General features: G+C 64.3%; 104 protein-coding genes (1 of these 104 running past the window's edge). 46 read left to right on the top strand and 58 right to left on the bottom strand.

The annotated features are described in order from the left end of the window. On the bottom strand, positions 1-1473 hold the 5' portion of the coding sequence (locus C9427_RS29740) for a YifB family Mg chelatase-like AAA ATPase (protein ID WP_107652597.1). Its footprint begins 60 nt before the window's first position; 1473 of the gene's 1533 nt are visible here — the first part of the coding sequence; its start codon is at positions 1471-1473; its stop codon lies beyond the left edge, outside the window. 144 nt (positions 1474-1617) lie between these two features. Next, positions 1618-2559, bottom strand: coding sequence for a glutathione synthase (gshB, locus tag C9427_RS29735; protein WP_107652596.1), 942 nt, complete (start codon positions 2557-2559; stop codon positions 1618-1620). A gap of 176 nt (positions 2560-2735) precedes the next feature. On the opposite strand from gshB, the gene C9427_RS29730 reads away from it, so the two are divergent. From C9427_RS29730 to C9427_RS29700, 7 genes are all read left to right on the top strand, one after another. Next, a complete protein-coding gene (locus tag C9427_RS29730) occupies positions 2736-4085 on the top strand; it encodes a putative bifunctional diguanylate cyclase/phosphodiesterase (protein ID WP_107652595.1) in 1350 nt (449 codons plus the stop codon). 202 nt (positions 4086-4287) lie between these two features. Next, complete coding sequence (locus tag C9427_RS29725) at positions 4288-5055, top strand: SDR family NAD(P)-dependent oxidoreductase (protein WP_107652594.1); 768 nt, start codon at positions 4288-4290, stop codon at positions 5053-5055. Beyond that, the gene (locus C9427_RS29720) at positions 5052-6011 is read left to right on the top strand and encodes a 2-dehydro-3-deoxygalactonokinase (RefSeq protein WP_107652593.1); all 960 of its coding nucleotides are present in this window, start codon (positions 5052-5054) and stop codon (positions 6009-6011) included. The genes C9427_RS29725 and C9427_RS29720 overlap by 4 nt, the downstream gene beginning before the upstream one ends. Next, a complete protein-coding gene (locus C9427_RS29715; protein ID WP_107652592.1) occupies positions 6008-6649 on the top strand; it encodes a 2-dehydro-3-deoxy-6-phosphogalactonate aldolase in 642 nt (213 codons plus the stop codon). The genes C9427_RS29720 and C9427_RS29715 overlap by 4 nt, the downstream gene beginning before the upstream one ends. Further along, positions 6646-7527 (top strand): SMP-30/gluconolactonase/LRE family protein, encoded by an 882-nt coding sequence (locus C9427_RS29710; RefSeq protein ID WP_107652591.1) that lies wholly within the window; start codon positions 6646-6648, stop codon positions 7525-7527. The genes C9427_RS29715 and C9427_RS29710 overlap by 4 nt, the downstream gene beginning before the upstream one ends. Positions 7528-7634: 107 nt before the next feature. Continuing rightward, positions 7635-8693: a D-alanine--D-alanine ligase family protein gene (locus C9427_RS29705; protein WP_107652590.1), complete on the top strand. Its 1059-nt coding sequence runs from the start codon at positions 7635-7637 to the stop codon at positions 8691-8693. 95 nt (positions 8694-8788) lie between these two features. Further along, positions 8789-10075, top strand: coding sequence for a low temperature requirement protein A (locus C9427_RS29700; protein ID WP_208636440.1), 1287 nt, complete (start codon positions 8789-8791; stop codon positions 10073-10075). A gap of 106 nt (positions 10076-10181) precedes the next feature. Here C9427_RS29700 and C9427_RS29695 read toward each other — a convergent pair whose 3' ends face one another. From C9427_RS29695 to dnaK, 6 genes are all read right to left on the bottom strand, one after another. Beyond that, a complete protein-coding gene (locus C9427_RS29695; protein ID WP_107652588.1) occupies positions 10182-10469 on the bottom strand; it encodes a DUF1330 domain-containing protein in 288 nt (95 codons plus the stop codon). Between the two features lie 18 nt (positions 10470-10487). Further along, on the bottom strand, positions 10488-11186 hold the full coding sequence (gene pyrF, locus C9427_RS29690) for an orotidine-5'-phosphate decarboxylase (RefSeq protein ID WP_107652605.1): 699 nt from the start codon (positions 11184-11186) through the stop codon (positions 10488-10490). Between the two features lie 17 nt (positions 11187-11203). Then, the gene (locus C9427_RS29685; protein ID WP_107652587.1) at positions 11204-11800 is read right to left on the bottom strand and encodes an NADPH-dependent FMN reductase; all 597 of its coding nucleotides are present in this window, start codon (positions 11798-11800) and stop codon (positions 11204-11206) included. 80 nt (positions 11801-11880) lie between these two features. Beyond that, positions 11881-12483 carry a phospholipid N-methyltransferase PmtA gene (pmtA, locus tag C9427_RS29680; protein WP_107652586.1) on the bottom strand — a complete coding sequence of 201 codons (603 nt, stop codon included), beginning with the start codon at positions 12481-12483 and terminating at the stop codon, positions 11881-11883. 204 nt (positions 12484-12687) lie between these two features. Next, entirely contained in the window at positions 12688-13818 is a 1131-nt protein-coding gene (gene dnaJ / locus C9427_RS29675) for a molecular chaperone DnaJ (protein ID WP_097574667.1), read from the bottom strand. A 224-nt stretch (positions 13819-14042) separates the two neighbouring features. Next, positions 14043-15959, bottom strand: a complete 1917-nt coding sequence (dnaK, locus tag C9427_RS29670) for a molecular chaperone DnaK (protein ID WP_107652585.1) — start codon at positions 15957-15959, stop codon at positions 14043-14045. 507 nt (positions 15960-16466) lie between these two features. Between dnaK and C9427_RS29665 the strand changes: the two genes are divergently transcribed. The 3 genes from C9427_RS29665 to rpe all read left to right on the top strand — a co-directional run bounded on the left by C9427_RS29665 (position 16467) and on the right by rpe (position 23011). Next, a complete protein-coding gene (locus C9427_RS29665) occupies positions 16467-18419 on the top strand; it encodes a hypothetical protein (protein WP_107652584.1) in 1953 nt (650 codons plus the stop codon). Between the two features lie 10 nt (positions 18420-18429). Next, the gene (locus tag C9427_RS29660; RefSeq protein WP_107652583.1) at positions 18430-22176 is read left to right on the top strand and encodes a DUF7929 domain-containing protein; all 3747 of its coding nucleotides are present in this window, start codon (positions 18430-18432) and stop codon (positions 22174-22176) included. 157 nt (positions 22177-22333) lie between these two features. Beyond that, entirely contained in the window at positions 22334-23011 is a 678-nt protein-coding gene (rpe, locus tag C9427_RS29655) for a ribulose-phosphate 3-epimerase (RefSeq protein WP_107652582.1), read from the top strand. Between the two features lie 24 nt (positions 23012-23035). Here the strand turns inward: rpe and C9427_RS29650 are convergent, their stop codons facing one another. The 3 genes from C9427_RS29650 to C9427_RS29640 are packed head-to-tail and all read right to left on the bottom strand — an operon-like array spanning position 23036 to position 26194. After that, positions 23036-24409: an amidohydrolase family protein gene (locus C9427_RS29650; protein WP_107652581.1), complete on the bottom strand. Its 1374-nt coding sequence runs from the start codon at positions 24407-24409 to the stop codon at positions 23036-23038. Then, positions 24409-25275: a dioxygenase family protein gene (locus tag C9427_RS29645; RefSeq protein ID WP_107652580.1), complete on the bottom strand. Its 867-nt coding sequence runs from the start codon at positions 25273-25275 to the stop codon at positions 24409-24411. Before C9427_RS29645 ends, C9427_RS29650 begins: the two co-directional genes overlap by 1 nt. Positions 25276-25321: 46 nt before the next feature. Continuing rightward, the gene (locus C9427_RS29640; RefSeq protein ID WP_107652579.1) at positions 25322-26194 is read right to left on the bottom strand and encodes a fumarylacetoacetate hydrolase family protein; all 873 of its coding nucleotides are present in this window, start codon (positions 26192-26194) and stop codon (positions 25322-25324) included. Between the two features lie 135 nt (positions 26195-26329). Between C9427_RS29640 and C9427_RS29635 the strand changes: the two genes are divergently transcribed. The 3 genes from C9427_RS29635 (at position 26330) to C9427_RS29625 (ending at position 28551) form a co-directional block, all read left to right on the top strand. After that, entirely contained in the window at positions 26330-26638 is a 309-nt protein-coding gene (locus C9427_RS29635; protein WP_245437214.1) for a YciI family protein, read from the top strand. A 38-nt stretch (positions 26639-26676) separates the two neighbouring features. Continuing rightward, entirely contained in the window at positions 26677-27675 is a 999-nt protein-coding gene (locus C9427_RS29630) for a Gfo/Idh/MocA family protein (protein ID WP_107652577.1), read from the top strand. A gap of 102 nt (positions 27676-27777) precedes the next feature. Continuing rightward, positions 27778-28551: a GntR family transcriptional regulator gene (locus C9427_RS29625; RefSeq protein WP_107652576.1), complete on the top strand. Its 774-nt coding sequence runs from the start codon at positions 27778-27780 to the stop codon at positions 28549-28551. A 6-nt stretch (positions 28552-28557) separates the two neighbouring features. Here the strand turns inward: C9427_RS29625 and C9427_RS29620 are convergent, their stop codons facing one another. Then, entirely contained in the window at positions 28558-29328 is a 771-nt protein-coding gene (locus C9427_RS29620) for an SDR family NAD(P)-dependent oxidoreductase (RefSeq protein WP_107652575.1), read from the bottom strand. Positions 29329-29471: 143 nt separating this feature from the next. On the opposite strand from C9427_RS29620, the gene C9427_RS29615 reads away from it, so the two are divergent. Continuing rightward, the gene (locus C9427_RS29615; protein WP_107652574.1) at positions 29472-30836 is read left to right on the top strand and encodes a malonyl-CoA decarboxylase; all 1365 of its coding nucleotides are present in this window, start codon (positions 29472-29474) and stop codon (positions 30834-30836) included. Here the strand turns inward: C9427_RS29615 and C9427_RS34255 are convergent. Next, on the bottom strand, positions 30833-31072 hold the full coding sequence (locus tag C9427_RS34255; RefSeq protein WP_167434528.1) for a hypothetical protein: 240 nt from the start codon (positions 31070-31072) through the stop codon (positions 30833-30835). The genes C9427_RS29615 and C9427_RS34255 overlap by 4 nt on opposite strands. Here C9427_RS34255 and C9427_RS29610 point away from each other — a divergent pair. Continuing rightward, a complete protein-coding gene (locus C9427_RS29610; protein WP_107652573.1) occupies positions 31061-32587 on the top strand; it encodes a malonate--CoA ligase in 1527 nt (508 codons plus the stop codon). The genes C9427_RS34255 and C9427_RS29610 overlap by 12 nt on opposite strands. Positions 32588-32598: 11 nt before the next feature. Here the strand turns inward: C9427_RS29610 and C9427_RS29605 are convergent, their stop codons facing one another. The 14 genes from C9427_RS29605 to C9427_RS29540 all read right to left on the bottom strand — a co-directional run bounded on the left by C9427_RS29605 (position 32599) and on the right by C9427_RS29540 (position 46931). Then, positions 32599-33717, bottom strand: coding sequence for an NADH:flavin oxidoreductase/NADH oxidase (locus tag C9427_RS29605; RefSeq protein WP_107652572.1), 1119 nt, complete (start codon positions 33715-33717; stop codon positions 32599-32601). 178 nt (positions 33718-33895) lie between these two features. After that, complete coding sequence (locus C9427_RS29600) at positions 33896-34291, bottom strand: cupin domain-containing protein (protein WP_167434533.1); 396 nt, start codon at positions 34289-34291, stop codon at positions 33896-33898. 108 nt (positions 34292-34399) lie between these two features. Further along, positions 34400-35119: an SDR family NAD(P)-dependent oxidoreductase gene (locus tag C9427_RS29595; RefSeq protein ID WP_107652570.1), complete on the bottom strand. Its 720-nt coding sequence runs from the start codon at positions 35117-35119 to the stop codon at positions 34400-34402. A gap of 18 nt (positions 35120-35137) precedes the next feature. Continuing rightward, the gene (locus C9427_RS29590) at positions 35138-35437 is read right to left on the bottom strand and encodes a putative quinol monooxygenase (RefSeq protein ID WP_107652569.1); all 300 of its coding nucleotides are present in this window, start codon (positions 35435-35437) and stop codon (positions 35138-35140) included. 17 nt (positions 35438-35454) lie between these two features. Further along, on the bottom strand, positions 35455-36432 hold the full coding sequence (locus C9427_RS29585; RefSeq protein ID WP_107652568.1) for a zinc-dependent alcohol dehydrogenase: 978 nt from the start codon (positions 36430-36432) through the stop codon (positions 35455-35457). Between the two features lie 20 nt (positions 36433-36452). Next, entirely contained in the window at positions 36453-37433 is a 981-nt protein-coding gene (locus C9427_RS29580) for a Gfo/Idh/MocA family protein (protein ID WP_245437216.1), read from the bottom strand. Between the two features lie 88 nt (positions 37434-37521). Next, on the bottom strand, positions 37522-38301 hold the full coding sequence (locus C9427_RS29575) for an SDR family NAD(P)-dependent oxidoreductase (RefSeq protein ID WP_167434532.1): 780 nt from the start codon (positions 38299-38301) through the stop codon (positions 37522-37524). A 55-nt stretch (positions 38302-38356) separates the two neighbouring features. Next, positions 38357-39424, bottom strand: a complete 1068-nt coding sequence (locus C9427_RS29570) for a 2,3-butanediol dehydrogenase (protein WP_107652565.1) — start codon at positions 39422-39424, stop codon at positions 38357-38359. 22 nt (positions 39425-39446) lie between these two features. Then, positions 39447-40214: an SDR family NAD(P)-dependent oxidoreductase gene (locus C9427_RS29565; RefSeq protein WP_107652564.1), complete on the bottom strand. Its 768-nt coding sequence runs from the start codon at positions 40212-40214 to the stop codon at positions 39447-39449. Positions 40215-40270: 56 nt separating this feature from the next. After that, complete coding sequence (locus C9427_RS29560; RefSeq protein WP_107652563.1) at positions 40271-41239, bottom strand: ABC transporter permease; 969 nt, start codon at positions 41237-41239, stop codon at positions 40271-40273. After that, entirely contained in the window at positions 41239-42201 is a 963-nt protein-coding gene (locus tag C9427_RS29555) for an ABC transporter permease (RefSeq protein ID WP_107652562.1), read from the bottom strand. Before C9427_RS29555 ends, C9427_RS29560 begins: the two co-directional genes overlap by 1 nt. Beyond that, positions 42198-43718 carry a sugar ABC transporter ATP-binding protein gene (locus C9427_RS29550; protein ID WP_107652561.1) on the bottom strand — a complete coding sequence of 507 codons (1521 nt, stop codon included), beginning with the start codon at positions 43716-43718 and terminating at the stop codon, positions 42198-42200. The genes C9427_RS29555 and C9427_RS29550 overlap by 4 nt, the downstream gene beginning before the upstream one ends. A gap of 68 nt (positions 43719-43786) precedes the next feature. Then, complete coding sequence (locus tag C9427_RS29545) at positions 43787-44941, bottom strand: ABC transporter substrate-binding protein (RefSeq protein ID WP_097574645.1); 1155 nt, start codon at positions 44939-44941, stop codon at positions 43787-43789. Between the two features lie 238 nt (positions 44942-45179). Next, positions 45180-46931 carry an extracellular solute-binding protein gene (locus C9427_RS29540; RefSeq protein WP_167434531.1) on the bottom strand — a complete coding sequence of 584 codons (1752 nt, stop codon included), beginning with the start codon at positions 46929-46931 and terminating at the stop codon, positions 45180-45182. Between the two features lie 493 nt (positions 46932-47424). Here C9427_RS29540 and C9427_RS29535 point away from each other — a divergent pair, with 493 nt between their 5' ends. The 7 genes from C9427_RS29535 to C9427_RS33915 all read left to right on the top strand — a co-directional run bounded on the left by C9427_RS29535 (position 47425) and on the right by C9427_RS33915 (position 54483). Continuing rightward, on the top strand, positions 47425-48453 hold the full coding sequence (locus C9427_RS29535) for a thiamine pyrophosphate-dependent dehydrogenase E1 component subunit alpha (RefSeq protein ID WP_107652559.1): 1029 nt from the start codon (positions 47425-47427) through the stop codon (positions 48451-48453). Then, the gene (locus C9427_RS29530) at positions 48441-49430 is read left to right on the top strand and encodes an alpha-ketoacid dehydrogenase subunit beta (protein WP_107652558.1); all 990 of its coding nucleotides are present in this window, start codon (positions 48441-48443) and stop codon (positions 49428-49430) included. The genes C9427_RS29535 and C9427_RS29530 overlap by 13 nt, the downstream gene beginning before the upstream one ends. Next, complete coding sequence (locus C9427_RS29525; RefSeq protein ID WP_107652557.1) at positions 49427-50773, top strand: dihydrolipoamide acetyltransferase family protein; 1347 nt, start codon at positions 49427-49429, stop codon at positions 50771-50773. The genes C9427_RS29530 and C9427_RS29525 overlap by 4 nt, the downstream gene beginning before the upstream one ends. Before the next feature lie 38 nt (positions 50774-50811). Then, on the top strand, positions 50812-52065 hold the full coding sequence (locus C9427_RS29520; protein WP_107652556.1) for a M24 family metallopeptidase: 1254 nt from the start codon (positions 50812-50814) through the stop codon (positions 52063-52065). A gap of 20 nt (positions 52066-52085) precedes the next feature. Next, on the top strand, positions 52086-53267 hold the full coding sequence (locus tag C9427_RS29515) for a CobW family GTP-binding protein (protein WP_107652555.1): 1182 nt from the start codon (positions 52086-52088) through the stop codon (positions 53265-53267). Between the two features lie 49 nt (positions 53268-53316). Further along, on the top strand, positions 53317-54204 hold the full coding sequence (locus C9427_RS29510) for an NAD(P)-dependent oxidoreductase (RefSeq protein WP_107652554.1): 888 nt from the start codon (positions 53317-53319) through the stop codon (positions 54202-54204). A gap of 114 nt (positions 54205-54318) precedes the next feature. After that, positions 54319-54483 (top strand): antitoxin PaaA2 family protein, encoded by a 165-nt coding sequence (locus C9427_RS33915; RefSeq protein WP_146172610.1) that lies wholly within the window; start codon positions 54319-54321, stop codon positions 54481-54483. 34 nt (positions 54484-54517) lie between these two features. Here C9427_RS33915 and C9427_RS29505 read toward each other — a convergent pair whose 3' ends face one another. The 6 genes from C9427_RS29505 to C9427_RS29480 all read right to left on the bottom strand — a co-directional run bounded on the left by C9427_RS29505 (position 54518) and on the right by C9427_RS29480 (position 60975). Continuing rightward, positions 54518-55321, bottom strand: coding sequence for an SDR family NAD(P)-dependent oxidoreductase (locus C9427_RS29505; RefSeq protein ID WP_167434530.1), 804 nt, complete (start codon positions 55319-55321; stop codon positions 54518-54520). A gap of 67 nt (positions 55322-55388) precedes the next feature. After that, positions 55389-56405, bottom strand: coding sequence for an ABC transporter permease (locus tag C9427_RS29500; RefSeq protein ID WP_107652552.1), 1017 nt, complete (start codon positions 56403-56405; stop codon positions 55389-55391). A 1-nt stretch (position 56406) separates the two neighbouring features. Continuing rightward, positions 56407-57915: a sugar ABC transporter ATP-binding protein gene (locus C9427_RS29495; protein WP_107652551.1), complete on the bottom strand. Its 1509-nt coding sequence runs from the start codon at positions 57913-57915 to the stop codon at positions 56407-56409. Positions 57916-58002: 87 nt separating this feature from the next. Next, complete coding sequence (locus C9427_RS29490) at positions 58003-59037, bottom strand: sugar ABC transporter substrate-binding protein (protein WP_167434529.1); 1035 nt, start codon at positions 59035-59037, stop codon at positions 58003-58005. Between the two features lie 235 nt (positions 59038-59272). Continuing rightward, positions 59273-60073: an SDR family NAD(P)-dependent oxidoreductase gene (locus C9427_RS29485; protein ID WP_107652549.1), complete on the bottom strand. Its 801-nt coding sequence runs from the start codon at positions 60071-60073 to the stop codon at positions 59273-59275. A gap of 29 nt (positions 60074-60102) precedes the next feature. Beyond that, a complete protein-coding gene (locus C9427_RS29480; RefSeq protein ID WP_107652548.1) occupies positions 60103-60975 on the bottom strand; it encodes a sugar phosphate isomerase/epimerase family protein in 873 nt (290 codons plus the stop codon). Between the two features lie 284 nt (positions 60976-61259). Between C9427_RS29480 and C9427_RS29475 the strand changes: the two genes are divergently transcribed. Further along, positions 61260-62330 (top strand): SDR family oxidoreductase, encoded by a 1071-nt coding sequence (locus tag C9427_RS29475; RefSeq protein ID WP_107652547.1) that lies wholly within the window; start codon positions 61260-61262, stop codon positions 62328-62330. Here the strand turns inward: C9427_RS29475 and nagA are convergent. From nagA to C9427_RS29455, 4 genes are read right to left on the bottom strand one after another with little or no spacing between them, the layout of a single operon-like run. After that, the gene (gene nagA / locus C9427_RS29470; protein WP_107652546.1) at positions 62327-63487 is read right to left on the bottom strand and encodes an N-acetylglucosamine-6-phosphate deacetylase; all 1161 of its coding nucleotides are present in this window, start codon (positions 63485-63487) and stop codon (positions 62327-62329) included. The genes C9427_RS29475 and nagA overlap by 4 nt on opposite strands. After that, on the bottom strand, positions 63484-64515 hold the full coding sequence (locus tag C9427_RS29465) for an SIS domain-containing protein (protein WP_107652545.1): 1032 nt from the start codon (positions 64513-64515) through the stop codon (positions 63484-63486). The genes nagA and C9427_RS29465 overlap by 4 nt, the downstream gene beginning before the upstream one ends. Further along, positions 64512-65294: a GntR family transcriptional regulator gene (locus tag C9427_RS29460; RefSeq protein ID WP_107652544.1), complete on the bottom strand. Its 783-nt coding sequence runs from the start codon at positions 65292-65294 to the stop codon at positions 64512-64514. Before C9427_RS29460 ends, C9427_RS29465 begins: the two co-directional genes overlap by 4 nt. Then, a complete protein-coding gene (locus C9427_RS29455; protein WP_107652543.1) occupies positions 65291-66172 on the bottom strand; it encodes a glucosamine kinase nucleotide-binding domain-containing protein in 882 nt (293 codons plus the stop codon). Before C9427_RS29455 ends, C9427_RS29460 begins: the two co-directional genes overlap by 4 nt. A 199-nt stretch (positions 66173-66371) precedes the next feature. Here C9427_RS29455 and C9427_RS29450 point away from each other — a divergent pair, with 199 nt between their 5' ends. From C9427_RS29450 to C9427_RS29420, 7 genes are all read left to right on the top strand, one after another. Then, on the top strand, positions 66372-67331 hold the full coding sequence (locus C9427_RS29450) for an N-acetylmuramic acid 6-phosphate etherase (RefSeq protein WP_107652542.1): 960 nt from the start codon (positions 66372-66374) through the stop codon (positions 67329-67331). A gap of 2 nt (positions 67332-67333) precedes the next feature. After that, positions 67334-68593: an ABC transporter substrate-binding protein gene (locus C9427_RS29445; protein ID WP_107652541.1), complete on the top strand. Its 1260-nt coding sequence runs from the start codon at positions 67334-67336 to the stop codon at positions 68591-68593. Between the two features lie 237 nt (positions 68594-68830). Continuing rightward, positions 68831-69754, top strand: coding sequence for a carbohydrate ABC transporter permease (locus tag C9427_RS29440; protein ID WP_107652540.1), 924 nt, complete (start codon positions 68831-68833; stop codon positions 69752-69754). Between the two features lie 13 nt (positions 69755-69767). After that, the gene (locus tag C9427_RS29435; RefSeq protein WP_097577214.1) at positions 69768-70607 is read left to right on the top strand and encodes a carbohydrate ABC transporter permease; all 840 of its coding nucleotides are present in this window, start codon (positions 69768-69770) and stop codon (positions 70605-70607) included. Further along, on the top strand, positions 70604-71071 hold the full coding sequence (locus tag C9427_RS29430; protein WP_107652539.1) for a DUF4304 domain-containing protein: 468 nt from the start codon (positions 70604-70606) through the stop codon (positions 71069-71071). Before C9427_RS29435 ends, C9427_RS29430 begins: the two co-directional genes overlap by 4 nt. A 1-nt stretch (position 71072) precedes the next feature. Further along, a complete protein-coding gene (locus C9427_RS29425; RefSeq protein WP_107652538.1) occupies positions 71073-72128 on the top strand; it encodes a Gfo/Idh/MocA family protein in 1056 nt (351 codons plus the stop codon). A 15-nt stretch (positions 72129-72143) separates the two neighbouring features. Beyond that, positions 72144-73142: an ABC transporter ATP-binding protein gene (locus C9427_RS29420; RefSeq protein WP_107652537.1), complete on the top strand. Its 999-nt coding sequence runs from the start codon at positions 72144-72146 to the stop codon at positions 73140-73142. Between the two features lie 203 nt (positions 73143-73345). Here C9427_RS29420 and C9427_RS29415 read toward each other — a convergent pair whose 3' ends face one another. The 5 genes from C9427_RS29415 to C9427_RS29395 all read right to left on the bottom strand — a co-directional run bounded on the left by C9427_RS29415 (position 73346) and on the right by C9427_RS29395 (position 79598). Beyond that, positions 73346-74191: a fumarylacetoacetate hydrolase family protein gene (locus C9427_RS29415; RefSeq protein ID WP_107652536.1), complete on the bottom strand. Its 846-nt coding sequence runs from the start codon at positions 74189-74191 to the stop codon at positions 73346-73348. A 31-nt stretch (positions 74192-74222) separates the two neighbouring features. Continuing rightward, positions 74223-74954: an SDR family oxidoreductase gene (locus C9427_RS29410; RefSeq protein WP_107652535.1), complete on the bottom strand. Its 732-nt coding sequence runs from the start codon at positions 74952-74954 to the stop codon at positions 74223-74225. 183 nt (positions 74955-75137) lie between these two features. Continuing rightward, complete coding sequence (locus tag C9427_RS29405) at positions 75138-77510, bottom strand: aldehyde dehydrogenase family protein (RefSeq protein WP_107652534.1); 2373 nt, start codon at positions 77508-77510, stop codon at positions 75138-75140. 61 nt (positions 77511-77571) lie between these two features. Next, positions 77572-78621 (bottom strand): deoxyribose-phosphate aldolase, encoded by a 1050-nt coding sequence (gene deoC, locus C9427_RS29400; protein WP_107652604.1) that lies wholly within the window; start codon positions 78619-78621, stop codon positions 77572-77574. Between the two features lie 149 nt (positions 78622-78770). After that, the gene (locus tag C9427_RS29395) at positions 78771-79598 is read right to left on the bottom strand and encodes a ferredoxin--NADP reductase (RefSeq protein ID WP_097577218.1); all 828 of its coding nucleotides are present in this window, start codon (positions 79596-79598) and stop codon (positions 78771-78773) included. Between the two features lie 234 nt (positions 79599-79832). Between C9427_RS29395 and C9427_RS29390 the strand changes: the two genes are divergently transcribed. From C9427_RS29390 to C9427_RS29340, 11 genes are all read left to right on the top strand, one after another. Continuing rightward, positions 79833-81917, top strand: a complete 2085-nt coding sequence (locus C9427_RS29390) for a hydantoinase/oxoprolinase family protein (RefSeq protein WP_107652533.1) — start codon at positions 79833-79835, stop codon at positions 81915-81917. A 2-nt stretch (positions 81918-81919) separates the two neighbouring features. After that, a complete protein-coding gene (locus tag C9427_RS29385) occupies positions 81920-83674 on the top strand; it encodes a hydantoinase B/oxoprolinase family protein (protein ID WP_107652532.1) in 1755 nt (584 codons plus the stop codon). A 119-nt stretch (positions 83675-83793) separates the two neighbouring features. Next, positions 83794-84570, top strand: coding sequence for an ABC transporter substrate-binding protein (locus C9427_RS29380; RefSeq protein WP_107652531.1), 777 nt, complete (start codon positions 83794-83796; stop codon positions 84568-84570). 66 nt (positions 84571-84636) lie between these two features. Further along, a complete protein-coding gene (locus tag C9427_RS29375) occupies positions 84637-85752 on the top strand; it encodes an aminomethyl transferase family protein (RefSeq protein ID WP_245437213.1) in 1116 nt (371 codons plus the stop codon). Positions 85753-86066: 314 nt separating this feature from the next. Continuing rightward, positions 86067-87161 (top strand): transporter substrate-binding protein, encoded by a 1095-nt coding sequence (locus C9427_RS29370; RefSeq protein ID WP_107652530.1) that lies wholly within the window; start codon positions 86067-86069, stop codon positions 87159-87161. After that, positions 87158-87760 carry an ANTAR domain-containing response regulator gene (locus C9427_RS29365; RefSeq protein ID WP_107652529.1) on the top strand — a complete coding sequence of 201 codons (603 nt, stop codon included), beginning with the start codon at positions 87158-87160 and terminating at the stop codon, positions 87758-87760. The genes C9427_RS29370 and C9427_RS29365 overlap by 4 nt, the downstream gene beginning before the upstream one ends. Next, positions 87738-88646: an ABC transporter permease gene (locus C9427_RS29360; protein WP_107652528.1), complete on the top strand. Its 909-nt coding sequence runs from the start codon at positions 87738-87740 to the stop codon at positions 88644-88646. Before C9427_RS29365 ends, C9427_RS29360 begins: the two co-directional genes overlap by 23 nt. Then, on the top strand, positions 88643-89563 hold the full coding sequence (locus C9427_RS29355; protein ID WP_107652527.1) for an ABC transporter permease: 921 nt from the start codon (positions 88643-88645) through the stop codon (positions 89561-89563). The genes C9427_RS29360 and C9427_RS29355 overlap by 4 nt, the downstream gene beginning before the upstream one ends. A 43-nt stretch (positions 89564-89606) precedes the next feature. Then, complete coding sequence (locus C9427_RS29350; RefSeq protein WP_107652526.1) at positions 89607-91250, top strand: ABC transporter substrate-binding protein; 1644 nt, start codon at positions 89607-89609, stop codon at positions 91248-91250. Further along, positions 91240-92184, top strand: coding sequence for an acetamidase/formamidase family protein (locus C9427_RS29345; RefSeq protein WP_107652525.1), 945 nt, complete (start codon positions 91240-91242; stop codon positions 92182-92184). The genes C9427_RS29350 and C9427_RS29345 overlap by 11 nt, the downstream gene beginning before the upstream one ends. Next, positions 92181-93989 carry an ABC transporter ATP-binding protein gene (locus C9427_RS29340; RefSeq protein ID WP_245437212.1) on the top strand — a complete coding sequence of 603 codons (1809 nt, stop codon included), beginning with the start codon at positions 92181-92183 and terminating at the stop codon, positions 93987-93989. The genes C9427_RS29345 and C9427_RS29340 overlap by 4 nt, the downstream gene beginning before the upstream one ends. A gap of 18 nt (positions 93990-94007) precedes the next feature. Here C9427_RS29340 and C9427_RS29335 read toward each other — a convergent pair whose 3' ends face one another. After that, positions 94008-95171, bottom strand: a complete 1164-nt coding sequence (locus C9427_RS29335; RefSeq protein WP_107652523.1) for an ATP-NAD kinase family protein — start codon at positions 95169-95171, stop codon at positions 94008-94010. A gap of 175 nt (positions 95172-95346) precedes the next feature. On the opposite strand from C9427_RS29335, the gene gcvPA reads away from it, so the two are divergent. Together gcvPA and gcvPB are read left to right on the top strand one after the other, a co-directional pair. Then, on the top strand, positions 95347-96747 hold the full coding sequence (gene gcvPA, locus C9427_RS29330; RefSeq protein WP_208636439.1) for an aminomethyl-transferring glycine dehydrogenase subunit GcvPA: 1401 nt from the start codon (positions 95347-95349) through the stop codon (positions 96745-96747). Then, positions 96744-98303, top strand: a complete 1560-nt coding sequence (gene gcvPB / locus C9427_RS29325; RefSeq protein ID WP_208636438.1) for an aminomethyl-transferring glycine dehydrogenase subunit GcvPB — start codon at positions 96744-96746, stop codon at positions 98301-98303. The genes gcvPA and gcvPB overlap by 4 nt, the downstream gene beginning before the upstream one ends. Here the strand turns inward: gcvPB and C9427_RS29320 are convergent, their stop codons facing one another. The 9 genes from C9427_RS29320 to C9427_RS29280 form a co-directional block, all read right to left on the bottom strand. Then, positions 98304-99047, bottom strand: coding sequence for an SDR family NAD(P)-dependent oxidoreductase (locus C9427_RS29320; RefSeq protein WP_245437211.1), 744 nt, complete (start codon positions 99045-99047; stop codon positions 98304-98306). 2 nt (positions 99048-99049) lie between these two features. Next, positions 99050-99832 carry an SDR family oxidoreductase gene (locus tag C9427_RS29315; RefSeq protein ID WP_107652521.1) on the bottom strand — a complete coding sequence of 261 codons (783 nt, stop codon included), beginning with the start codon at positions 99830-99832 and terminating at the stop codon, positions 99050-99052. A 9-nt stretch (positions 99833-99841) separates the two neighbouring features. Beyond that, positions 99842-101269: a diaminopimelate decarboxylase family protein gene (locus C9427_RS29310; RefSeq protein ID WP_107652520.1), complete on the bottom strand. Its 1428-nt coding sequence runs from the start codon at positions 101267-101269 to the stop codon at positions 99842-99844. Positions 101270-101315: 46 nt separating this feature from the next. Next, positions 101316-102221 (bottom strand): dihydrodipicolinate synthase family protein, encoded by a 906-nt coding sequence (locus C9427_RS29305; RefSeq protein ID WP_107652519.1) that lies wholly within the window; start codon positions 102219-102221, stop codon positions 101316-101318. A 33-nt stretch (positions 102222-102254) separates the two neighbouring features. Further along, a complete protein-coding gene (locus tag C9427_RS29300) occupies positions 102255-103661 on the bottom strand; it encodes an aminotransferase (protein WP_107652518.1) in 1407 nt (468 codons plus the stop codon). A 23-nt stretch (positions 103662-103684) separates the two neighbouring features. Then, the gene (locus tag C9427_RS29295) at positions 103685-104794 is read right to left on the bottom strand and encodes an ABC transporter ATP-binding protein (protein WP_342587269.1); all 1110 of its coding nucleotides are present in this window, start codon (positions 104792-104794) and stop codon (positions 103685-103687) included. Between the two features lie 31 nt (positions 104795-104825). After that, complete coding sequence (locus C9427_RS29290) at positions 104826-105662, bottom strand: carbohydrate ABC transporter permease (RefSeq protein ID WP_107652516.1); 837 nt, start codon at positions 105660-105662, stop codon at positions 104826-104828. Beyond that, the gene (locus tag C9427_RS29285; protein WP_107652515.1) at positions 105659-106570 is read right to left on the bottom strand and encodes a carbohydrate ABC transporter permease; all 912 of its coding nucleotides are present in this window, start codon (positions 106568-106570) and stop codon (positions 105659-105661) included. Before C9427_RS29285 ends, C9427_RS29290 begins: the two co-directional genes overlap by 4 nt. Positions 106571-106641: 71 nt before the next feature. Further along, on the bottom strand, positions 106642-107970 hold the full coding sequence (locus C9427_RS29280; protein WP_167434535.1) for an ABC transporter substrate-binding protein: 1329 nt from the start codon (positions 107968-107970) through the stop codon (positions 106642-106644). Positions 107971-108293: 323 nt separating this feature from the next. Here C9427_RS29280 and C9427_RS29275 point away from each other — a divergent pair, with 323 nt between their 5' ends. Both C9427_RS29275 and C9427_RS29270 read left to right on the top strand, forming a co-directional pair. Continuing rightward, the gene (locus C9427_RS29275) at positions 108294-109748 is read left to right on the top strand and encodes an NAD-dependent succinate-semialdehyde dehydrogenase (RefSeq protein WP_107652600.1); all 1455 of its coding nucleotides are present in this window, start codon (positions 108294-108296) and stop codon (positions 109746-109748) included. Further along, complete coding sequence (locus C9427_RS29270; RefSeq protein ID WP_097575089.1) at positions 109748-110581, top strand: IclR family transcriptional regulator domain-containing protein; 834 nt, start codon at positions 109748-109750, stop codon at positions 110579-110581. The genes C9427_RS29275 and C9427_RS29270 overlap by 1 nt, the downstream gene beginning before the upstream one ends. On the opposite strand, the gene C9427_RS29265 is transcribed toward C9427_RS29270, so the two are convergent. Further along, a complete protein-coding gene (locus C9427_RS29265) occupies positions 110578-111189 on the bottom strand; it encodes a TetR/AcrR family transcriptional regulator (protein WP_107652513.1) in 612 nt (203 codons plus the stop codon). The two genes, C9427_RS29270 and C9427_RS29265, sit on opposite strands and share 4 nt — an antisense overlap. A gap of 156 nt (positions 111190-111345) precedes the next feature. On the opposite strand from C9427_RS29265, the gene C9427_RS29260 reads away from it, so the two are divergent. Further along, positions 111346-112101 carry an SDR family NAD(P)-dependent oxidoreductase gene (locus C9427_RS29260; protein WP_107652512.1) on the top strand — a complete coding sequence of 252 codons (756 nt, stop codon included), beginning with the start codon at positions 111346-111348 and terminating at the stop codon, positions 112099-112101. A gap of 196 nt (positions 112102-112297) precedes the next feature. Here the strand turns inward: C9427_RS29260 and C9427_RS29250 are convergent, their stop codons facing one another. From C9427_RS29250 to C9427_RS29230, 5 genes are all read right to left on the bottom strand, one after another. Next, complete coding sequence (locus C9427_RS29250; RefSeq protein ID WP_107652511.1) at positions 112298-112600, bottom strand: DUF6958 family protein; 303 nt, start codon at positions 112598-112600, stop codon at positions 112298-112300. Further along, positions 112593-113129: a GFA family protein gene (locus tag C9427_RS29245; RefSeq protein ID WP_107652510.1), complete on the bottom strand. Its 537-nt coding sequence runs from the start codon at positions 113127-113129 to the stop codon at positions 112593-112595. Before C9427_RS29245 ends, C9427_RS29250 begins: the two co-directional genes overlap by 8 nt. Then, positions 113113-113760, bottom strand: a complete 648-nt coding sequence (locus tag C9427_RS29240) for a TetR/AcrR family transcriptional regulator (protein WP_107652509.1) — start codon at positions 113758-113760, stop codon at positions 113113-113115. The genes C9427_RS29245 and C9427_RS29240 overlap by 17 nt, the downstream gene beginning before the upstream one ends. A gap of 78 nt (positions 113761-113838) precedes the next feature. Next, complete coding sequence (locus C9427_RS29235; protein WP_107652508.1) at positions 113839-114999, bottom strand: NAD(P)/FAD-dependent oxidoreductase; 1161 nt, start codon at positions 114997-114999, stop codon at positions 113839-113841. 6 nt (positions 115000-115005) lie between these two features. Continuing rightward, a partial coding sequence (locus tag C9427_RS29230; RefSeq protein ID WP_208636437.1) for a (2Fe-2S)-binding protein occupies positions 115006-115343 on the bottom strand: 338 nt, incomplete at its 5' end.

The following is a 115343-nucleotide window of genomic DNA, read 5'->3' as shown; positions in this document are numbered from 1 at the left end:
GATACGTCCGACCGCCTCGCTGGCGTCGAGATCGGCCAGCGTGCGCGCCACTTTCAGCACACGGTGGTAGGCGCGGGCGGAAAAGCCGAGCTTTTCGCTGGCGTCCTTGAGCAGCGACAGGCCGGATGCATCCGGCATGGCGATCTCCTCGATGACCGAAGGCGAGCAATGTGCGTTGGTGGTGGCGGAGGTGACGCCAAGCCGTTCGAAACGCTCGCGCTGGATGGTGCGGGCGCGCGCCACGCGCAACGCCACATCGGCGCTTTTCTCCGCCCGGTCGGGCCGGATCAGATCGCCGGCCGAGACCGCCGGCACCTCGATCCTGAGATCGATGCGGTCGAGCAGCGGGCCTGAGATGCGCGCCTGGTAATCGGTGCGGCAGCGGTCGCCGCGCAGGCAGCGATAGCCGGGCTCGCCGGCCATGCCGCAGCGGCACGGGTTCATCGCCGCGACCAGCTGGATGCGGGCCGGATAGGTGACGCGGTGGTTGGCGCGCGCGATCATGCAGTCGCCGGTCTCGAGCGGCTGGCGCAGCGCGTCGAGCGTCTGCGGCGAGAATTCCGGGAACTCGTCGAGGAACAGCACGCCGTGATGGGCAAGGGAGGCCTCGCCCGGCCGCACCCGCAAGCCGCCGCCGACCATCGCCGCCATCGAGGCCGAATGGTGCGGGGCGCGGAACGGCCGCCGGTCGGTCAGCTTGCCTTCGCCGAGCTCGCCCGCGACCGAGGCGATCATCGACACTTCCAGAAGCTCCTTCGGCGCCAGCGGCGGCAGGATCGACGGCAGCCGCTGCGCCAGCATCGATTTGCCCGAGCCTGGCGGGCCGACCATCAGCAGGTTGTGCCCGCCGGCCGCAGCCACCTCGAGCGCCCGCTTGGCGCTCTCCTGGCCCTTGATATCGGAGAGGTCGGGCAGGTCGCGCGGCGCCAGCTTGATGCCGGCTTCGGGCCTGTACAGCACCTGCGTGCCGCGGAAATGGTTGGCGATCGCAATCAGGCTGCGCGGCGCCAATATATCGAACTCCTTGCCGGCCCAGGCCGCTTCCGGCCCGCAGGCGAACGGGCAGATCAGGCCCTTGCCCTCGGCATTGGCGCCGATCGCCGCCGGCAGCGCGCCGGCCACCGCGGCGATGGTGCCGTCGAGCGACAATTCGCCAAGCACGACATAGCCGGCCAGCATGTCGCCCGGAATGGCGCCGAGTGCCGCCATCAGCCCAAGCGCGATCGGCAGATCGTAGTGGCTGCCTTCCTTGGGCAGGTCGGCCGGCGCCAGATTGACCGTCACTTTTTTCGACGGCATCGACAGGCCGGAGGCATGCAACGCCGCCTGCACCCGCTCGCGGCTTTCGGCCACCGCCTTGTCGGCTAGGCCGACAATATGCATGCCGACCTTGCCCGGCGCGATCATCACCTGGACGTCTACCGGCACGGCCTCGATGCCCTGGAAAGCGACCGTGCGAACCCGCGCCACCATTCTAATCTGCCCCCGGATACCGGCTTGCCCGAAGCCCATGCGATCATGCCGCGAACGGCGTCACCGCAGACAACCACAGATTTCCGTCTTAGGCAAGAACATTACGGGAACAACGGAGTGTCGCGTTCGGCGACGCAAGAGCAATTACTTCCGCTTGCCCTCGACACAATCCCAGAACAGCCCAGCGATATCGGCGCCGCCAAAACGCAGGACCTCGCGCAGGCCGGTCGGCGAGGTCACGTTGATCTCGGTCATGTAGTCGCCGATGACGTCGATGCCGACCAGGATAAAACCGCGCTCTTTCAGCGACGGGCCGATGCGGGCGCAGATCTCGCGCTCGCGCTCGGTCAGCTCGGTCTTCTCGGCGCGGCCGCCGACATGCATGTTGGAGCGGGAATCGTGCTCGGCCGGCACCCGGTTGATGGCGCCGACCGCCTCGCCGTCGATCAGGATGATGCGCTTGTCGCCCTTGCGCACGTCCTTGAGATAGCGCTGCACGATATAGGGCTCGCGGAACATCTGGCCGAACATTTCGAGCAGCGAGGCAAGGTTGCGGTCGGCCTCGTGCAGATGGAAGATGCCGGCGCCGCCATTGCCGTAAAGCGGCTTGACGATGATGTCGCCGAACTCCTTGCGGAAGGCGGTGACTTCCAGGGGGTCCTTGGTGATCAGCGTTTCCGGCATCAGGTCGGGAAATTCGGTGACGAAGATCTTTTCCGGGCTGTTGCGCACCCAGGCCGGGTCGTTGACGACCAATGTCCTGGGATGGATGCGCTCGAGGATATGCGTCGTCGTGATGTAGTTCATGTCGAAAGGCGGATCCTGCCTGAGCAGGATGATATCCATCTCAGACAGGTCGGTGCGCACCTTCTCGCCCAGCGAATAATGGTTGCCCTTCTCGTCGCGGACTTTCAGCTCCTCGATGCGCGCGAACACCTTGCCGTCGCGCATCGACAGCCGGTCGGGCGTGTAGTGAAACAGCTGGTGGCCGCGCCGCTGCGCTTCCAGCGACAGCGCGAACGAGGTGTCGCCGGCAATCGAGACGGTGGAGACGTGGTCCATCTGGACGGCGACTTTCAACTTCACGGCAGGTCTCCAATGCTCATCGACAGCGATATACGGAACTTGGCGCCTTCTGCCAATTGGCCAGAGCCGTTATGACGCACGCTTCGCTTGGCGCAGGGATACGTTTCCTAAACGGTTTGCTGCCAGTGTTTGCCGCCAGTGTCGGAATTTATTCCGGCTTGAAGACAGGGACACCGATGCAAACTCCGTTTGGCACCGGGCAGACAGGCAGGGACGGCACGGATCAGGCCTTTACCGATCCGCTGACCGGGCTGGGCAATCATCGCCGCTTCTTCGACAAGGTCGACCGCCTGATCAGCGACCGCGCCGACGATCCGGCGCCGTTCGCCGTCGGCATCCTCGATCTCGACGGCTTCAAGCCGATCAACGACCTGTTCGGGCACAAGGCCGGCGACGATATACTGGTCCAGGTGGCAATGCGGCTGCGCGCTTCGATGGACAGCTACTCCACCGTCTGCCGCATCGGCGCCGACGAATACGCCTTTCTCTATCCGATGGTGTTCAGCGAAGAGGCGGTCGCCGCAAGATCGCGCATGCTGATCGAGATCCTCTCGGCGCCCTACGATGTCGGCGAACGCACCGCCAGGCTTTCGGCCTCGGTCGGCTGCTCGCTGTTTTATTCGGGCGACGAGACCACCGAAATCCTGGTCAGCAAGGCCGAGACGGCGCTCTACCATGCCAAGCGTTCGGGCCGCGGGCGGGTCGTCGTCTACAGCCGGGAAATGGAAGAGGCGGCCAAGCGCGTCACCCGCATCGAGCAGGCGCTGCGCCGCGCGGTTTCGGCCGGCGAGGTCGAGCCGCATTTCCAGCCCATCGTCGATCTCAGGACCCGCCGCGCCGTCGGCTTCGAGACGCTGGCGCGCTGGACCGATCGCGATCTGGGTCCGGTCTCGCCCACGGTTTTCATCCCGATCGCCGAGGAACGCGGCATCATCGGTCCCCTGTCGCAGCTTGTGTTGCACAAGGCCGCCGAGGCGGCCAGAACCTGGCCGAAAGACCTGTTCCTGTCCTTCAACCTGTCGCCGTCGCAGCTCGTCGACCAGAACACCGGCCTGCATATATTGTCGATCCTCGACCGCACCGGCTTCGATCCGCGCCGGCTGGAGATCGAGATCACCGAAACCGGCCTGATGAACGATCCGGCGTCCGCCGAGAAGACCGTCGAGGACCTGCGCCGCGTCGGCATCCGTGTCTCGCTTGACGATTTCGGCACCGGCCAGTCCTCGCTCGGGCGGCTGCGCGAATTCCATTTCGACAAGCTAAAGATCGACCGCGCCTTCGTCGCCTCCATTCTCGACGATCGCCCGTCGGAACACATCATCCGGGCAATCCTGGCCATGTGCGAAGGGCTCGGCATGGATGTGGTCGCCGAAGGTATCGAGGAGGAGGCGCAGGCCCAGCGTCTTATCCAGTTGGGCTGCGCCGGCGGGCAGGGGTTCCTGTTCGGCCGGCCGGCCGATGCCGACGCCACGCTCGCCTATATCAGGGATACGTTCCGCAGCGGCATGCGCGCAACAGTGGCCTGACGACCGGGCGGCGCGGCGCGACGGTCCTGCCAGACTTGATGCATGTCGCGCAAAAGCATGCCCACGGGCTTGACCCGAGGGTGCGCAGCGGTTTTGCGTTGCATAAAGACAAGCCAGCGAATCTGCTTTTTCGCCCTTGCTCCCTCGACCTGGCTGGATAGGATGCGCGCCGGCCGGACAGGGCCTGGATCGGGAGAGAAAAATGATGCCATCGGCGCGTTTTGTTGACCTTGAAGGGGCTTCGGTGTTGATCACCGGCGGTGGTTCCGGCATCGGCGCCGCCTTGACCGAAGGTTTTGCCCGCCAGGGCGCGAAGGTCGCCTTCATCGACATCGCCGAGCGTCCGAGCCTGGCACTGGCCGACCGCATCGAAAAAGAGCTCGGCCGGCGGCCGCTCTATCTCAAGGCCGATCTGCGCGACATCGAGGCGCTGCGCGCCTCTGTCGCCATGGCGGTTGAGGCGCATGGCGATGTCACCGTGCTGGTCAACAATGCCGCGCTTGACGATCGCCATGCCGTGGAAGACGTCACCGTGGAATTCTGGGACAACAACCAGGCGATCAATCTGCGCCCGCATTTCTTCACCGCACAGGCGGTGGTGCCGGGCATGAAGCGGGCTGGCGGCGGATCGATCATCAACTTCACCTCGACGTCGTTTCTGATGAATTTCCCCGACATGCCGGCCTATACCGCTGCCAAGGCCGGCATTGTCGGCCTGACCAAGGGCCTTGCCGGCAATCTCGGCGCCGACCGCATCCGCGTCAACGCCGTTGCGCCGGGCTGGGTGATCACCGAACGGCAGAGAGAGCTGTGGGTCACCGAAGAGCGGATCGCTGCCCATGTCGCCAAACAATGCATCAAGGACGTCATGCAGGCCGACGACCTCGTCGGCACGGTGCTGTTCCTGGCCTCGGATGCCTCGCGCATGCTGACGGCGCAGACGCTGATCGTCGACGGGGGTTACCTGTGAGGCCAGGGACTGCGAGCAACGCGCCGGCGGTCGCGGCGGTCGACTGGGGCACCACCCGTCTCAGGGCCTGGCTGCTTGACAGTGCCGGCACGGTGCTTGCCGAACGCCGTGGCGACGACGGGCTGATCACCGCGCGCGAAAAGAGCTTTTCGACCGTGCTCGAAGGCCACCTCGCCGCCATGGGCGCCCCGGCGTCGCTGCCCGTCATCATCTGCGGCATGGCCGGCTCGCGCCAGGGCTGGCTGGAGGCGCCTTACGTCACCGTGCCGGCCCCGATCGGCGCCATCCTGGCGGAGGCGGCCCGCATTCCCGGCCAGCGCCGCGACATCCGCATCGTGCCCGGCCTCGCCCAGCGTCATGCCGATACACCCGACGTGATGCGCGGCGAGGAAACGCAGCTTGCCGGCGCCGGTTTGCCGGCAAAGGGCCGCCATCTCGTCTGCATGCCGGGCACCCATTCGAAATGGGTCGTCGTCGAGGACGGTTCGGTCGCCGGTTTCGGCACCTGGCCGACCGGCGAGCTTTATTCGGTGCTGGCGGCGCATTCGATCCTGCGCCATTCGCTGGGCGAGCAGCCCGGACCGGTCACTTCGGACAATCCGTTCTTCCGGCGCTGGTGCGAGCGCGCGCTGGCCGAAGGCGGCGATGTCACATCGAGACTGTTTGCCATCCGCGCCGCCGGCCTGCTGCAGGACCTGAAAGCCGACGATGCCGCCGCTTGCCTGTCCGGTCTGCTGATCGGCGGCGAGATCGCCTCGGCCAGCCGCCGCTATGGGAAGAGCGCCGAGCCAATCGTGCTGATCGCATCCGGCGGGCTCGGCGCGCTCTATGCCGAAGCGCTCGCCCTCGCCGGGTTCGGCCTCAGGACCGTCGATGCCGACGAGGCAGTGCGCGCCGGCCTGGTCGAGGCGGCGCGCGAAAATGGCATGATCGCCGCAAGTGGAGTTGCCGCATGACCGAGACCGCACCTTTTCCGAAGCTTGGGCGCGGCCTCGTCGCCATCCTGCGCGGCCTCAGGCCGGACGAGGCGGTGGCCGTCGGTCAGGCGGTTTTCGAGGCCGGCATCGAAGCCATCGAAGTGCCGCTCAATTCGCCTGAGCCGTTTGTCTCCATCGCCAGCATCGTCAAGGCGCTTCCCGGGACGGCGCTGGTCGGCGCCGGCACGGTACTGACATCAGGCGATGTCGATGGCCTGCACAAGGCTGGCGGGCGGCTGCTGGTCAGCCCCAACATCGATGCCAAAGTGATGGCCCGCGCGATGAAGTACGGCATGGTGACGATGCCCGGCGTGTTCACGCCCACCGAGGCGTTCCAGGCCATCCGGCTCGGTGCCTCGGCGCTGAAATTCTTTCCGGCCAGCGTGCTTGGCGCCGCCGGCATCGCGGCGATGCGCGCGGTCTTGCCCGCCAGGACGCTGGTCGGCGCGGTCGGCGGTGTCTCGGACAAGGACTTTGTCGGCTACAAGGCAGTCGGCGTCAGCGTCTTCGGCCTCGGCTCCAGCCTGTTCAAGCCTGGCATGAGCGTCGATGAGGTGGCGACACGGGCGCGGACCGCCGTTACGGCCTGGGATGCGGCGTTTGGAGCAGCGCCATGACCGAGATCATCGTTTCCGTCTTTTCCGATCATGTCTGCCAGCTCGGCGAGGGGCCGAGCTACGACCCGGCCACCGATACGCTCTACTGGTTCGACATCGTCAACGGCCAGCTTCTGGAAAAAAGCTTGTCCGGTGGCGCGACCACCGCCCACGACCTTGGCCAGATGGCGAGCGCCATCGCCATCATCGACGGGCAGCGCCAGTTGATCGCCACCGAGACCGGCCTCTTTGTCCGCGATGTCGCGACCGGCAAGCTGACGCTGCATACGCCGATCGAGGCCGATAATGCTGTCACCCGCTCGAACGATTCCCGCGTCCACCCGTGCGGCGCCTTCTGGGTCGGCACGATGGGCAAGGGCGAGGAGAAGGGCGCCGGCTCGATCTACTGGTTTTTCAAGGGCGAGTTGCGGCAACTCTATTCCGGCATCACGGTGTCGAACTCGATCTGTTTTTCCGAGGATGGCACGGTCGCCCATTACACCGACACCAGCACCGGCCTTTTGATGCGCGTCGGCTGCGATCCGGCAACCGGGCTGCCGGTTGGCGAACCAAAGGTCTTCGTCGATCACCGCTCGGCCAAAGGCTATATCGACGGCTCGGTGTTCGACCGTGACGGCATATTGTGGAACGCCTGCTGGGGCGGCAGCGTCATCGAGGCCTACGCGCCCGACGGCAAGCTCGTCCGTACGGTCGCGATGCCGGTGACGCAGCCGTCCTGCCCGGCCTTTGTCGGCCGGAATGCCGACCGGCTGGCGGTCACCTCCGCCTGGTCGGGCAAGAGTGAGAAGCAGCGCCTGCTGGACCTCCAGGGCGGCATGACATTTCTGCTCGACATCCCGGTAAACGGCCGCCTCGAGCCGCGCGTGCTGATCGCTTGAGCATGACCACGCTGTCGTGCGGGCATCCGGCCGGTGTCGGTTCAGCGAAAGCCTGATACATTGGCCATGCGATGCTAGGCGATCGCGCCGCCAGGAATCGCTCACCCATGTCAAGCCGCAAGCCGAAGCTGATCCTCGTCTACGAGCCGGAAAAGGCCTGCATCGACCGGCTGGTCGCCGATGGCCATTTGCCGGAACGCGCCGCCGAGATCGCCTCCTATCTGGCGCAATCGACCGATATCGCGCCCGAGTTCGACGCGCTGGCGGCGGCCTGCCTGAAGCGCGGGCTGTCCTTCGCGCCGGTGGCGCTCGACGATGCCGCCAGCGCGCTCGCCGGCGAGGACCCCAGGGTGACGCTGGTCTGGACGCTGACCGACGGCATCGCCTATTTCCGTGGCGGCGCCGCACCTGCTCTGGCGAGGCTGAACGGCCTCAAGGTGATTGGCGCCGACGATGCGCTGTTTGCGCTCTGCCAGGACAAGTTCCGCGCCGGCGCCGTGCTCGGCGCCCTCGGCCTGCCTGTGCCGCAGGCCGGCCTCGCCCGCGACGGCCGCTGGCTGGTCGAACCGCCGGCCTCGCCGGCCGGCTGGTTCGTCAAGCCGAACCGGCTCGGCGCCAAGATCGGCATCTGGCCGGATTCGCATAGCGGCGATCTCGGCCACGCGCTTGAACTCAGCCGGCGCGTCTTTGCCGCCTATCGCGACGATGTCGTCGTGCAGCCCTATGTCGCCGGGCGCAATGTGCGCGCAAGTTTTCTGGGTCTGAAGCCGGACACTGGCGTCGAGGCGCTCGGCATCGCCTTTGTCGATTCAGGTGGCGATTTCCAGACCATGGCCGACAGCCTGGCGCTCTACGGCGACACCGGCGAGGCAGCCAAGGCGGCGGGAAAGTATATGGAGCCGGTGCTTGAGTCGGTTGCCGACAGCCAGCCGGGCGCCGCCGCAACAATCCGTCGCATCGCCGAGCGGCTGGTGACCGGGTTCGGCCTGCGCGATGTGTTTTCCATCGATTTCAGGGTCGAGGCGGACGACCATGTTCACCTCATCGAATTCGAGGTCTGTCCCGGCCTGCCCTGCTTCGATTTCCGCGCCTATTGCCGCACGCAATGGGGCCTGAGCCTGGCGGATGCCATGGCCGAAACCGCTGCCAACCGACTGTCGGACTGACCACCGGAACGGCTCGCGCCGGCAGTGCGATAGCCGCGCCTTGACGCGTTTCGCTTGGCCTATACTGTCGTGGCATCGTCAGCGAAAGCCGCGCAATGAGCACCACGCCTGTCAGGTCCGAGAGCCTTCACCATCATATCCGGCGCATGAGCGGACGCGATCCATATGAGGGGCATAGGACCGCGACCCCGCTCGAACTTCTGTTCGACCTGACCTTCGTCACCGCTTTCAGCTTTGCCGCTTCCCAACTCGCCCATGCGCTGGCTGAAGGCCACTACCTTGCAGGCCTGCTCGGCTTTGGCTTCGCCAGCTTTGCCATCTGCTGGGCCTGGATAAATTTCTCGTGGTTCTCCTCGGCCTATGACACCGACGACTGGGCCTTCCGCCTCGTCACCATGGTGCAGATGATCGGCGTGCTGGTGCTGGCGATCGGCCTGCCGCGCATGTTCGCCTCCATCGAACACGGCGAGCACCTCGACAATTCGATCATGGTGCTGGGTTACGTGATCATGCGCTTGGCCATGGTCTTCCAGTGGCTGCGCGCTGCCAGGCAGGATCCTGTCCGGCGCCGGGCCTGTCTGACCTATGCCATCGCCGTCTCGATCGCCCAGATCGGCTGGGTGGTGCAGATCGTCGTTGATTTTCCGGTCGGCGTGAGCCTCATACTCGCCTGCATCCTCGCAGTCATCGAATTGGCGGGGCCGGTGATAGCGGAAGGCAAGGACGGCGGCACGCCCTGGCACGCCCATCACATGGCGGAGCGCTACAGCCTGTTCGCCATCATTGCCCTGGGCGAGGGAGTCGTCGGCACCCTCGCAACGCTGTCGGCCGTGGTCGAGGAACAGGGCTGGACAATGGACGCGGCGCTGGTCTGCATCGCCGGCACCGGGCTGACTTTCGGGATGTGGTGGGTCTACTATATACTGCCTTCCGCCCGGGTACTTCACAGCCACCGCGAGCGCTCATTCGTCTGGGGTTATGGGCAAATGGTGATTGTAACCGCCATCGTCGCAACCGGCGCCGGCCTCCATGTCGCGGCCTATTTCATCGAGCACAAGGCTCACATCGGCCCGCTCGCGACGCTGCTTACCGCCGCCGTTCCCGTGGGTGTTTTCCTGGGGTCGATCTATGCGCTCTACTACTATCTGGTGCCGCGCTTCGATCCCCTGCATGCCTGGCTGCTTGTCGCGACGGCGGCGGTCGTCGCACTCGCCGTTTTCGCCGCGCTTGCCGGCGTCGACATGGCGATTTGCCTCGTCATTCTCATGCTCGCCCCCGCCGTCACGGTCGTCGGCTACGAAATGCTCGGGCATCGGCACCAGGCCGAGGCGCTCGCCAACGACCAGGGCCTAACTCCAGACCAGCCTGCGACCTCGACCTAAAGCGCGTCGCGTTCGACCGGCCTCATGCGACGCGCTTTAGGTTCCTGTTTTTATGCATGTCGCTACCGCAAAAAACCGCTGCACACTTTGCGCGACATGCATTAAATCATGTCCCCTCGACCAGCACGATCTCGCCATCGGCGACCTTCTGGCGGATGGCGACGGCGCGCTGATATTCCGGCGAGTGGTAGCAGTCATGCGCGTCGGCGAGCGATGGAAATTCGATGATCACGTTGCGTGCGCGGCCAGGCCCCTCGGCCTTTTCATGCTCGCCGCCGCGCGCCAGGAATTTTACGTCGAAGCGGTCGAAGGCAAGCTTGGCGGCGGCGACGTAGTCCTTGTAGCCTTCGGCGTCGCGCACATCGACGCGGGCGATCCAGTATCCCTTTGGCATGCTTTCTCTCCGAAATTGTTAAGCCGAGCGCATCTCGGCCAAGATGGCTTCCGCGACCGCTCGCCTGTCGGCCGCGCCGACGATCGGCCGGCCGACGACGAGATGGCTGGAGCCGTTGCGGATCGCCTGCGCCGGCGTCACCACGCGTTTCTGGTCGCCATGGTCGCTGCCCTTGGGCCGTATTCCCGGCGTCACCACGGCCATGTTGGGGCCGACGATCCGGCGCACCGCTTCCGCTTCCTCGGCCGAGCAGACGATGCCGCCCATGCCGGCATGCAGCGCCTGTTCGGAACGCCTCAGCACCAGCGTATGCGGGTCGTATTCATAGCCGGCGTCGATCACGTCCTGCTCGTCCATCGAGGTCAAAACGGTGACGGCGAGCAGGCAGAGATCGCTGCCCCTGGCGGCCTCGACCGCCGCCCGCATCGTCTTGGGATACGCATGCAGCGTCAGCATGGTCATGCCCATCTTGACGATGTTCTCGACGCCCTTGGCCACCGTGTTGTCGATGTCGAGCAGCTTCATGTCGAGGAAGATCTTGGTGCCGCCGCTGGCGAGTTCGCGGGCGAAATCCAGCCCGCCGGCGAAGGCGAGCTGATAGCCGATCTTGTAGAAGGAAACGACGCCGTCGAGCTCACGCACCGCCTTTTCGGCCTCCTTCAGCGTCGGCACGTCGAGGCCGACGATCAGCCTGTCCTGCATGGTGCCGGCGCGCATGGCGTCTTCGGCGTGGATCACGTCTCGATCCGGGTGGACAGCATGCGCGAGGTTTCGATCAGCGTGCGGCATAGGTGCTCCATCGATTTGTGCAGTCTTTCGTCCCTGAAATTCCCGGCCTCGTCGAAGGCGTTGCCGCCCCCCGGCACCGAGCACTCCGGCGTCACCACCTCCATCTGGCAACGCACCAGAACGGCGCGCAGATGGTTGATGCAGCGTATCCCGGCGAAGTTTCCTTTGGAAGACGAGCAGAGGCCGGCGACCTTGCCGGCAAGCGGCCTGAACGAGCGGCTGCCATCCCGGCGCGCCCGGCTCACCCAGTCGATGCTGTTCTTGAGCAGCGGCGGGATGGAGCCATTATATTCCGGCGTCGCGATCAGCACGCCGTCATGGGCGGCGATCAGCCGGCCGAGCTTCATGGCGTTTTCAGGGATGCCCTTTTCCTTTTCCAGATCCTCGTCCAGGATCGGCAGCGGATAGTCGGCAAGCGAGATGCGGGTCACCTCGGCGCCCTGCATGGCAAGTTCCTTCTGCGCCACATCGGCGGTCCTGCCGCTATAGGCGCCTGATCGAACCGAGCCGGCGAAGACAAGAATTTTCGGGATCAGGGACATTGCTTCGCAAAGGGCGTAGGCAGTAGGGAATAGGCAGTAGGAGATCGGCGGCTCCTGACTATTCCCTACTGCCTACTCCCTTATCCCTCCCTTCGGTAGATCCATAGCTGCGTCGGCGGGATGTTGCGTATGATGAAGTCGAAATGCTTCACCGTATAGTCGCCGCGGCCGGGCGGGATCGGCGACAGCGGGCCATAGGTCAGCTGCACGACCGGGCGGCCTACGGGGATACGGTCGAGCAGGCTTTCGATATAGGCGATGCGCTGGGCGACCGGAAAATTGAGCAGCGGCACGCCGGAGACGACCGAATCGAACACCATGTCGCGTCTGTCGCCAAGCGTGGCGTCGAGATTGAAGGCGTCACCCTCGATAACGTTGACGCCGGGATAGAGCCGGCGCAGATGGCGCACGAAATCAGTTGAATATTCAACCGCATAAAGATTCTCAGGCCGCACACCATGGGCGAGGATGGCACGGGTGATGACGCCGGTTCCGGGTCCGACTTCGAGCACCGGCAGGCCCGATTTGGGATTGACGATCGAGGCCATCTTGCGGGCGGTGATGGAACTGGTCGGCACGATCGAACCGACCGCCTTCGGCTTGTCGATCCAGCCCTTGAAGAACTTCAGTTCGTCGTCGAACTTTTCTGCCAGCGCTTTTCGCAATCCGGGACCACGTGCCATGCAAGTTCTCCTGAACGCTCCCCCGGGACGCTACTTAGCAGCTACGGGGTTCAAGGCAAGGCGAATGCCCGCATAAGGTGTTGATGACGCTAAGGCATGTCGCGCAAAAGTGCGTAGCGGTTTTGCGATAACGACATGCCCCAAAAACGAAAGTCCAAAGCCTTGCGAGCAGGTCAATTATACACCTTGCCCGCTTGAATTGCTTCAGCGCTCGCCGAAGGCCTCGAAAAAGTCCTTCATGCGGGCGAAAAAGCCGCTCGACTGGGGCGAATTGTCCTGCGAGGAAAGCTGCTCGAACTCTTCCAGCAGCTCGCGCTGGCGGCGCGACAGGTTCTGCGGCGTCTCGACCGCGGTCTGGATGTAGAGATCGCCGACATTCGGCTGGCGCAGCACCGGCATGCCCTTGCCCTTGAGGCGGAACTGGCGGCCATTCTGGGTGCCTTCGGGCACCTTCACCTTGGTCTGGGTGCCGTCCAGCGTCGCCACTTCGAAGGAGCCGCCAAGGGCGGCCGTCGTCATCGAGATCGGCACCTTGCAATAGAGATCGGCGCCGTCGCGCTGGAAGAATTCGTGCGGCTTGACCGCGAGGAAAATATAGAGATCGCCGGACGGGCCGCCGCGCAGGCCGGCCTCGCCCTCATTGGCAAGCCGGATGCGGGTGCCGTCCTCGATACCGGCCGGGATGTTGACCGACAGCGAGCGCTCCTCGGTGACGCGGCCCTGGCCGGCGCATTTCGGACACGGCTCCTTGATGGTCTGGCCACGCCCCTGGCATTGCGGACAAGTACGCTCGATCGAGAAGAAGCCTTGCGTGGCGCGCACCTTGCCATGGCCGTTGCACATCGAGCAGGTGACCGGCTGGGTGCCCGGCTTGGCGCCGCTGCCGGAACATTCCGTGCAAGAGATCGAGGCCGGCACGTGGATTTGCGCAGTCTTGCCCGCAAATGCCTCTTCCAGCGTGATTTCCATATTGTAGCGCAAATCGGCGCCGCGCTCGCGCCCGCCCGACGAACGGCGCTGGCGCCCGCCCATCATGTCGCCGAAAATATCCTCGAAAATGTCGGCGAAGCCGCCGGCGCCAAAGCCCTGCGCCCCGCCATTCATGCCGCCATGTTCGAAGGCGGCGTGGCCGAAGCGATCATAGGCTGCGCGCTTCTGCGGGTCCTTCAGCGTCTCGTAGGCCTCGTTGATTTCCTTGAACTTGTGCTCGCAGGAATGGTCGCCGGGATTGCGGTCGGGATGGAACTGCATGGCGAGCTTGCGGAAAGCGCTCTTGAGCTCCTTGTCGTCGGCGCCTTTCTCGACGCCCAGCGTTTCGTAGAAATCAGCTTTCATCTTTTCCCGCAGTCCGGATACTCAACGTCTCTAGGCACTTTGTCTCTAGGCTCTTTGCGTCGTTTGCCGGCACGTTGTTTCGATTTAGGTGCGATGGCGCCGGGATGCCAGTGTCGAGAAGGGGTTGCCCGCATTTTTTCGACAAGGCCTGCATTTTTTCGGCGAGGGTTGCAAAAAAGCCCGGCTGTGCGCCGGGCTTTTCGCTCTATTCGCCGTCAGACGGCTCAGGCCGACTTCTTCTTGTCGTCGTCCTCGTCGATTTCCTCGAAATCGGCATCGACCACGTCCGAGTCCTTGGCGGCATCCGCCTTGGCGTCGGCTTCCGCGGCTTCCTTCTGCGAAGCCTCGTACATGGCCTGGCCGAGCTTCATCGAGACTTCGGCGAGCGCCTGCGTCTTGGCCTCGATCTCGGCCGCGTCGTCGCCTTCGGCAGCCGTCTTCAGCGCCGCGATCGCGTCGGCGATCGCCGTGCGGTCGGCCTCGGGAACCTTGTCGCCATATTCCTTCAGCGACTTCTCCGAGGAATGCGCCAGCGCTTCGGCCTGGTTGCGGGCCTCGACCAGCGCGCGCCGCTTCTTGTCGGCCTCGGCATTGGCCTCGGCGTCCTTCACCATCTTCTCGATGTCGGCATCCGACAGACCACCGGACGCCTGGATGCGGATCTGGTGCTCCTTGCCGGTGCCCTTGTCCTTGGCCGAGACGTTGACGATGCCGTTGGCGTCGATGTCGAAGGTGACTTCGATCTGCGGTACGCCGCGCGGCGCCGGCGGAATGCCGACCAGGTCGAACTGGCCGAGCGCCTTGTTGTCGGCGGCCATTTCGCGCTCGCCCTGGAAGACGCGGATGGTCACGGCCGACTGGCTGTCTTCCGCCGTCGAGAACACCTGGCTCTTCTTGGTCGGGATCGTCGTGTTGCGCTCGATGAGGCGCGTGAACACGCCGCCCAGCGTCTCGATGCCGAGCGACAGCGGCGTCACGTCGAGCAACAGCACGTCCTTGACGTCGCCTTGCAGCACGCCGGCCTGGATGGCGGCGCCCAGTGCGACAACCTCATCCGGGTTGACGCCCTTGTGCGGCTCCTTGCCGAAGAACTGCTTCACGATCTCCTGGATCTTGGGCATGCGGGTCATGCCGCCGACCAGGACGACCTCATCGATCTCGCCGGCCTTCAGGCCGGCATCCTTGAGCGCCGCCTTGCAGGGTTCGATGGTGCGCTGGACGAGATCCTCGACCAGGCTTTCGAACTTGGCCCGGGTCAGCTTCAGCGTCAGGTGCTTGGGGCCGGTGGCGTCCGCAGTGATGAAGGGCAGGTTGATCTCGGTCTGCGTGGTCGACGACAGCTCGATCTTGGCCTTTTCAGCCGCTTCCTTGAGGCGCTGCAGCGCAAGCTTGTCGTTCTTCAGGTCGATGCCCTGTTCCTTCTTGAACTCGGCCGCCAGATATTCGACCAGGCGCATGTCGAAATCCTCGCCGCCGAGGAAGGTGTCGCCATTGGTCGACTTCACCTCGAAGACGCCGTCGCCGATCTCGAGCACCGAAATGTCGAAGGTGCCGCCGCCAAGGTCATAGACGGCGATGGTCTTGCCTTCCTTCTTGTCGAGGCCGTAGGCGAGGGCGGCAGCGGTCGGCTCGTTGATGATGCGCAGCACTTCGAGGCCGGCGATCTTGCCGGCGTCCTTGGTCGCCTGGCGCTGGGCGTCGTTGAAATAGGCCGGAACGGTGATGACCGCCTTCTCGACCTTCTCGCCGAGATAGGCCTCCGCCGTTTCCTTCATCTTCTGCAGGATCATCGCCGAGATCTGGCTGGGCGACTGCTTCTTGCCGCCGGCCTCGACCCAGGCATCGCCATTGTCGCCCTTGACGATCTTGTAGGGGACAAGCTTCTTGTCCTTTTCCGTCACCGGATCGTCATAGCGGCGGCCGATCAGGCGCTTGACCGCAAAGATGGTGTTTTCAGGATTGGTGACCGCCTGGCGCTTGGCCGGCTGGCCCACAAGGCGCTCGCCGTCGCTGTTGATGGCGACGATGGAAGGGGTGGTGCGCGCGCCTTCCGCATTCTCGATGACCTTCGGCTCCTTGCCATCCATGATGGCGATACAGGAGTTGGTCGTTCCCAGATCGATACCGATAACTTTTGCCATTTTTCTAGTCTCTCCGCTAAGCAGGCTCTCAGGACCCGTAAGGCGTTCCGACGAAAGCCCCTGTTCACAAGAAATTCCGTTCCCAGCAACCGGCATTCCGGCGCTGAACGGCTTGGCGCGTATATAAGAACAGGCTGCGCAACGCGCAAGCACTCTGCGCAAGGCGTCAATCACCCTTTGCTACAGCATCCCCATGAACCTTTCCGCGTCCGTCCGCGACTGATGCTCAGGCGCCGCATGGCGCGGCCCGGAAAGGACAGCCCGATGACTGGAAAACCAGAGGTTCCACGGTTTGCGGGAGCAACAGCGGCGCGGCGCGGCCATCGCTTTCGGGACGGGGTCGATACGCTGGGCTTTCCGCCGATTGCGTTGACCCTGCCGAAGTGCAGGCGTATCGTGGGGAAAGCAGGCAATTCGATCAGGGAAAAACGTGCCGGAAGCCCGCGCCTTGCCCTGATTTGCGCGGCCAGACCGGATGTTTCTCCTGCAGCCCGCGGGGGAAATTTCATGTCTTGTGAACACGGCTCGTTCGTGCCCGCCGGCCGCTTGCGCCGCGCGCTGCATAAAACCATCGGGCTCCTGGCGATCGGCGCCAGCCTGTGGCTTGGCGCTGCCGCCCGGGCGCAGGAAACACAGATCATCCACCCAGGCTCAATGGCGGTGACCGGATTTTCCGGCACCATCATCCCCAATTTCGAGGAGGGCCTGCCGCCAGGCATCGATCCGGTCGACGAGACCTTCATCGACACAGTGCGCGCCACCTTGCGCGTTTTCGACGTTTCAGGGCTGGGCGGGCCGGCTTCGGGCCAGCTCGTCTACACGCCGCCGCCTTTCGAGGTGACCGCCGGGCAGATCGGTCAGGTGTTCGCCATCACCTATGACGATGGCGTGCGCGATGGCGTTCCATCAGGCATTCCGAACCTCTATGCCGGCGCCACCTCGCTCCACGGCATCCGCATCGTCACACCGGACGCCGATGATGACGGGCGGCCCGAGCGCCAGCGCCGCGGTGCGGCCGGCGCCACCTTCATAGACGGCCAGTTCGGCACGGAAAATGGCGGCGGACCGGGCACGATCTGGAAGATCGACGGCATCACCGGCGCCGTTTCCAAATTCGCCGATCTCGACGCCAACAGCGGTCCCGGCATCGGCGACATCAGCTTCGACAACATCCACCGCCAGTTCTTCGCCTCGGACCTCGACACCGGGCTGATCCACCGCATCGACGCCAACGGCGCGCCGGTCGACACTTTCGACCATGGCATTGCCGGGCGCCCGGCGCACGGTCTGGCCCCTGTCGCCGACGACGGCTCGGTGATGGACATTCAGGGTGCTGCTTTCGACAGCGAAGACCCCGACACATGGGGTTATACGCAGGACGAGCGCCGCGTCTGGTCCGTCGCCTATCATGGTGGACGGCTCTATTATTCGGTCGGCGAAAAAGCCGAGATCTGGTCGGTGGGCATTGCCCGCGACGGCAGTTTCGCCGGCGATCCGCGCTGGGAACTGACGGTCAAGGCCGACAAGGACTACGCCGTCACCGACATCGCCTTCGACAACAAGGGCTTCATGTACCTGGCCCAGCGCGGTCCGGTCGAAAACCGCTACGACTACAGCCAGTTCGCCGATTCCGGCGAAGGCGAGGTCATCCGCTACTGGCGCGAAAACCCGGACGATCCGGCGACGGAATCGGTCTGGGTGGAAATGCCGCAGGAATATGCGGTCGGCTTTCCGCAGGATAACCGGCAATCGGCCGGCGGCCTCGACCTGCAATATGGCTATGATGCCGACGGCAATCTCGACACATCGGTCTGCACCGATACGCTGGTCAAGTCAGGCGACAAACTGCGCGACAATCCGGCATTGGGCGAACAGCTCGCCGCTGGCGGGCCGCTCGCCGTACACGGTGTTCAGATCACGCCGACACCGCTGGTCAAGCCGGCCAATGTGCCGCCTTTCGGCTCCTGGTTCGTCGATTTCGACGGCTATTTCGAGGACCCGGAAGTCGAAGGCCATGTTGGCGATGTCGAGGTCTGGCGCCCCTGCGAAGGCCGTGCCGGCTACTACGACGAGATGCCTGGCGGCGGCTATCTGCCGCCCTTCTATCCGCCGGATTTTCCGCCTCCCGGCAATCTGCCTCCCTGTCTCGATGTCGAGGATGTCAGGTATTTCTGCACACCCTCAGGCCTCGAGGCCGATCTCTATCTCCATGACCAATCAGGCTTTGGCGGCGATTCGATCAAGGCGCAGTCGAGGACGCCTGGCGTCGGGGTGAGCGCACCCCTCTCGCATGCTCCCGGCTCCCCCTACACGGTCAACATCACCGGCCACTACCCTGGCGATACGGTCGATGTCGGGCTCTGCTTCTACAGGCAGTCCGACCGCGACAAGGGCGGCTATTACCCTTGCTGCAAGATGACCGTGCCGCTCAGAACCCCAGCCGTCAGCTGCGAACGTTGAGGAGGGGAAGATGAAAAATCTCGCACTTTCCCCGCTCGCGGCAAACGGCAAGTCAACCGTCAGCATTCAGGCAAGAGTCTGGGAGACGATCATGAAACCCCTGTCATATGCCAGGCGCGGCGCGCGCTGGCTGATGGCGGCCGGTATCGCGGTCGCCATGCTCAGCCCGGTGCACGGCTTCGCCGACGATCTTGCGCCGGCCAAGATTGCACCAGTCAAGACTGCCCAGGCCGACATCGACAAGCCGCAGCCGATCGATCCCGATTCGATCGTGATCGCCGGCCCGGAACCGAAGCTCGAACTCGACAATCCGCGTGTCGTCAATCCCGAACGCGGACGGATCGTGCCCTTCTTCACCAAGAAGGGCGGCCAGAGAAGCTGCGATTATGTCTTCTATACGCTGAGTTTCGGTCTGCGCGGCAATGCGCAAGCTTTTGCCAATCCGGCATTTGCGGCCGTGCTGAAAAAGGCGCAGCTCGACTTCAAGGACCAGCTTCCGCATGGCTTGAAGATCGTCAACGTGAATGTCTCCGGCGACGGCACGGATGCCGCCGGCGGAGCGTTGCCCGCTGCCACGATCAGCAGCTCGGCCAATCCCGACGATACGGCTGAAGTTTCCGATTTCCGGATTTCCGCCAGCGATCTCGATGGCATTGGCGCCGCGAATGAACGTGTCATCACCTTCCAGATCACCGCCAGGATCGACCATGCGGTGTTCCCTGCGCCGGCCATGGTCGACAACCAGGGCATGATCAAAGTGACGGTTGGACCCGGCACGGGGACCATCATCCCGTCGCAGGATCCGGGCAAGCCGGACGACGGCAATTTCCTGACCGGCGAAAAGACTTCGATCAGGATCGACCTGACCAAGTGCAACCCGCCGCCGCCCCCTCCCGGCAAGGAATGCTTCAAGGTCGAACGCGGCACGGTCGATTGCGTGCCCGGCGGCGGCGCCTTCATCTACCACATGCCGGTCGGCCCGGAGATGGGCGGCAAGTGGGTGCAGGTTTCGACGACGACGCCCGGCATCACCATCATACCCAACACGCAAAAGGTGCCGGCCGGCGGCGGCGTGCTCGACTGGAAGATCGTCGGCGCCTCGCCTGGAGACGTCATCCACCTGATCGTCACCGGCATCGAAACCTATGCCGGTCCGAAGGAAGGCTGGGGCCTGTGCTGCACGCAGACGATCGACATCGTCATCCCGCGTGACCAGAGATGCCCGCCGAAGGACAAGGAACCGGATCTCAAGGTCGAAAAACGCGCCGATGTGACGCGTTGCACGATGGTCGGCGGCTGCAACTTCACCATCAGGGTCACCAATGTCGGCGATGGGCCCTATAACGGCAAGATCGTCCTCGACGAGGTGACGCTGCCTGCAGGTTCGACGCTGGACTCAGGGCCCAATCCGCCCTGGGTCTGCGTGCCCGGAGTAACCCCGATGAGTTGCACCCATCCGGTGACCACGCTCAATCCGGGCGCCTCTGTCGACCTCAAGCTCGGCTTCAAGCCGGCCGGCGGCTGGCAAGGCCGGGCCTTGCGCAACTGCGCCAGCTATAATTATGGCGCCAGCGGCAAGCCGCTGTTCGGCAGCCAGCAGAACGATCGCGGCTGCGCCTCGATCCCGATCTGCCGGCGTGGCGACCGCGACTGCCGGCCGCCGGTGGAGAAGAAGGTCGATCTCATCCTGAAGAAGCGCGCCCGCACCGAATTCTGCTCGGCCGACGGCGTCTGCACCTTCGTGATCGACATCATCAACAATGGCAGCGTACCCCATAACGGGCCGCTGACAGTCATCGACACCTATCCCGGCGGCGCGCCGACATCCTCGACCTTCGGCCCGACCCCGCCCTGGACATGCGGACCCAACGGCCCCGGCCAGTTCCGCTGCGACAATGCCGGCATCGTGCTGATGCCGGGCGCCTCGACGCCGATCTTCGTCAAGGCGGTGATGCCGGCCGGCTACCGGCCGGACACGGTCGAGAACTGCGCCGAGGTCAAGGCCATTGCCGGTGAGAACGACCTCACCAACAACAGGGCCTGCGCCAAGGAACGCATCCGTCATCCCAATGGCGGCCAGCCGGCGCTGCGCATTACCAAGGTGTGCAACGGCGCGCTGGCGGGTGCAGCAGTGGTCTCCTGCCACATCACCATCAACAGCGTCGGCACGGTTGCCCCCACCGGGCCGGTGCGGGTCAACGATGCCGCCACGTTGGTGGCCGGCGGCGCGCCCGTCCAGATCCAGACCGTCACACCCGACGGCGCGGAATGGGCGTGCGGACCGGTGCCGGCCAACACGCTGTCGTGCCAGATTCCCGGCGGCGTCATGACGCCCGGAACCAGCCGCCACTTCGACGTGACGGTTGCCGGCAATGGCGAGTTCGAAAACTGCGCGCGGGGCTCCTACGGCCCGGCGCCAGGCGACGACATCGTCTATCCCGTAGGCAAGGCCTGCGCCAAGGGCGGCGGCACGTCCACCATCCGCGTCGAGAAGACCGGCGACGCCGAGTGTCGGCCCGGCCAGCCCTGCTCGTTCGACATCACCATCACCAACGAAGGGACGAACCCATTCTCCGGTCCGGTGCGCATCGGCGATGCGATCGGCATCGAAGGCCTCGGCCGGCTGGAAGGCGTCGCGATCACCTCGATCGAACCGCCCTTTGGCTGCTCGCCGGAACCGGCGACCTTGCCTTTGTCCTGCATCGCCAACCTGACGCTCGGCGCCGGGGAAAGCCACGTTCACAACGTGACCGTGGTGCTTCCCGACGACGGCCGCCTGGCCAATTTGCAAGGCACGGTCAATGGCCAGAACTGCGTCGGTGTGCTCTCTCCCGACACGCGGGTGCTAGGCGGCGGCGATGCACTGTCCGGCAATCAGGCCAATGTGCAGGGCGATCGTGGCAAAGCCTATGCCTGCCATCCCTTCACCATCAGGAACGAGGTGAAGAAGGAATGCTCTGCAGGCTTTGTCATGAACGATGCCGGCCGGTGCGTCTGCCCGCCTGGCACGAGATTCCGCAACGGCCAGTGCTCGTCGGGTGGCGGCACGGTCATCATACCGAAGCCGAAAGACCCGCAGCGCTGCGTGCTGCTCAAGGGCCAGATCCGCACCGAGGACGGGCGTTGCATCTGCCCGCGCGGAACCGAGTTGGACAACGGCAGATGCGTGTCGACCGACCAGCCGCCCGTCCGGCAGTGCAAGTTGCTGCCTGGCCAGATCCGGACCCAGGACGGCGATTGCATCTGCCCCAGAGGAACGGAACTGAGAGGCGACGCATGCCGGCCGATCCGCAAGAAACCACCCGTCGAGGAACAGTGCAAGCTGCTGCGCGGCCAGATCCGCACCCAGAGCGGCGACTGCATCTGCCCGCGCGGGACGGAGCTGCGAGGCAGGGCTTGTGTGCCGATCCGCAAGAAGCCCGAAGTGGAACAGTGCACCATCCGCGGCCAGGTCCACAACAAGCGCGGCGCCTGCGTCTGCCCGAGGGGCACCGAGGTGATCAGAGGCGCATGCCGCCGGGTTCAGGTGGAATGCGCGCCCGGATCGCGGTTCATCGACGGCCAGTGCCAGCCGATCATCAAGCGGCGCTGCCCGGTCGGGACAGTCGGGCGGTATCCGGACTGTACCCCGGTCCGCCGGCGGCCGGGCGTGGAGATCAATCCGAATCTCCTGAACCCGAACATCCTGCAGCAGCTTGTGCCGAGGCAAAAGCAACGGATTCCCCTGAAGCAGGATCCGGCGCGCATATTGAACTGACTATCCGTACCCCGCCGGAGCGATCCGGCGGGGCTGGTTGTCGACATTTGAAGTCATCGCGGCGGGGACAAACCGGCTTCCCCTTTTCCAGATCATGGTCTAGCAAGTCGATCCAGACGAAGCGCCCGCAAGCAAGGGCGCCTGGAAAGGCCGCATCATGAGCAAGAAGACCCTGATCGCGCCATCGGTGCTGGCGTCGGATTTCTCCAGGCTCGGCGACGAGGTCGAGGCGGTGGCGGCGGCCGGCGCCGACTGGATCCATCTCGACGTCATGGACGGGCATTTCGTGCCCAACATCACCTTCGGCCCGCCAGTCATCAAGGCGATCCGCAACCGCACCAAGGCGTTCTTCGATTGCCATCTGATGATCGCGCCGGCCGATCCTTATCTGGCGGCCTTCGCCGACGCCGGCTGCGACGGCATGACGGTTCACGCCGAGGCGGGGCCGCATCTCGACCGTTCGTTGCAGACCATCAGGAATCTCGGCAAGAAGGCCGGCGTGTCGCTCAATCCGGCAACGCCGGAAAGTGCGATCGAATATGTGCTCGACCGGCTCGATTTAATCCTGATCATGACCGTCAATCCGGGCTTCGGCGGCCAGGCTTTCATTCCGGCCATCGTCGACAAGGTGAAGCGGGTGAAGGCGTTGATCGGCAACCGGCCGATCCGCATCGAGATCGACGGCGGCATCTCGCCTGAAACAGCGCCCTTGGTCACCGCCGCCGGCGCTAGCGTGCTGGTCGCCGGTGCGGCTATCTTCAAGGGCGACGGCGTCGAAGCCTATCGGGCGAACATCGAGGCGATCCGGACGGCGGCGGACAAGGCAGTCGGCTGACGGGCGGCTGGTAGACGCCGCGCCTCAGCCATTCAACTGCGTCGGGATGCCGAGCTGCGAGACGATGCGCCTGCCCGAGGTTTCGAGGTCGCGTTTCACGCGGGCCCCATCGCTCCACAGCAGCTTTCCGTCGCGCTTCCTGAATTGGCCCGCGATCATCACGCTTTCCACATTGCCGACATTGGACTGCATGATGACGGTCGAATAGGGATCGTGAACCGGCCACATGTTCCAGTCCGTGGCGCGCAAAATGGTGATGTCGGCCTGCTTGCCCGGCGTCAGCGAGCCGATCCGGTCGTCCAGCCCAAGCATCCTTGCGCCTTCCAGGGTGATCCAGCGCAATGCATCGCGGGTAGAGACCGTGCAGGCTTCAGGGATCGCGCCGGTGGTCCGGCGCGATAGATCATTGTCCAGCGAGCGCTGGCACGCGAGCGCCATGCGCGCCACCGTGAACATGTCGGTGGAAACCAGCGATTCGATGTCGACGCCGAAGGAGGGCTGCCCGCCTGCCGCCAGCACGCGGCCCGTGATGGGAAAGCCGTGGCCTTGCGTCATCTCGTTCTCCGGCGTCACCGTGAAGGAGACGCCGGCGCCGACGAAGCGCCTGATCTGCTCGTCGCTCAGATTGTTGCCATGCACGACATTGATGCCGGGTCCGACCAACCCTTCCGCCTCCAGCCTCTCCCAGCCGCCCGGCGTCTTGGCCTCGCCGCCGCCCTGATGCATCGAGGCGACCATGCCAAGCTCGCGCGCCAGCCGGAAATCGGCGCGGGCGACATCCATGGTCGAGTAATGCGGCCCGAGGATAGCCAAGCCGAGCGTCACCAGCTGATCGCGGCCGGCAAAGCGGTCGCGCCTCAGGCGCTCGATCTCGTGGCGCGGATGCGGCACTTCGGAAAAATGCGGCCGGCCGGGCTTTGGGTCCGGCTTCGGCGACCCGTGCAGGAAGACCGAGCGGATGCCGCTTTCGAACAGCGCCTCGACGGCGGCATCGGTATGGTCTGATGTCGGATTGTTGTGGCACCAGTCGCCGAGCGTGGTCGCCCCGGCATTGATCTGGCCGATCGCCCCGGCAAGCGTGGCGATGTAAATGTCCTCGGGCCGGAAGGCTGTCGCCAGGCCCCGGTGCACCCAGCGGAAATATTCGAGCAGCGTCATGTTGGAGGTGAGGCCGCGCAGCCCGGTCTGCCACGTATGCATATGGGCGTTGACGATGCCGGGAATGACGATGCGCCCGCGCCCGTCGATCACCTCGGCCTGATCCGCCTGCAAGTTCTGCCCGACGGCGGCGATCCGGTCGCCGGCCACCAGCACGTCGCCATCGAGGAAATCGCCAACGCTGTCGTCCATCGACAACACGATGGCGTTGCGGATCAGGGTGCGCGGCTCTTGCGCCATTAGGCATTGCCCTGCAGCGGCACCAGCGTGAAATCGAAATCGAGCCGCTTGTCCGGCCGCCGTTCAAGGCCAGGTGGACCGGCGTCGCCGCCGCGCATCGCGTCCAATTCTCTCACCAGCGGCTCGCGCACGCCGAAGACAGCGTCATTGTCGACGAACTTGTCATGGGTGAAGAAGATTTCGGTGACGATTGGCTTGTGGCGTTCGGCCTTGACGATGAAGTGGAGATGCGACGGCCGCCATGGCGACCGGCCAGCCGCCGCCACGACCGCGCCAACCGGACCGTCCATCGGGATCGTATAGGGCGCCGGCTCGACGGTGGTGAAGGCATAGCGGCCCTCGGCATCACATTCTTGCTTGCAGCGCAAATTGTCGTCGTCCTGCGCTGCGTCCTGCGTGGCATATTCGCCTTTCGCATCGGTCTGCCACATGTCGACGATCGCCCCGGGGATGGGCTTTCCGGCCGTGTCCCGCACAACGCCGGTAACCAGCAAGGTCGTGCCTTCATTGTCCTTGACCAGATCGGCGCCGAAGGGAACCGTCGGGCTGTCGTCCGAATAGAAGGGGCCAAGCACGCTGCCGATCGTGGCGCCCGGCGTTGCGTTCAAGAGATCGACCAGCGAGGTCACGCCCATGACGTCGGACAAAAGCGCGAATTCATTGCGCTTGTCGTCGCTGATCTGGCCGGCCCGCCACAGGAAATCGACCGTCGCCAGCCATTCCTCATGCGTCAGCCCGACCTCGCGGACGAAGGCATGGACATGGTGGGTGAGCCGCTGCAGCAGGTGACGCAAGCGCGGGTCGGGCGCGTTGTTCCAGGCCTGCTGCACGGCCTCGGTGATGTTGTCGGCGATGATGTCGCGCATGGTGCCGTCTCCTCCCGTGCCGGCCTGTCACTTCCCTACCCGCTTGTCACTTGGCGGTGGAACGCGGTTCTTCGGCCGCGATGCTGTTGCGCAGGATGCCGATGCCTTCGATCTCGACCTCGACCACATCGCCGGGGCCCATCCAGAGCGGCGGCGTGCGCGCATAGCCGACGCCTTGCGGCGTGCCCATCGCGATCATATCGCCGGGCTCAAGCGTCATGAACTCGGAAATGATCGAGACCGCCATGGCAACCGAAACCATCATATCGGCGGTGCTGGCATTCTGCACCGTCTCGCCGTTCAGCCGGCAGGCGATGCTGAGGCCGGAAGCGCCGGCGGGAAGCTCGTCCGCTGTCACGATGACCGGACCGACCGCACCGGTCCTGTCGAAATTCTTGCCGGGTGTCCATTGATGCGTCTTGCGCTGATAATCGCGGATCGAGGCATCGTTGAAGCATGTGTAGCCGAAGACATGATCCAACGCATCGGTCTTCGGGATGTAGCGTCCGGCCCGCCCGACGATCACCATCAGCTCGGCCTCGAAATCGAGTTTTTCCGAGACGTGCGGCGCGATGATCGCCTCGCCCGCCGGCAGCAGCGATGTTGCCGTGCGCAGGAAGATCGCCGGATAGTCCGGCACCGCGTAGCCGCCTTCCTGCGCATGCGCGCGGTAGTTCAGGCCAAGGCAGACGATCTTGCCTGACGGCTCAAAAGGCAGCGCCAAAGGCGTCGTCGCCAGCGGCTGCCAGGCGGCGGGCGGCAGGACCTCAACCTGTTTGGCTATCGCGGCGAGCCCGTCCTTGCCCCAGTTGATGAGCTCGAGCAGGTCGGGGCTCGACGAGCCGAGCACGGCGATGTCGGTCCCGCGCACGACGCCCAGCCGCCGCTCGCCATCCTCGATGCAAACCGCAAAACGCATGAAATCCTCCTATGATCTCCTCTGTTAAAATCGCTAATTTTGCTGATGTCAATATATTATCGATTTTATTGCAAAGCGCGGCGTATTTCCCTATGGTCGGGACGCCAGACCGATTCAGGCCCACACAGGAGAAAAATGCCCATGCTTTTCGCCATCCATGCCCTTGACGGAGACAGTGGCCCAGAGGGTAGAAGCCTCCAACGCCGGCTGGCCAGCCAGGATGCGCACAAGGCGCATCTGACGACGGCGGCGACCTATGGCGTGACCCTGGTTATGTCCGGGCCGCTGGTGGAAGACGACGGCACCACGATGAAGGGCAGCCTGTTGATCGTCAACGCCGAAGGGCGCAGCGTAGTCGAGGCGTTCAATGGCGCCGATCCCTACAAGAAGGCCGGCGTCTGGGGGAGCGTGACCATCACCGGCTTTCAGAAGCGCCAGGGCTGACGAAAACCCGGAAGTCGATCGAACAACGGAGGACAGGGATGCGTGTCGCGGTCGCGGGCCTTGGCTGGTGGGGCAAGCAGATCATCTCGTGCCTCGGCAAGAATGCGCGCTTCGAGGTGCTCTACGGCGTCGATCCGATGCCGCCGGACGGTGCGCTCGATTTCCTTGGCCAGCATGGCGTCGGCCATGCCGCCGATCTGGCCACGGTGCTCGCCGACGATGCCGTCGAAGGCGTCATCCTCGCCACGCCGCACCAATTGCACGAGGAGCAGTGCCTGGCGGTGATCGCCGCCGGCAAGGAATTATTCTGTGAAAAGCCGCTTACTATGACCGCTGCAGGTGCTGCCCGTGTCATCGAGGCCTGCCGCAAAGCCGGCAAGATCCTCGGCATCGGCCATGAGCGCCGCTACGAGGCCTGCTTCGAGCAGGTCCAGAAACTGCTCGACAACGGCACGCTGGGCAAGCCGCTGCTGTTCGAGGCCAATATCAGCCATGATCTGTTCCGCGGCATCGACCGTTCGAACTGGCGGCTGGACCCGAGGCACGCGCCGGCCGGCATGATGACGGCGACGGGCATTCACCAGACCGATCTCTGCGTCGCCTTCTTCGGCGCTGCCGCCGAAGTCCGCGCGCAGACGTCGAGCCTGATCTTCGAGCCGCCCGCCACCGATTTCGTGACCGCGTCGCTGACCTTCAAATCCGGCGCGCGCGGTACGATCACCCTTCTGTCCTGCACGCCCTATTACGGACGCGTCACGGTGTTCGGCGACAAGGGCTGGATCGAAATCGTCAGCGAAGGCAATGTCGACCAGGGCAAGCCGACCATCGTTACCGTCTGCACCGGCACAAGAGAGCCGCGTCAGGTGACGGTCCATCACCCGGCCGACACGGTGACCGCCAATTTCGAGGCCTGGGCCGCTGCCGTCGCCGGCGAGAAACCTTATCGCTTCACGCCCGCCCAGCTTCTCGACAACATCAAGCTGTTCGAGGCCATCGTCACCTCGGCGAACCAAGGCGGCGCGGCGGTTCGCCTTTGAAGCGAGGTCTTGCCCTTGAGGGCCGCAAGCCCGACATTGTAGGATAGGTGAAGAGCCGACCATGGCGGATGCGGCAACACTACGCAGGCAACAGGAGCCGCATTGACGTACGCAACGGCCGATCTGAATGACGAGGACGCGGTGCCCAAGAGCACACTCGCCAGCACCGTCTATCATCAGCTTCGCGATGACTTGCTGCACGGCGTGCTTGAAACCGAAAGCAAACTGCGTGTCGAGTGGGTGGTTTCGCGCTACGGCGCGGGCGCTTCGCCCGTTCGCGAAGCCCTCAACCGCCTTGCCTCGGAAGGCCTGCTCGGCCGCCACGACCAGCGCGGCTTCTTCATCATGCCGCTCAGCGCGGCCGAGTTGGAGGAACTGACGCGCACCCGCTGCTGGCTGGAGGAGCGGGCGCTGCGCGAAGCCATCACCAACCGCACGCATGAATGGGAAGAACAGCTCGTGCTGGCGCTGCACCGCCTGTCGCGTACGCCGCGCCGTTTGCCTGAGGATCCCCTGGCGATCAGCTCAGATGAGACCAATCCCGCCCCAACCAATCCAGATTGGGAGAAGCTGCATCGCGCCTTCCATCGCGCGCTGATTTCGGCCTGCCGGTCGCGCTGGCTGGTGGGTTTCTGCGACCAGCTTGCCGACCAGGCCTATCGCTACCGCCAGATGGCGCGCGGCGGCGCCGGCGTTCAGCGCGACGAACTCGGCGAGCATCGCCTGATCGCCGAACGTGCCCTTGACGGCGACGCCGATGGCGCGGTCCAGGCCTTGCTCGACCATTATCGCCTGACGACGGCATTGTGCATGGAGCGCTTCAGCCAGAGCGAGGAACCGAAGACGGCCTCGGGCAAGGCGCGTAGGCGGCAGTAGGCGTTTTCAGCCTGCCGTGCTGCCGCCATCGACGAACAGGACATGGCCGGTGACGAAGTCGGAAGCCCTGGCCGCCAGGAAGATCGCGGCGCCGACAAATTCCTCCGGCTCGGCGGGGCGGTTAAACGGGATGCGCGACATGAAGAGATCGCGCACTTCCGGTGTCTTGAGGATGAAATCGGCAAGAGGTGTCTTGATGACCGACGGTGCGATGCAATTGACGTTGATGCGATGCTGCGCCCATTCCGTCGCCAATTGACGCGTCAGAAGATGCACGGCGCCCTTGCTGGTGCCGTAGCTGACATAGCCGAGCGGATGACCGACAAGCCCACGCACCGAGCCGATGGTGATGATCTTGCCGCCCTGGCCGCGCGCGATCATGCCGCGCGCCACCGCCTGTGCCGGCAGGAACGTGCCTTTGACATTGATCGCCATGATGCGATCGAATTCCTCAGGCTCCAGATCGACCGCGGCGGTGCGCCTGGCAAAGCCGGCCGCCGTCATCAGAATGTCGATCTTGCCGAGCGCCGCCTCGGCCTTGGCGACCGCGTCGGCGACGCTTGCCGCATCGGTGACGTCGCAGGGAGCCCCGATCACCGTGCCCTTGGTATCCAGCCCCTTGACCGCGGCGTCGACCTTGTCGGCATCGAGATCGGAAATGACGACGGAGGCGCCGGAAGCAAGATAGGCTTCGGCCACTGCGACGCCGAGCCCGCCGCCACCACCGGTGATGAAGGCGGTCTTGCCGGTCAGCGTGAATTGCCCTGCCACATCCATGAAAATTCATCCTTCCGCGAGAAAACCTTCAGGTCATTTTTAGCGATTTTTATTGCCACGTCAAAGTTATATCGATATTTTCCGGAGAGACTTCGCGTGTTCCCGAGCCTGCCTGCGCGGCTCCAATTCAGTGGCCAGGATTGATGGACCGCAGCCCCTTCTTCGCCGATCTCCTGAACACCATCGCCGATCGCGGCCGGATGATGCTGAACCTCGTTCGCGGCGACGAGCCGGTCTCGGCCGACAGCCTGGCGCGTCTGTGCACGCGTCTACTTTCCAGCCAGGGCGAGGCCTCGGGTGTCGCCTATGCCCGCGAAATTCTCGAGCGCTGGCGCGCGCTTGATGCCGACGGCAGGCTGGCCTTCCTGCATGTGCTGCGCGATCGTTTCGGCACCGATCATGCCAGGCTTGCCGATGCGGTGGATGCCTATCGCGACGCGCCTGACGATCGCACGGCGCTCGCTTTGCACGACGCCGCCGAGCCGGCCAGGCAGGAGCTGCTGCGCCGCCTGAACCTTTCGCCCGGCGGCATCGAGACGCTGGTGCGCATGCGCGAGGATCTGCTCGCCCGGCTGCCCGCGTCACCTGATCTTGCCATCGTCGATGCCGACTTCACGCATCTCCTGTCATCGTGGTTCAACCGCGGCTTCCTGGTGCTGCGCCGGATCGACTGGTCGACGCCGGCCAACATCCTGGAAAAGATAATCCGCTACGAGGCGGTGCATGCCATCCACACCTGGGACGATCTGCGTCGTCGCATCGAGCCCGACGACCGGCTCTGCTATGCGTTCTTCCACCCGCAGCTCGGCGACGAACCGCTGATTTTCGTCGAGGTCGCGCTTACCCGCGCCATGCCCCTGACGATCGCCGAACTGCTTGCCGACGAACGGCCACCGGTGCAGCCGCGGCTGGCGACGACGGCGGTGTTCTATTCCATCTCCAACTGCCAGGAGGGCCTGCGCGGCATCTCCTTCGGCAATTTCCTGATCAAGCAGGTGGTCGAGGACCTGCGCCGCGATCTTCCAGGACTGACCGATTTCGTCACGCTGTCGCCGGTGCCGGGTTTTGCCCGCTGGCTGGCCGAACAGACCGATCCATCCGCCGCCGAGGCGCTGAACCTCGTCGCCAACGAGGGCTGGCATGCGGACCCTGCGCTGCGCGAGCGCGCGGGCCAGCACTTGCTCCCTCTGGCGGTGCAGTACTTCCTCGAAGCCCGCACCACCTCGGGCAAGGTGATCGACCCGGTCGCGCGGTTCCATCTCGGCAATGGCGCGCGGCTGGAGCGCATCAACCTTCTCGGCGATCTGTCGTCGCGAGCCTTGCGGCAGGCGCATGGCCTGATGGTCAACTACAGCTACAAGCTCGACGACATCGAGAAGAACCACGAACTGTTTGCCGCCAAGAACGATGTGGCGGCCGCGCCCACCGTGCGCCGCCTGCTGCCGAAAGCCGTAGTGAGGTCGGCCACGCCGCAGCTTTTGCCGCCTGGTCGATCCGCCCAACCCTAGAGCCGGATGATTTCAGGTCGAATCGACCTGAAATCTGAATCCGGCTCTAAATCAAAGAGATAGAGCATGATGTCGTCCGAAAACCGCTTCACACTTTTCGGCATCATGCTCTGGAGCAATTCCAGGAAAAGTGTGAAACGGTTTTCCGCCCGGAATTGCGCAGAAACAAAGAGATAGAGCGGTTCGGCGTTTCCGTGAAACGATGAACCGTTCTGGAGGGAAAGATGAGCAATCATTTGTTCGATGCGTTTCGCGCCCGGATGCCGGCGCCCGGACGGCTCTTGATGGAGACGGATGACGGGCGCTCGCTGACCTATGGCGACATGCTGGCGCGGTCGGCGCAACTGGCGCATGCGCTGCTGCAACTGGCCGTGGAGCCGGGCGATCGCGTCGCCGTCCAGGTCGAGAAGAGCCCGGAGGCGGTTCTCCTCTATCTCGCCTGCCTGCGCGCCGGTGCCGTCTTCCTGCCGCTCAACACAGCCTATACGCTGACCGAGCTCGGCTATTTCTTCGGCGATGCCGAACCGCGCCTGGTCGTCTGCGATCCCCGCAGCGCGACCGACATCGAACCGTTGGCGCAGGCATCGGGCGCTACGACCGTGACGCTCGGCCGCAACGGTGAAGGCTCGCTGATTGACCAGGCCTCGCGGCAGTCCGCGGATTTCCATGATGTGGCGCGCGGACCGGACGATCTGGCGGCGATCCTCTACACGTCGGGCACGACCGGCCGTTCGAAAGGCGCCATGCTCAGTCATGAAAACCTCGCCTCCAACGCACGGGTGCTGGTCGAGCACTGGCGCTTCACCTCCGATGACGTGCTGATCCACGCGCTGCCCATCTTCCACACGCATGGCCTGTTCGTCGCCACCAATGTCATCCTGATGGCCGGCGCCTCGATGCTGTTCGAAACCAAATTCGATCCGGCCCGCATTGTTTCCCTGCTGCCCCGCGCCACCGCGCTGATGGGCGTGCCGACCTTCTATGTGCGCCTGTTGCAGCAGGACTGCTTGAACAGCCAGGCGGCCAAAAACATCCGCCTGTTCATTTCCGGATCGGCGCCGCTGCTTGCCGAGACGCACAAGGCCTGGCGTGAGCGCACCGGCCATTCGATCCTCGAGCGCTACGGCATGACCGAGACCAACATGAACACGTCGAACCCCTATGATGGCGAGCGGCGCGCCGGGACGGTCGGCTTTCCCTTGCCCGGCGTAGCACTGCGCATCGCCGACCCCGACGGCGGTGGCACGCTTGCCCAGGGCGAAGTCGGCATGATCGAGGTGAAAGGCCCAAACGTCTTTTCCGGCTATTGGCGCATGCCGGAGAAGACCCGGGCCGAGTTCCGCGCCGACGGCTTTTTCATCACCGGCGATCTCGGCATGATCGACGCCGACGGCTATGTCCACATCGTCGGGCGGGGAAAAGATCTGATCATTTCCGGCGGCTACAACATCTATCCGAAAGAGGTCGAGAGCGAGATCGACGCCCTTGCCGGCGTGAGCGAAAGCGCTGTCATCGGCGTTGCCCATCCGGATTTCGGCGAAGGCGTCACCGCTGTCGTGGTGCGGGCGCCGGCGTCGACCATCGCTGCTGCCGATATCGTCGGCGCCATCGCCGGGCGGATCGCCAAATACAAGCACCCGAAGCAGGTGATCTTCGTCGACGAACTGCCGCGCAACACGATGGGCAAGGTGCAGAAGAATGTTCTGCGCGAGACCTACAGAGATCTCTACGTTCCTCAGAAAGCCGGCTAACGGCGCGGAAGTCAGGCGGCAGGCTTCTGCCGGTTCGGGAACACGGACGGCCGCGCGTTGGGATGAGCCGGCATGGCGCGCGGCGCATAGGGCGCCTCGGCGCCCAGCTCCTCGGCCGCGTGCCAGGCCCAGCGCGGATCCCACATGGCGCCGCGCGCCATGCAGATGAAGTCTGCCTTGCCGCTGGCGATGATCTCCTCGGCCTGCCGCACACCGGTAATCAGCCCGATCGCCATCGTCGGAATATGAGCTTCACGCCGCACCGCTTCCGCGAAAGGCACCTGATAGCCGGGGGACAGCGGTATCTTCTGGCGCGGATCAAGCGCTGCGCTCGAGGCGTCGATATAGTCGCAGCCGAGCGCCTTCAATTCCCTGGCCAGCACGATCGTATCGGCGATCGTCCAGCCGCCATCCACCCAGTCGGTGGCGGAAACGCGCACGCCCATCGGCTTGTCCTGCGGCCATGCCGCCCGCGCTGCCGCGAAGGTCTCCAGCAACAGCCGCATGCGGTTTTCGAGGCTGCCGCCATAGGCGTCGGTGCGCACGTTCGACAGCGGCGACAGGAACTGATGCATGAGGTAGCCGTGGCCGGCATGCAGTTCGATCAGGTCATAGCCGATGCGTTCGGCACGGCCGACCGCGGCGACGTAGTCCGCCTTGAGCTCCGCAATGTCGTCCAGCGTCATCGCCCGCGGCACATGCCAGCCCTGATCATAGGCGAGCGCCGAAGGCGCCACCGTCTGCCAGGCGCCTTGCTCCTCCGTCAGCGGCTTGCCACCGAGCGCCGGTGGCAGGGTCGATCCCTTGCGGCCGGCATGGCCAAGCTGGATGCCATGCCTGGCGACGCCATACTGCCGGCAGAAATCGATGATCCGCTTCAGCGCCCGCTCATTGTCATCGGTGCAGAGCGTTGCGCATTTCAGCGTGATCCGGCCCACCATGTTGACATTGGTCGCCTCGGTCATCACCAGCCCGCCGGAGCCGCCCAGCGAGAACTGGCCAAGCTGCAATATGTGCCAGTCGGTGGCCGAGCCCTCGACCGAATTGTACTGGCACATCGGCGACACGACGATGCGGTTCGGCAAGGTAAGCGCTCTGAGCGAGATCGGCGAAAACAGAGCACTGCTCATTCCAAATCTTCCTCCCTGCGCCGCTCGCATACCGGATCATGCCAAAGCCGAACGGGCGAGGCATGCGCAATGATTCTCAATATGAACCTCGGGTCAGGCCCAAAAAAAAGGCCCGCTACTTGCGTAGCGGAGCCAGGTCCTGGGAGGAATTTGCAAGTAGAGAACGGCGAGGCGCCTGTCAGCCAGGCAGCTCGGCCTTTTCGGCTTCGCTGCCGGCGCCGCCCGGCGGCAGGAAACTCGCGGCGAAGGCCAGGGCGCGCAGCGGCGCGTCGCCGACAGGCGCGATCGTGTGCACCGCGTTCGGCGGAATGTGGATCAGGTCGCCGGGCACGACCTCGCGCTTCTCAGTGCCGATCTGCATCAGCGCGCGGCCCTTCAGCACGTAGTAGAATTCATGCGTGTTGTGCCGGTGCGGCTCCAGATGGGAGCCGGCTGATATCTCGAACTCCGAGACATATTCGAGATAGGAGCCTTCGGTCTCGGCGCGCATGGCTTCCTTCGGCACCATGAAATAGGTGCGGCATGTGCCGCCATGTTCGATGGTCGGTTCGATCCTTGCGTTGGTCACGTTCATGTCTTCCTCCGCTATTGCATGTCGCCCAAAAGTGCGCAGCGGTTTTGGGGGCAACGACATGCATAAAAACAAGGCAGTGAGGCGCATCGCGTCTGAACGCGGCGCGCCTCACTGCGCCAGGTAACCGCCGTCGATCACCAGCTCGCTGCCGGTGACGAACGAAGAATCGTCACTTGCCAGGAACAGGCAGCCATTCGCCACCTCGCGCGGCGTTCCCATCCGGCCCATCGGCGTCTGCGCGATGATGCCGGCGTTCATGTCGTCCGACTGGGCTTCGACCAGCGGTGTGCGGATCAGCCCGGGATGCACCGAATTGACGCGGATGTTTTCGGGCGCGTAGGTCACCGCGGCATTCTTGGTCATGTTGCGCACGCCGCCCTTGGCGGCATTGTAGGCTGCAGCGCCGGCGACCCCGACGCTGCCCCAGATCGACGAGAAGTTGACGATCGAACCCTTGCCGGCCTTGCGCATGGCTGGCAGCACCGCCTTGATGCCGAGAAAACTGCCGGTGAGGTTGACGGCGACGACCGCGTTCCAGGCGTCGAGATCGGTTTCCATGAGCTGCTCATAGGCGCGCACGATGCCGGCATTGTTGACCAGAATGTCGAGCTTGCCGTGCCGGGCGAGGATGGTCTCCACGGCCTTTTCCCAATCGTCCGGCCTGGAAACATCCAGCGTCAGCGCCTCGATACCCTTGGCCGGCTTCACCGGCTTGACGTCGCCGGCATAGACAACGGCGCCTTCCTCGGCAAAGAGTTCGGCGACCGCGCGGCCGATGCCCTGCGCCGCGCCGCTGACCAGCGCTATCTTTCCATCAAGCTTTGCCATGAAGGCGCCTCCCGGAATCTATTTGCTGATCATCGTCATCAGCCGGATCTGCGGCGGCACCGCGAACAGCTCGCCGGCGCGGCGCGCGAATTCATGCAGGTTCGGCGTTTCCATGTGCTTGTCCCACTCCGCCCGGTTCTTCCAATTCTCATAGAAGGTGAACTCGGCCGGCTTGTCGTCGTCCTGGTGCAGGTCGTAGTCGATGCAGCCAGGCTCCGCCCGCGTCGCGTCGATCAGCGACAGCAGGAATTTCTTCGTCTCTTCGATCGTGTGGGGCCGGGCGACGAGATGCGCGACGACGGTCAATTGCTTGGACATGATTTTCTCCCCTTGGTTCAGGCCGTCAGCGTGACCTTGATGCACTGGCTGGCATCCTTGCCGAGCTCGAAGGCGGCGACCGCCTCGTCGAGGCCGAATGTGTGGGTCTGGATCGGCGTCAGGTCGATGCCGGTCCGCTCGAGGAAGCGGATCGCCGCCGGCCACACGCCCGGCGAACCGATACAGCCCTTGACCGTCAGGTTCTTGATCTGGATCTTGCCGAGTTCGACCGGGATTTTGCGGCCGATATTGATGCCGACCATCGACACGCGGCCGTCCTCGCGGGCGAATTCGAAAGTGTTGGCAAGCGAAGCGTCGTGGCCGGACGCCTCGACCACCAGATCGGCGCCCTTGCCGCCGGTCAGCTCCATGACCTGCGCGACGGCGTCCTGTGCCGGATCGACGGCCTCGGTCGCTCCCAGCCGCAGCGCCACCTCGCGGCGGCGGGCGATCGGGTCGACGACGATGACGCGCGCGCCCATGCCGATCGCGGCCGCCGCCGAGACCAGGCCGATCGTGCCGCCGCCCGAAATCACCACGGTCTCGCTGGCATTGGTGCCGCCCGAGCGCAGCACCGCATAGAAGCCGCAGGTGAACGGCTCGATCAGCGAGGCGCGCTTGTCGTCGATGCCCTCGGGCAATTTGTGCAGCCAGTCCGGATTGACGGAGAAGTACTCGCGGTCGGCGCCGTCCATCGAGAAGCCGAAATGGTGCAGCCGCTCCGGCGTGCGCACCACGCATTCGCCGACGACACGGTCGCCGACGCTCCAGCCCTTGACGCCACGGCCGACCTCGATGATCTCGCCGCACCATTCATGGCCGGGCGTCACCGGATAGGAGATCGGGATGATGTAGCGGCCGGCCAGGAGTTCGTAGTCCGAATGGCAGATGCCGACGGTCCTGGTCTTGATCAGGACCTCGCCATCGCCGATGCCGGGCATCGGCCTATCGACGATCACAGGCTTGTCGGGCGTTTCAAAGACCAGCGCGCGCATTTGGATGTCTCCCGTCTCGTTCAGCCGACCGTCTCGACCATTCCGGTCGCCGCCGACTTGATGATGCTTTCGAGGATGGCGATGTTGTTGATCATGTCCTCGCCGGTGATCGGATAGGCCTGGCGGCCGCGCACCGCCGCGGCGAAAGCCACCAGATTGTCGCGCACCGGTTCGGCCGGGCCGACCTCTGCCACTTCGATCGGCGTGCCGGTCGAGGCGCTGGTGACCACCCAGCCGGCCGGCGCCTCGACATGCGCCTTGTCGCGAACCTCGATCCAACCCTTGGTGCCGAACACGGCAAAGCGCGAGACGAAGGGCGTGGCCAGCGTCGCCGAGACATAGGCCGTGCCGCCGCCATGGAAGCGGATATGCGCGCTCAGCGTGTCGCCTTGCGGGATCTGCGATGCGAGGTTCTCGCAGGCGACGCGGACATCGCGCGCCGGCCCCAGCAGCTTCGCCGACAGGTCGGTCAGATGGATGCCGGTTGCGGTCATGCCCGCTGCCGGCGCCTGGCTGGCGTTCAGCCGCCAGTTCGACGGATCGAGGCCGAGGAATTTGTCGTGGCTGAAATTCGCCTCGACCTGCAGGATGCGGCCGAGGCGGCCATCGGCGGCCGCCGCCAGCATGCCGGCGATCGGCGGCTCGAAGCGCCGCTCATGCCCCATGCCGAGAACGAGCCCCGCCTCCCTGCACAGCGCCACCGCCTTTTCCGCACCGGCCTTGGTCATCGCCAGCGGCTTTTCGCAAAAGACATGCTTGCCCGCCGCCACCGCATCCGCGATCTGCTGTTCGTGCAGCGAATGCGGCGTCGCCAGGATGACGGCTTCGACGTCGGGGCTCTCCAGGGCCTCGGCATAATTCCCGAGCAGCTTCAGGCCATGCTCGGCGCAGAATTCCTCGGCGCCGGGCGCGGGCTCGACGGCGCAGACCACGTCGAGATGCGGCCTGGCGCCTTCGAGCACCGCCACCATCTTGCGGCCCCACCAGCCGAGGCCAACCATTGCCACTCTGACTGGCCTATCCTGCGATGAAATCATGCTCGGTTCCGATTCTGATGCTTGTCTCTGCCCGTTGCTTCGAGCAGGAATCCTATGAAGCCGAGTAGCCGGCATCGGTCATCAGCACATGGCCGGTAATGCCGCTCGCCGCGTCCGAAGCCAGGAAGGCAACAGACGCCGCGATTTCGGCCGGCTGCAGCAGGCGCTTCATCGGCGTGTCGTTGATCCAGGTCGCCATCACGTCGGGCTGCGCGGCGCCGACCTTCTTCAGCATTTCGGTTTCGGTGTAGCCCGGCCCGACCGCATTGACGCGGACATTGTAGGGCGCCCATTCGACGCCGACGACGCGGCAGAGATGGGCGACACCGGCCTTGGAGACGTCATAGCCGGCATGCAGTTCCGGCCGCACCGCCTTGATGCCGGCGATCGAGGAAATGCACACGACGCTGCCGCGCTTGCGCTCGACCATGCGCTTGCCGAAGGAGCGCACGCAAAAAAAGATGCCGTCGAGGTTGATCGACATGCAGCGACGCCAGTCCTCGTCGGAATGATCCGCGGTCGTGCTTTCGTAGGAGATGCCGGCATTGGCGACCAGTATGTCGATCGCACCGAACTCCTCATTGAGGCGAGCCGCGGCTTTATCGACATCGGCGCTGTTGGTGACGTCGATCTTGATGCCCTTGGTCTTGAAGCCCTTGTCCGACCATTCCCTGGCGGCGTCGATGACGCGGTCGGTAACGTCGGCAAGCACGACGGTCGCACCGAGGCTGCCCAGCCGCTCGGTGATCGCGCTGCCGATGCCGCCGGCCGCACCGGTCACGATTGCCGTTTTTCCCTCGAGCGAATAGTTCGCGAATGCGTTGCTTGCCATTTCGATATTTCCTCCAGTCATTGCTTTGGGTCACGGCAGCGGGGCGATCGCCCGCCTAGACGCTCACCAGGATCTTCAAATGCTTGCCGGCCTTGTCGAGCAGGGCCTCGAAGCCTTTCTCCACCACGTCCTCGGCCGAGATCTTCGCCGTCACCACCTTCTCCAGCGGCAGGATGCCGGCCTCGACCATGCGGATGACGCGCGGCCACACCTGCACCGGGTAACACCAGGTCGCCTCGACCGTGATGTCCTTCAGCGCCCACAGCATCGCGTCGATGCTGGCGGGCTTCATGTGCAGGCCGGTTTGCACCACCTTGCCCTGGCGGCGCACCGCCCGGGCGCAGGCGTTGAGGCTTGCTTCCAGTCCCACGCATTCAAGCGCGACGTCGACGCCGACGCCTTCCTCGGTCAAGTCGGCGATGATCTCGTCGAGATTGTCCTTGGTCGGGTCGATGGCGATGCAGCCGGGCACCAGTTCCCTGGCCTTGGCCAGGCGGTTGGGGTTCGGCTCGCTGACGAAGATCTGCGCAGCGCCCGCCGCCTTGGCCGCCAGCAGCGTCAGCGCGCCGATCGGTCCGGCGCCGGAGACCAGCACGGTCGAGCCAGACTGCACGCCGCCGCGGTCGGTCCCATAGATGGCGACGGCGGCCGGTTCGATCATCGCCGCCTGGATGTCGCTGACGCCGGCCGGCACCGGCACGACGTTGTAGTCGTTGACGATGGCGAGTTCGCTCATGCCGCCCCATTTCCAGCTCAGGCCGACACAGGCCATTTGCGGGCTGAGGTGATAGAGCCCGCGCCGGCCGAAATAGTCGTCGCGCGGCGAGATCAGCGGCTGGATCGAAACGCGGTCGCCGACCTTCACATTGGTCACCCCGGAGCCGATGTCGACGACGACGGCGCTGAATTCGTGGCCGAGGATCTGCGGGTTGGTCGCGCCGCTATAGACATGCGGGGTAACAGGCGTGACGATCGGCCCGGCGATATATTCGTGCAGGTCGGTGCCGCAGATTCCGGTGATGACCGGCTTGATCAGCACGTCATGCGCGCCGAGCCTGGCAGTCGGCTCGGCGACGTCCTCGACCCTGATGTCCCTGGCTGCGTGGAATCGGACGGCTTTCATGCTCTGGTCTCCGGAAATGCGATCACTGTGTCGTGTAGCCGCCATCGACGACGAGGCTGGCGCCGGTGACGAAACGCGCTTCCTCCGAAGCGAGGAACAGCACGCAGTTCGCCACATCCACCGGCTCGCCGAGGCGCAGCGGATGCTTCTCCTTCATCATGTCGAGATAGGCCTGTTTACCCTTGGGATAGGTGTCGGCGCACTTCATGAATATCTCGGTCATGGTGGAGCCGGGATGCACCGCGTTGACGCGGATGCCGTAGGGCGCGTAGCAGATTGCGTCCGTCTTGCTCATCATCAGCGTCGCGCCCTTGGTGGCGTGGTAGGGCGGGATGTCGTCATTGCCGATGAGGCCGTAGATCGACGAGAAGTTGACGATGGCGCCGGACTTCTGCTCCATCATCGGCCGTACCGCATATTTGGTGCACAGGAACGTGCCTTTGACATTCACGTCGAACACTCGGTCCCATTCCTCGACCGTCACCTCATGCGCGAATTTGTTGACGCCGGTGATCGCGGCATTGTTGACCAGTATGTCGAGGCGGCCCCATTTCTTGACGACCTTGTCGACCGCCGCCTGAACCTCCTGCTCCTTGGTGATGTCTACCTTCAGGAAGATCGCCTCGGCACCCCCTTCGGAAAGCTCCTTCGCCAGCGCCTCGCCGTCAGCCTCGAGCACGTCGATGATCGCCACCTTGGCGCCTTCCTCGACGAAGCGGCGAACCGTAGCACCCCCGATGCCGCGCGCGCCGCCGGTGACGATGGCGACCTTGTCCTGAAGCCTGCCCATTGTGTTCCTCCTTGAACGATTGTCTGCGAGCCGGCCGACGCCTGCGCGAGCGGCTGCTAGATGCGCCGCCGCACGTAGAAGGCGGCGGCCAAGACGATGACCATGCCCTTGATGATGATCTGCAACTGCACCGGCAGCCCGAACAGCAGCACGGCGTTGAAGACGACGACCAGGATGGCAGCGCCGAACAGCCCGCCGAGGATGCCGCCCTGGCCGCCCGAAAGCGATATGCCGCCCATCACCGCAGCCACGATCGAATCCAGTTCAAAGCCGCGGCCGACCCAATTGTCGACGATCCCGACATAGCCGCTCAGCACCAGGCCGGCGATTGCCGCGAGCGCACCGGAAATGACATAGCCGATGATGGTGACGCGGTCGGCGTTGATGCCGAGCAGCCGCGCCGTCGTCGGGCTGCCGCCGGTGATATAGACCTCGCGGCCGAAGCGCGACTTGGCCAGCACGACGCCGAAGACGATCGCCAGCACGACAAGCAGCATCATATTGTAGGGCACGCCATGCCAGGTCGCCGAGCCGATAAGGCGAAACAGCGGCGGCACGTTGCCCGATGGCGCGCCTTGCGTATAGGCAAACCGAAAGCCCTGCAGCACGATCATCGTCGCCAGTGTGGCGAGGAAGGGCGAAACGCTGCGCTTGGTCACCAGCCAGCCATTGACAAGGCCGGTGGCGATGCCGATGCCGACGGCGATCAAGAGGATCGAAAGCACGTCGGAGTTCTGGCCGGAGAATCCGGTCGCGATGACCGCCGCGGTGGCCATCACCGACGACACCGAAAGGTCGAGGCCGCGCAGGATGATGACGAAGGCCTGGCCGATGACGACGATGCCGAGCGGGGCAACCTGCAGCAGCATGTTGGAGATGTTGCTGGTCGACAGGAAGGCCGGCGAGACAATGCCCGAAACGGCGATCAGAGCGATCAGGAAGATCGGCAGCGCATAGGGCGACAGCCGGCTTCTCATCGAAATCGCCGGACCCTCCGCGCCGCTTGCTTGAGAGACGTCGACCATCAGACCCTCTTCTTCTTCTCGACATAGATCGACACCGCCGCGATCACGATCAGGCCCTGGGCGATGAGCTGGTAATGCGTCGACACGTCCATGAAGTTGAGGACGTTGTTTATAAGCGAGACGAGATAGACGCCAAGCAGCGTGCCGAAAACGCCGCCCTTGCCGCCGCTGAGCAGCGTGCCGCCGACGACCACCGGCGTGATCGACGCGAGCGTGTAGTTCAGTCCCGTGTAGGGCTGTCCGACGCTGAACCGGCTGGTCAGATAGATGGCGGTCAGCCCGCAGCAGAAGCCGGAAAATCCGTAGACCGTCAGCATCACCCGCGCCCGGGGCAGGCCCATCAGCCGCGCGCCGACCTCGTCGTCGCCGACGGCATAGATGTAGCGGCCGAGCCTGGCATAACGCAGGAACAGCGCCACCAGCAGGAACAGGACCAGGATAAAGACGGCACCGATCGGCAGGCCGAGCACCTTGCCATAGGCGAGGAAGTTGAAGCTCGGCGGCACCGAGCCCGCCGGTCCCAGCGAATAGAGCAGGACGATGCCTTGCAGCACCGCGCTCATGCCCAGCGTGACGATCAACGGGTGGACGCGCAGCCAGATGATGAGCAGGCCGTTGCAGATACCGATCAGCAGGCCAAGCAGAAGAATGCCGATGGCCACCGGCAGCACCATCGACACCTTGCCGGCGATCAGGCCGGAGGTCAGCGTCGACAGCAGGCTGATCATCGAGCCGACCGAAAGGTCTATGCCGCCGGTAAGGATCGCCAGCGTCTGGCCGAGGCTGACCAGGGCCAGGCCCGTCGACTGCTCGAAGATGTTGAGGATGTTCGACGTGGTCCGGAACCGGTCTGAAATGAAGGCGCCGAAGATCAGCAGGATGACCAGCAGCGCGGCAACGACCAGGACGCCCTGGTTCGCGCGCAGCCTCGACGACAGTCTGATGGGAGCCAGCGCGGTCATTGGGCAAGGATCTCCGCCGTCGGCGCCTTGCCGGTCGGATGCTGGGTCGCAAGGCTCATGATGGCTTCCTCGCTGATATTGGCTCCGGTCAGCTCGCCGCTGATCGCGCCCTCGCGCATGACGACGACGCGGTCCGACATGCCGACCACTTCGGGCAGTTCGGAACTGATCATCAGGATGGCGATGCCTTCGCCGGCGAGGCCGCGCATGATGCGGTAGATCTCGGTCTTGGCGCCGACATCGACGCCTCGGGTCGGCTCGTCCAGGATCAGCACCTTGCGGCTGGTGCGCGCCCAGCGCGCCACGATCACCTTCTGCTGGTTGCCGCCCGACATCGTCGCCACACCGGTCGCCGGACCGCGGCAGACGACCCGGTAATTGTCGATTTCCTTGCGGGCGATCTCGTTTTCCAGCCGCCGGTCGATCAAACCATTGCGGGTCACCGCCGAAAGGTTGGCGGCGCTGATGTTGGCGGCGACATCGAGGAACATCGCCAGCCCCTGTCCCTTGCGGTCCTCGGTGACGAAGCCGACGCCCTTGCTGATCGCCGTTGCCGGCGTGATCGCGTCGACCTTCTCACCGTCGATCCACACACTGCCGGACGACATCGGCAAGCCGCCGAATATGCCCATTGCCAGTTCCGTCCGGCCGGCGCCGACCAGGCCGGCCAGCGCCGTGATCTCGCCGGCGCGGACTTCAATGCCAGCATTCCTGACGCGGCCCTCGACGGAGACGTTTTCCGCCTTGAGCACCACCTTGCCCGGCTCGCCTTTCGGCTTCTTCGGCGGGAAGATGTCCTTCAGGTCGCGCCCGACCATCATCGAGATCAGCCTGTCGCGGGTGACATCGCCGATGTCCTTCGTCGCGACATGCGCGCCGTCCTTGAAGACGGTGACGCGGTCGGCGATCTGGAAGATCTCCTCGAGCCGGTGCGACACATAGAGGATAGCGACGCCCTCGGCCTTGAGAGCCGCCAGCCTGGCGAACAGGAGATCGGCCTCCCGGCCGGAGATGACGGCCGTCGGTTCGTCGAGGATCAGGAGCTTGACCTTGTGGACCAGCGCCTTGGAGATTTCGACCATCTGCTGGTCCGCCACCGTCAGCTCCGAAACCAGAATCTGCGGATCGATATCGACGCCGAGCCTGCGCAAAAGGTCGGACGCGTCTTGGCGCGTGCGCGCGTGGTCGACGAAACCGAAACGGTTGCGCCGCTCATGGCCGAGATAGATGTTCTCGGCCACGCTCAGATGCGGAAACAGCACGAATTCCTGATAGATGACATGGATGCCGGCGTTCTTGGCGTCGGCGGGCCTCGCCCACTGAACGGGCTTGCCTTCGAATTCCATCTGGCCGGCATCGGGCTTGTAGACGCCGGCCACGATCTTGATCGTGGTTGATTTGCCGGCGCCATTTTCGCCGACTAGCGCATGGATCTCGCCTGCGCGCACGTCGAGATTGATGCCCGACAGCGCCTGCACACCGATGAAGCTTTTTGAAATGCCCGAAAGATTCAACATTCGCTCTGTCCAATTTGCGGGATGACCCGAGGCCACTTGCCCCGGGTCACCCTGGCGAAATCGAAAGACTATTGCGGGTAGTCGACCTTGAAGGTCTTGGGATCGTAGTCCGGTCCCATGCCGCCGGTGATCAGCATGTCGGGCGCACCCTTCGGCACCACCAGGTCGGTCAGCCGCAGCGGCGTTTCGATCGACGGTGTGTTGTCGCCTTCCGAGACCGCGATCTGCGAGTTGATCGTATAGATGCAAGGCACCGGCGCACCGGCCAGCACCTGCAGCGCGACGTCGACCGAGATGCCGCCCATCGCCGGCGGATAGCCGACTTCGAGCATCGGCACCTTGTGCTCGATCGCCATCTGCAACGGGCCGTTGACATCAGCCGTGGTGTGCGGCGGGATTTCGCCATCCTTGTAGCCGGCTTCGATGAAGGCCTCGATCGAACCCGGCGTCTGCAGGCCGTGCGCCGACCAGACGGCGTTGATCTCCTTGCCGTACTTCGCGATCATCGCCTGCATGACCTGCTTGCCCTTGACCGGCGACCAGTCGGAATAGACGGTTTCGAGCACCTTGATGCCGGGATACTGCGCGAAGACCTCGCGCGCCGGCTTTTCGCGGTTTTCGGACGGGCTCGATCCTGCCTGGCCCGCCAGCATGATAACATTGCCCTTGCCGCCGAGCTTCTCGACGATCCACTGCGCGAACAGGCGGCCCATCATGGCGTCGGACGCCGTCACGAAGGTGACGAAATTATCCGAGGCGATGCGGCGGTCGACCATCACCACCGGAATCCCTGCCGCCATCGCCTGCGACACGGCCGGATCGAGCGCCTGCTGCGTGTTGGCGCTGACGATCAGGAGATCGACGCCGCGCGAGATCAAATCCTGGATGTCGGCGACCTGCTTGGCGTCGTCATGGCCGGCATCGGTTATGATCAGCTTCTTGATCTGGTCCTTGTGCTTGGCGGCGGAGGCCTCCATGGAATGCAGCATCACGACGCGCCAGGAATCGCCGAGGCCCGCGTTGGAGAAGCCGATCGTATAGGGGCCTTCCTTCTTGTACTGCGATGTGTCCTTGAAGCAGACGTCGGTGTCGGGATTGTAGAGATAGGTCCGCGGAGCGCCGTTATAGAATTTCGCGTCCTGCGCCAGAACGGGGGCAGCCAAGGCGGCCAGACCGGCTGCGCCCACCAAAAGCATGGCAAAGCGTCTTGAGATATTGCTCATTTAGAAGTTCCTCCACCTGCGTTTCAGCCGGGGGCTCGTGCTGCGGCGCAGCCGACCCCGTCGCGCCCGGCGCATGGTTCCGGGGCGTTCCTGTTGCTTGGTCCGGTCGATTTGACTGGAGACGCCCTCCCTGGCGTCTAACAGGAGAGTTGCAGTTCTGATGTTCGGATCAAACTGCAAAATTTATCATTTTGAGACTTTGACCGACGCTCCGAGCGCCCGGTCCCGACGCCGGCGCTCAATAGTGGCCCGCTGCCCGCATCACCTTGTCGATGCCGTTCTGGCAGCGTTCCAGCGCCTCGCGATCGGTGAGTTCGCCATTGAGCGCGGCGAAGATCTCGTCCCCGATGATCTTCTCGATGAGCGTATATTCGGGGATCGGCGGCCGGTGCCAGCCATGCAGCTTGTTCTGCTTGGCCAGCCTGTCGACCATGCGCACGATCGGCGTCGTCGCTGCCGCCTCGGGATCGGCGGTGACGCTGAAGCGGGGCGCCACCGGTATGCCGTTCTTGACATGCTCCTTCATCGCGGCAGGCGACGCCATCCAGGATATCGCCTCGAAGGCAAGCTTGGCGCGTTCCGGCGGCAGGCCGGCGGGGATGGTCAGCAGGAAGCCGCCGACGGGACCGACCACCGCGCCGCCCGGCCCATGCGGATGCGGCAGATACTCGACCTTGCGCTTGACCACCGAGCGGATGTCGTACTCGAAGCGCGAGGCCCGCATCGTCCAGCAATAGATCATCGCCGACTGGCCGAGCATGAAACAGTCGAGCGCCCGGTTCCAGTCCATGACCAGTATGTCCGGTGGCGAGAAGGCCAGCAGCCGGCGCATATAGTCGAGCGTTTTCATGCCTTGCTCGGTGTTCACGCGCGGCCGGTACATCTCGCCGGCCATATGGCTGTAGTCGAAGGCGACGCGCGCCATCGGCACGTTGATGACAGGCGTGCCGCAGGCGCCCATGAAGAACATGAAGGAATGAGCGATCGGCATGCCGCGCGCCGCGTTCCAGACGACGCCGTGCATGCCGCGCTTGGGATTGTGAAGCTGGCGCGCCGCATCCAGCACCTTCTCGAAGCTCGTCGGCATGTGCAGGTCATGGCCCTCGAACAGGTCCTTGCGCACCGCCAGCGTCTCGATGGTGCAGTAGATCGGCACGCCATACTGCACAGTATCCCAGTTTCCGGTCGCCCAGATGTTGGGGTGGAAGTCGAGCGAATTGATGCCGCTGTCGACCAGGAAACTGTTCAGCGGCTGCACCAGCCCGTGTTTGACGACCTCGCCCAGCCACGGGATGTTGACGGCCATGACATCGTATTCACTGGCCGGGCGGCGCGCATTCTTGAAGATCTCCTTGTGCAGCTCCGGCAAAGCCAGCAGGCGGAAATTGCGCCGCGAGGACAATTTGCTGCGGAAGTCCGACCACATGTTGCGCATCGACGAAAAGTAGTTGTCGTCATGCAGCAGGAAGCGCAGGTCCTGGCTCGGCGCTTGGCGGTTCTCCATCAGCTTGAGCGGCGGAATGATCTGGTCGGCAAGGTAGGAGCCGCCGAAATAATACTCCTCCGCATTGGCGCTGCCGCCGCCGAGCCCGAAGGTCTCGGCGAGCAGCGCCTTCACCCGGATGGCGTAGGCGACGAAATTGGATTTGAGCTTTCTGCTGGGAACCAGGAAATACGACTTTCCCGTCACGCTGCGGCTCAGCTGTTCGACGTCGCCATCGTCGATCAGCTTGTGGATGCGCCGCATGGCGCTCGGAAACGGGATCTGGGAAACCGACGCCAGCGACGACATGGTGACGGTATCGCCGCGCAGATGGCTCTTCATGAGATAGAGGACGATATTCCACACCGGATCGGGGATGGCCGCGTTGAGCTTCTCATCATAGGGCGCGCGGATGCGCTCGAGGAAATTGATGATGCGAAGCAACTCGTAATCGGTCATGCGATCGGTTACCGGCCCTTCGTGCAGCTCTTCCACCAAACCTAACACCGGATCCTCCCATCGGCAAAAGCGACGCGCTTGCGCGAGCGCATCGTCAAAACGGCATGAACCCAATCGTCTGCGCCGCATGCGCATCGCGCTTTTTCGCGGCTCGTTTCCCTTTCGCAATGCGCCGAAACGCCGGCACGTCAACAATGGCCCTGGCACCCAGGAAATCCTCGCCGGGCAAAGCCGCGCAAGGCGCTTTCCGCGGCGCCGGGCAGTTCCAATATCGTTCTCATGGAGCAATTGTTGCGACGGATCACCCGGCCGATGCCGGAGGCCGACGCCTGCTCCTCCCAGTTCAGATGCTAGCACCGTGGGCCGGCACTGCCCACACACATTTTCTCAAAATGAGAATCCTTTGGGGCAGAATGCGAGCCCGGAGACGGGCATGCATTCAAGCCAGGTGTAACCAAGAGATTGTTCAATATGAGAATAATGCCCCATGCCCGGTCCGAACGATTTTGGCATGGTCTGGCATCTAGGGTGGAACCATAACATGCGAGAGAAACAGAAAGGGTCCCGCGCCGCGGGCCTGCCAAACGACGATATCGGCCCCGATATCCGTCTCGAGCTCTATCGGCTCCAGGTCGAGATCCGCGACTGCGAAAAGAGAGCCAACGACCTCTTTTTCCAGAACCTGATCAAGGGCACGAGCCATCTCTCGCTTGGTCAGGAGGGGATTGCGGCTGGCGTCGCGGTGGCGATGCAGCCGGGCGATAAATCCTTCTGCACCTATCGCGGCCACGCGCACACGCTGGCGCGCGGCGTGCCGATGGAGAAGGTGCTTGGCGAGCTGATGCTGCGCGACAATGGCCTGATGCGCGGCAAGGGCGGCTCGATGCATCTCACCTCCGTCGAACACGGCGTCATGGGTTCCTACGCCATCATCGGCGCGCATCTGCCGATTGCCTGCGGCTCGGCCTGGCGGGCGCAATATCTCGGCCAGACGGACGTCTCCGTCTGCTTCTTCGGCGACGGGACGACCAATATCGGCGCCTTCCACGAGGCGTTGAACTTCGCCGCCATCTGGAAATTGCCGGTCGTCTTCATCTGCGAGAACAACCTCTACATGGAGTACACGCCGATCGCCGACGTGACGGCGGTCGAGCATCCCGCCGCCGACAGGGCCTCGGCTTACGGTCTGGAGCGGATCGTCATCGACGGCAACGATGCCGATATCGTCTATCGCACCGCGCAGGCCGCCTTTGCCAAGGCGCGCAAGGGCGACGGTCCCTCGCTGATCGAATGCATGACCTATCGGCATTCAGGCCATTCGCGCGCCGACCCGGCCAAGTATCGTCCGGAGGGCGAGCTCGAGAAATGGCTTGAGCGCGACCCGATCAAGATCTACCGCGAGCGCCTGAAGGAATTCGGCATCTCCGACGCGCAGGTCGCCGCGATCGACGCCGAGAGCAAGCGCAAGGTCGATGCCGCCACCGAGGTCTGCAAGGCCTCGCCGCCGGCGCCTGTCGAACTGCTCACCACCGATGTTTATGCCGACGGAGGTTGGTCATGGCGGAACTGACCTATCGCGACGCGGTTGCCCGCGGCATTGCCCAGGAGATGGAGCGCGACAACAACGTTGTCTTCCTCGGCGAGGATGTCGCCAAGGCTGGCGGCGTGTTCAAGTCGACGGTCGGGCTTTATGAGAAGTTCGGGCCGCTCAGGGTGCGCGACACGCCGATCTCCGAACAGGCGATCCTCGGTGCCGCGATGGGCGCGGCGATGACCGGCTTGCGGCCGATCGCCGAGATCATGTTCGCCGATTTCGCCGCGGTCTGCTTCGACTATATCGCCAACGAGTTCCCCAAGCTGCGCTACATGACCAACGGCCAGCTCGGCTGCCCTCTGGTGGTGCGCACCGGCAATGGCGGCGGCGCGCGCTTCGGCGCCCAGCATTCGCAATCGATCGAGAACTGGACGATGATGATCCCCGGCCTCAAGGTCGTGGCGCCGTCTTCGCCCATCGACGTCATCGGCCTGATGGCCGCGGCGGTTCGCGACGACAATCCGGTCATCTTCCACGAGCACAAGTCGCTCTACGCCGTGAAGGGCGAGGTGCCCGACGGCGAGATCCTCGACACGCTCGGCACCGCCAGGATCCTGCGTCCCGGCAAGGACGCCACCATCCTGGCGCTGGCCCTGATGGTGCCGCGCGCGCTTGCCGCCGCCGAGACGCTTGCCGCAGAGCACGGCATCGACTGCGAGGTCATCGACGTGCGCTCGCTGGTGCCGCTCGACACCAACACCATCCTGAATTCCGTTGCCAGGACCGGCCACCTGTTCACCGTCGAGGAGAATCCGCGCCTGTGCGGCTGGGGCGCCGAGATCGCCTCGATCGTCGCCGACGAGGCGTTCTGGGATCTCGACGGCCCGATCGTGCGCATCACCACGCCGCATATCCCGCTGCCGGCCGCCGATCATCTCGAGGACCTGGCGCTGCCCAACGCGCCGCGCATCGTCGACAAGATCGCCAGGGTCATGAACGGATCGGTGCGATGAGCGCGGACGTCCTCATGCCGCAACTCGGCGAGACAGTCGCTGAAGGCAAGATCCTCGCCTGGTTCAAGCAGGAGGGCGACGAGGTCAAGGAGGGCGACAACCTCTTCGAGATCGAGACCGACAAGGTGACGATGGAGGTCCAGTCGACCGTTGCCGGGCGGCTCGGCGAGATCAGGGTCAAGTCGGGCGAAATCGCCAAGGTCGGCGCCGTGGTCGCCGTCATCGGCGGTGCGGCGACACCTGCCGCACGATCCGAACCGGCCCCATCGGAGCTCGCCAAACCCGCGCCTGCCAGCGCTCCCGCGGTTGCACCTGCTTCGGTACAGATTGCCTCGATCAATGGCTCCGGCCATGCCGCGCCTGCCAAACCGCGCTCGCCGTTTGAGGAAGTGTCGACGCCGATCGAATCCTTCGGGCCGGCTAAGGGTCCGTCCGGCATCAGGGTGACGCCGCTGGCACGCCGGCTGATCGCGCAGAACGGCCTCGACACCGAGGCGATCGCCCGCACTGTCGCCGCCTCGGGCGCCACCAAGATCGGCGAGAAGGATGTCCGCGCCGCCCTTGCCGCGCCACGATCCCAGCTGCAAAGCCCGGCGACCCCGGCAGCGTTGCAAGCCACCAGGCCGGCAATGCCGGGCAGCGTTGTGACACTGAACACCATCCGCAAACGCACCGGCGAGCGGCTCGCCGAGAACTGGCGCACCATCCCGCATGTCTTCCAGGCCATCGAAGTCGATTTCACCGGCGTTGAAGCGGTGCGTTCGAAGCGCAAGGAGAAGTTCAAGAGCGATTTCGGCCTGTCCCTGACCTATCTGCCCTTCATCGCCCGCGCCACCTGCCTGGCGCTGCGCGATTTTCCCGAGGTCAACGCGCAGCTCGACGGCGGCACGCTGGTGCTGGCGTCCGAAATCAATCTCGGCATTGCCGTCGACCTCTCGCACAACGGGCTGGTCGTGCCGGTGGTCCGCAACGCCGACGACTTGACGCTGCCTGGTCTGGCGCGCGCCATCGGCCGCCAGGTCGACAAGGCGCGCACCGGCAAGCTGACCGGCGACGATTTTTCCGGCGGCACCTATTCGATCTCGAACAATGGCGCGTTCGGTACGGCCTTCACGGCGGCGATCATCAATGCACCGCAGGTCGCCATATTGTCGACCGATGCAATCCGCCTGCGCGCGAGTGTGGTGGAGACGCCGCAAGGGGCGTTCGTTGCGCCCAGACTGACCGGCATGGTCGGCCAGAGTTTCGACCACCGTGCCTTCGACGGCGCCTATTCGGCGGCTTTCCTGTCGCGGCTGAAGGCCGTGCTCGAAGAGCGCGATTGGGGCGCGGAATTTGGATAATGAGACCCATCCAAGGTGATGGCGGAGGAGCATAATCAATGAAATACAACAGTCCCTATTCCACGGCCGCATGGGGCCAGATGGCGAAGGATTGGGAGCAGGGCGTCGATTACAGCCGGCTCTCGAAAGAGCGCCTGGCGCGCGCCCAGCGCGCGATACGCCATGCCGGCCTTGGCGCCGTGCTGTGCTTCAACTTCGACAATATCCGCTATGTCACCGCCACCCATATCGGCGAGTGGGCGCGCGACAAGTTCATCCGCTACGCGCTTTGTCCGGTCGAGGGTTCGCCCTTCCTGTGGGATCCGGCGCCACCGGCCAAGCGCATCTCCTCGCCCTGGATCGCCGACAATGTCGCCGCACCCGTCACCACCATGCAGGGCGCCATCCCGCCGCATATGAACGTGCAGCGCGACTTCGCCCGGCAGATCAAGAAAGCGCTTGTCCATTACGGCATCGAGAAGGAGCCGCTCGGCATCGACCTGATGGAGCTCGGCATGCTGCGGGCACTCGAGGCCGAAGGCATCGAGGTGGTCGACGGCCAGCAGGCTCTGCTCGACGCCCGCGAGATCAAGACCGCCGACGAGATCGAACTGCTCAAGGTGGCGGCATCGATGGTCGACGCGACCTATGTCGACATCGCTCGCGCCATCCGTCCCGGCACCAGGGAGAACGAACTCGTCGCCATCGCCAACGACCGGCTGTTTCGCATGGGGTCGGAGCGGGTCGAATGCGTGAACTCGGTGTCCGGCTCGCGCGGGCGACCGCATTCGCACACTTTCTCCGACCGCATGATCCAGCCCGGCGACATGATCTTCCTGGACATCATGCATTCCTACAATGGCTATCGCACCTGCTACTATCGCACCTTCATCTGCGGCGAGCCGAACAAGCATCAGGTCGACGCCTATGAGGCGGCTTCGAAATGGCTCAGCGCCTCGATCGACATGATCCGACCGGGCATCACGCCGGACGAGGTCGCGGCGGTCTGGCCCGATGCAAAGGATTTCGGCTATCGCGACGAGGCGGAAGCCTTTCTATTGCAATATGGCCACGGCGTTGGCCTGTCGCTGTGGGAACGTCCGATCTTCTCCAAGCGTTTCCGTGGCCAGAATACGCCGCTGCGCGAAGGCATGGTCTTTGCGCTGGAGACGTGGAAGGGTGCCGAGGACGGCACCGGCGCTGCCCGGATCGAGGAAGAGGTGGTCGTCACCAAGGACGGCTGCGAGATCATCACCAACTTCCCGTCCGACCGGCTGATTTCCTGTGGCCTGCCCGGCTGCGAAGTGTTTTGAGGTAACGATTGGGGCGTCAGATGAGGACCGAGCCGAAAACTCCCGCCGCGCGCGGCTCGGGCCGCATTCCGGTCACGCTCGTCACCGGCTTTCTCGGCAGCGGCAAGACGACGCTGATCAATGCCGCCCTGCGGGCGCCGCAGATGGCGCGCACGGTGGTGGTGGTCAACGAGTTTGGCGAGGTCGGCCTCGATCACCAGCTCTTTGCCTCGAGCAGCGATTCCGTCGTCGTGCTGGAGAATGGCTGCCTTTGCTGCACGGTGCGTAGCGATCTGGTTGGCACGCTCAATACGCTGTTTCATGACCGCGAGGCCGGCCGCATTCCGGCCTTCGAGAATGTCGTCATCGAGAGTTCGGGCCTGGCCGAGCCGGGCGCGGTGCTGCAGGCCTTCCTGTCGGAGCCGACGCTCGACGGGCTCTACCGCGTCGCTTCTGTCGTCACGCTGGTCGATGCCGTCAACTGGCGCGATACATCGGAGCGGCATGACGAGGCGCTGCGCCAGGTCGCCTTCGCCGACCAGATCCTGCTGACCAAGCTCGACCTCGCCAAGCGGGCGAACGCCGAGGCCTTGGTGCGCCGCGACATCGCCGACCTCAATCCGGGTGCCGAGATCGGCATCGTCGACTGGACGCCGGGACCGATCGCCGCGATGCTGACCGCCCCCGGCTTCGACGCCGCCGACGCCAAGGCCGATCCGAGGCCATGGCTGCGGCTTACCGGTGACGACAAGCACGGCGCGGATGATCACGACGAGCATGACCACGCGCATCACGACCACGACCACGCCGGCGATCACGATCACCACGAGCCGCACTATCATCTGCGCGGCAAGGGCATAGAGAGCTTCGTTCTGCTGCGCGAAAATCCCTTGTCGCGCGACGAGCTCCAGTTCCTGCTCGACGGCATCAGCCAGAATCTCGGACCGAGCCTGCTGCGCGTGAAGGGGCTGGTCAACATCGCCGAGGAGCCGGGACAGCCGGCGGTCATCCAGGGCGCCCAGCATCTGCTGCACACCATGACCTGGCTCGAAAAATGGCCCGACGACGACAGGCGCACGCGCATCGTCTTCATCACCCAGGGCATTGCCGGCGAGGAACTGCGCGAGATGATCTACCTTCTCGACCGTGTCAGCCAACGCACCTTCAAGGCCCGCGAGCGCGGCAGCCGCTTGCGCCAGTCTTCGCCTGGCGGGAGAAATTAGAGCCGGCGCACGAAGACGGCGCGGCGCGACGAACCAGCGAGGAACAGCCATGAGAATCGGGTGGATCGGCCTCGGCAAGATGGGCCTGCCCATGTCGCGGCGTCTGCACGAGGCGGGCCATACGATTACCGCCTATGCCCGCAACGATGCCGGCCGCAAGCGCGCCACGGACAATGGCTATCAGCACGTCTCGGCGATGAGTGCACTTGCCGAGAATGCGGATATCGTCTTCACCGCGATTTCGGACGACGCGGCGCTGCTCGAAATCGCCGTTGGCGACGACGCGCTGGCGGCGCAGCTGCGCGCGGGACAGAGCTGGATCGACACCAGCACTGTTTCGCCATCGGCGTCGAACCTGGTGGCAAAGCGGCTGGAAGCCCGCAACGTCTCCTATCTGCGCGCGCCGATCTCCGGCTCCACCGCGCTTGCCGCGGCCGGCACGCTGACGACGATGGTTTCCGGGCCGCGCGCCGATTTCGAGCGCCTGCAGCCGCTGCTTGAGGCCTACACACGCAGGCAGTTCTATCTCGGCGACGGCGAGCAGTCGCGTTACATGAAGCTCGCCGTCAACGCCATGGTCGGCGCGACGGCGGCGCTCCTGGCCGAGTCGCTCGCCTTCAGCGGCAAGGGCGGCATCGAGCTCGAAGCGGCGATGGAGGTCATCTGCGATAGTGCCGTCACCTCGCCGCTCATCCAGTACAAGCGCGCCATGATCGTCGAAGGCAAATACGAGCCGGCCTTCGCGGTGTCACAGATCATGAAGGACCTCGACATCCTGCTCGATGTCGGCCGAGGGAACCACGCGCCGCAACCGCTCGCCGCCCAGATCAGGCAGCAGTTCGAAAGCGCCTATCTGCACGGCCATGGCGAGCGCGACCTGTTCGTGCTGGTCAAGGAGATGGCGGAATTGGCCGGAATAGGGAAAGAGCCGGCCTGAAGCGCCGGCGTTGAAGTTCCCCGCAAGTGGGGAGATCGGATGTCATGTAGGCCTTCGCAAACTCCACAAACACAAGCCGTTCATGATATGAAGGGGGGAATGAGAGATCTTGGAATGCGAATCAGCAAGCCCGCCAGTGAAGTAAACACTGTGTTGCGCGCCAAGGTCCAGGCATCGTTGGACGATCCTCGTCCAAACCTGTCAGCCGAAGAGGCTGAAGTGGAGATGGCTCGTTTCATGGAAAACGAGAGCAAAGCCGCTCGCAGTGCAACGCGCTAAAGTCGCCTATACCCAACCACCAGCCAGACAATCATCAATCGATCGATGCCCCTTCCGCGCCGGTACGGAAATCGAAGCTGGTCGACAGCCCGCCATCGGCCATCAGGTCGGCGCCGATGAAGGCGCCTGACTGGTCGGACAAGAGATAGGCGACCGATAGCGCGACCTGCTTCGGGTCGAGGATGCTGCCGCCGGGTTGGCGGTTGGCGCGCGTTGCCAGAAACTTCTGGCTGTCGGCGGCCGACTCCAGATGGCGTTTGAACAGGCCGGCCATCATCGGGCCGGGGCTGAGCACATTGACACGGATGCCCTGACGCGCATGGTCCATGGCGACGGTACGGGCCAGCGCCCGGGCGGCGGCCTTGGAGGCCGAATAGGCGGCGAGCTGCTGTTCGGCGAAGGTCGCCGAGACGCTGCCGACGACGACGATCGGCCCGCCGCCATTGTCGATCATGCGCGGCAGCAGCGCCTTGATCGCCATCGCCGTGCCGACGACATTGACGTCCAGCGTGCGCGCCAGCATCTCCTTGCTCGTCTCGATGATGGTGCCGACATCGAGGATCGCCGCGGCCGTGACGAGACCGAGCGATGTGGTGCCGGATTTCTTGAGCTCCGCCTCCACTGCTTGCCAGGTCTCCTCGTCGGAAACATTGCCCGCCACATGCTTGTAGTCAGCCTCGCCGGAAAGGTCGGCGACAGCCGCCGCCCGGTCGACACCGATCGTGGTGACGCCGGCGTCGAGCAGCAATCGGCACAGCTCATAGCCGAGCCCCGATGCGGCTCCGGTGACGACGACCGTCTGCGGCAAGGTGAGGGCGAGGGTGGGTCTTGAGGCCATCGAAACTGTTCCTTGTCGAAGAGGGACTCGCCTACGGCAGCGTTCTGCCCAGGCGACCACTGTGGCTTCAGGCGCGCGGCGTCTCGCCGCTGAGCCGGGTGATGATGAGCGCGAGCAGGATGATGGCGCCGTAGCAGGCATCGATCCAGAACGCCGCCACCTGCGAGAGCGTCAGCACATTCTGCAGCAGGCCAAGCAGAAGCACGCCGGTCAGCGCGCCGATGATGCGGCCCTGGCCGCCATTGAGGCTGATGCCGCCGATCACCGATGCGGCAAAGACGTAGAAGATCATGTTCTGCCCCTGGCTCGACACCACGGAGGCGATGCGGCCGGTCAACAGCAGGCCGGCAAGCGAGGCGAGCAGGCTTCCCATGATGAAGACGCCGAGCGTGATGCGCTCGACCGGAATACCGGCGACGCGCGCCGCCTCCGGATTGCCGCCGATGGCGTAGATCGCGCGGCCGATGCGATGATAGCGCATCATCAGCCCGAAGAAGAGGAACAAAAGCCCGGCGATCCAGATCGAGGCGGGAATGCCCAGCCATTTCGCATTGCCGAGATAGAGGAACTCTTCCGGCAGGTCGAACAGAGTCTGGCCGTTGGTGATGCCGAGCGTGATGCCGCGTAAAAGGATCAGCATCGCCAGTGTCGTGATGAAGGCGTTGAGCCGGAGCTTGACCACCAGCAGCCCGTTGATCAGCCCGATCAGCAGGCCGGTGGCGAGCACGACGGCAATGCCGGCATAACCGCTGATGCCGATGCCGGAGCCGCCGATCGACACGTCGGAGATCATCAGCCAGGCGGCGAACATCGGCGCGATGCCGACGGTCGATTCCAGCGAGAGGTCGAATTTCCCGCAAATCAGGATCAGCGACTGCGCGATCACCAGGATCGACAGTTCGGAGGATTGCTGCAGGATATTGAGCAGGTTCTCCGGCATCAGGAAGGACGAGCTGACGAAGCTGCCGATCACGATGACGACGGCGATGACCGGGATCAGCACCAGTTCGCGCAGCCTGAAACGGGCAAACAGGCTCTGGCTCGGGCGGGCGATGGCGGCTTTTTCGAGGGAAATATTCGTCATCTCAGTACAGTCCTTCGATTGCCGCGACGACGTCCTGGTCGTTCCAGCCCCTGGCGAAGCTGCGCGTCAGGCGGCCGCGGAAGATCACCTCGACCCGGTCGCAGATTGCCAGTTCGTCGAGATCGTCCGACACGACGAGAACGGCCATGCCGCGATCCCTGGCGGCATTGATGATGCGGTACAGCGCGTCCTTCGAGGCGATGTCGACGCCTTGCGTCGGCGCCGCCAGCACCAGCACCTTCGGGTCCGAGGCGAGCGCGCGGCCGACCATGGCTTTCTGCTGGTTGCCGCCGGAGAGCTCACCGATCGGCTGCGAGCCCGAGGTCGCGACGATGCCGAGTTCGGCGATCTGCCGGTCGACCATGTCGGACTGCCGGCTGGTCGAGACGAAGCCGAACGGCCCGAGTTTCGGCAGCACGGTCGTCGTCAGATTGTCGCCGATCGACATCAGCGGGAACAGGCCGCTGACATGCCGGTCGCGCGCGACATAGCCGACACCGGCCGTGCGCATTGCGCCGACATCGCCGAGCGGCGTCCTTGTGCCATGGATGGCGATCGTGCCGGCATCCGGAGTGAGCAGGCCGGCGACGGCCTCGGCGATCCTGTCCTTGCCCGAGCCGGCGAGCCCTGCCAGCCCGACGCATTCGCCGCAATGGACGCTGAGGTTAATGTCTTCCAGGCTGTCCTTCAGGGTGAGGCCGCCGATGTCGAGGCCTGCTGTCATCTGCGCCTTGCTCGTGGAACCGCCGCTCTTCCTGCCTGCGCCGGATGCCGCGAAATCGCCGACCATGGCTGCGACCAGCCGGTCCTTGGGCAGGTCGTCGAGCCTGGCGTTGGCAACGACGCGGCCGTCGCGCATCACCGTCACCGTGCGGCAGATCTCGTAGATCTCTTCCAGATGATGCGAGATGTAGAGGAAGGTGACGCCTTGCTCCTGCAGTCCGCGGATGCGCTCGAACAGGCGATTGACCTCGCGCCGTTCGAGCTCGGCGGTCGGCTCGTCGAGGATGATGAAACGACTTCCCTGCAACAGGGCGCGCGCGATCTCGACGATCTGGCGCTGTTCGACGGTCAGCCGCCAGGCATCTAGATCGGGCGCGACGTCGAGGCCCCAATCGTCGAGCACGGCGATGGATTCCTCGCGCAGCCGGCGCCAGTCGACTAACCCCAGACCGTTTCGCGGCTGGTTGTTCAGGAACAGGTTTTCCGCTACCGTCAGGTGTGGGATGACCATCCAGCGCTGGTAGACGCACGCCACCCGCTCGCGCCAGCCTTGCCGGTCGCCGAGCGATGGCGCGGGCTTGCCGCCGAGCCGGATTTCACCGGCATTGGCGCCATAGAGGCCGGTCAGCAGCCCGACCAGCGTCGATTTGCCGGCGCCGTTGCGGCCGACCAAGGCGCGCGCGTCGCCGACCGGGATCGAAATCCCGACATCGTGCAGCACTTCGATCGGACCGAAGCGCTTATTGATGCCATGCGCTTCGGCTGCATAGGTTTCGACGGCGCTCATCGGTCGGTTCCGGGCATTCCTGAGTCAGTCAGAAGCGATCGTGAGGCGCGGACGTCCAACTTCTGTGGACGTCCGCACATCGCAAGATCATTTTTCCGTCTGGTTGCCCCACAGCGACGGATCGCTGGCATTGGCCTTGGTGACGACGGTAGCCGGCAGATAGTCCATCAGATTGTCGCCGACCGGCACGATCTCGCTGTTATGGTCCGTCGGGCCGGCGGCGAAGGTCTTTCCCTCCGCGGCCGCCTTGGCATAGAAGGCGCCATATTTGGCATAGAGGTCGAGCGGCTGCGCGACCGCCACGTCGAGCAGATCCTCGCGGATCTTCTCCAGCGCGTAGGGCGTGCCGTCGACGGTCGCCAGGAAGATGTGGTTCGGCTCGCCGACCTTCGTCAGCTTGCCGGCGCTCTTCAAGACGTTGAGCACGCCGGCGAGCATCACAGAGTCGCTCTGCATGTAGATCGCCGTGAGATCGGGCGTCGTGGTGACCACGGTCTGCGCCGCCGACGTCGCCTTGTCGGTCTTCCAGTATGTCGGCTGCTCGATGATGGTCACATCGGGGTATTTCGCCTTCATGCATTCGTTAAAGCCGGTCGTGCGGTCGCGGCCGTTGGTGGTCGCCTGGTCGCCCATCAGCGAAAGCACCTTGCCCTTGCCGCCGATGGCAGCGCCCAATGCCTCGCAGGCCTTGGCGCCAATGCCCTTGTTGTCGGCGCGCACGATCATCGCCGACTTGCCCTTGGCAGGCGCGATGTCGATCAGCACCGTCGGCACGTTCTTCGACGCCGCGAATTCCAGCACCGGCACGATGGCCTGGCTGTCGGTCGGATTGACGATCAGCACCTTGGCGCCGGCCGAGATCAGGTTGCGGATGTCGGTCGCCTGCTTGCCGGCATCGCCATTGGCATTGGTTGCCGGCATGGCCTCCATCCCAGCATCCTTGACCGCCTTCAGCGTCTGGTTGGCCATGATCGCCTGAAACGGATCGGTCAGGAACGGTGCGGAATAGCCGAGCTTGATGCTTTCGGCATTGGCCGGCATCAGCATCGTTGCCATGGCGCCCGATAGGATCATTGCAGCCACGCCGGAGCGGCGCGGTTTCGTCTTGAACACGCTTTGCATTTTCATTCCTCCCAATCATCGGCGCCGACCTCTTCCCTCGGCGCCAATGTCAGGACAGTGTTCGCTGGCGTCCCCAGCGTTTCAACACGCAAGAATATCATTTTGATAGAATGGCGGGTCGGGCGCTTAGCGGGCCTTCATAAGCCGGCAAAGCGCGCGCGCCGGCTCAGCCGTTGCGCATGATCCCGGAAGCCGAAGGATCATGCGCAAATCTGGAAGCACCGTGGTTGGCGGATCAGATGATGCTGCGGATCGAGCCTCCATCGACGCCCCAGACAGCGGAGGTGACGAAGGAGGCAAGGTCGGAGGCCAGGAAGACGACGACATTGGCGACCTCCTCCGGCTCGCCGAGACGCCCGAGCGGCAGTTGCCGCAAGCTCATCTCATGCTCCACGGCCTGCTTCGGCGGCATGTTGTGGAACTTGCCCATTGTTTCGGCGAAGCCGCCCGGTTTCGACCAAAACGGCGTCCAGATCGGCCCTGGCGCAACCGCGTTGACCCGGATTTTCGGCGCTTCGGCCCGCGCCAGGCCTTTGGTCAGCGCCAGCACGGCGGATTTGGACGCACTGTAGTCGACCGGTACCGGCTCCGGCTGGCGGGCGAGATCGGAGGCGTTGTTGATGATGACGCCGCCCTTCTGCCGCAGGATCGGCAGCGCCACGCGCGTCGCCCTGACATAGCTCATGAAATTGAGCTGGAAGGTCTTGTCCCATTCCTCGTCGGTAAGCTGGTCGAAGGTCCGCACCGCGCCCGAACCGACATTGTTGACGAGAACGTCGAGCGAGCCGCCGAACGGCTTCAGCGCCTCGCCCATCGCGCCGATGACACCGTCGCCGATGCTGAGGTCGCCGATGCCGGCGCTGGCCTTGGCGCCGAGCGCCTTGATTTCGGCGATCACCGCATCGACCCCGGCGCGGTCGATGTCGACCAGCGCGACCTGGGCGCCTTCCTTGGCGAAGGCGAGCGCGGTGGCGCGGCCGATGCCGAGCGCCGCACCGGTGATCAGCACGGTTTTTCCAGCGAGATTGGTCTGCATTTTCTCTCTCCCGATCGTTTTTTGATTTATCAGCCGACGACTTTTTCAGCCGGTTCGAACATCGCCATCGTCGTGTCGTAGGAGCGCTTCGCCTGCTCTTTGAGCGGCAGCAGCCGATGCGTCTCGCTAAGCACCTCGACCGAGAAGAAATCGTCGAAGCCCGTCGCCTGGACCGCCCTGATGAAGGCGCGCGGGTCGAGCGCGCCTTCGCCGCACAGCAGGCGATGATGGAGCGTGTCTTCCCACAGCGTGCCGACGACCTCCGCCTTGGCGTCGTTGAGCTCGACCGATTTGAAATAGCTGGCCGGCAGCGCGCGAAGCTCGTCATAATCCATGCCGCCGCGCGCCACGTGCCAGATGTCGATGCACAGACCGCCATTGTCCTGGCCCGCCTGCCGCACCACTTCACGAGCCGTCTCCAGGTCGCGTATGTTGGTGAAGGGCAGCATCTCGATGGCGACATTGGTGTTGGCCGCCCTGGCGTCCTCGCAGACCTCGGCAAAGGCCGCCGCATAATGCGGAATGTCGATCGTCTCGGCATACATTTTGGGCGCGATCTTCAGGTCGCGCGCGCCAAGCACCGCCGCCGCCTCGAGCAGATCGTGCTTGACCCTGTCGGAGGCCGCTTTCTTCTCGCCGGTTTCGAACCAGTCGCCGAGGAATTCGACCTCGACATGGACGATGCCATTGTCGTCGAAGATCTGCTTGATGCCTTTGAGGCCGATCTTCACGGCATTCGCCATGATATCCTGGTAGACCAGGCCCATGCCGGTATAGCCGGCAGCCGAAGCGGCTTCGGCCCGCTCGCGCAAGGAGAAGGGACTGACTTCGCTCGGACCCATCGGGTATCGGTCACCGGAAATGGTCCAGTACGCCGCCAGCAGCTCCACCTTCTTGGCCATGCTATTTCCTCCTCAATGCTGCTGGGCAAAAGCCATTGCCCACCGGATCGTCCAAAGCCGACCCGTTCCTCCAGTCGGGCATCTTCCGTTTGGCTTTTTCGGATGCAACAGGAAGAATTATCAAATCGAGCATTCCGCCGGCGCCCCGCAGCAGAGGTCGCCCCAAACTTTATCATTCTGAACAATACGGCCGTTGCCGCTTTGGCGTGACGTTCTATCCTGCTGGCAACAAGCATAACGCCGGTTCTCGCGTCACGGCGGACCGGCCTCGGAGGAGACTACGCATGGCAAATCATACGGCATTGGTGGTTGGCGCGAGCGGCATCACCGGTGGCAATCTTGTCCGCGAACTGATCGGCCGTGGCTGGACGGTTTACGGCCTGTCGCGCAACCCGGGTAGCGACGTGCCGGGCTTGCGGCCGGTCGCCGCCGATCTGCTCAACGCGGCCAGCGTCAAGGCAGCGCTGGCGGATGTCGCGCCGACGCATGTGTTCTTCACGACATGGTCGCGACGTTCGACCGAGGCTGAGAACATCGAGGTCAACAGCGCCATGGTCAGGCATGTGCTGGATGCGCTGTCACCGAAGAAATCCGTGCGCCATGTGGCGCTGGTCACCGGCCTGAAGCACTATCTCGGGCCGTTCGATGCTTATGTCTCGGGCGGCTTCCTGCCGGTGACGCCGCTGCGCGAGGAGCAGCCGAGGCTGGACCTGCCGAACTTCTACTACGCCCAGGAAGACGAGGTCTATGCCGCCGCCAGGCGCGACGGCTTCACCTGGTCGATCCATCGCCCGCATACCGTCATCGGCAAGGCCATCGGCAATGCGATGAACATGGGCAGCACGCTGGCCGTCTATGCATCGATCTGCAAGGAAACCGGCCGCCCCTTCCGCTGGCCCGGCTCGGCCGGGCAGTGGAACGGACTGGGCGACGTCACCGACGCCCGCATCCTGGCCAAGCATCTTGTCTGGGCAAGCACAACCGAGGCGGCGCGCAATGAAGCCTTCAACGTCGTCAATGGCGACTTCTTCCGCTGGAACTGGCTGTGGCCGCGCCTGGCGGCATGGTTCGGCGTCGAGCCGGCCGGCTTCGACGGTACTGTCCATCCGCTTGAAGCCGAGATGGCCGACGCGCCGGCCATCTGGAAAGGCATGGTGGCGAAGTACAAACTCAAGGAGGCCGACATCGACCGCCTGGCCTCGCCCTGGCATACCGATCTCGATCTTGGCCGTCCGATCGAGGTGATGACCGACATGACCAAGAGCCGCGAACTCGGCTTCACCGACTACCAGTCGACCGAACGCTCCTTCCTCGATCTCTTTGCGCAGCTAAGGGCCGAACGGCTTATCCCTTAAGCCTCGAAAACTCTGTCGCCCCCGATCCAGACGCCTTTGACGTCGAGATCGTCCGACAGCGCGACGATATCGGCGGCGGTGCCGTTGGCGAAGCGCCCGAGCCGGTGCGCCTGGCCGATCGCCTCGGCCGGATAGAGCGAAGCCATGCGCAACGCTTCCGAAAGCTCCAGCCCGACGGCGCGGTGGACGTATCGCACGGCGGTGATCATGTCGAGATCGGCGCCGGCAAACGTTCCATCGGCCAGCCGCAGGCTGCCGTCCTTGCGGTAGATGATGCGGCCGTTCAGTGTGAACGAGGTCATGTCGGTGCCGATCGTCGCCATGGCGTCGGTGACGAGGAAAATCCTGCCCGGCCCCTTTTTGGCGCGCAACGCGATCGCCATGGTGGCGGGATCGACATGGATGCCGTCGGCGATGATGCCGGCATAAAATGTGCCGACATCGATGGCAGCCCCCGCCAGCCCCGGCTCGCGATTGCCGATCTGGCTCATGGCGTTGAACAGATGCGTGGCCATCGTGGCGCCGGCCTCGGCTAAGGCGCGCGCCGTGGCATAGGAAGTGTCGGAATGACCGAGGCTGACGACGAGGCCGGCCTCGGCCAGCGCTGAAACGCGGGCGGCTTCGACGGATTCGGGCGCGATCGTCGTCAGCAATACCGGCAGCTTCTGCCGCGTGGCGATCAGCGCGGCCTGGTCGGCATCCGTCATCGGCCGGATCAGCGCCGGGTCATGCGCGCCCTTGCGGGCGATCGACAGATGCGGGCCTTCGAGATGCAGGCCGAGAAATCCTGGCACTTTCCGCCGCACCGCTTCAACCCCTGCGGCAACCGCCGCGGCGGTGATGTCGGGCGTGTCGGTGATCAGCGTCGGCAGCAGCGCGGTCGTGCCGAAGGGCGCGTGCGCCCGGCAGATGGTTTCGATGGTGGCGACATCGGGATGGTCGTTGACCATGACGCCGCCGCCACCATTGACCTGCAGGTCGACGAACCCTGGCGCCAGAATGCCACCGTTCGTCTCGATGCGAGCAATTCCGGATGGAATGGCTCCGGCCGGAAAGATGGCTTCGACCAGACCGTCGCGCACGATCAGGGCGGCGTCCTCGTGCCAGTCGTCGCCGTCGAAGATGCGGGCGCCAGTCAGGGCAAAACGGTCGCTCATACTGTTTCTGTTACCTTGCGCAGATTGGGTGGCAGATCCGGGTCAAGGCCGCGATGGCGGGCAAAGGCCTCGACAAAACCGTAGAAGGACACGATCAGTGTCAGCGGGTCGGTCAGTGGATGGCCGGTGGCGACATGCGGCAGGGGCAGGGCACGCTTCGCCTTGTCCGAGGTGACGAAGACGGCAGCGCCCTTGCCCGCCAAAGCGTCGGCGGCCTCGGCGACCGACGGCTCTGAAGCGTCGCGGGCGGCCAGCGCCAGCACTGGAAAGCCCGGCCCGACCAGCGCCAGCGGCCCATGCATGACTTCGGCGGCACTATAGGCCTCGGCATGCATGCCACAGGTCTCCTTGAACTTCAGCGCCGCTTCATAGGCAAACGCCGTGGAGGGCCCGCGGCCGAGGATGAAGAGCGATCTTGGCGTCTCCAACGCACCGGCCAGCGCCATCCAGTCACAGGCGATCGCCTTGCGGAAATGCTCAGGCAGGCGGGCAAGTGCGGCGAGAAGCTTGTCGTCGCCGGTACTGTGCGCCATCAAGGCGAGGCCGGCGACCGCCGAATTGACGAAGGTCTTGGTCGCCGCGACGCTGCGCTCCGGCCCCGCCAGGATATCGATGGCGTAATCCGAGGCTCGCGCCAGCGGCGAATCGGCGGTGTTGGTGATGGCGACGGTCAGCGCGCCGCCGTCTCTTGCCGCTTGCGCCATCGCGACGATGTCCGGGCTCTTGCCCGACTGCGAGATCGCAAGGCAGGCTGAGCCGGCTAACCTCAGTTTCGCTCCATAGATCGAGGCGATGGAAGGTCCGACCGAGGCGACGGCAAGGCCGGCGGTCAGCTCGACGGCATACTTCATGAAGGTGGCGGCATGGTCGGACGAGCCGCGTGCGACGGTAACGATGAAATGCGGATCGCGCTCGCGGATGCCGCGCCCGGCCTCGGTCAGCACCGGTGCCGAACCATCGAGCAGGCGGGCTGTGGCCTCGGGGATCTCTTCGATCTCGCGCCGCATATGGGTTTTGGTTGCGCTCATGGCCTGCTCTCTTCTCCCGGCCCGCTCAGCCGGAGTTCGGCGACGAAATCATAGGCGTCGCCCCTGTAGATGGAGCGGGTGAACTCGATCACCTTGCCGCTCGCCAGATAGGAAATGCGTTCGATATGCAGGCCGGCAATGCCGGGCGGCACTTCCAGCAGGCGCGCGTCGTCGTCACCGAGATTGGCGGCGGAGATGCGCTGCACCGCTCGCACCGGCCGGTTGCCGGTCATTTCCAGCGCCGCGTACAGCGAAGACCCGATTCCCGCCGGATCGGGCAGCACGCTTGCCGAGAGTGCGGCGCGTTCGATCGCCAGCGGCGTGTCGTTGGCGATGCGCAGGCGCGCCACCCGCGCCACCAGTTCGTTCGACGACAGACCGAGCACCATCATCTCGTCGGGCGAGGGCGCATAGAGGCCGCGGTCGAGCCAGGCCGAGCGGACAACCATGCCGCGACGTGCCATGTCCTCGGTGAAGGATGTCAGCCGCGACAGCGATTGCTCGACGCGCTCCATGCGCGGCGCGACGAAAGTGCCGGAGCCATGACGCTGGACGAGAATGCCGCCCTTGACCAGGTCCTGCACCGCCTTGCGCACGGTGACGCGCGAGATATCGGCCTTGCTGGCGATGTCGCGCTCGGAAGGCAGCGCATCGCCTGGTCCGATCAGGCCGCGATTGACGGCGTCCTCGATGCTCTTCCTGAGCTGCAGATAGAGCGGCGCGCCGCTTTGCGAGGATTGCTTCAGCGTCGCGAAGATCTGGTCGGCGGCCTCGCTCATCGCGCCGCCTCCGAAGCTTTCGCGAAAAGACGAACCGCCATCTGCACCGCGCCGCCCAGCGCATCGTCGAGCGGCGGCTTCAGCAGCGCCCGGTAGCGCACTGACAGGCGCGGCGCGTAGAGCGGCGCCAGCCCGCCGAGCAGGCAAAGCGGAGCGTTGGCCGAGAGATCGAGCACACCGAGCGCTGCCTCGACATCCGCGACCGCCTTGTCGAGGATCCAGTTGGCGACGATGTCGCCCTTTTCGGCATGGTCGAAGACCTTGGGCGCGAAGCCGCCGAAATCGCCCGGCTTGGCATTGGTGGTGAACTCGACCACGTCTTCGGGATTGTTGCGGAAGATGGCGAGCATGGCCTCGGTCAGCGGCGATCCCTGGCGAATGCCGTCATAGGCGAGCAGCGTCTGTTCGAGCAGATCGCGGCCGATGCGGGCGCCGCTGCCCTGGTCGCCGACCTGGAAGCCCCAGCCACCAACGGCGCGCGACTTGCCGTCCTTGCGCGCCATATAGGCGGTGCCGGTGCCGAGGATGGCCATGGCGCCGTCGCCGGACCCAACGGCACCCTCCAAGGCGATCTCGGCGTCGGTCTCGACGCGGCTGATGCTGAACGGCAGGATCGCTTCGAGCTGCTGCCTGTAAGTGCCGACATTGGCGCCGGCGAGGCCAAGAATGGCCGGCGTTTGCGAGATCAGCTCCGGATTCTCGCCGGCGGCGGCAAAGGCTTGCCTTGCCGCGTCGACGATGTTGGCCCTGGCGCCGGTGAGGTCGGTGCGGATGTTGGCCGCGCCACTCTTGGCGCGGCCGACGACGCTGCCGTCCGCTGTCGCAAGGGCCGCTCTGCAGCTGGTGCCGCCGCCATCGATGCCGAGCACGAAATTCACGCGATTTCTCCTCCGGGCGGATAATACCAATAAAATACCAATAGCCAAGAGTTAATTTCGGTTCCAAAAAGATTAAGGCGTATTTTATTGAAAAACCTGCATATTTCGCCGGCAAGGTAATTCCGAGACGTCGAATTCGTTAATGCGTGTGGACAAGTGGTATTTTTTTGGTATTGTTTTGTGGATTGGAGGGAACGGTATGGCCGAGAAGCGCACCGAAGCGCATCACCAGAATGCCGAGGGGCTGGATATCCAGGCCCCGGACGTCATCCTTTCCTCATTGGCCAATGCCCAGATCGAGGCCGCCAAGGCCGTGCGCGGCGCCATTCCGGCAATAGCCGAAGCGGCCGGGATCATCGCCGGCCGGCTGAACCGCGGCGGCAAGCTCGCCTATGCCGCGGCCGGCAGCTCGGGCCTGATGGCGCTGGCCGATGCGCTGGAACTGCCGGGCACTTTCGGCATCAAGCGCGACCGCATCGCCATCCTGATCGCCGGTGGCGACGAAGCCTTCAGGACGCTGGCCGGCGGTCCGGAAGACGACGCCGGCGAAGCCGCGGCCGCGGTCGCCGCTGCTGGAATCGGCAGGGATGATTGCCTGATCGCCGTTTCGGCCAGCGGCTCGACGCCTTATGCGGTCAGGGCGCTGGAGGAGGCGCGCAGGCGCGGCGCCGCCACCGTCGCCATCGCCAACAACAGCGACGCGCCGCTGTTGCGGCTGGCCGATATCGCCATCCTGCTCGAAACGCCGCCGGAGCTGATCGCCGGCTCGACGCGCATGGGCGCCGGCACCGCCCAGAAGATCGCGCTCAACATGCTGTCGACGCTAACCGCCATCCATCTCGGCCATGTCCATGACGGCTACATGGTCAACCTCATGGCCGACAACATCAAGCTGCGCGACCGCGCGGCGCGCATCGTCGCCGCCATCTCGGGGCGCGGCAGGGACGATGCGGCGCATCTGCTCGAAAAGAGCGGCGGCGCCGTCAAGACCGCCATTCTGCTCGCCGCCGGTGCTGGCAGTGCCGACGAGGCGCGGAAGATACTGGAAGGAACCGGCCAGAAGCTGCGACCGGCGCTTTCCGCGATCGAGGGGAGCAAGGGGCGCAATGCCTCTGTTCTCATCAAAACCGAACCTGAAAAAGGTCAACAGGGAGACTGAGCATGACAACGAAACTACTGACGGCACTTCTTCTCGGCACCAGCATTCTCGGCTCTGCCGGGGTCGCTTATGCCGCCGACGTAACCCTCAACATCGAAAGCTGGCGCGGCGACGACCTTGCCATCTGGAAGGACAAGCTGATCCCGGCTTTCGAAGCCAAGAACCCCGGCATCAAGGTGGTGTTCGCGCCCTCGGCGCCGACCGAATATGACGCGGCGCTGGGCGCCAAGCTCGCCGCCGGCTCGGCTGGCGACCTGATCACCTGCCGCCCCTTCGACAAGTCGCTGGAGCTCTACAAGAAGGGCAACCTCGCCGATCTCTCGTCGCTGCCCGGCATGGAGAATTTCTCCGACGTCGCCAAGGCCGCCTGGCAGACCGACGACGGCAAGGCGAGCTTCTGCGTGCCGATGGCCTCGGTCATCCACGGCTTCATCTACAACAAGGACGCCTTCGACAAGCTCGGCATCAAGGTGCCGGAGACACGCGACGAGTTCTTCGCCGCGCTCGACAAGATCAAGGCCGACGGCACCTACATCCCGATGGCGATGGGCACCAAGGACCTCTGGGAAGCCGCGACCATGGGCTACCAGAACATCGGTCCGAACTACTGGAAGGGCGAGGAAGGCCGCGCGGCGCTAATCAAGGGCGAACAGAAGCTGACCGACAAGGACTGGGTCGCGCCGTATGAAGAGCTGGCCAAGTGGAAACCCTATCTCGGCGACGGCTTCGAGGCGCAGACCTATCCAGACAGCCAGAACCTGTTCACGCTCGGCCGCGCCGCCATCTACCCGGCCGGCTCGTGGGAGATCGGCCTGTTCAACACCCAGGCGCAGTTCAAGATGGGCGCCTTCCCGCCGCCGGTCGAGAAGGCCGGCGACACTTGCTACATCTCCGACCACACCGACATCGGCATGGGTCTGAATGCGGCCTCGAAGAATGCCGATGCGGCCAAGACCTTCCTGTCCTGGGTCGCGTCGCCTGATTTCGCCGCCATCTACGCCAACGCGCTGCCGGGCTTCTTCAGCCTGAACAACACGCCGGTGAAGATGGAAGACCCGCTGGCGCAGGAATTCGTCTCCTGGCGCGGCAAGTGCAAGTCGACGATCCGCTCGACCTACCAGATCCTGTCGCGCGGCACGCCGAATCTCGAAAACGAGACGTGGGTCGAATCGGCCAACGTCATCAACGGCACCGATACGCCGGAAGCCGCCGCCAAGAAGCTGCAGGACGGCCTCGACAGCTGGTACAAGCCGGCGAAGTAAGAGCTCAGGCAACGGACCGGCCGGGCATATGCCCGGCCGGCTTTCAGACTGCGCCTGTTTTCAGATTGCGATTGTCGGCATCGCCTCTCGGCCTTACCCTCCCTTGTGTGGGAAAGGCTGGCTGACCTGTCGCGAGCCTTTGTCCTTCCCGGATCCGGAAAGGGCATTCGGGCAATGCATCGAGGCATCTTCTAGCATCATACCACCTGGAACCGAGAGACGGCGGGGACCGAACTCATGGCCGCAGCACCCAAACGACCTTTCCGCTGGCACATCGGCATCTTCCTGGCGCCGGCGGTGCTCGTCTATACCGCGATCATGATCCTGCCGCTGGCCGGCACGCTGCAGCTGTCGCTGTTCCGCAACATCGACCAGTCCCAGGTCTTCGTCGGGCTGGAAAACTTCCGCACGCTGTTCGGCGACCCCAACTGGTCGGTCAATTTCTGGAACGCGCTGCGCAACAATGTCTGGTTCTTCGTCATCCACATGCTGGTGCAGAATCCGATCGGCGTCATGCTGGCCGCACTTCTGTCCAGCCCGAAGCTGCGCTTCGCGGCCTTCTACCGCACGGCGATCTTCGTGCCGACCATCCTGTCCTTCGTCATCGTCGGCTTCGCCTGGAAGCTGATCCTGTCGCCGCTATGGGGCGTGGCGCCGAACCTGATGGATCTCGTCGGGCTGAAGAGCCTGTTCACGCCGTGGCTCGGCAAGGAAGAATATGCGCTGACCACGCTCAGCCTGATCTCGGTGTGGCAGTTCGTCGGCATCCCGATGATGCTGATCTATGCCGCATTGCTGTCCATCCCCGAGGAGGTGATCGAGGCGGCCGAATGCGATGGCATCACCGGCATGTCGCAATTCTGGAAGATCAAGCTGCCGCTGATCCTGCCGTCGATCGGCATCATCTCGATCCTCACCTTCGTCGGCAATTTCAACGCCTTCGACCTGATCTACACCGCGCAAGGCGCGCTCGCCGGCCCGAACTATTCGACCGACATCCTCGGCACCTTCCTCTACCGCGCCTTCTTCGGCTTCCAGCTGCAGGTCGGCGATCCTAACATGGGTGCTGCGATCGCCACCATGATGTTCCTGATCATCCTCGGCGGCGTCTGCGTCTACCTCTTCCTCGTGCAGACGCGCCTGCGTCGCTATCAGTTTTAGAGGGGCCAGAGAGATGAGCACGGCAACCCGTTCGCTGCCCCGCACCATCGGCGCCCATGCGATCCTGTTGACCTACACGGTGATCGCGCTGTTCCCGGTGATCATCGTGATCATGAATTCGTTCAAGTCCCGCGCCGGCATCTTCGGCGCGCCGCTGACGCCGCCGACGCCAAAAACCTTCGACCTGATCGGCTACACCACGGTCATTGGCCAGGGCGATTTCATCCACTATTTCCAGAACAGCCTTGTCGTCACCGTAGCCTCGCTGTTCTTCGTGCTGTTGTTCGGCGCCATGGCCGCGTTCGCGCTGTCGGAATACCGCTTCCGCGGCAACACGATGATGGGGCTTTATCTCGCGCTCGGCATCATGATCCCGATCCGCCTCGGCACCGTCGCCATCCTGCAATTGATGGTGGCGAGCGGGCTGGTCAACACGCTGACGGCGCTGATCCTGGTCTACACCGCGCAAGGCCTGCCGCTGGCGGTGTTCATCCTGTCGGAATTCATGAAACAGGTGTCCGACGATCTGAAGAATGCCGGCCGCATCGACGGCCTGTCCGAATACACAATCTTCTTCCGGCTGGTGCTGCCGCTGGTCAGGCCGTCGATGGCAACCGTCGCCGTCTTCACCATGATCCCGATCTGGAACGATCTGTGGTTCCCGTTGATCCTGGCGCCATCGGAAGAGACCAAGACGGTGACGCTCGGCGCGCAGCTCTTCCTCGGCCAGTTCGTCACCAACTGGAACGCGATCCTGGCGGCACTGTCGCTGGCGATCATGCCGGTACTGATCCTCTACGTCATCTTCTCGCGGCAACTGATCCGCGGCATCACTTCTGGAGCCGTCAAGTGAGTGATGGTCGAGAGATTGTCTTACAGGCCCTTGTCGAGACAGCGAGACGCAATGGGTTTCGAGGCGTTCGCGCCACGAATTTCTATCGGGAGTGGCCGGAGACCATCTGCTTGCTAAACCTTCAGAAGTCTTCCTGGGGGCCGCAGTTCTATATCAATGCCGCTGTCTGGTTTACACGGCTCGGGGCGGAGCGTCGGCCGAAGGAATACAACTGCCACATTCGCTGGCGCGTCAATTCCCAGATGGAAGACGACCAGTCGAAGGCGTTCACGCAGGCGCTCAATCTTGAGCATCCCTTGTCTGACGACCAGAGGCTTCCGATGATCACGGAAGGAGTCGATACCTACGGCTTCCGGCTTTTGTCCCGCTGTGACAGCGAAAAAGCGGCTTTGCGGGTCGCGGAAGAATGCGGGCCACACGTAATGGTGGCTCTCGCAGCCCGCAGTCAAGAAAAGGCGAATTGAAATGACCGAACATCTTCGCGTTATCGTCGCCGGGCTCGGCAATATGGGCCGTAGCCATGCGCTGGCCTACCACACCAATCCGGGTTTTGAGATCGCGGCACTGGTCAACCGCTCGGATGTTCCGCTACCGCAAGGGCTTTCCGGCTATGGCATCAGGCGCTTCTTCGATGAGGCGCTGCGCGACGAAAAACCCGATGTCGCCTGCATCGCCACCTATTCCGACAGCCATGCCGACTATGCGGTGAAGGCGTTCGAGGCCGGCTGTCATGTCTTTGTCGAAAAGCCGCTGGCAACCACCGTCACTGACGCAAAGCGCGTCGTCGCGGCCGCCAAGGCCAACGGCAAAAAGCTGGTGATCGGCTATATCCTGCGCCATCACCCGTCCTGGATCCGGCTGATCGCCGAGGCACGGAAACTCGGCGGCCCCTACGTGTTCCGCATGAACCTCAACCAGCAATCGTCGGGACACACCTGGGAGACGCACAGGCAATTGATGCAGACGACGTCGCCGATCGTCGATTGCGGCGTGCACTATCTCGACGTGATGCTGCAGATCACCGACGCCAGACCGGTCGAGGTGCGCGGCATGGGGGTGCGGCTGACCGACGAGATCGCGCCCTCGATGTACAATTACGGCCATCTGCAGGTGCTGTTCGATGACGGTTCGGTCGGCTGGTACGAGGCCGGCTGGGGTCCGATGATTTCGGAAACGGCCTTCTTCGTGAAGGACGTCATCTCGCCGAATGGCTGCGTGTCGATCGTGATGAAGGAGGGTGTGAAGTCCGACGACATCGACACCCACACCAAGACCTCGACCATCCGCCTGCACAGTGCGGCGACCGGCGCGGACGGCAAGTTTGCCAGGCCCGACGAAATGCTGTCGATGGAAGGCGAACCCGGCCATCAGGACCTCTGCGATCTCGAACAGGCCTTCGTGCTGAAGGCGGTCCGCGAGGATCTCGATCTGACACGCCATATGGACGACGCGGTAAAATCACTTGCCGTCTGCCTTGCCGCCGACGAGAGCGTGCGCAGTGGCGCCGCCGTCAAACTCTAGAACAGGGACGAAGCCGTGGGCTCGCTGAACATCGAGAACGTGAAGAAGGCTTTTGGGCCGGTCGAGGTGCTGAAGGGCATCAACCTCGAAGTGACGGATGGCGAGTTCGTCGTCTTCGTCGGCCCGTCGGGCTGCGGCAAGTCGACCTTGCTCAGGGTAATCGCCGGGCTGGAGGATTCGACCTCGGGCCGCGTCGTCATCGACGGCGAGGATGTCTCGGCCACACCGCCGGCCAAACGCGGCATCGCCATGGTGTTCCAGACCTATGCGCTCTACCCGCATCTGACGGTGAAGAACAATATGGGCCTTGGTCTGAAGCAGGCCGGTACGCCGGCGGCCGAGATCGAGCGCCGCATCGGCATCGCCTCCTCGATGCTGTCGCTGGAGCCTTATCTCTCGAGGCGGCCGGCGGAACTCTCCGGCGGCCAGCGCCAGCGTGTCGCCATCGGCCGCGCCGTGGTGCGCGAACCCAAGCTCTTTCTCTTCGATGAGCCGCTGTCAAACCTTGATGCGGCACTGCGCGTCAATACGCGACTGGAAATCGCGCAACTCCATCGCCGGCTGAAGGCGACGATGATCTATGTCACCCACGATCAGGTCGAGGCGATGACGCTGGCCGACAAGATCGTCGTGCTCAATGCCGGGAAAATCGAACAGATCGGCGGGCCGATGGAACTCTACAATTCGCCGGCCAATGAATTCGTCGCCGGCTTCATCGGCTCACCGAAGATGAATTTCGTCGATGGCGCGAGACTGGGCGAGACGGCCAAGACCATCGGCGTCCGCCCGGAGCATCTGACCGTCGATCCGAAATCCGGCACCTGGAAGGGCACGGTGGTGCACGCCGAGCATCTCGGCGCCGACACCAACCTCTACCTCGATTGCGAGAAGGCCGGGCTGATCACCGTGCGCATCTTCGGCGTCTACAACGCCGAACCGGGAGCGACACTCTATGCGACGCCAGATCCGGCGAAGACCTACCGGTTCGGGGCCGATGGGAAGGTGCTGAAGTAGCGCCGGCTTCCCTTCTCCCCCTGTGGGAGAAGGTGGCCGAGCGAAGCTCGGTCGGATGAGGGGTGTTGGAAGGATCGCCGCCTTGAAGATGTAAGCGCCTAAAATCCTTCGATGTTTTCACGCCTCATTTCTTCCAGCACCCCTCATCCGTCTCGGCGCTGCGCGCCGATCCACCTTCTCCCACAGGGGGAGAAGGAGAGCGCCTACACGTCCGCCCTAAACGTCTGCTTCTGCGTGCCCATGCCTTCGATGCCGAGCTCAACCACGTCTCCCGCCTTCAGGAACACCGGCGGCTTCATGCCCAGCCCAACGCCGGGCGGCGTGCCTGTCGAGATGATGTCACCCGGATGCAGCGACATGAATTGGCTGAGATAGGAGACGAGATAGGCGACGCCATAGACCATGGTCTTGGTCGAGCCGTTCTGCATCGTCTTGCCGTTGACCTTCAGCCACATCGGCAGGTTCTGCGGGTCCTTCACCTCGTCCTTGGTGATCAGCCACGGCCCGATCGGCCCGAATGTGTCGCAGCTCTTGCCCTTGGTCCACTGGCCCTGCCGCTCGGCCTGGAAGGCACGCTCGGACACGTCATGCGAAACGCAGTAGCCGGCGACATAGTCGAACGCATCCGCCTCGCTGACATATTTGGCGGTCTTGCCGATGACCACGCCAAGCTCGACCTCCCAGTCGGTCTTGACCGAGCCGCGCGGGATCAACACGTCGTCGTCAGGCCCGACAATGGCCGAGCTTGCCTTCATGAAGATGATCGGCTCCGGCGGCACGGTGGCGCCGGTTTCGGCGGCATGGTCGGAATAGTTGAGGCCGATGCAGATGAACTTGCCGGTGCCGGCGACGCACGCGCCGATGCGCGGGCTGCCGGAAACCGCAGGCAGCGATTTCGGATCGAGCTTCGACAGCATGTCCAGCGAGGCCGGATGGAGCGTCGTGCCGGCGATGTCGGCGACATGGGCGGAGAGGTCGCGGATCGTTCCATCCGCATCGATGAGGCCGGGGCGTTCGCTACCCGCCTCGCCATAGCGCAGCAGTTTCATTCTTTTTCTCCCAGTTGTGACCAGAGGCCTCTTAGATCGACCAGCCACCGTCGATATTGTAAGCCTGCCCCGACGTATAGGTGGCGCCGGCGAGATAGACGGCGAGATCGGCGATTTCCTCGGGCGTCCCCAGCCGGCCCATTGGCTGGCGGGCAATGAAGGCGGCGCGGGCCGCCTGATAGTCGCCCTGCGCATGCATGCGGTCCTGCAGCGACGGGCTCTCGACGGTGCCCGGGCAGATCGCGTTGCAGCGTATGCCCTTGCCGACATAGTCGGCCGCGACCGCTTTGGTCAGGCCGATGACCGCGGCCTTCGTGACGCCATAAGCGAAGCGGTTGGGCACACCCTTGCCGGCGCCGGCGACCGAAGACATGTTGATGATCGATCCGTCGCCACGCTCCAGCATTCCCGGCAGCACGGCGCGGATGGTGCGGATCATGGCGCGCACATTGAGGTTGAAGGCGAAGTCGAGATCGGCATCCTTCATCTCGAGGATCGATCCTGAATGGACGAAACCGGCGCAGTTGAACAGCACGTCAACGACGCCGATCTCGGCGAAGGCGGCGTTGACGGCCTCATCGTTCAGCACGTCGAGCTTGCGGGTCTTGACACCTGATGTCTTGCCGAGTTCGGCGAGCAGCGCCTCGTTGATGTCGGTGGCGTGCACCACGGCGCCTGCCTTGGCGAAAGCCATCGCGCTAGCCCGGCCGATGCCTTGCGCCGCCGCCGTGACGACCACCACCTTGCCTGCCAAATCCGCCATGCTTTTCTCCTCACCCGCTCGGGTCATCTGCATTTATCGGCGGACGGCCAAGGCGTCATGTACCAGTCAGGCGCTATCATGCGGCCTGCGCCGGCCGTTCACTGATAAAAATGTTTTTTCTCGTTAAAGAGCACGCATCCGGGCGTCAAGCCCGAACACGATCACCATTCAACTCGGAAACTCTCAATCGCCATAGGGCACCCAGACGTTCTTGACCTCGACCGCACGGCGCAGCAAGGCATCGCCTGCCGCGTCAGCCGAAGCCCAGTCGAGGCTGCGGCCATTGCCGGTCCACACGCGTTTCAGATTGCCCACGGAGTCTGCTTCCGCCTTGGCGCAGGTCTCGGCATCGGCGAAGATCCAGAGACCGTCGACATCGTCGTGCTTGGCCAGCACGCCGGCAAGCTCGGCGCTGCGGCCGGTGACGATGTTGATGGCGCCGGCCGGAACATCGGAATATTCGATGACCTGATAGAGATCGGTGGCGAGCAGCGGAAATTTCTCCGAAGGCACGGCCACCACCGTGTTGCCCATGGCCAGCGCCGGCGCCACCAGCGAGATCAACCCGAGCAGCGGCGCATTGTCCGGCGCCACGATGCCGACGACGCCGACCGGCTCGTGCAGCGCCAGCGTGACCGCCCGGGTCGGCGGCTGGTGCACCCGGCCTTCGAACTTGTCGGCAAGGCCGGCATAGAGGAACAGCCGCTCGATCGACTGCTCGACCTCTTCGCGCGCCACTTTCGCGGCGGCGCCGGTAAGTTCGCTGAGACGCGCCGCGAATTCATCGGTGCGGCCGGAGAGGTTCTCGGCCAGATAGTAGAGCACCTGGGACCTGTTATAGGCGGTAGCCTCCGGCCAGCCTTTGCAGGCCCGCGCGGCGGCGACGGCGTCGCGGATGTCCTTACGGTTGCCGAGACCGACTTCGCCGGCAAGTCTGCCCTTGGCAGTGGCTATATCAAGCGAATAATTGCCGTCCGGCCTGACCTGCTTGCCGCCGATGAACAGCTTTGCGGTGCGGTCGATGGCATCGCTTTCAGATCGCTCGACGGGCTGGGCCGACGTCGCCGCCGGCTTGATGGCTGGGCCGAGCGGCAGTTTTGCCGCGAGATATTCGAACATGCCCTCGCGTCCGCCTTCGCGGCCAAAGCCGCTCTCGCGGTAGCCGCCGAAGCCGCAGGCGGCGTCGAACATATTGGTGCCGTTGACCCAGACGACGCCGGCCTTCAATTGCGGCGCGACATGGAGTGCCAAGTTGACGTTCTCGCTCCACACCGAGGCAGCCAGCCCATACCGCGTGTTGTTGGCGAGTTCGATCGCTTCCTCGGTGTTGCGGAAGGTCATCATCGCGAGGACCGGCCCGAATACCTCTTCCTGCGCGAGTATATTAGCCGGCGAAACACCGGTAGCGAGTGTTGGCAGATGGTAATAGCCGGAAGACGGCAGCGCCGCGTCCGGCTGCCAGCAGATCGCGCCCTGTTTCGCCCCTTCGGCGACCAGACCCTTGACGCGGTCGAGCTGGCTTAGGTCGACCAGCGGGCCGATGTCGGTGTTCTTGTCGAGCGGGCTGCCGACGCGCAGCCGGCTCATCCTCACCTTGACCTTGGCGATGAAGGCGTCGGCGATGCCTTCCTGCACCAGCAGGCGCGAACCGGCGCAGCAGACCTGGCCCTGGTTGAACCATATCCCATCGACCAGACCCTCGACGGCGCTGTCGAGATCGGCGTCCTCGAAGACGATGAAGGCCGACTTGCCACCAAGTTCCAGCGACAGTTTCTTGCCCGTCCCCGCAGTGGCTTTCCGGATGATCTTGCCGACTTCCGACGAACCGGTGAAAGCGATCTTCTGGATACCGGGATGATTGACGATTGCCGCGCCCGCCTCTGGCCCGCCCTGGACGATGTTGACGACGCCCTTCGGTACGCCTGCCCGTTCGCAGATCTCGGCGAACAGGATGGCGGTGAGGGGCGTGAACTCGGCCGGCTTCAGCACCACGGTGCAGCCGGCGGCAAGTGCGGGCGCGATCTTCCAGGCCAGCATCAAGAGCGGAAAGTTCCACGGGATGATCTGGCCGACGACGCCGACGCCCTTGTGATCAGGAAAATCCCTGTCCAGCGCCTGCGCCCAGCCGGCATGGTGGATGAAATGGCGGATGGCCAGCGGCACGTCGATGTCGCGGCTCTCGCGGATCGGCTTGCCATTGTCGATCGATTCCAGCACCGCGAACAGGCGCTGGTGGCGCTGCATGGCGCGGCCGATGGCATAGAGCACTTTCGCGCGCTGATAGCCGGAGGACGCGGACCATTTCGGCAGCGCCTTGGCCGCGGCCGAGACCGCCGCGTCGATATCGGCCGCACCCGCATCCGACACCTTGGCCAGCAGTTTTCCGGAGGACGGATCGCTGGTCTCGAAAGTCTTGCCGCTGCTGGTCGCTTTCCAATCGCCGCCGATGAACAGTGCCTTGCCGAAATCGCGTGCGGCCAGCCACGCATCGGCCTCGTTGCGCGCCTCTGGCGCCGGGCCGTATTCCATGGCGTGATAGCGTTCGAGAATGTTCATGTGGTGCCTCCTTCACCCCTTGTGGGGAGGGTCGATCGGCAAAGCCGATCGGGGTGGGGGTTCACGCCATCGCGTGGCGATGATTGGCCGAATAGTGACCCGTCAGATGGTGTTCGAGCTGGCGCTCGATGTCGGTCAAAAGGCTCGACGCGCCGAAGCGGAACAGTTCCGGCTCCAGCCATGGCCGTCCGAGCTCCTCCTTCATCAGCACCAGCCAGTCGAGCGAGGCTTTCGCCGTGGAAATGCCGCCGGCCGGCTTGAAGCCGATGAGATAGCCGGTCTCCTCGAAATAGGCGCGGATCGCGCGCAACATGGCGAGGCCGACAGGCAGCGTGGCGTTGACGCTTTCCTTGCCGGTCGAGGTCTTTATGAAATCGGCGCCAGCCATCATCGCAACCATGGACGCCAGCATTACATTGCGCAGCGTGGCGAGATCGCCGGTGCCGAGAATGACCTTGAGATGCGCCTCGCCGCAGGCGGCGCGCATCGAGACGATCTCGTTGTAGAGTTCCTGCCATTTGGCGCCGAAAACCAGGCCGCGCGGAATCACGACGTCGATCTCGTCGGCGCCGTCCCTCACCGAGGCCTCGATCTCCTGCAGGCGCGTCGACAGCGGCGCCAGACCATGCGGGAAAGCCGTGGAAACGGCGGCGACATGGATGCCGGTGCCACGCAGCGCTTCGACGGCGGTGGCGACGAAGGGATGATAGACGCAGACCGCCGCCGGGCGGATGGTCTCACCCGCAATGCCAAGGCCCTCGACGATGTCGCGGCGGAACGGGTTGATCGCCTTGGCGCAGAGGCGGCGCACACGCTCCTCGGTGTCGTTGGAATTCAGCGTCGTCAGGTCCATGCAGGCGACGGCGCGCAGCAGCCAGGCGGCCTGGTTGTCGGCCTTAATCGAGCGCCGCTTGGTCAGGCTGGCGACGCGGCGTTCCAGCGCCGAGCGGTTGACGCTGCGCACCGATTCCATGAAGCCGAGATCGAGCCGCATGCCGGGATTGCGGGCAATGGCGTGGTCTGGCGGTACGGGCGTGTTGGCGGCGGCACGCGCCGGCAGTGGCGTCACCTTGGACGCGCCGAGGCCGACCTCGCGGATTGTGCTGCTCATCTCCTGCCCTTTCATTCAGCGACTTGCGCCGAAGATAGCCCGCGAAGTCGTACTTCACGAGTCCTTCAGGCGGTCATAACGGAAAAAGGATGATAAAGCAGCCAACTTTTGACCGAAAGGTCAAAACCTGGGAACGAAGCGTCCGCCGCTCAGCCGACGAAGGCGCGCTCGACAACGAAGCTGGCCGGATGGCTCAGCGAGCCTTCCTGGAAACCGAGACTCTCGGCCAGTTCCTTGACGTCCTTCAGCATGTGCATCGAGCCGCAGATCATGATGCGGTCGGTCTCGGGGTTAAGCTTGTCGATGCCGAGATCGCTGTAGAACTTGCCGGAACCGATCAGCGCGGTGATGCGGCCCATGCGCTCGGACTCTTCGCGCGTCGTCGAGTTGTAGAGCGTGACGCGGCCGCCGGTCAGCTCACCGATCAGCGGATCGTTCTCCAGTGCCGCGACCAGTTCCTGGCCGTAGGTGAGTTCGGCATTGTCGCGGCAGGTATGCGTCAGGATCACCTGTTCGAACTTCTCGTAAGTGTCGGGGTCGCGCAGCAGGCTGGCGAAGGGCGCGATGCCGGTGCCAGTCGAGATCATGAACAGGCGCTTGGCCGGGGTCAGCGCGTCCAGCACCAGCGTGCCGGTCGACTTCTGGCGCATGATGATTGTGTCGCCGACCTGGATCTTCTGCAACTCGGAAGTCAGCGGGCCGTCCGGCACCTTGATGGAGAAGAATTCCAGCTCGTCATCCCAGGCAGGACTGGCGATGGAATAGGCTCGGAACACCGGCTTCTCGGCATTGGGCAGGCCGATCATGACGAACTCGCCCGAACGGAAGCGCAGCGACTGCGGCCGGGTGATGCGGAAGGAAAACAGGCGGTCGGTGTAATGCTTCACCGAGACGACGGTTTCGGCATAGACATTCGCCGGTATAGGGAATTGCAGTGGGCGGGCGCCGGCGGTGTTGAACGCGGATGTGGTGTTCATCAAACCTAACCTTCTGGCCCAACTTCAGACCCAATCTTCAGGTCCGCGGGGGCCAAACCTTCTCCTGCGCGCCCGAACCGGTCAGGTTCCAGCGTGCGGCGGCACACTCCGAAGCGGTAAGCTCTTGTGTCCGGAATTTATTAGTATACAAATGATATTTGCGTCAAGAGACCGCTGTAAAACAGCTTTCCAAACTAAGACATATCCATAGTCCGGGCATTTCGGGTTTCGACAATGAAAGAGAATTTTTCAGCGCGGGCGCTGGATTCCCTGGGCAGCGTCGTCGCCGGCATCGATGTCGGTGGAACCTTCACCGACCTGCTTCTGATCGACGGCCGGGATGGCGGCAGGGTGCATATCGCCAAGACCCCGACCACGGTCGACAACCAGGCCTTCGGCGTCGTTTCGGCCCTCGGTGTCACCGGCTTTCCCATCGACCGCATCGACCTCATCGTGCATGGCACGACCACCACCACCAATGCCGTGCTCGAACGCCGGCTGGCCAGGACCGGCATGATCACCACGCGCGGCTTTCGCGACGTGATCGAGCTTGGCCGGCGGACCCGGCCGCAGCCCTATGGCATGACGGGCACGTTCGTGCCGGTCATTCCACGCAATTTGCGGCTCGAAGTGTCGGAGCGGGTCGAGGCCTCGGGCGCAATCCGCACCCCGCTCGACGAAGCCGGAATGCGCGCGGCGGTTTCACAGTTGGTCGCCGCCGGCTGCGAATCCCTCGTCATCCATTTCCTGCACTCCTACGCCAACCCCGCGCATGAGCGGCGCGCCGCCGAAATCGCCGCCGAACTCTGGCCGAACGGCTACATCACGACGGGCCATGCACTGCTGTCGGAAGCGCGCGAATTCGAGCGCGGGGTGACGGCTTCGGTCAACGCCTCGGTGCAGCCGATCCTCGAACGCTATGTCGAAAGGCTGCGCAAGGAGCTGGCGGCCAAGGGCTATGCCCGCGACTTCCTGATCATGAACGGCAATGGCGGCATGATCTCGGCCCGCTTCGTCACACGTGAATCGGCCAAGACCGTCATGTCAGGCCCGGCCTCCGGCGTCATCGCAGCCGCCTATACGGGAAAACGCGCCGGCTTCGAAAACCTCGTCACGTACGACATGGGCGGCACCTCAACCGACGTGGCGCTGATACGCAATGCCGAGCCCGCCGTGTCGAACGAGATCGAGATCGAATATGCCATGCCCATCCATGTGCCGATGGTGGCGGTGCACACCGTCGGCGCCGGCGGTGGCTCGATCGCCCGCGTCGATGCGGCCGGCCTGATCCAGATCGGCCCGGAAAGTGCGGGCGCCAATCCCGGCCCGATCTGCTACGGACGCGGCGGCAGCGAGCCGACCATCACCGACGCCAATCTGGTCCTGGGGCGGCTGGCGCCGAAGAAGCTGCTGGCGGTCGAAAATCCGGTTACCGTCGAGCGCGTCACCGGCATTTTCGAGAACAGCATTGGCAAGCCGACCGGTCTGTCCGGCGTCGAGGCGGCCGGCGCGGTGCTGCGGCTCGGCAATATGAAGATGGCCGGCGCCATTCGCATGGTCTCGGTGTCGCGTGGCCACGACCCGCGCGATTTCGCCCTGTTCGCCTTCGGCGGCGCCGGGCCGCTGCATGCGACCGCTCTGGCGCGCGAGCTCGGCCTGCCCAAAGTGCTGGTGCCGGCGCGGCCCGGCATCACCAACGCGCTTGGCTGTGTCGTTGCCGATCTTCGGCACGACTTCGTCAACACCGTCAATCAGCCTGTGGCGGGGCTCGATGAAACTCAGCTTCATTCTGTATTGGAACGGCACCGAAACGAAGGCGAAGAGCTGATCGGCAAGGAAGCGGTGAAGCCGGAGACGATCCGCGTCACCCATTCCGCCGACATGCAGTTCGTCGGCCAGACCCACATCATCAACGTGCCGCTGCCGTCGTCCTCGGTGACCCGGCACGAATTGCAGCAGCTGTTCGAAATGGCATATTTCGCCCGCTTCAAGGTCGAGCTGCCGGAGATTCGCGCCAATCTGGTCAATCTCAACACCTCGGTGACGGGTGTGCGGCCCGCGATCGATCTGTCGCGCCTGATCGACCCCGCCGGGCGCGCCAAGACGCTCGATGAGGCACGACGCGAGACCCGCCCGGTCTGGTATGCCGGCACGTGGCATGATACGCCGGTCTATATCAGGGAAAAACTGCCGCTCGATGCCATCATCGAAGGCCCGGCGATTCTCGAACAGATGGACGCCACCACCGTGCTCGAGCCCGGCGACCGGGCGCGTTCGGACGCCGACGGCAACATCATCATCGACATTGGCGAGGCCTGACAATGCCAGCATCCAGGGCAAAGCTCGACGCCATCACGCTTTCGGTGCTTCAGGCAGCCCTGCAGCAGGTCTGCGACGAGATGGATCTGACCTTCTCGCGCGCCGCCTTCTCGCCGGTCATCGCCGAGGCCAACGACCGCTCCGACGGCATCTATTCGGCGGTCGACGGCTCGCTGATCGCGCAGGGCAGCCAGGGCCTGCCGGTGTTCGTCGGCGTCATGCAATATTCGACCAGGACAGTGATCGAGATGATCGCCGACGGCCGCTGCCTGCCGCCGGAGCCCGGCGACATTTACATCGTCAACGACCCCTATCTCGGCGGCACCCATCTGATGGACGTGCGCTTCGCCATGCCGGTCTACAGGGGTGGCAAGATTTTCTGCTGGCTGTCGAACACCGGCCATTGGCCCGACATTGGCGGTTCGGTACCCGGCGGCTTCTCGGCTTCCGCGACCGCGGTCGAGCAGGAAGGGCTGCGGCTGCCGCCCGTCAAACTGTTCAAGAAGGGCGTGCTCGATCCGGAGATCTACGCCATCATCTGCTCCAACATTCGCGTTGCCGACCAGCGTATCGGCGACATCAGGGCGCAGGCGGCCGCCTTGCTGATCGGCCAGGATAGGCTCAATGGGATCCTGGATCGTTACGGTGACGAAACTGTTGTCGAGGCGATCGCCGAACTGCGCCGCCGCGCCGCCGAGCAGATGCGCGCCAACATATCGGCCATTCCCGACGGCACCTACAGGTCCAAAGCCTTTGTCGATTCCGATGGGGTGGTGAACGAGCCGCTGACCATCGCGCTCGCCGTCGAGAAAAAGGGCGACACGCTGAGCTTCGATTTTTCCGGCTCGTCCAAGCCTTGCGCCGGGCCGATGAACAGCGTGCTGGCGACCACCTTGTCGTCGGTCTATCTCGCCATGCGCCATATTTTCCCGGACGTGCCGATCAGCGCCGGCGCCTTCGAGCCGCTTCACGTCAAGCGTCCCGAAGGCACTTTCCTCGACGCCAGATATCCGCGCCCGGTGTCGGGCTGCGCGGCGGAGGTGTCGCAGCGCATCGCCGAGGCGGTGTTCGCGGCCATGGTGCAGGCGCTGCCGGACAGGGTGACGGCAGCACCCGCCGGCTCCAGCGGCAATTTCGCGCTCGGCGGCAACGACCCGGCGCGCGGCCGCGACTATGTCATGTACCAGATCTCCGGCGGCGGCTATGGCGGCAATGCCGGCCATGACGGCCTCACCAATGGCTGCTCGACCATCGGCATTTCCAAATCGCCGCCGGTCGAGATCATGGAACAGGCCTTTCCTGTGCTCTATCGCCACTATGCCTTGCGCGAGGGCTCGGGCGGCGCTGGCAAGCATCGCGGCGGCTTTGGCCTCGCCTACGAGGTCGAGATCCTGCGCGGCGACGCCCGCGCCTCCTTCGTTATGGACCACGGTCGTTTCGGCCCGCAAGGCGCGCTCGGCGGCAAGGATGGCGCGGTCAACACGGTGACCGTGTTCCGCAATGGCGAGGCGCATGTGCCGCCGCACCTCTCCAAGGAGCAGGATATCCCGCTGAAGGCCGGCGACCGCGTGCGTGTCGGTACGCCTGGCGGTGGCGGCTATGGCGATCCGTTACTGCGCGACGCTGGTCTGGTGCTGAAGGATGTCGCCTTGGGCTATTACACGCCCGAGGATGCCGCCGAGAAATTCGGTGTCGTCCTCTCGCCAGATGGGTTGGCGATCGACCGCCCAGCCACGACAAGGGCGCGTGCCGGCTAACTCGCGAGCCGCTTCAGCAGAGCCTTCGATCCGCCGTGATCGCCGCAGCCCGTGTCGTTTCCGTCTCCGCCGGGGGCATAAAAGCCCGTAGACTTGGGCTCTCAACGGAGATCTGGATCATGCGTCTTTTAGGTCGTTTCGTGCTTGCCGCTTCGCTCGCTCTGGCGCTCGCTACGGGTGCTGCCTCTGCCCAGGACAAGAAACTCAAGCTCGGCACCGAGGGCGCCTATCCACCCTTCAACTATGCCAATGCCGACGGCACGCTGGGCGGCTTCGACATCGATCTCGGCAAGGCGCTGTGCGCCGAGATGAAGACCGAATGCGAATTCGTCGTGCAGGATTTCGACGGCTCGATCCCGGCACTTCAGGCCGGCAAGTTCGACGCCATCATCAACATCACCATCACGCCGGAACGCGCCGAGAAGGTCGACTTCACCCACAAATACTACCAGACGCCGCCGGCCATCGCCGTGCCGAAGGATTCGACGCTATCGGGCACGTCGCCCGAGGATCTGAAAGGCAAGACGCTGGGCGTGCAAAGTGCGACGATCCACCAGAATTTCGCCGAGCAGAAATACAGCGGCTCGACCGTCAAGGCCTATCCGACCGGCGACGATGCCCGCGCCGACATGGTCAACGGACGCCTCGACGCTGTGATGGACGGCTCGATCATTCTCACCGAATGGCTGAAGAAGCCCGACGGCGCCTGCTGCAAGCTGCTCGGCACCTTGACTGCCGATCCGGCCATCCACGGCCCCGGCGTCGGCATCGCGCTGCAGAAGGGCAACAAGGAGTTGACCGACAAGCTCAACGCCGCGATCGACGCGCTGCGGGCCAATGGAAAGTACAAGGAAATCAACGACAAATATTTCTCGTTCGACGTCTACGGCAGCTGAGACCGACAGCTAACGCCTTCGGCAGCGCTGTCCGGCGCTGCCGTTTTCATGAAGATGGAGACTTTCTTGGCCGAACGGCGATCCCCTTTCTACAACAGCATCGTCGGGCTGGGCGCGATCATGGGCCGGGTCGGCGGCGATTTCATTTCGGCCAAGTACTATTCCGGCATTGCCGACGAGCACCTGAACACCCGCGAAAATGTCGGTGTCCAGGACCTCAGCACCATGGGCAAGATGGACATCAAGGGTCCGGAGGCCGAAGCGCTGGTCAACCATGTCATCGTCAACAATGCCGCGGCGATGAAACCCGCCCAGGTGCGCTATTCCACCATCTGCCGCGAGGACGGCGGCATCATGGACGACCTCACCGTGTTCAGGCTCGGGCCGGAGCATTTCATGCTGGTGACCGGCTCAGTCAACCGCCTCAAAATGCTGCCCTGGCTGTTGCATCATGCCCAGGGCCGGAAGGCCTATGTCACCGACATCACGGCGGCCATCGCCTTCCCGACCATACAGGGACCGCGCTCGCGCGAATTGTTGAAGGCGCTGGTCTCTGATGCCGATCTGGACGGCATCAAGCGCTGGTCTTTTGCGTCGGGGCGCGTCGGCGAGACGAAGGTGCTGATTTCGCGCACCGGCGTGACCGGCGAGCTCGGCTTCGAGTTGTTCGTGCCGGCCGACGAGGCGACCTCCGTCTGGGACGCGCTGATGCGGACGGGGGCGGATTTCGGCCTGAAACCCTACGGTGTCTTGGCGATGTTCACGCTTGGCCTGGAAAAGGCCTATCCCGCGCACGGCATCGACATGGACGAGACGCGCACGCCGTTCCATGTCGGGCTCGACCGCTGGATCAAATTCGACAAGGGCGATTTCGTCGGCCGCGAAGCGCTGCTGAAAGTGCGCGACAAAGGCGTCGACGAACGCTGGACCGGGCTGATCCTCGACGGCGACATGCCTGCCGCAACCAATGCGCGGGTTCTGGCCAGAGGCGAGGATGCCGGCGTCGTCACCTACAGCGACCACGGCTATTCCCTCGGCAAGGTGCTGGCGACCGCGCATCTGCGATTGCCTTTCACGGCCATTGGTACCGAACTCAGCATCGACATCGACAGCAAGCCGACACGTGCGGTCGTGGCGCTGATGCCGTTCTTCGATCCGGAAGGGGTCAGGTTACGCGCCTGAGCAGTTCTGCATTTCCGTGAAACGATGAGCGGCTCTAGACGTCAGGCGGCGTTTGAGCGAGATCGCGTGTGATCCAGGCACACGCCTACCGCATGCCTTGCGCAGGCAGGTTCGCCATTTTCCCGCTTGACTGACCCGCCGTACCGAATACGCTGATGCGTGGATGAAAGTGTTAGAGTGTTTTTTTGTGCGTCCGAATGGACGTACGTCGCTCTAATGGGAAAATACCGGCCTTGGTCGCCGGGCGGCAAAAATGCCTCGTATGCCTCGCCCTGCGGCGCTGGCTGCGGGGCATTGTCATTTTGGGGATCTGTTTGAAACGGCGCATCGAGATCGGCATCCTGTATTCTCGCTCGGGGAGCTATCAGCTCGTGTCGGATGCCTGCCGGATGGGTGCAATGCGCGCCATTGCCGACATCAATGCCGACCGCAGCTCAGGCATCGAACTGGTGCCGGTCGAGCGCGACCCGCAAAGCAATGCGGATCGCTACGCGACGCTGTGCGAGGACATTTTCCGGACCAGCAGCGCCCGCCATGTCGTCGGCTGCGTCACCTCCTGGAGCCGCAAGGAGACGATTCCCGTGCTGGAAAAGGCGGGCGGCATGCTCTGGTATGCCTGCCCCTATGAAGGCTTCGAGGCCAACGAGCATGTCGTCTACATGCACGCTTGCCCCAACCAGCATCTGGTGCCGCTGATGGCGCATGTCGTGCCGCGCTTCGGCGCCAACGGCTTCCTGCTTGGTTCGAACTATATCTGGGGCTGGGAGATGAACCGCGTGGCGCGCGACCTGATTGCGGACGCCGGTGGCAAGGTGCTGGGCGAGCGCTACCTGCGCATCGGCGAGACCGACGTGTCGCGCCTGATCGCTGAAATCCGCGCCACGCGGCCGAACTTCATCCTCAACAACCTGATCGGCACCTCGTCCTACGCCTTCCTGGCGGCCTATCGCGACCTGGCTGCTGAGGATGTCGCCTTCAGCCCCGAAGCCTGCCCGGTCATTTCTTGCAACCTCACCGAGGGCGAGCTGCCGGCGATTGGTGAATCCGGCAAAGGACATCTGTCGGTCGGGCCGTATTTCGCCCCGCGCCCGGCGGCCTTCGCCTCGTCCTTCGAGGCTTCCGCCTATGCTTCCGTGCAAGTGATGGCTGATGTGCTCTCCCGAGACCCCGACGCCGGTCCGGCGGAGTTCTCGAAGGTCTTCGCCGAGCAGCGTTTTTCCACCAGGCTCGGGCCGATAGCCATCGACGCCCATTCCCAGCACGCCACGCTGCCGGTCATCATCGGCCGGATCGCGGACGGGTTTTTCGAGGTCGTCAGTCGCGAGGATGAGGTCGCGCCGGACCCCTATCTGTCACGCTACGATCCGGCAAAAACATTCGGCCGCCCGCGCCTGAGAGTGGTGTCGTGAGCAAGGTCCCACGCATCCCGAATCTCGGCGGCGCCAGGGCCTTTGTGCTGCATCGTCCGCATCCGACGGTGCAGGCGATCACGCGGCAATTGTCGGCCATCGGGCTTGAGACGGTCGGCTGCTGGCCGGAACTGCCGGCCGAGGTCCTGGCCGCGGATTTCGTCTTCTTCGATGCCGATCTCGGCTTCGATGAACAATTTCCATGGAAGCCAGGCGAGGCGCCGATGCCGATGGTGGCGCTGATCGGCTCCGAGGCGCCGGGCCGTATCGAATGGGCGCTTTCGCACCAGGCAGACGCCCAGCTGCTGAAGCCGGTCGGCAATGCCGGTGTCTACAGCGCGCTTCTGATCGCGCGGCAGAGTTTCGAGGCGCGCAAGCTGCAGGCAAGCGAAATATCGTCGCTTCGCCTGCGCGTCGCGGAGCGTCAGACCATCGTGCGCGCGGTCGAGGCCTTGTCGAAAGGCGCCGGGGACGGCCGCGCCTACGCGCAGCTGCGGTCGCTGGCGATGAGCTGGCAGATCAGTGTCGAGGAGGCTGCTCGCCGGATCGTGGCGATGACGGAAGAAGAAGGCGGCGATGACCAGTCCCATCGCGCCTGATCTGTCCGCAACCGGCCGCCTGCCGGCCAGGCCACGCGCCGGTGTCTGGCGGCAACTGCTGAAACGTCGTCTGGCAGTGCTCGGCCTGGTGATCGTGGCCATCGTCCTGGCTGGCGCCATCCTGGCACCATGGCTCACGGGCTATGATCCAAACGAGCAGATGTTCGACGGGCTGACACTTGAAGGCGCGCCATTGCCGCCTGATGCCAAATTCTGGCTGGGGACCGATCTGCTCGGCCGCGACCTGCTGACCCGCATCCTCTACGGCGCGCGCACCTCACTGATCATCGGCATTGTCGCCAACGGCGTGGCGCTCTTGATCGGTACGCTGGTTGGCGTCACGGCAGGCTATTTCCGTGGCTGGATCGGCAGCGTGCTGATGCGCTTCACCGATCTGATGATGGCGTTTCCGGCGCTGCTGCTTGCCATCTGCCTGGCGGCGGTGTTCGAGCCAAGCCTGTGGATCGTCGCCATGGTGATCGCGTTGGTGAACTGGGTGCAGACCGCCCGCGTCATCTACACCGAGACCAGTTCGCTGTCGGAACGCGAGTTCATCGACGCCGAGCGCACCATCGGCGCCGGCGCGCCACGCATCCTGTTCCGCCATATCCTGCCGCATCTTTTGCCGACGATCATCGTGTGGGGCACGCTCGGCATTTCGACCACGGTGCTGCTGGAAGCGACGCTCAGCTATCTCGGCATCGGCGTGCAGCCGCCGACCGCGTCCTGGGGCAACATCATCTTCGAGAACCAGACCTATTTCCAGGCGGCGCCCTGGCTGGTGTTCTTCCCTGGTGCTGCGATCCTGGCGCTGGCGCTGGCCTTCAACCTGATCGGTGACGCGCTGCGCGACATCCTCGACCCGACGCAAAGGGGCCGGGCATGATCCCCTATCTCGGCCGTCGCGTCATGCAATCGCTGCTCATCCTGCTCGGCGTCTCGCTGATCACCTTTGCGCTGCTCTACCTTCTGCCGGCCGATCCGGTTCGCCAGATCGCCGGCCGCAGCGCCACGCCGCAGACGGTCGAAAACATTCGCCGGCAACTCGGCCTCGACCAACCCTTCGTCGTCCAGTACTGGCATTATCTGATGAGCCTGCTCAGCGGCGATCTCGGGCGCTCCTACATCCAGCGTTCCGAGGTCACCGAGCTCATCGTCTCGCGGCTGCCAGCGAGCCTGCTGCTGATGGTCGGCGCCATCCTCTGCGAGCTTCTGATCGGCCTGACCATGGGCCTCATCGCCGCCGTCAAACGCGGCACCACCACCGACCAGACGCTGATGGTCGCCTCCTTCGTCGGCGTCTCGGCGCCGCAATTCGTCGTCGGCCTCTTGCTGCTTTATGTGTTTGCCGTGCGTCTCGGCTGGTTTCCAATCGGCGGCTACGGCACCTGGCGGCATCTGGTGCTGCCGTCGCTGACCATGGGCATCCTCGGCGCCGGTTGGTACGCGCGCATGATGCGCTCGTCGATGATCGACGTGCTGCGTCAGGACTATGTGCGCACTGCGCGCGCCAAAGGTCTGGCGCGCGGCGCCATCCTCTTTCGCCACGCGCTGCCCAACGCCATCCTGCCGGTCGTCGCCATGATCGGCATCGACATCGGCATCTTCATGGGCGGCATCGTCGTGGTCGAAAGCGTGTTCGGTTGGCCGGGCATAGGTCAGCTCGCCTGGCAGGCCATCCAGCGCGTCGACATTCCAATCATCATGGGTGTCACGCTGGTGTCGGCCTTCGCCATCGTGCTCGGCAATCTCCTGGCCGACATCGTCGCACCGTTCATCGACCCGCGGATCAAGCTCAGATGAAACCAAGAAAAGACCGATACAAACCAGAGAAAGGGAACATGAGATGAAGAAATTTCTGACCTCCACCGTGGCGGCATCGGCGCTTGCGCTGATGCTTGGCATGGCGAGCGCTCGCGCCGAGGACGCCGTCGATCCGAACGCCAAGCAGGGCGGCGCCATCACCGTCACCTACAAGGACGACGTCGCCACGCTCGATCCCGCCATCGGTTATGACTGGCAGAACTGGTCGATGATCAAGAGCCTGTTCGACGGGCTGATGGACTACGAGCCGGGCACCACCAATCTCAAGCCCGACCTCGCGGAAAGCTACGAGATCGCGCCCGACGGCAAGACCTTCACCTTCAAGCTGCGCCACGGGGTGAAGTTTCACAACGGTCGTGAAATGACGGCCGACGACGTCAAGTACACGATCGACCGGGTGACCAACCCAAAGACCCAGAGCCCGGGCGCCGGCTTCTTCGGCTCGATCAAGGGCTATGACGATGTCGCCGCCGGCAAGACGGAAGGCCTGTCAGGTATCACCGTCGTCGACCCCTACACGGTCAAGTTCGAGCTGACCCGGCCTGACGCTACCTTCCTGCATGTCATGGCGATCAACTTCTCGCATGTCGTGCCGAAGGAGGAGGTCGAGAAATACGGCGCGGACTTCGGCAAGCATCCGGTCGGCACCGGCGCCTTCAAGCTCGCCGAATGGACGCTTGGCCAGCGCATCGTCTTCGAGCGCAACCCGGATTACTGGCACAAGGGCCTGCCGCATCTCGACAAGATCACCTTCGAGATCGGTCAGGAGCCGATCGTGGCGCTGCTGCGGCTGCAGAAGGGCGAGATCGATATTCCCGGCGACGGCATTCCGCCGGCCAAGTTCCAGGAGGTGATGGCCGATCCCGAGCAGAAGGCGCGCGTCGTCGTGGGCGGCCAGCTGCACACCGGCTACGTCACCATGAACACCACCATGGCGCCCTTCGACAATGTGAAGGTGCGGCAAGCCGTCAACATGGCGATCAACAAGGACCGCATCGTCCAGCTGATCAACAACCGCGCGGTGCCCGCCAACCAGCCGCTGCCGCCGTCGATGCCCGGTTACGACAAGGCGTTCAAGGGCTATCCCCATGACGTGGCCAAGGCCAAGGCGTTGCTCGCCGAGGCCGGCCATCCCGACGGCTTCGAGACGCAGTTGTTCGCCATGAACACCGACCCCAACCCGCGCATCGCCCAGGCGATCCAGCAGGATCTGGCGGCGGTTGGCATCAAGGCCAGCATCCAGTCGCTCGCCCAGGCCAACGTCATCGCTGCCGGCGGTGACAAAGCCGGTGCGCCGATGATCTGGTCAGGCGGCATGGCCTGGATCGCCGACTTCCCCGATCCGTCCAACTTCTACGGTCCGATCCTCGGCTGTGCCGGTGCTGTCCCCGGCGGCTGGAACTGGTCGTGGTACTGCAACAAGGATCTCGACGCCAAGGCGGCCGAAGCCGACTCCGTCGTCGACCCCGCCAAGGCCGGCGAGCGCGACAAGATGTGGAGCGCGATCTACGACAAGATCATGGCGGACGCGCCCTGGGCGCCGGTGTTCAACGAGCAGCGCTTCACCATGAAATCCGCCCGCATGGGCGGTGCCGACAATCTCTATGTCGACCCGGTTCATATCCCGATCAACTACGACAATGTGTATGTGAACGATGTGCAATAACTGCGACTACACCATCCACGGGCGCCACCACCATTTCGGCTGGGACAATTCCCTTGCCCCGGTCGAGCGGGTGGCGCCCGGTTCGACAATCGAGTTCCAGTGTCTCGATTCGTCGGGTGGGCAGCTTCAGGCCGACAGCACGGTCGCCGACATCGAGAAATTCGACTTCGACAGGGTCAACCCGGTGACCGGGCCGATCTTCGTAGAAGGCGCGGAACCGGGTGATGCGCTGAAGGTGACGATCGAGATGTTCAAACCGTCCGGCTTTGGCTGGACGGGGAACATACCGGGGTTCGGGCTGCTCGCCGACGATTTTCCGGAGCCGGCGCTGAACATCTGGAAATACGACGCCGCCTCGCTCGAGCCGGCGCTGTTCGGAAAGAACGCGCGCGTGCCGCTGAAACCCTTCGCCGGCACCATCGGCAATGCGCCGGCCGAAATGGGTCTCCACTCGGTGGTGCCGCCAAGGCGTGTCGGCGGCAATCTCGACATCCGCGATCTCGCCGCCGGCACCGTGCTCTATCTGCCGGTGGAGGTGGCGGGTGCGCTGTTTTCCGTCGGCGACACGCATGCCGCGCAGGGCGACGGCGAGGTCTGCGGCACGGCGATCGAAAGCCCGATGGATGTCGTGCTCAAGCTCGACCTGGTCAAGGATGCCAGGCTGAAGACGCCGCGCTTCACCACGCCGGGTCCGGTGACGCGCCATCTCGACGCCAAGGGCTACGAGGTGACGACCGGCATCGGACCGGACCTGATGACCGGTGCCAGGGAAGCGGTCGCCCAGATGGTCGATCTGCTTGCCGATCGCTACGCGATGGACCCCGTCGAAGCCTACATGCTGGTATCGGTCTGCGGCGATCTCCGGATCAGCGAGATCGTCGACATGCCGAACTGGGTGGTGTCGTTCTACTTCCCGCGTTGCGTCTTCGAATGAGTGCAGGCGTCACCAGCAGACCGACCGGGGCAGCAACTTCGGTTGGTTCGCCCGCAGGCAGGTCAGTGCTGGAGATCGCTGGCCTGTGTGTCAGCGTGCGCGGCGAGGACGGCGAACGGGAAGTCGTGTCGGACCTGTCGCTGACGCTCAAGCGTGGCGAGACGCTTTGCATTGCCGGCGAATCCGGCTCCGGCAAATCGATGACGGCGCTGGCGATCATGCAATTGTTGCCGCAGCCTGCCGCACGAATTTCCTCTGGCATGATCCAGCTTGGCGAGATCGACCTCGCGACGCTCAACGAGCGTCAGATGCAGCGCATTCGCGGCGACCGCATCGCGATGATCTTCCAGGAGCCGATGACCTCGCTCAACCCGGTGCTGTCGATCGGCCGCCAACTGACCGAATCCATCGAGGCGCATACCGATCTGTCGAGCGCCGAGGCGCGCCGGCGCGCCATCGAGGCGCTGAAGGCTGTCCGCATCTCGGAAGCGGATAGCCGGCTAAAGCAGTTTCCGCACGAACTGTCCGGCGGCATGCGCCAGCGCGTGATGATCGCCATGGCGCTGGCGCTGAAGCCAGATGTGCTGATCGCCGACGAGCCGACGACGGCGCTCGACGTCACCGTGCAGGGTGAGGTGCTGGAACTGTTGCGCGATCTCCAGCGCGAGCATGGCACCAGCATCATCCTCATCACCCACGACATGGGTGTGGTGGCGGAAATGGCGGATCGGGTGATCGTCATGCGCCATGGCCGCATGGTCGAGGAAGGCAAGGTCGCCGATATCTTTGCCCGGCCGCGAGCCGACTATACGCGTGAACTGCTCGCTGCGGTGCCGCGCATTGGCACTGGTGCAGGACGGCAAGATCTTGGGCAGACAATTCCGAAAACGCTGAACCAGGTCGCGCTGGTCGACGACCTGCATGTCGGCTTCGACCTGCGCGGCGGCTTCTTCGGCCAGGTGAATCGCCGTGTCCACGCCGTCGAAGGCGTGAGCTTTTCCATCGCGCCGCACGAGACGCTGGCGCTGGTTGGTGAATCCGGCTGCGGCAAGTCGACCACCGCCAAGGCGCTGGCCGGGCTTGTGCCCTACCAGGGCGATATCGTGATCGGCGGACGCAACCTGTCGGGCCTTGGCCGTGACGAGCGCAAGGCGGTTCGCCGCGATGTGCAGATGATCTTCCAGGATCCCTACGCCTCGCTCGACCCGCGCATGCGCGTCGGCGATCTCGTCGCCGAACCGCTGCTGATTCACGGCATCGCCTCGAAGCAGGAGCGCAGGGAAAGGGTGGCGACGCTGTTCGAGCGCGTCGGCCTCTCGGCCGACCAGATGGATCTCTATCCGCACGAATTCTCAGGCGGCCAGCGCCAGCGCATCTGCATCGCGCGCGCTCTGGCGCTTCGGCCCAAACTCATCATCGCCGACGAAAGTGTTTCGGCGCTCGACGTGTCGGTGCAGGCTCGCGTACTCGATCTGTTGAAGGAATTGCAGCGCGAGTTTGGCATCGCCTATCTGTTCATTTCACATGACATGGCGGTGGTCGAGAACATTTCCGACCGCGTCGCCGTCATGTATCTCGGCCAGATCGTCGAGATGGGCACCCGCGATCAGGTCTTTTCGAACCCGCGTCACCCCTACACAAAGCGCTTGATCGAGGCCGTCCCGGTGCCCGATCCGGCTAAGCGCCGGCCGCGCTTCGCCCGTCTCGATCAGGAGATTCCGAGCCCGACTCGAAAGATTGGCGAGCCACCGCCGAAACTGACGCTGAAGGATGTTGGCAACGGGCATCTTGTAGCTGCGTCCTGACGCGACGCGCTTGTCGCCTCAGCCGCGAACGCGCATCACCATCTCGCGCCGTGGTGCGGTGCGCACCTTGATATAGCCGCCGAGCATCCGGTCGACCTCGGCATCGCCGGTATCGACGAAGAAGCCGGCCGGCCCCAGCAGAGCGAGCTTGGACGGCGGTGCGAGAATGGCGATGCGGTCGCGCCCGACACGTTGCAGCACCTTGGCGCTGATCTGCTGGTTGCCGCGGCCAAACAGGCAGCCGGTGCCGCCGATGACGCCGACATGGATACGCGCCGGCCATTGATCGAGGCGGGCCAGGATGTCCGCCTCGCCGACATCCTTCGCCAGCAGCTTGCCGTTCGCGACCAGATCGACCCCGAGCAGGGAACCTTCGAGCCCGGCCTCGGCCAGCAGACGCTGCATGGTCGAACCGGGCCCCACGATGTGAACGCAGCCCGGTTCGAGATCTGCCGCCGCGGCGCGGCAGAGCGCTGCCACATCATCATTCCCGATAGCCGAGGCCTTGGCGACCTGGATTGTCGGATCGCGGGGCACCAGGCCATAGCCATAAAGGCGTGTGGCCGGCCTGTCCTGTCGCAGGCTCGCCTCGTCGATGTCGAGGATTTCGCGCTCGTCGGTTGGCGCGTCGGCACCTTGCGCGAGATGGGTTCTGGCCAGCAGGCCGGCATGGACAGGCGACAGGGCAAAGACGCCGGAATACATCTTCACCCCGGCCGGGATGCCGACCATCTTCATGTCGCGGCCGACGGCCGACAGGATGTCGCGCGCCGTGCCATCGCCGCCCGCGAAGAGAACGAGTTTCGCTTCCGCTTTGAGAAAGGCCCGCGCGGCTTCGACCGTATCGTTAGCCGATGTCGCCGGTCCTGCCGGGGCGAAGGCGACATGATGGTGGATACCGGCTCTCTGGCAGGCTGTCTCGCCCATCGCGCCGCCTGCCGTCAGGATCGCGATGCCGCTGCCCGCAAGCTCACGCAAGGCAAGCGCCGCGCGCTCGGATGCCGCCGGCTCCGCCCCAAGCGCCAAAGCCGCCGCGACGGTGTCGGCGCCATCGGATCCTTTCAGACCGACGCGCCCGCCAAGCCCGGCAAGCGGATTGACCAGAAAGCCGATCCGTAGCGGCTCAATGCCGCTCCCGCCATTTGCCAGTGTTCGGCTGTTCGCAAGATTCGATGTCGCCATCAGCCTTCTTACCAAATTGTCGGCAGATACGCGGCGGATCGTCCTTTTCTGTCCTGGTCGATCTAGCCGTTTCGTTCGATATAGTAACTTCCGTGCGCAATGCGTACAACCGATTGACAGATGCGGGTCAAGTTCGGCACAGTCGGCCAGTCCGTTTTACCGCTTGCGAGACGTCATGACCTTCACTCACCCCTTCATGGCCAACTCCGTTCCGGCCATCAAAAAGGAGATGCTCGACGCCATCGGCGCCCCGTCGATCGAGGCGCTATTCGAGCAGATTCCTGCCGATCATCGCATGACACGCGAGCTCGCCTTGCCGCCGGCCTTGCGTTCAGAGGCCGAGCTTCGCCGGCATCTGCTTGCTATCCTTAGGAAGAACGAGGATTGCGAAGCCAATCTCAGCTTTCTCGGCGGCGGTTGCTGGCAGCACCATGTGCCGGCGATCTGCGACGAGATCGCCGGGCGCAGCGAATTCCTGACGCCTGTCTGGGGCACCCCTTCGTCGGACCATGGCCGCAATCAGGCCTGGTTCGAGTTCACCAGCCAGCTTGGCGAACTCCTCGACATGGAGATCGTCGGCCTGCCCGTCTACAGCTGGGGCTGCGCCGCCGGCCACGCCATCCGCATGGCCTCGCGCCTGACCGGCAGGCACGAGGTGATCGTGCCGCGCATCATCGATCCCGAACGGCTTTCCGTCATCCGCAACTATTGCGAACCGCAGCAGATGCCGAGCCACATCGCCGTGGTCGAAATCGGCTTCGATGCCGGCACCGGCCTTCTCGATCTGGCCGAACTCGAATCAAGGCTGTCTTCACGCACCGCTGCCGTCTATATCGACACGCCGAACTATCTCGGCGTCATCGAAACTCACGCAGGCGAGATCGCCGCACTTGCCCACCGCGCCGGCGCCGAATTCATCGTCGGCGTCGATCCGATTTCGCTTGGCGTGCTTGCCCCGCCCGCCGGCTTTGGCGCCGACATCGTCGTCGGCACCACGCAACCGCTCGGCGTCCACATGAATTGCGGCGGCGGCACCGGCGGCTTCATCGCCAGCTGCGACGAGGAGCGCTACGCCCGCGAATATCCGTCGCTGCTGGTGTCGATCGCCGAGACGGTTCAGCCAGGAGAACACGCTTTCGGCCTGTCGCTGCTGCACCAGTCCTCTTACGGTTCGCGCGAGAACGGCAAGGATTGGACCGGCAACTCCGTCTATCTCTGGGCGATTTCCAACGCCGTCTACATGTCGCTGATGGGTCCGCAAGGTTTTCGCGAGGTCGGCGAGCTCATCGTCCAGCAGGCGCATTACGCGGCAAAGGTGCTGGCTGAAGTGCCCGGCATCGACATTGTCTTTCCCGGCGGCTTCTTCAAGGAATTCGTCGTCCGTTTCGACGCATCGGGCAAAACCGTGCGCGACGTCAACCGGGCCTTGCGCGAGCGCGGGATTTTCGGCGGCCACGATCTGTCTGCCGCTTTCCCGGCTCTCGGCCAGTCCGCGCTCTATGCGGTGACGGAGGTCCACAGCCGCTCCGACATCGATCGCCTGGCGGCGAGCCTTGCGGAGATCCTGAACCGATGAGCAACATGACCAAGCTGCGGCGCTATCACGCGGCCGTATGGGACGAACCGGTGGTCATGGAAATGGGCAGGCGCGGGCGGCGCGGCATCATGTTTCCGGCCGCCGATCAGGCGGTCACAGCCGCGGTGGGTTGCGCCGAAACACTGATCCCCGAAGGCATGCGCCGCACGATGCCACCGGCCTTGCCGGAAATGTCGGAGCCCGATGTGCTCCGGCACTATCTCCACCTTTCCCAGCAGACGCTCGGCATGATGGGCATCAGCCTGTTCGGCACCTGCACCATGAAATACAATGCCCGCCTCAACGAGGCGCTGGCGGCACGCCCCGAGCTCGCCGAAATCCATCCGCTGCAGGATGAGGAAACGCTGCAGGGCGTGCTCGAGATCATCCATCGCTTCGACCTGGCTTTGCGTGAACTCTCCGGCATGGATCAGTTCGTGTTCCAGCCTGCCGGCGGCGCCGATGCCGCTTATACCCATGCCTGCGTCACCCGCGCCTGGCTCGCTTCCCGCGGCGAGCTTGGCAAGCGCGACGAGATCATCACCTCGCTTCAGGCGCATCCCTGCAACCCGGCCACCGCCGCGACAGCCGGCTTCAAGGTCATCACCTTGCCGCTGGAAGAAGATGGCTATCCCTCGCTCGATGCGCTCAAGGCAGCAGTTTCAGACCGTACCGCGGCCCTGATGATCAACAATCCCGACGACATGGGCATCTATAACCCGCACATCAAGGAATGGGTGCGCGTCGTCCATGAGGCCGGCGGGCTCTGCTTCTACGACCACGCCAACTTCAACGGCGTGATGAGCCGGCTAAGAGCGAGGGAGCTCGGCTTCGACGCTTGCATGTATATGCTGCACAAGACCTTCGGCGCGCCGAAGGGCGGCGGCGGCCCCGCCGTCGGCGCCTATGGCTGCAGCGCCGAACTTGCGCCTTTCCTGCCCAAGCCCGTGGTGACCTTCGACGGCAAAAGCTACCATCTCGACAACGACCGGGATGACAGCATCGGCAAGGTCCGCGAATTCCTTGGCAACATCCCCGTCGTGCTCAAGGCCTATGCCTGGGTCCGTTCGCTCGGCGCCGAGGGCATTCGCGAGGCGGCCGACCTGTCGGTGCTGGCCAACAATTACATGGACCACGAACTGCTGAAGCTGCGCGGCGTCTCGCGCTCGCATCCGCAGATCGACGCCTGGCGCATGGAGATGACGCGCTTCAGCCTCGGCAAATTGTTCGAGGATACCGGCGTCAGCGCCATGGATGTCCAGAACCGCATGGTCGACTACGGCATCGACGCCTTCTGGCTGTCGCATGAGCCATGGATCGTTCCGCAACCCTTCACGCCGGAGGCCGGCGAGATGTGGTCGAAGGAGGATCTCGACACCTGGATCGCCGTTCTGGGGGCGGTCATCGAGGAGGCCTATGCCGATCCCGACAAGGTGCGTTCTGCGCCGCACAACCAGGCTGTCCATCAGATCAAGGGCGCGCCGCTCGAAGACCCGGCCCATTGGGCGATGACCTGGCGCGCTTATGTGCGCAAACGCGCCAAGGCGCAGGGCTGATTAGATCCAGCTCTCGAGCCTCGTGTTGAGAACAAGCTCGGCCACTGACGCCGTGTTCGGCAGGCGCAGCAGGAACGCCACCGTCTCGGCGATCGTTTCGGGAGCGATACGGTTTGCCGACGGCGTCACTCCCGGGACGGATGCAACGAGATCGGTGTCGACGGCGCCCGGGCAAAGTGCGGTGACGCGCACGCCCTTTTCCCAGCCGGCGAATTTGGCGGCATGGGTCAGGGCCATGACGGCGTGCTTGGTCATGGCGTAGGCGACCGAAACCGTATCGCGGTAGCGCTTGCCGTCGGTCGAGGCGACATTGATGATCCGTCCGTGCCCACCCTTTTCCAGATGCGGCAAGGCAAGGCGGATCAGCCGGAACGGCGCCTTAACGTTGACCGCCCACATCTCGTCGAGCACGCTTTCGTCGCCCGAGCGCAGGTCCAGCGGGCGCAAGATACCGGCATTGTTGATGAGCGCGTCGATGCGGCCGAACCGGGCGACGGTGGCATCAACCCATTGCGCTGCCGTCTCGCCTCGCTCGGCATCGAAGCGCTGGACCAGGGTCCGCTTCGGATCGAACGCAGCAAAGGCCGCCACGGCTTCAGGATTCCGCACGCCGAGCGAAAGCGAATAGCCCTGCGCGTGCAGCCGCCTGGCGATGGCCAGGCCGATACCGCGCGAGGCGCCCGACAGCATCACCACGCGGCCTGTGGGGTCGAGCATTTCGGAGCTTGCCGAACCATTGGCCATGATCAGAACAATCCCTGGTAGACGCCGCCATCATTGACGATGTTCTGGCCCGTCATATAGCCGTTCTGCGCGCTGCAAAGGAAGGCGATCAGGTCGCCGCATTCCTTCGGATCGGCAAAGCGGCCGGCCGGCGTCGTCTTGAGACGATCGGCGACGATCGCCTCATAGGTCGTGTTGCCGCGCGCGGCGTGGCCATGCAGATTGGTCTGCAGCGCATCCGTATCGAAGAAGCCGGGCAGCACGCTGTTGATGACGACATTGTGCGGCACCAGTTCACGCACCATCGAACCAATGGCGCCGGCGAGCGCCAGGCGCGCAGCATGCGAGTGGCCGAAATTGACCTGAGGGAATTTGATGAAGCTGACCGAGATGTTCACCACCCGGCCGAACTTCCGCTCGCTCATGCCCGGCACCACGGCGCGGATCAGTTCATAGGCCGTGAAGAAATGCGCCTCCATCCAGCCGTCGAGATCCGCCCGGCTCATCGTACGGAAATTGTCCGGCGTCTGCCTGACCCCGGGATTGGTGACCAATATGTCCGGGTCAGGGCAAGCAGACAGCACATCGGCGCGCCCTTGCGGCGTCGTCACATCGGCCGCGACAGTTGCGACATGCACGCCCGTGGCTGCCACAATCTCGCGGGCCGTCGCTTCGAGCGGCCCGGGGGTGCGGGCAACCAGGGTCAGATGGACCCCTTCGCCGGCGAGTGAGGCGGCAGCCGCCTTGCCAAGGCCCTTGCTGCCGCCGGTGACGAGAGCATGCCGCCCCCTGATACCCAGATCCATTGTCAGGCCTTAGCTGCGCGTGAATGAGCCGGCGAGCAGCCGCGGCGGCACGCGAAAGCGCCCCATGACGTCCCGGAGCTGCTCGCGTTCCGTGGTGATTTCCGCCTTGTCGCCGGCAACCAGCACCGTTGCCGGCAGAAGCTGGGCGTTGTAGCGGGCGGCGGAGGATTCGGTGTAGCCGCCGGCATCGAGAAACGCGACATAGTCGCCGCGCTGCAGCGCCGGCATCTTGCGGTGCGAGCCAACCTCGTCGGAATTGCAGAGCGGCCCGACCAGGTCGACCACCTCCGTGCCCTCGGCCTCGGCATTGGCCACCGCGACGGCGTGATAGTACCAATCGAGCACCGCCGACCAGGAAAGATGGTTGGTCGAAAGGTCGAGGTTCACCCACTTCTTGGTGGCGCCGGTCTTCACTGCGCCGACGCGGCCGACCGCCACGCCCGAGGGACCCGACAGGGCGCGGCCGGGTTCGAGGCGCAGTTTGGGCAGCGGCAGGCCGAGCCGGGCCGCTTCCTCCTTGATCGCCGCCGCGCAGAGCCGCGCATAATCTTCGGCCGTCGGCGCGCTGGCGTCGTCGAGCTGGCTGTTCGGGCCGGTGCCGTACCATTTTCCGAAGGTCCAGCCGCCGCCGATATCGATGCAGGGCGGCGTCCAGCCGGTCTTGTCGCGCAGATAGCCCGACCAGGTGATCATCTCCTTCGCCATGACGGCGAAATCGGCGGCGTCGTTCGACATCCGGCTGAGATGGAAATGCGTCTCCTTGAGCTTGATCCTCGGCATGGTCAGGGCGCGCTTGACGATCTCGGCGGTCTGCTCGCGCGTCATGCCCCATTTGGTCGAGTCGCTCTGCTGCTTCAGCGTGCCCGGCCCGTGCATGGCGACGCCCTTGCGTTCGCGCAGCGGTTCGAGGTCGAGCTTGAGGCGGATGCCGACATCGACATCGACGCCAAGCTGGTCGGCTATTGCCGCAATGCGGTCGAGCTCGTCCATGGCGTCGATGTTGACGCAAAGCCCGTTGGCGATCGCCATTTCGAGCTCCTCGTCCTGCTTGTTCGAGCCGTTGAGCACGAGCGTCCTGGCATCGGTGCCCGCAAGCAGCGCCATGTACATTTCCTGCGCCCCGAAACAGTCGCCGCCCGCACCTTCCTGGTTCATGATGTGGCGGATGGCGAGGCCGTTGTTCGACTTGTTGGCGAACAGGATCTCGACATCGGGATAGTGCCGGCGGAACGCATCGCGGAAGGCACGATAGGTGTAGCGGAGCTGGTTCTCCGAGATGATGTAGAGCGGCGTGCCGAATGTCTCGGCCAGCTCCTGCACGTCGCAGCCGTCGACGAACAGATGGCCGTTAGGGCCGATGCCGATGAATTCGCCGAACTTCACCTTGTAGTCGATCGGCGTGAGCTGCGGTGCCTGGCCGGAAGTCTTCTCTTTCATGGTCGTGACCCTCTCATCGGATAAATCGCTATTGGTTGCGGCTGCCTCACAGCAGGCCGAGATCTTTCAAGCCGCGTTCGAGACCCTTCAGCGGCTCGCCGGCGAGCGCCCTGAGCGGCGCCCGCGGTTTGCCGCCGCCGGGGAGCCCCAGCATGTCCATCGCCGCCTTCGTCGCCGGGTAGAGCGTGCGACCGCCGCTGGTGAAGAGATCGGTAAGCCGGCGCCCGAGCGCCTGCACGCGTTCGGCCTCGGCGCGGTTGCCGCTTTTGGGCGCGAAATAGAGATCGAGCCCGCCCGGTGACCAGACATTGGGGAAACAGTCGATGGTGCCGTCGGCGCCGAGGTCCACCGCCGGAACGCCGAACACCGAGGAAGGGCCGCAAAACACCCGCAGCCGTTCACGCACCGCAAGGCTGGTGCCGTAGTAGTTGTTCCAGTCGCCCGAGCTTTCCTTGACCGCTACGACACGGTCGAGATCGGCAAGCCTTGAGACCAGCGCCGGCGTCAGCGCGTTCACCGCATTGCCCGGAATGTTGTAGAGCACCACCGGCAGGCCGATGGCCGCCGTTACGTCGGCATAGTGGGCGAAGATCTCGTCGTCCGAAAGCTTGACGAAATAGGGCGGCAGGATGAGCGCGCCGTCGCACCCCACCTTCTCGGCATGGCGGCTGAGCGCCACCGCCTCGTCGACGGTCACCGCGCCGGTGCCGACGATAAGCGTGCCGCGGCCGGCCATCGCTTCTTTCGAGACCTCATATAGGCGCTTGCGCTCGTCATGGCTCAGCGCCCAGAACTCACCGGTGCAGCCGCCGGCGACGACGCCGGTCGCGCCATCCTTCATCAGCCGCTCGATATTGGCGGCGAACTCAGCCTCGTCGATGCGGCCATCGTCGTGAAATGGGGTGGTGATCGCCGGCATCGGCCCGGTCCAGTCGACACTCGTCCTGTCCATGAAGTCTATTCCTCGTATGTTGCGGTTGCGGCCTCAGGCCGACCAGATCTTTTCGCGCACCAGCTCGTCCATCACCGCGTCCACCGCCTCGCGGGCGCGGGACACCATCTGCGTGATCTCGTCTTCCGAAATGACGAAGGGCGGTGAGAACGAGATCGTGTCGGCATGCGGCAAAGCGCGGGTGATGAGGCCGTGCGCCAGCGCCGCCTTGACGATGCGGCCGGCGATCTTCAGCGACGGCTCGAACCGCGTCGCCGGCTGCTTTTTGGCGACGAATTCGATCGCGCCGACCAGGCCCATGCCCCTGATCTCGCCGACCAGCGGATGGTCGGCAAAGGCCCGTTGAAGCTGCCGGTGCATGAAGGCGCCACGGTCTGCTGCCTGCGCGACCAGTCCGTCTTTTTCGATGATGTCGAGATTGGCGAGCGCGGCGGCCGCCGCCAGCGGATGGGCGGAATAGGTATAGCCGTGACCGAAGGCGCCCAGCGTCGCCTGGCCGTCGACGATGCCGCGCCAGACCTTCTCCGAGACCATGCAGCCCGACAGCGGCACATAGGCTGAGGTGATGCCCTTGGCCACCGTGATCAGGTCCGGCTGCATCTCCATGGCCGTCGCGCCGAACATGGTGCCGAGCCGGCCGAAGCCGGAGATCACCTCGTCGGCGATCAAAAGCACGTCATGCCTGTCGAGCACCGCCCGGATCGCCTTGTAATAGCCCTTTGGCGGCACGATCACGCCGCCCGCCCCCATCACCGGCTCCATGATCACGGCGCCGACCGTGTCCGGTCCCTCGGCAACGATCAGATCCTCGAGGTCCTTGGCGAGCTTGGCGGTGAAGGCCTCGTCCGACATGCCGGGTTCGGCTTCCCACAGGCGATAGGGGGCCGTCGTATGCCGCACGAAGGAAAGCGGCAGGTCGAAACCGGAATGCAGCGAAGGCATCCCCGTCAGGCTGCCCGCCACCACCGTCACGCCGTGATAGCCGCGATTGCGCGCGATGATCTTCTTCTTCAGTGGCTTGCCGCGGGCGTTGTTGTAGTACCAGACGAGCTTGACCTGGGTGTCGTTGGCGTCGGAGCCCGACTGGCCGAAGAAGACCTTTGACATAGGCACCGGAGCCATCTCGATCAGCCTTTCGGCGAGCAGGATCGGCGTATCGGTCGTCCAGGACGAGAAGGAATGGAAATAGGGCAGCGTCACCGCCTGGTGCTGGATCGCGTCGGCGATCTCCTTGCGGCCATAACCGACATTGACGCACCACAGGCCGGCCATGCCGTCGATGTAGCGCTTGCCGTTATTATCCTCGAGCCAGACCCCTTCGCCCTTCACAATGATCATCGGTCCGTTGCGCTCATGGTCGGCAAGCGCGGTGAACGGATGAAAGAGATAGCGCTTGTCGAGCGTTTCGAGATCGGGCGTGTTGCGCAACACAGTGTTCATGCGGTCTTCTTCTCCAAAGGGTACTAGGCGCGAGAGCGGACGGGGTCGGCCGTCGCCGCGGCCAGATCGGCATTGAGCCGGCGCCCGCTTTCGCGGTCGAAGACGTGAATGCGCTCGCGCCGCAGATCGAGCGGGATCGTCTCGCCGGCCTTCAGCACCGTGTCGCCGGCCACGCGAACGGTGAAGCCGACATCGCCGGCATTGACCAGCACGATGGATTCATGCCCCGTCGGCTCGACCAGGCGCACATTGGCCCGGAAGCTCCCCGTGCCGACGAGGATGTCTTCGGGCCGCACGGCAACGGTGACGCGCCTTGTTCCTTCTGGCCGTTCGCTTAGATGATCGGCAGGCAGCTCCAGCGACAGCGTGCCGAGCTTCAGCACTGGCCGTCCTTGGTCCATGGTGATCTCGCCATCGGCCAGCGTCATCGACGGCGTGCCGATGAAGCCGGCGACGAAGGTGTTGGCGGGCCTGTGGTAGATCTCGGCCGGCGTCGCGAATTGCTGCAGCTCGCCGCCCTGCATCACCGCGATGCGCGTCGACATCGTCATGGCTTCGAGCTGGTCGTGGGTGACATAGACCATGGTCTTGCCAAGCCGGCGGTGCAGTTCGATCAGTTCCGCCCGCATATGGGCGCGCAGTTTTGCGTCGAGATTGGAGAGCGGCTCGTCGAGCAGGAACACTTTCGGCTCGCGCACCAGCGCCCGGCCAAGCGCCACCCGCTGCTGCTGGCCGCCGGAAAGCTGCCGAGGCTTGCGATCGAGCAATGGACCCAGTTGCAGCAGATCAGCCGCCGCCTGGACCATCGCCGGACGGTCCGCTTTCGGCACGCCGCGCTTCCTAAGCGGATAGGCGATGTTCTCGCGCACGCTCATATGCGGATAGAGCGCATAGGACTGGAACACCATGGCGATGTCGCGCTCGCTCGGGGCCAGATTGTTGACGGTGCGCTCGCCGATCATGATCTCGCCGGCGGTCGGCTGCTCCAGCCCGGCCAGCATGCGCAGCGTCGTGGTCTTGCCGCAGCCGGAGGGGCCGAGCAGGGACACGAATTCGCCGGACGCTATTGCCAGGTCGAGGCTGGGGATCGCCACCGCCTCGCCAAACGCCTTGCGCACCTTGTCGAACGTCACTGTGACCAACTGGAAAATCTCCTTCGGGCGGTCAGCCCTTCACGCCGCCGGCGCCGAAGCCGCGGGTGAGGTAGCTCTGCAGGAATGCGAAGATGATGATGAGCGGGATGCTCATCATCACCGAGGCCGCCATCAGCAGCGACCATTCGATGTTGAAGGAGGTGATGAGCATGTTCATCACCCCGGTCGTCAGCGGCCGGGCCTGGTCGGAATTCACCATCACCAGCGCGTAGAGATATTCGTTCCAGGCCAGGATGAAGGTGAACAGCGCCGTCGAGATAATGCCCGGCAGCGCCTGGGGCAGGATCACGTCGATGAACGCGCCGATGCGGCTGGCGCCGTCCACCAGGGCGGCGGATTCGAGATCCTCCGGCACGCCCGCCATGAACGAGCGCAGCAGCCACAGTGCGTAGGGCAGCGCAAAGGTCGTATAGGCGATCACCAGGCTGGTCAGCGTGTTGGCCAGTCCCAGCTTCACCATCATCAGATAGAGCGGGATGATCAGCACGACCGATGGCAAGAGATAGGTGAACAGCACCAGCGCCGCCAGCGTCTCGCGGCCGCGATAGGAGAAGCGCACCAGGCTGTAGGCGCCGAGCGTGCCGACGACGATGACGACGATCGTCGTCGATGTCGCCAGTATCATCGAGTTCATGAAGTAGCGCAGAAACGGCGTTTCCTGGAGCAGCTTGATATAGTGCTCGAAGGTGATGGCGCGCGGGATGACCGTCGGCGGGATCTGGAAAAGCTCGGTCTGCGGCCGCACCGAGGTCACCACCATCCAGATCAGCGGGAAGGAGATGAGCAGGACGAGGCCCCAGGTCACCAGATTGGCGAGCATCGTCGTCGAACGCCTGGCTGGCATCATGGTGCCTGCCTCCGCGCCCGGTAGAGATAGATCAGCATGAAGGCGAGCATCACCAGCATCATCGCCACCGCATAGGTCGCCGCTATGCCCATCTGGTTGAGGCCGAACGCCTGCTGGTAGACGATCAGCGGCAAGGTCCGCGTGTTGTTGACCGGTCCGCCTCCGGTCAAGAGGTAGATCAGGTCGAATTCCTTGAAGTCCCAGATGGTGCGCAAAAGGATGACGATCGTCAGCACCTCCTTGAGTTGCGGCAGGGTCACGTCGAAGAACCGTCCGAACACGCCGGCGCCGTCGATCGTGGCGGCCTCGTAGAGCTGCTCGGGGATGGTCTGCAGCCGCGCCAGCACGGCGATGACGACGAAGGGGAAGAATTTCCAGGCGCCGACGAAGATCACGCTTGCCATGGCGTTCGGCATCTTGCCCAGCCAGTCGACCGGCATGTCGACGACGCCGAACTGGATCAGCAGATGGCTGAGGATGCCGTAGAGATCGTTGAACAGCCAGCGCCAGATCAGCACGGCCACGACCGTCGAGACGAAATAGGGAAACAGCACCAGGCTGCGGGCAAGCGATCGAAACAGGATGTTCTGGTTGAGCAGCAGGGCCATCGCCACGCCGAAGACGATCTGCAGGAAGAGCGTGCCGACGGTCCAGGTGACGGTGGTGCCGAGCGCGCCCCAGAACCCGGACGATCCGAACACCTGCGCATAATTGCCGAGGCCGACCCAGCTTCCCTTCAGCGTCGGCGTGTAGATCGAAAACAGCGACAGATAGATCGCCGAGATGAGCGGGTAGACGATCACCGCGCACAGGATGAGCACGGTCGGCGCAATCAACAGCACGCCGAGCAGCGCATAACGCCGCTCGAGCGGATTTCGCGTCCGGTGCTGGCTTGCGGAAATCGTCATGGCGGTTCCGGAATGAGGAGGCGGGTGGCAGCGGCCGGCGCCGCTGCCACCCGCCCGCCTGTCGTCAGGGATTAGGCCTTCATCAGGCCTTCGAGCTTCTTGGCGATGTCGCCGACGGTCGCCTTGGCGTCCTCGTCGTTGAGGACGACGCGCTGCACCAGTTCGGCGATGACGTTGGAGGCGATGATCTCGTTCGCCTTGAGGTTCGGCTTGTGCTTGTCGGTCTCGTAGCCAAGGTTCTTGCCGGCCGCGGCCGCACCCGCCATCAGGGTCACTTCGGCCTTGTATTTCTGGATGATCGGATCGGCGAGGTAGGTCGGATCCTCGGCGATGGTCTTGAGCACCGGCAGCACATGGCCCGGCGCCGCGAGAAGCTGCGGGATATAGCCCTTCGGCTCGAACAGGAAGGCCGCGAAGGCCTTGGTTTCGGCCATGTTGGCGATGTCCTTGGGGATGAACACCGAGGGGAAGTCGTTGAAGGTCCAGCTTGCCACATCCTTGGAGATGGTCGGATAGGTCGCGCAGGTGACGCTGTCGGCGATGCCGGGATTCTGGCTGGTGACATTGGCCAGCACGCGTCCGGCATAGATGCCCGTCGCCGTGGCGCCCGAGACGAAGGCGGTCAGGCTTTCGCCCCAGCTGTAGTTGGTTGCGCCCGGCGGGCAGAATTCGCGCATCGACTTGTAGAATTCGAGCGCGTCATAGGTCGGCTGGCTGTCGATCGCCACGGCAAGATCGGGCGAGAAGATCTGCCCGCCGGCACGGTGGATGAAGCCGATGAAGATCAGCGAGGTCATCGAGTTGAGGCCGTAGGGCAGCGGCGCTCCGAAAATGCCGCCGCCCTGCATCTTCTGGCAGGCGGTGCGCAACTCGTCCCAGGTCGTGGGCGCCTTGTCGACGCCGGCCTTCTGCATCAGGTCCTTGCGCAGCCACAGCATGTCGGCGGCCGTGTTGCCGATCGCCGTGCCGCAATAATGGCCGTCGGCGGTCTTGTAGACGTCGTTGGCGCCCGGAAAATACTTGTCCTCGCCGATCGCCTTGATGACGTCGTCCATCGGCTCGAGCAGCCCCTGTCCGTAATAGTTCTGCGCGGCGAAGGAGGGCAGGTGTGTGACGATGTTGGGCAGCTGCTTGGAGGCGAAAGCCGCCGCGAGCTGGGCCGGGTAGCCCTCGTCCGAGGTCGGTTCGAAGGCGATCTTCACGCCGGGATGAGCGGCCTCGAATGTGGCGATCTGCGTCTGGTACATTTTGAGCTGGTCGGGCGAAGCCTGCGGCGACCACCAGCGCAGCGTGACCGGATCGGCGGCTCGGGCGCGGCCCGCCAGCGGCAGCGACAAGCCCGCCGCCAGACCTGCCGTGCCCAGGCCCTGGAGGACCGAGCGGCGTGAAATGCCGGACATGAGCGTTCTGCGGAGCCAGATACTGTTCGAATCCATTGTATTCCCCTCTTGTTGGAGCGCGGTCATTTCATTCGCTATGCGCACGCATGTCCGCTATTGTGACACTCGTTTTCCAAACTTGGCAAGCGGAAAACTGGAAAAATCGGGCGCCATCGTCATTTGAGCGCACGCTTCTTTCCTGCCCGTCGCTCAGGCTGCGATCGGAGCGAGACAGCCTGCAGGGGCAAGTCGATGAATTTTGCGAACATTTGTTCGCCAGCGGTGACAAACAAAATTTCGCGAGATACCGTGCCCGGCGTTTCGCACCCGCCAAGGAAATGGACATGCATGCACTTCAGGATCCGTCGCTTCTTCGTCAGGCCTATTTCACCAACGGCCGTTGGGAGACGGAAGGCGAGGGCTCGATCCTTGTGACCAATCCCGCGACCGGCGCGGCGGTCGGCTCGGTGCCCAAGGCAAGCCGCGAGGCGACAAGGGCGGCGATCGTTGCCGCGCAGGCAGCACTTCCGGCCTGGTCTGCCCGCCCCGCCAAGGAGCGCGCCGCCGTCCTGCGCCGCTGGTATGACCTGATCGTCGCCAATGCCGACGATCTGGCGCGCATCCTCACCGCCGAACAGGGCAAGCCCTTCCTCGAGGCGCGCGGCGAGATCCTCTATGGCGCTGCCTTCTTCGAATGGTTCGCCGAGGAGGCCAAGCGCGTCGCCGGAGAGGTCTTTCCGGCTCCCACCGCCGACAAGCGCATGATGGCCATCCGCCAGCCGATCGGCGTCTGCGCGGCGATCACGCCGTGGAATTTCCCGATGGCCATGATCCCGCGCAAGGCCGGACCTGCCATCGCCGCCGGCTGCACCATGGTGCTGAAGCCGGCAAGCGCCACGCCGTTCTCGGCGCTTGCGCTGGCCGTGCTGGCCGAGCGGGCCGGGCTGCCGGCCGGTGTCTTCAGCGTCATCACTGGCGCCGCCTCGGTCGTCGGCGAGGAGCTCGTCACCAGCCCCATCGTGCGCAAGATAACCTTCACCGGTTCCACTGAAGTCGGCCGCGAATTGATGGCCAAGGCCGCCGGCACCATCAAGAAGGTCTCGTTGGAACTGGGCGGCAACGCGCCGCTGATCGTGTTCGACGACGCCTCGCTGGAGACGGCGGTGCAGGGGGCGCTCGCCTCGAAATTCCGCAATGCCGGCCAGACCTGCGTCTGCGCCAACCGGATCTATGTCCAGGACGGCATCTATGACGCCTTTGTCGAACGTTTCGCCGAGGTGGTCGCCGCCCTCAAGATCGGCGACGGCATGGAGCAAGGCATCGAGCAGGGCCCGCTGATCGACGACGCGGCCGTCGCCAAGGTCGAGGACCATGTCACGGATGCTCTCGCCAAGGGTGCCCGCATCGTCACCGGCGGCAAGCGTCACCGGCTCGGCGGCAATTTCTACGAGCCGACAATTCTCGCCGACGCAACGCCGCAAATGCGCATCTCGCGTGAAGAAACATTCGGTCCGGTCGCGCCGATCTTCCACTTTGCTGAGGAAAAGGAAGTAATAGCTCTGGCAAACGATACCGAATTCGGGCTTGCTGCCTACTTCTTCACGCGCGATCTGGCACGCGCTTGGCGTGTGGGTGAAGCGCTCGAATTCGGTATTGTTGGCATCAACGCCGGAATTACTGCATATGAGGGCGCGCCCTTCGGGGGCGTCAAGGCGTCGGGCATCGGTCGCGAGGGATCCCGGCACGGAATTGAAGAATTCCTCGAGCTTAAATATCTATGTCTGGGTGATATGAACTGATGAGCGCCTCCGACGTGAACGACGATCTTCTGGCACGGGACGAACCTGCCGGCTTTGCCGACGCCCCCGCCGATCTCAACGACCGCGACCATGTTAACTCGCTGGCCCGCGGCCTCGAGGTGATCAAGGTCTTTTCGCGGCGGACGCCCAAGATGACGCTCAGCGAAGTCGCGCAGGCGACGGGCATGACCCGCGCCACCGTCCGCAGGTTTCTGCTGACCCTGGTGCGGGAAGGCTATGTCGAGACCAATGGCAAGCATTTCAACCTGCGCCCGAAGATCCTCGAGCTCGGCTTTTCCGCGCTGTCCTCGATGGACATCTGGGACGTGGCGCAGCCGATCATGAACGCGCTTTCGGAGCGGCTGCAGGAATCCTGCTTTGCCGCCGTGCTCGATCATGATTCGGTGATCTATGTCGCGCGCGCCACCTCCAACCAGCGCGTCAGCGTCGGCATCAACATCGGCAGCCGTGTGCCGGCGCATTGCGTGTCGACCGGGCGGGTGCTGCTCTCCGCGCTGCCGCCCGACCTTCTGCATCAATATCTCGACGAGATGACGCTGACCAAATTCACGCCCAACACCATCACCTCGAAGGTCCAGTTGCGCAGCCTGATCGACGAGGTCCGGCTTCAGGGCTGGTCGATCGTCGACCAGGAACTGGAGGTCGGTCTGCGCTCGCTCTCGGTGCCGATCCGCGACGGGCAGGGCAAGATCGTCGCCGCCCTCAATGTCTGCTGCCCGAGCATGCGCATCACGCCCGAGGATATGCGCACCCGTGTGCTGGCCGAAGCGCTGGAAGCCTCCAACAACATCACCCGGGCCTTGCAGATCTAAGGTTCAGGGTGAAGTTCCGGAGTTCGATCTGAGGGCCACGTCGAAAGCGCTTGCTCGGCAACAGCCTCCAGCCTGCCGCGGCTAAAGCCGGCTTTGCCCTGCACCGCCATGCCGTGAGAGACAGCCATAACGAATGCCGCAAGGGCATCAGGGTTGGCGGTCCCTGGCAAGTCGCCCTCGGCTTTGGCCCGTTCGAAGCGTTCACGAAGCTGCGCTTCACCGGCCGCGCGGGCATCTATCAACGCTTGTCTCACAGGTTCCGCTTCATCCGATCCCGCCAGCACCCCGTTGATACCGAGGCACCCGGTATGGCTGGGGTAACGCGTATGGAGGTCGGCCGCACTGTACAGGATGTGCGCAGCAACTTCCCGCGCTGTCGGCAGCTGAAGCGCCTCCGGGATGAAGTCCATGTATCGCTCGTAGTAGCGATCCAGGGCGCGGCGGAAGAGCGCTTCCTTGTTGCCAAATGCGGAATAGAGGGCAGGCCTCTCTACGCCGGCAGCCTCGGTCAGGTCAGCGTAGGAAGCACCCTCGTAACCTTTACGCCAGAAAACGCATAGCGCGGCGTCGAGCGCTTTCTCCACGTCAAATTCGCGATGGCGCCCCATCAGCGCAACCCAGCCTTTTTCATAATGGCCATTACTAAACCACTTGACAGCCCATGTCTACATTTCATACCAATCGTTATCGTAATGGTCATTACGTTAACCGTTATGGCTCGCCAACATCGGGCGGCCCTCCAATGGCGCATAGAAAGGGTTCACATGTCGAACATATTGAAGGGCAAGGTCGCCCTCGTCACCGGCGGCTCGCGCGGGCTCGGCGCTGCTATTGCTGAGGCACTTGGCGACCAGGGTGCGGACGTTGCGATCAGCTACGTCGCGTCGGCTAAGAAGGCGCAAGCCGTGGTCGAGAAGCTCAAGGCGAAGGGCGTCCGAGCTCTCGCGTTCCAGAGCGACCAGGCCGACACGGCCGCGGCCAAACCGCTGGTCGACAATTTGGTGGCGCACTTCGGCAGGCTCGACATCCTCGTCAACAACGCTGCGATCGCCGTGCAGGGCAAGACCGTCGACGATCCCGATCTCGACACGGTCAATCTCGATCGCCAGTGGCAGATCAACGTCATGGGTGTAGTGGCAACCACGCGCGCGGCAGCGCCGGCGCTGTCGGATGGCGGCCGGATCATCTTCATCGGCTCCGGCCTCGGCAGCCGTGTCCCGTTCCCGGGCGTGGCGGACTATGCGGGCACCAAGGCGGCAATCGCCGGGTACGCCAAGGGCGTCCAGCGTGACCTCGGCCTGCGCGCCATCACCGTATCCGTCGTGCAGCCGGGCATTATGCCGACCGACATGGCGTCGGCCGTAGCCGACAAGTTGCCCGAGGCGATTATGGATCTTCACGCAATCCGCCGGATCGCAACCCTGGAAGAGGTGGCGGCGACCGTTTGCTTCCTCGCAGGTCCGGACGCCGGCTACATTGGCGGCGGCGTCATCGACGTGGCCGGCGGCTTCCAGATCTGAGTGTCGAAAACCGAGATCGGGCTCTCACATGGCAATCAAGGATACAAACGACCGAGACGTTTGGTGCCAAGTCGACCGCCGACCAGGTTCTGTCCGGCGTTGATCTCAAGGGAAGCGGTTTCTGATTATGGGTGCATCGTCGGGCATTGGGCTCGAAACCGCGCGTTCACGGGTCTCTCACGGCGCCTCGTCGACTTCAGGTCGTTCCACGCCTGTAGAGATGAACGGGCTTGCGCGGCGCGCGTTTGATGACGCCTTTTGCCTCGAGGTCGAGCTGGACGGCTTTAAGCCACCATCCAGCCGTCTTGCCTTGCGGAAAGAGGTCGCCCGAAAGATGGGGCAGGAGCGCCTCTTTCGCTTCGGCCAACTTCAGCCCCGGCGCCTCGCCCGGCAAGGCGGCCAGAAGCGCGTCGCGCATCGCTCCGTATTTCGCGCGATCGACCCGATAGGTCCGTCCCGGAACGTTGACGTTCTCGATTTCGATCTTGTCGTCAGGCATCGATCTTCCCCGCCACTTCGATCTTCGGATTGCGCAATCCCATGGCCAGCCACGCTGCCAGAAGCTTCGCGTAGAAGGACACCGTATGGCTTTTCAGATTGGGGATGTCCTTCGGCAGATTGGAAGCATCGGCCAGGTCGCCAGTCATCGTTCGCATCTCGGCTTTCGGCCGCGCCGCCTCCGGCCACAGGTGCAGATAGACACTCAGCCAGTGCGCGCCCTTCAATTCCAGGAAGACTGGCGTGTTGCAGCATGTTGCGACGACACGGCGCGAACCCGCATCGGCTGACAGCCGGAATTCATGCAGATGTTCAGCGCCGGACAGGATGCGGATCCGATCCTTGCGATACTCCGCGCAAGGCGTCGCGCCATAGGATTTGAGGATATTCCTGGCGCCAGGCAGCGTGGCCAGACGATCAGCGGCAGCTCTGCAGCTGTTACACAGACATTCGGACACGAGGATCGGCCCTCCCTGCACCTCGAAGCGTGTCCGTCCGCAGGCGCATCCGATATCAGTGGTTCCGCTCATCTACGTCCTCCTCCGTAACGTGAAACAGGTGCCGGATGTACCGGTCCAGATGATCGAGGCTCTCCCGCGCCAGCCCGGGGTCGTTTCCTGCCTTGGCCAGGACGAACCCGCCCTGGATGACGGCTTGCGTGTGCCGTGCGAGGCTTTCGGCCGTCCAGTCGCCGGCAATGCCGCGCTCCCGCCGCGCGGTCTCGATGTCGGCCTCAAGTGTCGCCGTATGGCCGAACATGCTGCGGCCACAGGCGTCGCGAATGTCGGGGGAGGTTGCGTAGACCTCCTGCGCCATGGTTCCGACCAGGCAGGTAAACTGGGCCAACTCGCCGACGATGATCGCCTTGCGGAAAGCCACATAGGCGAGAACGCGCTGCAGGGCATCGACCGGTTCGTGATACGGCGCGGCCGCGAAAAAACCTGATGTCGTCTCGGCCCAGAACTCGGCCGCGGCGACGCCGAGAGCCTCCTTGCTGCCGAAGTGATGAAAAAATGCCCCCTTGGTGACGGCGGCCGCGCCACAGAGGTCGTCAACCGAGGTGGCGGCAAAGCCCTTCGCACGGATGACATCGCGCGCTGCTTCGAGGAGTCGGCTTCGCGCGCCGCCGCGTTCAGGAGACTGTCTGGTTGGTCTCGACATGCCACAAACATACCAGACAGTCGGTATGTGTCAACAGGCTGGTCTGGAGCATTCTGCAGCCAGGCGGAACCACCTGGGTCAGGCGGCCTCGAAACGGTCGGGCGAAAAGGGTGACACGTCCTCGTTCGGCTGGCGCCCGAGCATCATGTCGGCGACAAGCCTGGCCGAAAGCGGGCCGAGCGTGTAACCGGCATCGCCGGGGATGGCCGCGAACAGCCCAGGCACAAGCCCGATCGGCCCGAGCACGCCCTTGCCGTCGACGGACGTGTTGATCCCGGCCCAGGTGCGGATGATCCTGAGCGGCGCGATCCGCGGCACGATGTGCTGGGCCAGCGTCGCATTGGCGACCAGGCTGGCGAGTTCGACGGTTGGATGCCGCCGCTCGCCGGCAAGCTGGGCCGGCCAGCCGCCGCCGATGACGATCTGGCCCGTGCCGAACTGCTTGAGCGTGATCATCCGGTCGGCATGCTGGATGAGATGGCCGATCAGCGGCGCGGCTGCCTCGGTGATGTTCATGTGCAGCGGTTCGGGCTCCGCCGGGATCGCAACGCCGAGTCCCGCAGCCAGCGCCTTGCTGCCGGAAGCGGCCGCCAGCACCACGCGGCCGGCTTTTATCCGGCCATTTCCCGTCTCGATGATGAAGCCTTGGCGCTCGCGCCTGACCGGCCCGGCGCTCTCGCCCTCGACCAGCACGACGCCCTTTTCGATGATCCAGCGGCGGATCGCGGCGTTGGCGAGCAGCGGATTGAGCTTGCCCTCGTTGGCGCAGATCTCGGCGCCGACCACATCGGGTCCGAAATAGGGCGCGATGCGATCGAGTTCCGCACGATCGAGAACATCGACATCGAGCCCCAGTTCGCGCTCGCGCCTCGCCTTGATCTTCAGGAAATCGAGCTGGTCGCGGCTCTCCGCGACCATCAGGCCGCCGGTCATCTTCAGGTCGAAATCCGCCCCGAGCCGCGCCTGCATGGCCTGCCAGAAGGCAACCGCCTTGGGATAGAGCGGAAGCTGGCGCTCCATGCCCGGCACGTTCTGGGGGTAGAGGCGCATGAAGCGGCTCTGCATCTGGACATGAAGACTGCCGGCATTGGCGTTCGAGCCGCCGATGCGCCCGTCATCGATCAAGGCGACACCGACACCGTCCTCGGCCAGAAAGCCTGCAAGGCATGAGCCGACGATGCCGCCGCCGATCACGGCAACGTCGATGTCGCCGACGAGGGGATGCGCGGCGCCAGTCATTTGCGATCAGCCCAGACGCGCCAGATCTTCGATCGCCACCGGCTTCACCGGCACGCGCGGCGCAAAACCGGTGAACTCGTCGCGGGCGCGGCCGAAGCGCTCGGCCAGCAAGGCATCGAGCACCGGCGCGCAATAGCGCCCCTGGCAGCGCCCCATGCCGACGCGCGTGCGCCGCTTCACCGCGCCGATGAGCTGCATCTCCTCGGCTAACGCTTCCTCGATCTGGCCGAAAGTGACCTCCTCGCAGCGGCAGAGCAACGTTTCCGGCGTCGCCAGCGTCGCCGAATAGGCGGGCGCCGCATAAAGCGTCCAGAGCGCCTGCTGGAAACGCCTGTGCCTTGCCA

Source organism: Mesorhizobium helmanticense, assembly GCF_003034915.1.
Classification (GTDB): Bacteria; Pseudomonadota; Alphaproteobacteria; order Rhizobiales; family Rhizobiaceae; genus Mesorhizobium; species Mesorhizobium helmanticense.
Note: the sequence above shows the minus strand (reverse complement) of the source record. Positions and strands in the feature narration are given on the sequence as shown.

Bases quoted from the DNA above. Each gene is read 5' to 3' on its own strand.
- C9427_RS29730 (WP_107652595.1), top strand. From the start codon at position 2,736: ATGCAAACTCCGTTTGGCACCGGGCAGACAGGCAGGGACGGCACGGAT.
- C9427_RS29725 (WP_107652594.1), top strand. From the start codon at position 4,288: ATGATGCCATCGGCGCGTTTTGTTGACCTTGAAGGGGCTTCGGTGTTG.
- C9427_RS29715 (WP_107652592.1), top strand. From the start codon at position 6,008: ATGACCGAGACCGCACCTTTTCCGAAGCTTGGGCGCGGCCTCGTCGCC.
- C9427_RS29710 (WP_107652591.1), top strand. From the start codon at position 6,646: ATGACCGAGATCATCGTTTCCGTCTTTTCCGATCATGTCTGCCAGCTC.
- C9427_RS29705 (WP_107652590.1), top strand. From the start codon at position 7,635: ATGTCAAGCCGCAAGCCGAAGCTGATCCTCGTCTACGAGCCGGAAAAG.
- C9427_RS29700 (WP_208636440.1), top strand. From the start codon at position 8,789: ATGAGCACCACGCCTGTCAGGTCCGAGAGCCTTCACCATCATATCCGG.
- C9427_RS29695 (WP_107652588.1), bottom strand. From the start codon at position 10,469: ATGCCAAAGGGATACTGGATCGCCCGCGTCGATGTGCGCGACGCCGAA.
- pyrF (WP_107652605.1), bottom strand. From the start codon at position 11,186: ATGCGCGCCGGCACCATGCAGGACAGGCTGATCGTCGGCCTCGACGTG.
- C9427_RS29685 (WP_107652587.1), bottom strand. From the start codon at position 11,800: ATGTCCCTGATCCCGAAAATTCTTGTCTTCGCCGGCTCGGTTCGATCA.
- pmtA (WP_107652586.1), bottom strand. From the start codon at position 12,483: ATGGCACGTGGTCCCGGATTGCGAAAAGCGCTGGCAGAAAAGTTCGAC.
- dnaJ (WP_097574667.1), bottom strand. From the start codon at position 13,818: ATGAAAGCTGATTTCTACGAAACGCTGGGCGTCGAGAAAGGCGCCGAC.
- dnaK (WP_107652585.1), bottom strand. From the start codon at position 15,959: ATGGCAAAAGTTATCGGTATCGATCTGGGAACGACCAACTCCTGTATC.
- C9427_RS29665 (WP_107652584.1), top strand. From the start codon at position 16,467: ATGTCTTGTGAACACGGCTCGTTCGTGCCCGCCGGCCGCTTGCGCCGC.
- C9427_RS29660 (WP_107652583.1), top strand. From the start codon at position 18,430: ATGAAAAATCTCGCACTTTCCCCGCTCGCGGCAAACGGCAAGTCAACC.
- rpe (WP_107652582.1), top strand. From the start codon at position 22,334: ATGAGCAAGAAGACCCTGATCGCGCCATCGGTGCTGGCGTCGGATTTC.
- C9427_RS29650 (WP_107652581.1), bottom strand. From the start codon at position 24,409: ATGGCGCAAGAGCCGCGCACCCTGATCCGCAACGCCATCGTGTTGTCG.
- C9427_RS29645 (WP_107652580.1), bottom strand. From the start codon at position 25,275: ATGCGCGACATCATCGCCGACAACATCACCGAGGCCGTGCAGCAGGCC.
- C9427_RS29640 (WP_107652579.1), bottom strand. From the start codon at position 26,194: ATGCGTTTTGCGGTTTGCATCGAGGATGGCGAGCGGCGGCTGGGCGTC.
- C9427_RS29635 (WP_245437214.1), top strand. From the start codon at position 26,330: ATGCCCATGCTTTTCGCCATCCATGCCCTTGACGGAGACAGTGGCCCA.
- C9427_RS29630 (WP_107652577.1), top strand. From the start codon at position 26,677: ATGCGTGTCGCGGTCGCGGGCCTTGGCTGGTGGGGCAAGCAGATCATC.
- C9427_RS29620 (WP_107652575.1), bottom strand. From the start codon at position 29,328: ATGGATGTGGCAGGGCAATTCACGCTGACCGGCAAGACCGCCTTCATC.
- C9427_RS29615 (WP_107652574.1), top strand. From the start codon at position 29,472: ATGGACCGCAGCCCCTTCTTCGCCGATCTCCTGAACACCATCGCCGAT.
- C9427_RS29610 (WP_107652573.1), top strand. From the start codon at position 31,061: ATGAGCAATCATTTGTTCGATGCGTTTCGCGCCCGGATGCCGGCGCCC.
- C9427_RS34255 (WP_167434528.1), bottom strand. From the start codon at position 31,072: ATGATTGCTCATCTTTCCCTCCAGAACGGTTCATCGTTTCACGGAAAC.
- C9427_RS29605 (WP_107652572.1), bottom strand. From the start codon at position 33,717: ATGAGCAGTGCTCTGTTTTCGCCGATCTCGCTCAGAGCGCTTACCTTG.
- C9427_RS29600 (WP_167434533.1), bottom strand. From the start codon at position 34,291: ATGAACGTGACCAACGCAAGGATCGAACCGACCATCGAACATGGCGGC.
- C9427_RS29595 (WP_107652570.1), bottom strand. From the start codon at position 35,119: ATGGCAAAGCTTGATGGAAAGATAGCGCTGGTCAGCGGCGCGGCGCAG.
- C9427_RS29590 (WP_107652569.1), bottom strand. From the start codon at position 35,437: ATGTCCAAGCAATTGACCGTCGTCGCGCATCTCGTCGCCCGGCCCCAC.
- C9427_RS29585 (WP_107652568.1), bottom strand. From the start codon at position 36,432: ATGCGCGCGCTGGTCTTTGAAACGCCCGACAAGCCTGTGATCGTCGAT.
- C9427_RS29580 (WP_245437216.1), bottom strand. From the start codon at position 37,433: ATGGTTGGCCTCGGCTGGTGGGGCCGCAAGATGGTGGCGGTGCTCGAA.
- C9427_RS29575 (WP_167434532.1), bottom strand. From the start codon at position 38,301: ATGGCAAGCAACGCATTCGCGAACTATTCGCTCGAGGGAAAAACGGCA.
- C9427_RS29570 (WP_107652565.1), bottom strand. From the start codon at position 39,424: ATGAAAGCCGTCCGATTCCACGCAGCCAGGGACATCAGGGTCGAGGAC.
- C9427_RS29565 (WP_107652564.1), bottom strand. From the start codon at position 40,214: ATGGGCAGGCTTCAGGACAAGGTCGCCATCGTCACCGGCGGCGCGCGC.
- C9427_RS29560 (WP_107652563.1), bottom strand. From the start codon at position 41,239: ATGGTCGACGTCTCTCAAGCAAGCGGCGCGGAGGGTCCGGCGATTTCG.
- C9427_RS29555 (WP_107652562.1), bottom strand. From the start codon at position 42,201: ATGACCGCGCTGGCTCCCATCAGACTGTCGTCGAGGCTGCGCGCGAAC.
- C9427_RS29550 (WP_107652561.1), bottom strand. From the start codon at position 43,718: ATGTTGAATCTTTCGGGCATTTCAAAAAGCTTCATCGGTGTGCAGGCG.
- C9427_RS29545 (WP_097574645.1), bottom strand. From the start codon at position 44,941: ATGAGCAATATCTCAAGACGCTTTGCCATGCTTTTGGTGGGCGCAGCC.
- C9427_RS29535 (WP_107652559.1), top strand. From the start codon at position 47,425: ATGCGAGAGAAACAGAAAGGGTCCCGCGCCGCGGGCCTGCCAAACGAC.
- C9427_RS29530 (WP_107652558.1), top strand. From the start codon at position 48,441: ATGGCGGAACTGACCTATCGCGACGCGGTTGCCCGCGGCATTGCCCAG.
- C9427_RS29525 (WP_107652557.1), top strand. From the start codon at position 49,427: ATGAGCGCGGACGTCCTCATGCCGCAACTCGGCGAGACAGTCGCTGAA.
- C9427_RS29520 (WP_107652556.1), top strand. From the start codon at position 50,812: ATGAAATACAACAGTCCCTATTCCACGGCCGCATGGGGCCAGATGGCG.
- C9427_RS29515 (WP_107652555.1), top strand. From the start codon at position 52,086: ATGAGGACCGAGCCGAAAACTCCCGCCGCGCGCGGCTCGGGCCGCATT.
- C9427_RS29510 (WP_107652554.1), top strand. From the start codon at position 53,317: ATGAGAATCGGGTGGATCGGCCTCGGCAAGATGGGCCTGCCCATGTCG.
- C9427_RS33915 (WP_146172610.1), top strand. From the start codon at position 54,319: ATGCGAATCAGCAAGCCCGCCAGTGAAGTAAACACTGTGTTGCGCGCC.
- C9427_RS29505 (WP_167434530.1), bottom strand. From the start codon at position 55,321: ATGGCCTCAAGACCCACCCTCGCCCTCACCTTGCCGCAGACGGTCGTC.
- C9427_RS29500 (WP_107652552.1), bottom strand. From the start codon at position 56,405: ATGACGAATATTTCCCTCGAAAAAGCCGCCATCGCCCGCCCGAGCCAG.
- C9427_RS29495 (WP_107652551.1), bottom strand. From the start codon at position 57,915: ATGAGCGCCGTCGAAACCTATGCAGCCGAAGCGCATGGCATCAATAAG.
- C9427_RS29490 (WP_167434529.1), bottom strand. From the start codon at position 59,037: ATGCAAAGCGTGTTCAAGACGAAACCGCGCCGCTCCGGCGTGGCTGCA.
- C9427_RS29485 (WP_107652549.1), bottom strand. From the start codon at position 60,073: ATGCAGACCAATCTCGCTGGAAAAACCGTGCTGATCACCGGTGCGGCG.
- C9427_RS29480 (WP_107652548.1), bottom strand. From the start codon at position 60,975: ATGGCCAAGAAGGTGGAGCTGCTGGCGGCGTACTGGACCATTTCCGGT.
- C9427_RS29475 (WP_107652547.1), top strand. From the start codon at position 61,260: ATGGCAAATCATACGGCATTGGTGGTTGGCGCGAGCGGCATCACCGGT.
- nagA (WP_107652546.1), bottom strand. From the start codon at position 63,487: ATGAGCGACCGTTTTGCCCTGACTGGCGCCCGCATCTTCGACGGCGAC.
- C9427_RS29465 (WP_107652545.1), bottom strand. From the start codon at position 64,515: ATGAGCGCAACCAAAACCCATATGCGGCGCGAGATCGAAGAGATCCCC.
- C9427_RS29460 (WP_107652544.1), bottom strand. From the start codon at position 65,294: ATGAGCGAGGCCGCCGACCAGATCTTCGCGACGCTGAAGCAATCCTCG.
- C9427_RS29450 (WP_107652542.1), top strand. From the start codon at position 66,372: ATGGCCGAGAAGCGCACCGAAGCGCATCACCAGAATGCCGAGGGGCTG.
- C9427_RS29445 (WP_107652541.1), top strand. From the start codon at position 67,334: ATGACAACGAAACTACTGACGGCACTTCTTCTCGGCACCAGCATTCTC.
- C9427_RS29440 (WP_107652540.1), top strand. From the start codon at position 68,831: ATGGCCGCAGCACCCAAACGACCTTTCCGCTGGCACATCGGCATCTTC.
- C9427_RS29435 (WP_097577214.1), top strand. From the start codon at position 69,768: ATGAGCACGGCAACCCGTTCGCTGCCCCGCACCATCGGCGCCCATGCG.
- C9427_RS29425 (WP_107652538.1), top strand. From the start codon at position 71,073: ATGACCGAACATCTTCGCGTTATCGTCGCCGGGCTCGGCAATATGGGC.
- C9427_RS29415 (WP_107652536.1), bottom strand. From the start codon at position 74,191: ATGAAACTGCTGCGCTATGGCGAGGCGGGTAGCGAACGCCCCGGCCTC.
- C9427_RS29410 (WP_107652535.1), bottom strand. From the start codon at position 74,954: ATGGCGGATTTGGCAGGCAAGGTGGTGGTCGTCACGGCGGCGGCGCAA.
- C9427_RS29405 (WP_107652534.1), bottom strand. From the start codon at position 77,510: ATGAACATTCTCGAACGCTATCACGCCATGGAATACGGCCCGGCGCCA.
- deoC (WP_107652604.1), bottom strand. From the start codon at position 78,621: ATGAGCAGCACAATCCGCGAGGTCGGCCTCGGCGCGTCCAAGGTGACG.
- C9427_RS29395 (WP_097577218.1), bottom strand. From the start codon at position 79,598: ATGAACACCACATCCGCGTTCAACACCGCCGGCGCCCGCCCACTGCAA.
- C9427_RS29390 (WP_107652533.1), top strand. From the start codon at position 79,833: ATGAAAGAGAATTTTTCAGCGCGGGCGCTGGATTCCCTGGGCAGCGTC.
- C9427_RS29385 (WP_107652532.1), top strand. From the start codon at position 81,920: ATGCCAGCATCCAGGGCAAAGCTCGACGCCATCACGCTTTCGGTGCTT.
- C9427_RS29380 (WP_107652531.1), top strand. From the start codon at position 83,794: ATGCGTCTTTTAGGTCGTTTCGTGCTTGCCGCTTCGCTCGCTCTGGCG.
- C9427_RS29360 (WP_107652528.1), top strand. From the start codon at position 87,738: ATGACCAGTCCCATCGCGCCTGATCTGTCCGCAACCGGCCGCCTGCCG.
- C9427_RS29355 (WP_107652527.1), top strand. From the start codon at position 88,643: ATGATCCCCTATCTCGGCCGTCGCGTCATGCAATCGCTGCTCATCCTG.
- C9427_RS29350 (WP_107652526.1), top strand. From the start codon at position 89,607: ATGAAGAAATTTCTGACCTCCACCGTGGCGGCATCGGCGCTTGCGCTG.
- C9427_RS29345 (WP_107652525.1), top strand. From the start codon at position 91,240: ATGTGCAATAACTGCGACTACACCATCCACGGGCGCCACCACCATTTC.
- C9427_RS29340 (WP_245437212.1), top strand. From the start codon at position 92,181: ATGAGTGCAGGCGTCACCAGCAGACCGACCGGGGCAGCAACTTCGGTT.
- C9427_RS29335 (WP_107652523.1), bottom strand. From the start codon at position 95,171: ATGGCGACATCGAATCTTGCGAACAGCCGAACACTGGCAAATGGCGGG.
- gcvPA (WP_208636439.1), top strand. From the start codon at position 95,347: ATGACCTTCACTCACCCCTTCATGGCCAACTCCGTTCCGGCCATCAAA.
- gcvPB (WP_208636438.1), top strand. From the start codon at position 96,744: ATGAGCAACATGACCAAGCTGCGGCGCTATCACGCGGCCGTATGGGAC.
- C9427_RS29320 (WP_245437211.1), bottom strand. From the start codon at position 99,047: ATGGCCAATGGTTCGGCAAGCTCCGAAATGCTCGACCCCACAGGCCGC.
- C9427_RS29315 (WP_107652521.1), bottom strand. From the start codon at position 99,832: ATGGATCTGGGTATCAGGGGGCGGCATGCTCTCGTCACCGGCGGCAGC.
- C9427_RS29310 (WP_107652520.1), bottom strand. From the start codon at position 101,269: ATGAAAGAGAAGACTTCCGGCCAGGCACCGCAGCTCACGCCGATCGAC.
- C9427_RS29305 (WP_107652519.1), bottom strand. From the start codon at position 102,221: ATGGACAGGACGAGTGTCGACTGGACCGGGCCGATGCCGGCGATCACC.
- C9427_RS29300 (WP_107652518.1), bottom strand. From the start codon at position 103,661: ATGAACACTGTGTTGCGCAACACGCCCGATCTCGAAACGCTCGACAAG.
- C9427_RS29290 (WP_107652516.1), bottom strand. From the start codon at position 105,662: ATGATGCCAGCCAGGCGTTCGACGACGATGCTCGCCAATCTGGTGACC.
- C9427_RS29285 (WP_107652515.1), bottom strand. From the start codon at position 106,570: ATGACGATTTCCGCAAGCCAGCACCGGACGCGAAATCCGCTCGAGCGG.
- C9427_RS29280 (WP_167434535.1), bottom strand. From the start codon at position 107,970: ATGTCCGGCATTTCACGCCGCTCGGTCCTCCAGGGCCTGGGCACGGCA.
- C9427_RS29275 (WP_107652600.1), top strand. From the start codon at position 108,294: ATGCATGCACTTCAGGATCCGTCGCTTCTTCGTCAGGCCTATTTCACC.
- C9427_RS29270 (WP_097575089.1), top strand. From the start codon at position 109,748: ATGAGCGCCTCCGACGTGAACGACGATCTTCTGGCACGGGACGAACCT.
- C9427_RS29265 (WP_107652513.1), bottom strand. From the start codon at position 111,189: ATGGGGCGCCATCGCGAATTTGACGTGGAGAAAGCGCTCGACGCCGCG.
- C9427_RS29260 (WP_107652512.1), top strand. From the start codon at position 111,346: ATGTCGAACATATTGAAGGGCAAGGTCGCCCTCGTCACCGGCGGCTCG.
- C9427_RS29250 (WP_107652511.1), bottom strand. From the start codon at position 112,600: ATGCCTGACGACAAGATCGAAATCGAGAACGTCAACGTTCCGGGACGG.
- C9427_RS29245 (WP_107652510.1), bottom strand. From the start codon at position 113,129: ATGAGCGGAACCACTGATATCGGATGCGCCTGCGGACGGACACGCTTC.
- C9427_RS29240 (WP_107652509.1), bottom strand. From the start codon at position 113,760: ATGTCGAGACCAACCAGACAGTCTCCTGAACGCGGCGGCGCGCGAAGC.
- C9427_RS29235 (WP_107652508.1), bottom strand. From the start codon at position 114,999: ATGACTGGCGCCGCGCATCCCCTCGTCGGCGACATCGACGTTGCCGTG.